The following is a 113052-nucleotide window of genomic DNA, read 5'->3' on the forward strand; positions in this document are numbered from 1 at the left end:
TCGCCCGCCAGGTGCTCGGCGAGAACTGGATGGCCGACTACGTCGCACACGCGAACAATGGCGGGATCGAGCGCGTGCTGGTCTAATGCGGGCATGACGACCGCCCGACCGGGCCGGAAATGAGCGGGCGCCGGCGCAGCCATGCCGGCGCCGGTCCACATGGGAGCGACGATGGAATGCGTGTTTTGCCGTGAAGACGGCGGCGAGGTGCTCTGGCAGGACGAGGCGCTGCGCGTCGTGCTCGCGACGGGTGAGCACGACTACCCGGGTTTCTGCCGGGTGATCTGGGGCGCGCACGTGGCCGAGTTCTCCGATCTCGGCGAGCCCGAGCGGGCACACCTGATGCGCGTGGTCTACGCGGTCGAGCGGGCCGTGCGCCGCGTGATGCAGCCGAACAAGGTGAATCTCGCGAGCCTCGGCAACATGGTGCCGCACGTGCACTGGCACGTGATTCCGCGCTTTTCCAACGATGCCCATTTCCCGCAGCCCGTGTGGGCGCCGCGCCAGCGCAGCGTGTCCGAGGCGCTGCTGCGCTCGCGCGCGGCGCAGGCCTCGCTGCTGCACAATGCGGTGCGCGAGGAAATTCAACGCATGACCGATTCGAGGCAGCCATGAGCGGTTTGACTTCCACGACGCCCATTCCGTCCGGCGTCGTCGTGCACGCGGTATCGCGCGTGCTCGAATTGCAGTACCCGAACGGCGAGAGTTACCGGATTCCGTTCGAGCTGATGCGCGTCTATTCGCCGTCGGCCGAGGTGCGCGGCCACGGGCCCGGCCAGGAGACGCTGCAGACCGGCAAGCGCGAGGTAACGATCACCGCGCTCGAGGGCGTGGGCAACTACGCGCTGCAGCCGACGTTCTCCGACGGCCATTCGACCGGCATCTACTCGTGGGACCTGCTGTACGAACTGGCGACGCGGCAGGACGCGCTGTGGCGCGACTATTTCGACAAACTGAAGGCGGCGGGCGTCGAGCGCGACGCGCCGATGCAGGCGGCCGGCGCGCCGCACGGCCACTGCCACTGAAATCGACGGCGCCCGCTCGGCGCCGTCTTGGCATTTACTGAGGATCAACGCGATGAGCAAAACCCACTTCGGCTTCGAAAGCGTCGAGGAAAACGAAAAAGCGAAGAAAGTGGCGGGCGTGTTTCATTCGGTCGCGAGCAACTACGATCTGATGAACGACCTGATGTCGGCGGGCATGCACCGCGCGTGGAAGGCGTTCACGATCGCGCAGGCGAACGTGCGCCCCGGCTTCAAGGTGCTCGACATCGCGGCCGGCACCGGCGACCTGACCAAGTCGTTCGCGAAGGCGGCCGGGCCGACGGGCGAGGTCTGGCATACCGACATCAACGAATCGATGCTGCGGGTGGGCCGCGACCGGCTGCTCGACAAGGGTATCGTGACGCCGTCGCTGCTGTGCGACGCCGAGAAAATTCCCTTTCCGGACAACTACTTCGACGTGGTCACCGTCGCGTTCGGGCTGCGCAACATGACGCACAAGGATGCCGCGCTGGCCGAGATGCGCCGCGTGACGAAGCCCGGCGGCCGCGTGATGGTGCTGGAATTCTCGAAAGTCTGGGATCCGCTGAAAAAAGCGTACGATCTGTATTCTTTCAAAGTATTACCGTGGCTTGGCGACAAGTTCGCGAAAGATGCTGAAAGTTATCGGTATCTTGCCGAATCTATCCGGATGCACCCCGATCAGGACACGCTGAAGACGATGATGGAACAAGCGGGCCTCGACGCCGTCAAATATTACAATTTGTCAGGTGGCGTGGTAGCTTTACACCTCGGAACCAAGTACTAAGGGGTTCTTTCCATACATTTGCCTTACATCTGGAGAAGCTGATGTCCGAATCGCGTTCGTTGTTCAACCGTAGCAAACCGTCGAAGCCGTGGGCTCGACGGGTCGGCACGCTGCTGATGGTCGGCCTGCTCACGGCCGGCACGTTCGCATCGCTCGACGCCGAAGCCCGGCGCATGGGCGGCGGGCGCAGCATCGGCCGCCAGAATTCCACCGTCACGCAGCGCCAGGCCACGCCGCCCGCGCAACAGCCGATGCAGCAGGCCGCGCCGTCGCAGGCGCAGCGCGCGAACCCGGCTGCGCCCGCGCCGGCCGCGCAGCCCAACCGCTCGCGCTGGCTCGGGCCGATCGCCGGTCTCGCGGCCGGCCTCGGCATCGCGGCGCTGCTGTCGCACTTCGGCCTCGGCGGCGCATTCGCGAGCATGATGGCGAACGTCATCGTGATCGCGTTGCTCGCGATGGTCGGCATCTGGCTGATCCGCAAGTTCATGAACCGCCGTCGCCCGCAGGAGCCGGCGTATTCGGTCGGCGGTGCCGCGTCGTCGTCCGGCGGCTACTCGCAAAGCCCGTCGTTCCAGCAGGGCAACACCGGCAGCAACTACGCAGGTAGCGGCAGCAGCTACGCGAACGAAGCGCAGGGCGTGTTCGGCGGCGGTGCGGCCGCCGCAGGCGCGGCCGCGGCGGCAGCGGCACCGCTGCAGGTGCCGGCCGGCTTCGACACCGAAGCGTTCCTGCGCAGCGCGAAAGTCTATTTCGTGCGCCTGCAGGCGGCATGGGACCAGGGCAACCTGGCCGACATCCGCGAGTTCACGACGCCCGAAATGTTCGCCGAGATCAAGATCGACCTCGATTCGCGCGGCAACGACGCGAACCAGACCGATGTCGTGCAGCTCGACGCGGAATTGGTCGCGATCGAGGATCGCGGCATCGAGCAGTCGGCGAGCGTGCGCTTCCACGGCCTGATCCGCGAATCGGCGAATACGTCGGCCGCGCCGTTCGACGAGGTGTGGAACCTGTCGAAGTCGGGCGGTCAGGGCTGGCTGCTCGCGGGTATCCAGCAGATCAACACGCACTGAGCGTGGCCGGCGGCCCGCGCCGCCGGTACCCGGGCGACGGCCGCCGCACTGCGACCGCTTGCCGCCCGGGTGTACGGTCAGGCACGGTCCGCCGCCGATCCGACGTTACAATAGAAACCCGCGTGGGCGCCCGGCCTGCGCGGGTTTTTTCTTTCCCAGCCCGATGACCTTTGCCGCCAAGCCTTTTGCTGCTGCCGTCAATCACCTGCTCGCGCGCGAATCATGGGCGCGCGATCGCCTGATTCCCTATGCGGGCAAGACTGCCCGGATCGACGTGTCTCCCGTCACGCTCACGCTGCTGGTGCAGCCCGACGGCTATCTGTCGGCCGTCGACGCGCACGATGCGCAACGGGTCGACGTGTCGATCGCGCTTGCCGGCGACACGGTCGCCGCGTTCCTGCAGGGCGGCCAGGCGGCCGTGATGAAGCACGTGAAGATCGAAGGCGACGCGGAATTCGCGACGCAGATCGCGAAGCTGGCCGAGCACCTGCGCTGGGAACCGGAAGAAGATCTCGCGAAGCTGGTCGGCGACGCGGCGGCGCACCGGATCGCGACGGTCGTGCGCGACGCCGGCGCGCGCGCGCGCCGCACCGGCCGCAACGTGCTCGATTCCGTCGCCGAATACTGGCTCGACGAGAACCCGCAAGTCGTCCGGCGCGCGTCGCTCGGCGGCTTCGACGCCGAACTGGCGCGCGCGCGCGATGCGCTCGCGCGGGTCGAAAAGCGGGTCGAGCGACTCGAACAAAAAATCGGCGCGCGCACGGGTTCCGGCCCGCGCGGCGCGCACTGAGGGCCGCAGGGCATGCGCATTTTCCGTTTCATCAAGATCGTCTACACCGTCATCCGCTTTGGTCTCGACGAAGTGATGCTGTCCCGGATCGACGACCGGCGCGTGAAGCTGCTGTTGCGGATCACGACGATCGGCCGCCGCTACTCCGATCCGCCCGCCGTGCGGTTGCGCCACGCGCTCGAAAGCCTCGGCCCGATCTTCGTGAAGTTCGGCCAGGTGCTGTCCACGCGCCGCGACCTGCTGTCGGTCGATTTCGCGAACGAGCTCGCGAAGCTGCAGGACCAGGTGCCGCCGTTCGATTCGGCGGTCGCGATCGCGATCATCGAGAAGTCGCTCGGTGCGCCGGTCGACGAGCTGTTCGACGAATTCGAGCGCGAGCCGATCGCGAGCGCATCGATCGCGCAGGTGCATTTCGCGAAGCTGAAGCAGGGCGCGCATGCGGGCAAGGCCGTCGCCGTCAAGGTGCTGCGCCCGAACATGTTGCCGGTGATCGATTCCGACCTCGCGCTGATGCGCGACATCGCGACGTGGACCGAGCGCATGTGGGCCGACGGCCGGCGCCTGAAGCCGCGCGAGGTCGTCGCCGAATTCGACAAATACCTGCACGACGAGCTCGACCTGATGCGCGAGGCCGCCAACGGCAGCCAGCTGCGCCGCAACTTCGCGGGCCTCGACCTGCTGCTCGTGCCCGAGATGTTCTGGGATTTCTCGACGTCGCAGGTGCTCGTGATGGAGCGCATGACGGGCGTGCCGATCAGCCAGGTCGAGACGCTGCGCTCGGCCGGCGTCGACATCAAGAAGCTCGCGCGCGAAGGCGTCGAGATCTTCTTCACGCAGGTGTTCCGCGACGGCTTTTTCCACGCGGACATGCACCCCGGCAACATCCAGGTGAGCCTCGATCCGAATACGTTCGGCCGCTATATCGCGCTCGATTTCGGGATCGTCGGCGCGCTGTCCGATTTCGACAAGAATTACCTCGCGCAGAACTTCCTCGCGTTCTTCAAGCGCGACTACCATCGCGTCGCGACGCTCCACCTCGAATCGGGGTGGGTGCCGCCCGAGACGCGCGTCGAGGAGCTCGAAAGCGCGATCCGCGCGGTGTGCGAGCCGTATTTCGACCGCGCGCTGAAGGACATCTCGCTCGGTCAGGTGCTGATGCGGCTGTTCTCGACGTCGCGCCGCTTCAACGTCGAGATCCAACCGCAGCTCGTCCTGCTGCAGAAGACGATGCTGAACGTCGAAGGGCTCGGCCGCTCGCTCGACCCCGAGCTCGACCTGTGGAAGACCGCGAAGCCGTATCTCGAGCGCTGGATGACCGAGCAGATCGGCCTGCGCGGCTGGTACGAGCGGTTCAAGGTCGAGGCGCCGCAGTGGAGCAAGACGCTGCCGCAACTGCCGCGCCTGATCCACCATGCGATGGCCGCCCGCCACGACGCGCCGCGCGCCGCGAGCGAGGAGTTGATGCGTCAGATTCTCGTCGAGCAGAAGCGGACGAACCGGCTGCTGCAGGCGTTGCTGGTCTTCGGCCTGGCCGTCGGCGTCGGCGCGCTCGTCGCGCGCGTGCTGCTCGCGCTCGCGTACGGCGCTTGATCGAAAGGAGCACGGCGATGTCCGATCCGAAGCAACCGGCCGCACCGTCGGCCGCCGATTTCGCGACGCGCGACCCGGGCAGCGCGTCGTTCTGGGACGAGCGCTTCGAACGCGGCGTGACGCCGTGGGAGTTCGGCGGCGTGCCGGACGGGTTTCGCGTGTTCGCGCATCGGCTCGAGCCGTGCGCGGTGCTGATTCCCGGCTGCGGCAGCGCGCAGGAGGCCGGATGGCTCGCGCAGGCCGGCTGGCCGGTGCGTGCGATCGATTTCGCCGCGCAGGCGGTCGCTGCTGCGAAGGCGCAGCTCGGCGCGCATGCGGGCGTCGTCGAGCAGGCCGATTTCTTTCAGTACCGTCCGCCGTTCGACGTGCAGTGGGTGTACGAGCGGGCGTTCCTGTGCGCATTGCCGCCGAGCCAGCGCGCCGGCTATGCGGCGCGGATGGCCGAGCTGCTGCCCGCGGACGGATTGCTGGCCGGCTATTTCTTCCTGGTGGCGAAACCGAAGGGGCCGCCGTTCGGGATCGAGCGGGCGGAACTCGACGCGTTGCTCGCGCCGCACTTCGAGCTGGTCGAGGATTTGCCGGTGACCGATTCGCTGGCCGTGTTCGACGGGCACGAGCGCTGGCTCACGTGGCGTCGCCGCTGATGCACGGGCGCCGCGACCATTGCCGGAGCGCGCCGGGGTTTCGGCTATAATTCAAGGTTTTGCAAGCCGTTTCCAGTTTCTGCGGGAAAAATATCATGCCGATCTACGCCTATCGATGCGAAGCGTGCGGTTTCGCGAAGGACGTGCTCCAGAAGATGAGCGACGCGCCGCTGTCGCAATGCCCTGAATGCGGGAAGGATGCTTTTCGCAAACAGGTGACCGCCGCCGGTTTCCAGCTGAAGGGCTCGGGGTGGTATGTCACCGATTTCCGCGGCGGTTCGGGCGGCGCCAGCGCACCGGCGACGGCGTCGGGCGACGCGGCGCCGGCAGCGCCCGCGGCGCAAGCCGCACCCGCCGCGGCCGCGCCGGCCGCGGCGAGCGGTTCGGGCAGCACGACGACGAGCGCCGCGCCGGCTCCGGCCGTGACGCCCGCCGCCGGCAGTTGACCGTCGCGGCCCGGCCGGGCCGCGACCAACCCGCGCTTCCGGCGCGGTTCATTGACGGCAGATGATGAAAAAGACGACCCTGAAAACGGTGTTCCTGACCGGCCTGCTGGTTCTCGTCCCGCTCGCGATCACGCTGTGGGTGCTCGGCCTCATCATCGGCACGATGGACCAGACGCTGCTCCTGCTGCCCGAATCGTGGCAGCCCGAGCGGATGCTCGGCTTCCATCTGCCGGGAATCGGCGCGGTGCTGACGCTCGCGTTCATCTTCGTGGTCGGGCTGGCCACGCAGAACTTCATCGGCCAGAAGCTCGTCACGTGGTGGAACGCGGTCGTGCGTCACATCCCGGTCGTCGGGCCGATCTACACGAGCGTCAAGCAGGTATCGGACACGCTGCTGTCGAGCAGCGGCAATGCGTTCCGCAAGGCGCTGCTGATCGAATACCCGCGTCGCGGCTCGTATACGATCGCGTTTCTGACCGGCACGCCCGGCGGCGACGTGGTCAACCATCTGACGGAAGAGTACGTGAGCGTGTACGTGCCCACGACGCCGAACCCGACGTCGGGCTTCTTCCTGATGCTGCCGAAGAGCGAAGTCATCGAACTCGACATGTCGGTCGATGCCGCGCTCAAGTACATCGTCTCGATGGGCGTCGTGGCGCCTTCGGCGCCGGTTCCGGCGCCCGCCCGCCGTCCCGTCGAGCCGCCGCTGTAAGTAAAGAATCATCGCCCGGGCCGCGCGTTGCGGCGCCCGTTGATCAAACCGAACGAAAGCAAACATCATGTCGATGCGTACTGAATACTGCGGTCTCGTGACCGAACACCTGCTGGGCCAAACCGTGTCGCTGTGCGGCTGGGTGCAGCGCCGCCGCGATCACGGCGGTGTGATCTTCATCGACCTGCGCGATCGTGAAGGCCTCGTGCAGGTGGTGTGCGATCCGGATCGCGCCGAGATGTTCGCGACCGCCGAAGGCGTGCGCAACGAGTTCTGCGTGCAGATCAAGGGTCTCGTGCGCAATCGTCCGGAGGGCACGGTCAACGCCGGCCTGAAGAGCGGGAAGATCGAAGTGCTGTGCCACGAACTGAACGTGCTGAACGCGTCGGTCACGCCGCCGTTCCAGCTCGACGACGACAACCTGTCGGAAACGACGCGTCTCACCCATCGCGTGCTCGACCTGCGCCGCCCGCAGATGCAGCACAACCTGCGCCTGCGCTACCGCGTCGCGATCGAGGCGCGCAAGTACCTCGACGAGCAGGGCTTCATCGACATCGAAACGCCGATGCTGACGAAGAGCACGCCGGAAGGCGCGCGCGACTATCTCGTGCCGTCGCGCGTGAACGCGGGCCAGTTCTTCGCGCTGCCGCAGTCGCCGCAGCTGTTCAAGCAGTTGCTGATGGTCGCGAACTTCGACCGTTACTACCAGATCACCAAGTGCTTCCGCGACGAGGACCTCCGCGCCGACCGTCAGCCGGAATTCACGCAGATCGACTGCGAGACGTCGTTCCTCGGCGAGCAGGAAATCCGCGATCTGTTCGAAGACATGATCCGTCACATCTTCAAGACGACGATCGACGTCGAGCTCGACGCGAAATTCCCGGTGATGCCGTACTCGGAAGCGATGGCGCGTTTCGGTTCGGACAAGCCGGACCTGCGCGTGCAGCTCGAATTCACCGAGCTGACCGACGCGATGAAGGACGTCGACTTCAAGGTGTTCAGCACGCCGGCCAATGCGAAGGACGGCCGGGTCGCGGCGCTGCGCGTGCCGAAGGGCGGCGAGCTGTCGCGCGGCGACATCGACGGCTACACGGAATTCGTGCGCATCTACGGCGCGAAGGGCCTCGCATGGATCAAGGTCAACGAGAAGGCGAAGGGCCGCGACGGCCTGCAGAGCCCGATCGTCAAGAACCTGCACGACGCGTCGATCGCGGCGATCCTCGAGCGCACCGGCGCCGAAGACGGCGACATCATCTTCTTCGCGGCCGACCGCGCGAAGGTCGTCAACGACAGCCTCGGCGCACTGCGCCTGAAGATCGGCCATTCGGAATTCGGCAAGGCGAACGGTCTCGTCCAGGCCGGCTGGAAGCCGCTGTGGGTCGTGGACTTCCCGATGTTCGAGTACGACGACGAAGATGCGCGCTACGTCGCCGCGCACCATCCGTTCACGAGCCCGAAGGACGAGCACCTCGAGTACCTCGAGACCGATCCGGGCCGCTGCCTCGCGAAGGCGTACGACATGGTGCTGAACGGTTGGGAAATCGGCGGCGGCTCGGTGCGTATCCATCGCGAGGAAGTGCAGAGCAAGGTGTTCCGCGCGCTGAAGATCGGCGCCGAGGAAGCGCAGGCGAAGTTCGGCTTCCTGCTGGACGCGCTGCAGTACGGCGCGCCGCCGCACGGCGGTATCGCATTCGGTCTCGACCGCATCGTCACGATGATGGCCGGCGCCGATTCGATCCGCGACGTGATCGCATTCCCGAAGACGCAGCGTGCGCAGGATCTGCTCACGCAGGCGCCGAGCCCGGTCGACGAGCGTCAACTGCGCGAACTGCACATCCGTCTGCGTCAGCCGGAGCAGCCGAAGGCGTAACGCGCTCCTCGCAGGTCGTGTGTGCGGTGACGCCCACACGACACCCATGAAAAAGGCGCAGCGATGCGCCTTTTTCATTTTTTGCGGTACAGTCGCAGCACTTGCCGCACGTTCGGAGCACGGGCCCATGCACGGCCCCGTGCCGCATGAAACAAAGATGACGAAGCCGCCGAAAATCCCCGAATCCGTTCTCGTCGTGATCTACACGCCCGACCTCGATGTGCTCGTGATCAAGCGTGCCGACCAGCCCGATTTCTGGCAATCGGTCACCGGCTCGAAGGACGCGCTCGACGAGCCGCTCGCGCTCACCGCCGCGCGCGAAGTGGCGGAGGAGACCGGCATCGCGATCGGCACGCCGGACGTGCCGGCCACCGCGCTCGTCGACTGGCATCACCGGATCGAATACACGATCTATCCGCAATACCTGCACCGCTATGCGCCGGGCGTCACGCGCAACGTCGAGCACTGGTTCGGCCTGTGCGTGCCGCATCGCGTCGACGTGACGCTGTCGCCGCGCGAGCATGTCGATCATGCGTGGCTGCCGTTCCGCGAAGCGGCCGCGCGTTGCTTCTCGCCGTCGAACGCCGAAGCGATCCTGCAATTGCCCGCGCGCGTGGCGCTCGCGCGCGCGCCGCACGGCTCGTCCGCATGAATGCGGAGACCCGCAAGCGCTTCGCGCAATTGCGGCAGATGTTTCTGCAGGAGCGCGGCTCCGCGTCGCGGCTCGCGTTTACGGCCGGCAATACGGTGCGGCTGTGCGAAACCGGCGGCGCATTCTTCCGGGCGCTCATCGAACGGATCGACGCCGCCCGCGAGCAGGTGATGCTCGAAACCTACATCTTCTGCGACGACGAGGCCGGTCGCCCGGTGTCGGACGCGCTGATTCGCGCGGCGCAGCGCGGCGTGCGCGTGCGCGTGATCACCGACGGCATCGGCACCGCGCGCCTGCCGCTGTTCGACACGTGGGCCGAGTCCGGCGTCGAGCACTGCATCTACAACCGCTACCTGTTCGGCCGCTTCGGCTTCTCGCGCACGCACCGCAAGCTCGCGGTGATCGATCATGCGGTCGCGTTCTGCGGCGGCATCAACATCGTCGACGACTACACGCAGGGCAGCGCGACGCTGCCGTTCCCGCGCTGGGATTTCGCGGTCGAGATGGCCGGGCCCGCGGTGTCCGACGTGCGCGCCGCATTCGAGCTGCAGTGGCACCGGATCCAGTTCGGCCACAAGCCGTATGCGCAGTACGCGGCCGGGCTGCACGGCGGCGAAGCGTTCCCGGACATGTTCCGGCGCTGGATGCGCAGCCACCGGTGGATCAAGGCCGGCGCGCTGCGGGTCGTGACCGAGCCGAGCGTCGCGTTCGTCGCGCGCGACAACGTCGTGAATCGCCGCGCGATCGAGAAGGCCTATCTCGCGGCGATCGGCCAGGCCCGCCAGCGGATCCTGCTCGCGAATCCGTATTTCATGCCGGGCCGCAAGCTGCGCCGCGCGCTGACGGGCGCGGCGCGACGCGGCGTCGACGTGCAGGTGCTGATCGGCCGCAAGGAGTTCGCGGCGCTCGATACGGCCGTGCCGTTCCTCTATCACACGCTGCTGCGCGCGGGCGTGCGCGTCGCCGAATACGACAAGACGATCCTGCACGGCAAGGTCGCGGTGATCGACGACAACTGGGCGACGGTCGGCTCGTCGAATCTGGACGCGCTGAGCCTGATGCTGAACAATGAAGCGAACGTCGTGCTGGTGCGCTACGATGCAGTCACGAACCAGTTGCGCGACGCGATCGCCGCTGCGTTCGCCGAAGGCCGCGAGATCGACGCCGCGCGCTACGCCGCGCGCCCGCGCGTCGAGCGGCTGCTGAACTGGCTCGCGTACACCGCGTATCGTGTCGTGATGAAGGCGCTGACGGTCGGCGGTTACGACTGACGCAGACTAAGCATTCGCTTCAAAAATCCGTCCGCACGTTCGTGCGGAAAAGCCGCTCCGGTCCCGCCGGAATCGCGCAAAATAGCGGCTCGGTTAGACACCGGTTTCTAATAATTTCCTTGTTTCGCGAGCGGCCGCACTCAATAATAGTACGGCCGTTCGATTTTATTCGAACCCCCGAACGGTTACAGAAAAAGCTATGCGAAAAGGCGAACAGACGCGTGCCGCGATACTCGAAGCTGCTTTGGATCTCGCCAGCCGTGACGGGCTGGAGGGGCTGACGATCGGCCTGCTGGCCGAGCGCATGCAGATGAGCAAGAGCGGCGTGTTCGCGCACTTCGGTTCGCGCGAAGACCTGCAGGTCGAGGTCGTCCGCGAGTATCACCATCGTTTCGAGAACGAGGTGTTCTTTCCGAGTCTGCGCGAGTCGCGCGGTCTGCCGCGTCTTCGGGCGATGCTGGCGCGCTGGATCGAGAAGCGCATCCAGGAGGTGACGACCGGGTGCATCTACATCAGCGGCGCAGTGGAGTACGACGACCGGCCGGACAGCCCCGTGCGCGAGCAGTTGATCGCGAGCGTGACCGCCTGGCGTGCCGCGTTGCTGCGCGCCATTTCGCAGGCGATGGAAGAAGGGCATCTGCGCACGGACACGGATCCGGAACTGATGCTCTTCGAGTTGTACAGCTTCACGCTCGGCCTGCATCACGACGCACGCTTCCTGCATTCGCCGGACGCGGTGCGCCTCACGTGGGCCGCGCTGGAAAAGACGATCGTTTCGTATCAGAGCGAGAGCCGTTAGCGGCGCGTGATCCGCCCGCCAGGAGCTCGAGCCGTTTTGCCCACCTTTGGAGAGAGTCATGGGACAGTACGCCGCGCCGCTGCGCGACATGCAATTCGTGTTGCACGAGCTTCTGAACGTCGAAGCCGAAGTCAAGCAAATGCCCAGGCATGCGGACCTCGACGCCGACACGATCAACCAGGTCCTCGAGGAAGCGGGCAAGTTCTGCTCCGAGGTGCTGTTCCCGCTGAACCAGGTCGGCGACCGCGAAGGCTGCACGTATGAAGGCGACGGCGTCGTGAAGACCCCGACCGGCTTCAAGGAAGCGTATCGGCAGTACGTCGAGGCCGGCTGGCCGGCGCTCGGCTGCGATCCGGACTACGGCGGCCAGGGCCTGCCCGCGTTCGTGAACAACGCGCTCTACGAAATGCTGAACTCGGCGAACCAGGCATGGACGATGTATCCGGGCCTGTCGCACGGCGCGTACGAATGCCTGCACGCGCACGGCGCGCCGGAACTCCAGCAGCAATACCTGCCGAAGCTCGTGTCGGGCGAATGGACGGGCACGATGTGCCTGACCGAGCCGCACTGCGGCACCGACCTCGGCATCCTGCGCACCAAGGCCGAACCGAACGGCGACGGCTCGTACTCGATCAGCGGCACGAAGATCTTCATCTCGAGCGGCGAGCACGACATGTCGAAGAACATCGTCCACCTTGTGCTCGCGCGCCTGCCGGACGCGCCGCAGGGTACGAAGGGGATCTCGCTGTTCATCGTGCCGAAGTTCATTCCGGACGCTTCGGGCGAACCGGGCGAACGCAACGGCATCAAGTGCGGCTCGATCGAGCACAAGATGGGCATCCACGGCAACTCGACGTGCGTGATGAACCTCGACGGCGCGAAGGGCTGGATGGTCGGCGAGCCGAACAAGGGCTTGAACGCGATGTTCGTGATGATGAATGCCGCGCGCCTCGGCGTCGGCATGCAGGGCCTCGGCCTCACGGAAGTCGCGTACCAGAACTCGCTGGCGTATGCGAAGGAACGCCTGCAGATGCGCTCGCTGACGGGCCCGAAGGCGCCGGACAAACCGGCCGACCCGATCATCGTGCATCCGGACGTGCGCCGCATGCTGCTCACGCAGAAGGCCTACGCGGAAGGCGCGCGCGCGTTCACGTACTGGTCCGCGCTGCAGATCGACAAGGAGCTGTCGCACGCCGACGAAGCCGTGCGCAAGGAAGCGGCCGACCTCGTCGCGCTGCTCACGCCGATCATCAAGGCGTTCCTGACCGACAACGCGTTCGAGTCGACCAACCACGCGATGCAGATCTACGGCGGCCACGGCTTCATCTCCGAGTGGGGCATGGAGCAGTACGTGCGCGACGCGCGGATCAACATGATCTACGAAGGCACGAACTCGATCCAGTCGCTCGACCTGCTGGGCCGCAAGGTGCTCGGCGACATGGGCGCGAAGCTGAAGAAGTTCGGCAAGCTCGTGACGGAATTCGCGGAAGCCGAAGGCGTGAAGCCGGAGATGGCCGAGTTCATCAACCCGCTCGCCGACATCGGCGACAAGGTGCAGAAGCTGACGATGGAAATCGGCATGAAGGCGATGCAGAACCCCGACGAAGTCGGTGCTGCGGCCGTGCCGTACCTGCGTACCGTCGGCCACCTGGTGTTCTCGTACTTCTGGGCACGCATGGCGCGCATCGCGCTCGACAACGAAGCATCCGGCGATCCCTTCTACAAGTCGAAGCTCGCGACGGCCCGCTTCTACTTCGCGCGCCTGCTGCCCGAGACGGCCGCGACGATCCGCGCCGCGCGCGCGGGTTCGAAGACGCTGATGGAAGTCGACGAATCGCTGTTCTGATGCAAGTTCGGGCGGTGCGCGCCGCGCGCCGCCCGAACGCAACGGTTCCTGGTACTCACTTCGCCGTGCAGCTCTCACATTCCGCGCTGCACGACACTATCCGGAGACATCCCGTGAGCAATTTCCTGATTCGCAAGGTCGCCGTGCTGGGCGCCGGCGTGATGGGCGCGCAGATCGCCGCGCACCTCGTCAACGCGCGCGTGCCGGTGCTGCTGTTCGACCTGCCGGCCAAGGAAGGCCCGAAAAACGCGATCGCGCTGAAGGCGATCGAGAACCTGAAGAAGCTGTCGCCCGCGCCGTTCGGCGTGAAGGACGATGCGAAGTACCTCGAAGCGGCCAACTACGAAGACGACATCGCGAAGCTCGCCGAATGCGACGTCGTGATCGAGGCGATCGCCGAGCGGATGGACTGGAAGCACGACCTGTACAAGAAGGTCGCGCCGCACATCGCGCCTAACGCGATCTTCGCGACCAACACGTCGGGCCTGTCGATCACGAAGTTGTCCGAAGGTTTCTCGGACGAGCTGAAGTCGCGCTTCTGCGGCGTGCACTTCTTCAATCCGCCGCGCTACATGCACCTCGTCGAGCTGATCCCGACCGCGCACACGCGTCCGGAGATCCTCGACCAGCTCGAAACCTTCCTGACGAGCGTCGTCGGCAAGGGCGTCGTGCGCGCGAAGGACACGCCGAACTTCATCGCGAACCGCGTCGGCATCTTCTCGATCCTCGCGGTGATCACCGAAGCCGCGAAATTCGGCCTGCGCTTCGACGAAGTCGACGATCTGACGGGCAGCCGCCTCGGCCGCGCGAAGTCGGCGACGTTCCGCACCGCGGACGTGGTCGGCCTCGACACGATGGCGCACGTGATCAAGACGATGCAGGACAACCTCGCCGACGATCCGTTCTTCCCGGTCTACCAGACGCCCGCCGTGCTCGCCGAGCTGGTGAAGCAGGGCGCGCTCGGCCAGAAGACGGGCGGCGGCTTCTACAAGAAGGAAGGCAAGGCGATCAAGGTGCTCGACGCGAAGACGGGCACCTACGTCGATTCGGGCGCGAAGGCGGACGAAACGGTCGGCCGCATCCTGAAGCGTCCGCCGGCGGAGCGCCTGAAGCTGCTGCGCGAGACGAATCATCCGCATGCGCAATTCCTGTGGTCGATCTTCCGCGACGTGTTCCACTACATCGGCGTGCATCTCGAGTCGATCGCCGACAACGCGCGCGACGTCGACCTCGCGATCCGCTGGGGCTTCGGCTGGAACGAAGGCCCGTTCGAAGGCTGGCAGGCCGCCGGCTGGAAGCAGGTCGCCGAATGGGTGCAGGAAGACATCGCGGCCGGCAAGGCGCTCGCGAACGTGCCGCTGCCGTCGTGGGTGCTCGAAGGCCCGGTCGCCGAGAAGGGCGGCGTGCACACGGCCGAAGGCTCGTGGGCGCCGGCGTCGAAGCGCTTCGTGCCGCGTTCGGACCTCGCGGTCTACGACAAGCAGGTGTTCCGTGCGCCGCTGCTCGGCGAAGCCGGCCCGTCAGCGGGAGCCGACCCGAAGACGTACGGCAAGACGCTGTTCGAAACCGACGCGGTGCGCGCGTGGGTCGACGACCGTGCGGGCGAAGACGACGTCGTGATCGTGTCGTTCAAGTCGAAGATGAACACGATCGGACCGAGCGTGATCGACGGCCTCGTGCAGGCGATCGAACTCGCGGAGAAGGACTACAAGGGCGTGGTGATCTGGCAGCCGACGTCGCTGAAGCTCGGCACGCCGGGCGGCCCGTTCTCGGCCGGCGCGAACCTCGAGGAGGCGATGCCTGCGTTCATGATGGGCGGCGCGAAGGGCATCGAGCCGTTCGTGAAGAAGTTCCAGGAAGGCATGCTGCGCGTGAAGTACGCGAACGTGCCGGTGGTGGCGGCCGTATCGGGCATCGCGCTCGGCGGCGGGTGCGAGCTGATGCTGCACAGCGCGAAGCGCGTCGTGCACGTCGAGAGCTACATCGGTCTCGTCGAAGTGGGCGTCGGCCTCGTGCCGGCGGGCGGCGGCCTGAAGGAAGCGGCGCTGCGCGCGGCGGAAGCGGCGACGGCCGCGAATGCGACCACCGACATCCTGAAGTTCGTCACGAAGTCGTTCGAGAACGCGGCGATGGCGAAGGTGTCGTCGTCCGCGCACGACGCACGTGCGATGGGCTACGTGAAGCCGTCCGACACGATCGTTTTCAACGTGTTCGAACTGCTCGACACCGCGAAGAAGGAAGCCCGTGCGCTGGCCGACACCGGCTACCGCGCGCCGCTGCGCGCGAAGGACGTGCCGGTCGCGGGCCGCTCGGCGATCGCGACGATCAAGGCGCAGCTCGTCAACATGCGCGACGGCCGCTTCATCAGCGACCACGACTTCCTGATCGCGAGCCGCATCGCCGAAGCCGTGTGCGGCGGCGACGTCGAAGCCGGCAGCCTCGTCGACGAAGAGTGGCTGCTCGCGCTCGAGCGCCGCGCGTTCGTCGAGCTGCTCGGCACGCAGAAGACGCAGGAACGGATCATGGGCATGTTGCAGACCGGCAAGCCGGTGCGTAACTGAGCGAGCGGACAGAGCGGACAAGGAGTCTGAAATGAGCAAACAATTGCAAGACGCATACATCGTCGCCGCCAGCCGCACGCCGATCGGCAAGGCCCCGCGCGGTGTCTTCAAGAACACGCGGCCGGATGAGCTGCTGGTCCACGCGATCAAGTCGGCGGTCGCGCAGGTGCCCGGTCTCGACACGAAGGTGATCGAGGACGCGATCATCGGCTGCGCGATTCCCGAAGCCGAGCAGGGCCTGAACGTCGCGCGCATGGGCGCGCTGCTCGCCGGCCTGCCGCAGACGGTCGGCGGCGTGACGGTCAACCGCTTCTGCGCGTCGGGCATCACCGCGCTCGCGATGGCGGCCGACCGCATCCGCGTCGGCGAATCGGACGCGATCTTCGCGGGCGGCTGCGAATCGATGAGCATGGTGCCGATGATGGGCAACAAGCCGTCGATGTCGCCGCACATCTTCGATCGTAGCGAAGACTTCGGCATCGCATACGGGATGGGCCTGACGGCCGAGCGCGTGGCGGAACAGTGGAAGGTGAGCCGCGAGGACCAGGACGCGTTCTCGGTCGAGTCGCACCGCAAGGCGCTCGCCGCGCAGCAGGCCGGCGAGTTCGGCGACGAGATCGCCGCGTACACGATCACCGAGCGCTTCCCGAATCTCGCGACCGGCGAAGTCGACGTGAAGACGCGCGAGATCAAGCTCGACGAAGGCCCGCGCGCGGATACGTCGCTCGAAGGCCTCGCGAAGCTGCGCACGGTGTTCGCGAACAAGGGCTCGGTCACGGCCGGCAACAGCTCGCAGACGTCGGACGGCGCGGGTGCGCTGCTCGTCGTGTCGGAGAAGGTGCTCAAGGAATTCAACCTGACGCCGCTCGCGCGCTTCGTGAGCTTCGCGGTGCGCGGCGTGCCGCCGGAAATCATGGGCATCGGCCCGAAGGAAGCGATTCCGGCCGCGCTGAAGGCCGCCGGCCTGAAGCAGGACGATCTCGACTGGATCGAGCTGAACGAGGCGTTCGCCGCGCAGTCGCTGGCGGTGATCCGCGATCTCGGCCTCGATCCGTCGAAGGTCAACCCGGTCGGCGGCGCGATCGCGCTGGGCCACCCGCTCGGCGCGACCGGCGCGATCCGCGCGGCGACCGTCGTGCACGGCCTGCGCCGCCGCAACCTGAAATACGGGATGGTCACGATGTGCGTCGGCACCGGCATGGGCGCGGCGGGCATCATCGAACGCCTGTAAGCGGGACGCGACGAAAAACGACGACGGTGCGCGGGCCACGAGCTCGCGCACCGTTTTTCATTCCGGTAGAGGACAGTTCAAGGAGACGGTTGTGGCGGACATTCAAGTGGAACGCGCCGACGGCGTGATGACGATCACGATCGCGCGCCCGGCGAAGAAGAATGCGCTGACGGCGGCGATGTACCAGACGATGGCCGATGCGCTCGCCGACGCGCAGGAAGACAAGGCGGTCCGCGCGATCCTGCTGCGCGGCAGCGACGGCAATTTCAGCTCGGGGAACGATCTCGAGGATTTCATGAAGTCGCCGCCGAAGGACGACACCGCATCGGTCTTCCAGTTTCTGGCGCGGATCAGCGGCGCGAGCAAGCCGATCGTGGCGGCCGTGCCGGGCATCGCGGTCGGGGTCGGCGTGACGATGCTGCTGCACTGCGATCTGGTCTACGCGGCCGACACCGCAACGTTCTCGCTGCCGTTCGTGCAGCTCGGGCTGTGCCCGGAAGCGGCGTCGAGCGCGTTGCTGCCGCGCCTGGCCGGCCATCAGGTCGCCGCCGAGAAGCTGTTGCTCGGCGAGGCGTTCGACGCGCTGGAAGCGCACCGGATCGGCATCGTCAATCGCGTGCTGCCGGCGGCCGAACTCGACGCATTCGCGGCGAAGCAGGCGGCGAAGCTGGCGGCGTTGCCGGCGGCTTCGCTGCGTGTGACGAAGGCGCTGTTGAAGGAGACGGGCGGCGTGGCGACGCCCGCGCGGATGGCCGAGGAAGCGCGCCACTTCGCCGAGATGCTGCGCGCGCCGGAGGCACGCGAGGCGATGACGGCGTTCTTCGAGAAGCGCAAGCCGGATTTCCGTCAGTTCGACTGAACGGAGCAGGCCGCGCGGCGGTGCATCGCCGTTGCGCGGCCGCGACCGCGATCAGGCCGTGCCGTAGTCGACGTAACCCGTTTCGCGGCAGAAGCTGACGAGCCGCAAGCCGGCCGCCTTCGCGATCTCGATCGCGAGCGACGACGGCGCGGAGATGGTCGCGACCAGCGGGATGCCGACCCGCGCGGCCTTGCGTACGAGCTCGTAGCTCGCGCGGCTCGACAGGAACACGAAGCCGTCGGTGGGATCGGCGCGCGACAGCACGAGCGAGCCGATCAGCTTGTCGAGCGCATTGTGGCGGCCGACGTCCTCGAATGCCATCCGGATCGCGCCTGTTGCGTCGCACCATGCGGCCGCATGCAGGCCGCCGGTCAGTTTCGTGAGCGCTTGGTGTGCCGGCAGCGCATGCGCTGCACGCGCCAGCGCGTCGGGCGCGAGGCGCGCGAGAAAGCCGGTATCGGGCACGCGTTCGGGCGCAAGGTCGAGCAGGTCGATGCTTTCGATTCCGCAGACGCCGCAGCCGGTGCGCCCCGCGAGCGCGCGGCGCCGGTCCTTCAGCGCGGCGAACGCCTGCTGGACGACTTCCAGGTGGACTTCCGCATGCGGCAGCGGCGCGTCGGCGTGCAGGATCACCTCGATGTCCTTGATGTCGCTGCCGCGCGCGACGATCCCTTCCGAGATCGCGAAGCCGACCGCGAACGCTTCGAGATCGCACGGCGTACACATCATCACCGCGTGCGAGATGCCGTTGAAGACGAGGGCGACCGGCCATTCCTGGCCGACGAAGTCGTGCGCGGCCTCGACCGCGCCGCCGCGCGTGCGGCTCACGGGCAGCTCGATCGCGCCGCGCGGTTCGTCGCGAAGTTCGTCGCGCGGTGTGTCTGATTGGGTCGGATTCACGAGCACTCCCGTTGATTCGAAGCACGGCCGGCGACGATCGTGCCGCCGCCCGCGCGCAGAGGTTCTAAAATACCCCAGGCAAGCCGGCCGCGCCGGCATCCGCCACGTCAGGTAACGACCATGGGACTCAGCGACGCTCCGTTGCTCTTCAACTTCGAACACGATTCGTCGGAAAACTTCACGTACATCCCGATGATCGTGCGTTTCAATCTCGACCGCTTCGGGCTGCGGATTTCGCTCGAACAGTGGCAGCTGCTGCCGCTCGAGGACCGCAAGCTGCTCGCGCGCTTTCCGGCCGACGACGACACCGCGATCGAGCCCAACTTCGATCACGCGCTGTTCGAAATGCTGCGCACGCACGCCGATCTGGAGCCGTCATGGTTCCAGCCGGACGAGCAGCCGGCTTGGCGCGCCGTCGACACGGTGCCGGAGTCGCTCGTGCAGCAAAGCGCGCTGGCCGGGCTGCCGGCGCCCGCGCTCGCGCAGTGGCAGCGGCTCGCGCCGTTCCAGCGCTACGTGCTCGTCAAGCTGTCGCGCAAGCCGACGCTGAATCACGATTTCCTGCCCGCGATGCGGGAGTTCGGGCTGACGGCCGCGCACTGACGGCCGCCTGCCGCGCTGCGGCGCGGCGCCTGCCCGTCAGAGCGGCGGCAGTTGCCGCGGCTTGCGGTCGGGGCCGGTCGCGACGTACGTGAGCGTCGCTTCGGTGACCTTCACGATTTCGCCCATCAGGCGCATGCGCTGCGCATACACCTCGACGTCGACCGTGATCGACGTGTTGCCGGTGCGCGTGATGGTCGCGTAGAAGCTCAGCAGATCGCCGACGAACACCGGCTGCTTGAACACGAACGAGTTGACCGCGACCGTCGCGACGCGGCCGTTCGCGCGCTGGCTCGCGGGGATCGAACCGGCGATGTCGACCTGCGACATGATCCAGCCGCCGAACACGTCGCCGTGAACGTTCGCGTCGTGCGGTTGCGGGACGACGCGCAGCGCGGGCTGCTTCTGCGGGAGTTCGAGGGTCGAATCGGTCATGGCGGGGCTTTCATCCTGTAATAAATGGGCCGCCGCGCGCAGCGTGGCCGGCGAGGGCGCCGGCAGCGGCGCGAAGCGGCTTCTGCGACAATACAACGTTCGCAAATTGTACGAGAAAGCGCGCGAGCCGGCCGCCGATACGCGCGTCCCGTACCGCCGCACAACCCTTCCCCCATGCGCCGATTTCCCGCTTCCGGCGAGCCCGCGCCGGCTTCGACCGGGCCTCGCAACGACTGGCAGACCATCCGGTCGCTGCTGCCGTACCTGACCACCTACAAATGGCGCGTCGCGCTCGCACTCGGCTGCCTGATCGGTGCGAAGGTCGCGAACCTCGGCGTGCCGGTCGTGATGAAACGCATCGTCGATCATCTGTCCGCCGTGCAGCAGCTCACCGCGCTCGGCCGCGCCGAGCAGTCGGCCGGGATCGTGCTCGCGGGCGGCGTCGGGCTGCTGGTGGTCGCGTATGCGCTCGTGCGGCTGTCGACGTCGCTCTTTACCGAGCTGCGCGAAATCCTGTTCTCGAAAGTCACCGAGAGCGCGGTGCGCCAGCTCGCGCTGCAGGTGTTCCGGCATCTGCACGGGCTGTCGCTGCGGTTTCACCTCGAGCGCCAGACGGGCGGCATGTCGCGCGACATCGAGCGCGGCACGCGCGGCATCCAGCAACTGATTTCGTATTCGCTGTACAGCATCCTGCCGACGCTCGTCGAGGTCGGGCTCGTGCTCGGCTTCTTCGTGGTCAAGTACGAGGCCTACTACGCGTACGTGACGTTCGCGGCGCTCGTCACGTACATCGTGTTCACCGTGAAGGTCACCAACTGGCGCACGCATTTCCGCCGCACGATGAACGAACTCGATTCGCGCGCGAACTCGCGGGCGATCGACTCGCTGATCAACTACGAGACGGTGAAGTACTTCGGCAACGAGGAGTGGGAGGCGCAACGCTACGACGAGAACCTGAAGCGCTACCGGAAGGCCGCGATCCGTTCGCAGAACTCACTGTCGGTGCTGAACTTCGGCCAGCAGGCGATCATCGGCACGGGGCTCGTGTTCATCCTGTGGCGCGCAACCCAGGGCGTGCTCGCGGGCAAGCTGACGCTCGGCGATCTCGTGCTGATCAACACGTTCATGCTGCAGCTGTACATTCCGCTGAACTTCCTCGGCGTCGTCTATCGCGAGCTGAAGCAGAGCCTGACCGACATGGACCGGATGTTCGGGCTGCTGTCGGCGCCGAAGGAAGTGGCCGACCGGCCCGATGCGCCGCCGCTCGCAGTGGCCGGCGCGCAGGTGCGCTTCGAGCACGTGAACTTCGCGTACGAGCCGTCGCGGCAGATCCTGCACGACGTGACGTTTACGATCGAGGCCGGCACGACGACCGCGGTGGTCGGCCACAGCGGTTCGGGGAAGTCGACGTTGTCGCGGCTGCTGTTCCGCTTCTACGATCTCGACCGGCAGGCGGGCGGCGCGATCCGGATCGACGGCCAGGACATCCGCGACGTCACGCAGGAATCGCTGCGCGCATCGATCGGGATCGTGCCGCAGGACACCGTGCTGTTCAACGACTCGATCTACTACAACATCGCGTACGGCCGGCCGACGGCGACGCGCGACGAAGTGGTCGCGGCCGCGCGCGCCGCGCACATCCACGATTTCATCGAGGGGTTGCCGAAGGGCTATGACACGCCGGTCGGCGAGCGCGGGCTGAAGCTGTCGGGCGGCGAAAAGCAGCGCGTCGCGATCGCGCGTACGCTGCTGAAGGATCCGCCGGTGCTGCTGTTCGACGAAGCGACGTCGGCGCTCGATTCGCGCTCGGAACGCGCGATCCAGCACGAACTCGACCAGATCGCGCGGCATCGCACGACGCTCGTGATCGCGCACCGGCTGTCGACGGTCGTGCACGCGCAGCAGATTCTCGTGATGGACCACGGGCGGATCGTCGAGCGCGGCACGCACGACGAACTCGTGCGCGCCGACGGGCTGTATGCGCAGATGTGGGCGTTGCAGCAGCAACGCGCGGCGGCAGGCGGGGAAGAGGCCGAGGCCGCGTGAGCACGGGTGTCGCACGACGCGGCGTGCGGCGGGAGCCGGGCTGTGTGCCGGCTGTCGGGCAGCGTGGGGTTGTCACCACCGGGTGAGCCGGCGGGGCGTTCCCGACATTCGATCCCGGACCGGTTCGCGGTCGGTCGACCGGGCGCGGCATCGGCCCGTCACCCCATTGACCCGTCACCCCGTCGGCGGCTGGGCGTTCCCGACATTCGATCCCTGACCAGTTCGCGGCCGCTCGACCGGGCGCCACATCGGCCCGTCACCTCATCGGCCGCCGCGCCGGCGAGCCGGTAGCCGGCCGCGAAACGATCAACCGGCGGCGGTGCGCAGCCGTGCGTCGAGTTCGCCGAGCTGCGCGGGCGTGCCGACGTTCTCCCAGATCCCTTCGTACAGCTCGCCGCTCGCGCGGCCGGCTTCGATCGCCGCGCGATAGTACGGCGTCAGCGCGCGCCGCGTGCCGGGCGCGAGGTCGCGGAACATCCGCGTGTCGTACAGGCCGATGTTGCCGAACGTGAAGCGTGCGGCGCCGTCGAGCGCGAGACGGCCGTCGTCGCCGAGCGCGAAGTCGCCGGCCGGATGGAACGGCGGGTTCGGCACCATCACGAGGTGCATCGCCGGCGTGTCGAGCGCGGCCATCCGGGCGGCGCGCGGCGCGAGCGTCCGGTAGTCGAACGCGCAGTAAACGTCGCCGCTGACGGCCGCGAACACGGCCGGCTGCCCGTCGCGCTCGAGCAGCGGCAGCGCCTGCGCGATGCCGCCGGCGGTTTCCAGCGCGTCGCCCTCGGCCGAATACGCGAGCCGCACGCCCCAGCGCGAACCGTCGCCGAGCGCGGCCTCGATCTGCTCGCCGAGCCACGCGTGGTTGATCACGATCGTCTCGATGCCCGCACGCGCAAGCGCCTCGATCTGCCAGACGATCAGCGGCTTGCCGCCGGCTTCGAGCAGCGGCTTCGGGCAGGTGTCGGTCAGCGGGCGCATCCGCTCGCCGCGTCCGGCGGCGAAGATCATCGCCGTGGTCAGGGTAGGGCTCATGTTCGACGAGGAGTGAGGACGGTCAGAACGTATAGCCGACGTCGGCCGGCGCGTTGCCCTCGAGCTCGTCGAGCAGCTTCGCGAACGGCACGAGTGGGCGGTAGCGCAGCGCGACCTTGCGCGCATACGCGAGAAAGCGCGGCAGGTCGTCCAGATAGTGCGGCTTGCCGTCGCGGTAGTTGATGCGCGCGAACAGGCCGAGGATCTTGATATGGCGCTGCAGCCCCATCCATTCGAGCTGGCGGTAGAACTCGCCGAAGTCGGGATCGACCGGCAGGCCGGCCTTTTTCGCCTTTTCCCAGTAGTACGCGAAGCAGTCGAGCTCGAACTCTTCGTCCCAGCTGATGAACGCGTCGCGCAGCAGCGACACGACGTCGTACGTCAGCGGCCCGTACACGGCGTCCTGGAAGTCGAGCACGCCCGGGTTCGGCTCGCACACCATCAGGTTGCGCGGCATGAAGTCGCGCAGCATGAAGCCTTGCGGCTGCGCATGCGCGCTCGCGACCAGCAGCGCGAACGTGCGGTCGAGCGTGCCGCGCATCGCGTCGGTGACGGGCTTGCCGAGGTGGCGGCCGACGAACCATTCGGGCAGCAGCTCCATTTCGCGGCGCAGGAACGCTTCGTCGAACGGCGGCAGCACGTCCGGCTTCGACGTGAGCTGGAAGCGGATCAGCGCATCGAGCGCGGCGCGCATCAGCGTTCGCGCGGCGGCCGGATCGGCCGGATCGAGCACCGAGATGTACGACGTGCGGCCGAGGTCGGTCACGAGCATGAAGCCCGCGTCGAAATCGTGGGCCAGCACGTCCGGCACGTGGTCGCCGGCCGCGGCGAGCAACTGCGCGACCTGGACGAACTCGCGGCACTTCTCGGGCGGCGGCGCATCGACCGCGATCAGCGTGCCGCCCGCGCTGGCGGCCGATGCGACGCGGAAATAGCGGCGGAAACTGGCGTCCGACGACGCGGGCGCGAGGGTCGACAGATCGAGCGCGTAGCGCTCGGCGAGCGGGCGCAGCCACGCGGTGAGCGCTTCGAGGCGGGCGTCGGGCTGGGATGCGGCGGATGGGGGCGTCATGAAACTCGGCGGAGGGGGGAACGTCTTGCCATATAATACCCCACGACTTTTTTGACGCGCCCCGCGTCAGCTTCCGCCGTGCAGGCTCGCCGCCTGTCGCGCCGCCCGTGCGATCGCTTCCCCGGTTTGCGAAGAGCCGCAGTCGCGGCTCGACGGCGCGGCCCGCCGCGCGACGGTGCCGCGCAGGCGCGGTTGACAAGGGGCGATTCGCCAAACGATAGATGCCGCCCAAACCGCTATTCCCGAATGTTTTCCCCGGTGACGGGGCGCCGCGCAAACGGCGGCTCGCGCTCGCGCTCCTGGCCGTGCCCGGCCTCGTGCCGGCCGTGTCGTACGCGCAGCTGACGGGTGCGGCTGCGCAGCCGCAGCCGCTCGACTCGCCGTGGGATCTGCGTCTCGCGCCCCAGCTCGAGGATCATCCGCTGAAGGACGGCGCGAAGCCGGCCGCTTTCGTGATCGCCGACCACACGAGCGGCACCGCCGAGCAGGACCTCGCCGCGAAGGGTTCGGCCGAGCTGCGGCGCGGCGACGCCGTCGTGAAGGCCGACGCGATCCACTACGATCAGGATACCGACATGGCCGATGCGTACGGCCAGGTCAAGGTGATCAACGGCGGTACGTCGTTCGCGGGCCCCGAGGCGCACCTGAAGATCGAGGCGAACCAGGGCTTCATGACCGCGCCGAAGTATCACTTCAACGTGACGGGCGGGTCGGGCAGCGCGGAGCGCGTCGACATGGTCGACAACGAGCGCTCGGTGTTCGTCAACGGCACGTATACGGCGTGCCAGTGCTCGACGAACCCCGCGTGGTACATCAAGGGCAGCCGCTTCGATTTCGACACGGGCGCCGACGAGGGCACCGCGCGCAACGGCGTGCTGTTCTTCCAGGGCGTGCCGATCTTCGCGAGCCCGTGGATGACGTTCCCGCTGTCGGGCGAGCGGCGCAGCGGCCTGCTGCCGCCGACGTTCTCGATGAACTCGAGCAACGGCTTCGAGCTGACGCTGCCGTACTATTTCAACATCGCGCCGAACCGCGATCTCACGCTCACGCCGCGCATCATCTCGCGGCGCGGCGTGATGACCGAAGCGACGTTCCGCTACCTGTCGCCGTCGTATTCGGGCACGTTTACGGCCAATTACCTGCCGGATGACCGGCTCGCGCACCGCAACCGCTACGCGATCTACTGGCAGCACCAGCAGAACTTCGGCGGCGGTTTCGGCGGTTACGTCTACTTCAACAAGGTCTCGGACAACACGTATCCCGAAGACCTCGGGTCGTCGAACCAGTTCATCAACGGCACGCAGACGCTGTACCAGCAGGAAGCCGGCCTCACGTACAACAACGGCCCATGGTCGGTGCTCGCGCGCTACCAGCACTGGCAGACGCTGCCGCCGTCGATCGCGCCGTACAGCCGCGAGCCGCAGTTGAACGTGAAGTACACGAAGTACAACGTCGGCGGCTTCGACTTCGGCGCGGAAGCCGACTATTCGCGGTTCCGCATCACGACCGCCGATGCGACCCAGGGCGACCGGATCGTCTTCAACCCGTACATCGCGTACGGCGTGTACGGCCCCGGCTACTTCGTCGTGCCGAAGGTCCAGTATCACTTCGCGTCGTACGACCTGAACTACCTGTCGTCGACCACGCCGAACAACCCGAAGCGCTTCACCGAGTCGATCCCGACGGTGAGCTTCGATTCGGGCCTGATCTTCGATCGTTCGGTGCGCCTGTTCGGCCAGGACTTCATCCAGACCCTCGAGCCGCGCCTGTACTACGTGTACACGCCGTATCGCGATCAGTCGAACGCGCCGCTGTTCGACACCGCGGAATCGGACTTCGGCCTCGCGGAGATCTACCAGCCGAACACGTTCGTCGGCAACGACCGGATCGCCGATGCGAACCGGATCACCGCCGGCCTCACGTCGCGCTTCATCGATCCGCGCACCGGCGACGAGCGCGCGCGCTTCGTGATCGCGCAGCAGTACTACTTCGCCGATCAGCGCGTCACGCTGAACCCCGGGCAGAGCGCCGTGCTGGCGCGCCACTCGGACCTGATCGTCGGCGCCGCGCTGAAGCTCGGCTCGGGCTTCATGTCGGAAACGGCGTTCCAGTACAACCAGAACAACAACCAGCTCGTGAAGTCGAGCGTCGGTTTCGGCTACAGCCCGGGCGAGCGCCGCGTGATCAACGTCGGCTACCGCTATACGCGCGCGAACACCACGCTCGACAACCAGCCGATCAACCAGTTCCTGGTGTCCGCGCAATGGCCGCTCACGCGCCGCCTGTATGCGATCGGCCGTTTCAACTACGACCTCGCCGGAGATCGCGTGGTCGACGGTCTGGTCGGCTTACAATACGACGCGGATTGCTGGGCGCTCGGGGTCGGGGTGCAGCGGGCCGCGAACGGCATCAATTCGTCGGGACAGCAGAACTCGTCGACGCGATTCATGATGCAGCTGACGCTCAAGGGCTTGTCGACCATCGACAACGGCCTCGTGTCCGCATTCCGCGCCGGGGTGCCGGGCTATACGCCGTTGCCGCCGCCGCCGCCGCCGATGTCCCGCTTCAGCAACTACGAGTAACGCCGGCATGTCTGCACCGGTCAGCACGATTTCAATGGAGTTTCAGTGGCAATGAAGAAAACCCTTCGCTTCGCGGCAGTCGTGTCCAGCCTCGCCGCGTCCGCCGCGCTGCTCGCCGCCGCGCCGGTCGCGGCGCAGGCACTCGGTTCGCAAGGTGCGCAGCTCGCCGACGAAGTCGTCGCGGTCGTCAACAACGACGTGATCACGGGCCGCGAACTCGACCAGCGCGTGGGCCTGATCGCTCGCCGGCTGCAGCAGCAGAACGCGCCGGTGCCGCCGGCCGACCAGTTGCGCGCGCAAGTGCTGAACCAGATGGTGCTCGAACGTATCCAGGTGCAGAAGGCCAAGGACGACGGGATCCGCATCGACGACGCGACCGTGCAGGCCACGCTGCAGCGGCTCGCGCAGGCGAACGGGATGACGCTCGACCAGTACCGCGCGCGTCTCGAGGCGCAGGGCGTGCCCTGGAGCATCTTCACGAACGACGCACGCACCGAACTGATGCTGTCGAAGCTGCGCGAGCGCGAGGTCGACGGCAAGATCACGGTGTCGGACGCCGAAGTCGCGAACTACATCGCGAGCCAGCGCGGGCCGAACGCGTCGCAGCAGCAGGACCTGCGCTTCCAGCACATCTTCATCAAGGCGCCCACCAACGCGCCGCAGGCCGACATCGAAGCCGCGCAGAAGAAGGCCGAGGCGCTGCTGCAGCAGGCGAAGTCGGGCGCCGATTTCGAGCGGCTCGCGAAGAACAACTCCGAAGCGAACGACGCGAAGAAGGGCGGCGATCTCGGCTTCAAGGCGCCGAGCGCGCTGCCGGCCGACGTCGTCGACGCCGCGTCGAAGCTGCGCCCGGGCCAGGTCAACCCGACGCTGATCCGCGTGCCGGACGGCTTCGAGATCGTGCGCCTGGTCGATCGCCGCCAGAGCCAGGGCGCGAGCGCCGCCGCGCCGAAGATCGTGCAGACGCACGTGCGCCACATCCTGCTGCGTGTCGGCGAAGGCAAGTCGGAAGGCCAGGCGCGTCAGCAACTGATCGACATCCGCAACCAGGTCGAGGCCGGCGGCGATTTCGCGAAGTTCGCGCGCACCTACTCGCAGGACGGTTCCGCATCGCAGGGCGGCGACCTCGGCTGGATCAGCCCGGGCGAGACCGTGCCGGAATTCGAGCGCGCGATGAACAACCTGCAGGACGGCCAGATCAGCCAGCCGATTCGTACCGAGTACGGCTACCACCTGATCCAGGTGCTGAACCGCCGCGAGGCGGAAGGGTCGGTGCAGCAGCAGATGGACATCGCGCGTCAGGCGATCGGCCAGCGCAAGGCGGAACAGGCATATGCCGACTGGCTGCGCGAGCTGCGCGATTCGTCGTACGTGCAGTACAAGATCGGCGGCGTCGGCCCGGCGAACTGAGCGAGCATCGGATGACCACGCCCGCGCTGCAGATCGCGATCACGACCGGCGAACCCGCGGGGGTCGGCCCGGAACTGACCGTGCAGGCGCTGCGTGACGCCGCGCAGCGCTGGCCCGACGCGCATTTCACCGTGCTCGGCGATGCAGCGCTGCTCGACGCGCGGGCGGCGGCGGTCGGCGCCGACCCGGCCGCGTGGGCCGGCGGCACGCAGGTGTCGGTCGCGCATCATGCGCTGGCGGTGCCGGCGCAGGCGGGCAAGCTGGACGCGGCGAACGGCCGTTACGTGCTCGGGCTGCTCGATGCGGCGATCGACGGCGCGCTGGCGGGCCGGTACGACGCGATCGTCACCGCGCCGCTGCAGAAGAGCACGATCAATGACGCGGGCGTGCCGTTCACCGGCCATACCGAATACCTGGCCGAACGCACGCATACGCCGCGCGTCGTGATGATGCTGGCGGGCACCGGCGACCGGCCGTTGCGCGTCGCGCTCGCGACCACGCACCTGCCGCTGAAGGACGTATCGGCCGCGCTGACGATCGACGGGCTCGTCGAGACGCTCGCGATCGTCGATCGCGACCTGCGGCGCGACTTCGGTCTCGCCGCGCCGCGCATCCTCGTGACGGGCCTGAACCCGCATGCGGGCGAGAACGGTTATCTCGGCCGCGAGGAGATCGACGTGATCTCGCCGGCGCTGGCCCGCGCGAACGCGCAACGCATCGACGCGCGCGGCCCGTATCCGGCCGACACGCTGTTCCAGCCGCGCCATCTGGCCGATGCCGACTGCGTGCTCGCGATGTTCCATGATCAGGGCCTGCCCGTGCTGAAGTACGCGACGTTCGGCGAGGGCATCAACGTGACGCTCGGGCTGCCGATCATCCGCACGTCGGTCGATCACGGCACCGCGCTCGATCTGGCCGGCACGGGCCGCGCGGATCCGGGCAGCATGATCGCCGCGCTCGATACGGCCGTCACGATGGCGCGCCATCGTCGCGCAGCCTGACGCTGCGACTTACCCCATTCGTCGTATTTTTCGTTTTACTCAGTCGATGTCGAACAGCAGACAGCACCAAGGCCATTTCGCGCGCAAGCGCTTCGGGCAGAACTTCCTCGTCGATCACGGCGTGATCGACTCGATCGTCGCGACGATCGGCCCCGCGCGCGGCCAGCGGATGGTCGAGATCGGCCCCGGGCTCGGCGCGCTGACCGAGCCGCTGATCGAGCGCCTCGCGACGCCCGAGTCGCCGCTGCACGCGGTGGAGCTCGATCGCGACCTGATCGGGCGCCTGCAGCAACGCTTCGGCGCGCTGCTGGAGCTGCACGCGGGCGACGCGCTCGCGTTCGACTTCCGTTCGCTCGCGGCGCCCGGCGACAAGCCGTCGCTGCGGATCGTCGGCAACCTGCCGTACAACATTTCCAGCCCGCTGCTGTTTCACCTGATGACGTTCGCCGATGCGGTCATCGACCAGCATTTCATGCTGCAGAACGAAGTCGTCGAGCGGATGGTCGCGGAGCCGGGCACGAAGGCGTTCTCGCGGCTGTCGGTGATGCTGCAGTACCGCTACGTGATGGAAAAGATGCTCGACGTGCCGCCGGAATCGTTCCAGCCGCCGCCGAAGGTCGATTCGGCGATCGTCCGGATGATCCCGTACGAGCCGCACGAACTGCCGGACGTCGATCCGGTGCTGCTCGGCGAAATCGTCACGGCCGCGTTCTCGCAGCGCCGCAAGATGCTGCGCAATACGCTCGGCGATTATCGCGAGACGATCGATTTCGATGCGCTCGGCTTCGATCTCGCGCGCCGTGCGGAGGACGTGAGCGTGGCCGAATACGTCGGCGTCGCGCAGGCGCTCGCGGCGCGGCGCCAGGCCGGATGACGCGCGTGGCGCAAGCCCGTCGGCCGTATCGAAGAGGCTGCCCGACCGGCAGCTTTTTTATTGCCCGCGCGTCTTGCGCCGGTCGTCACGACCGCCGGCGCGGCGGTGCGTTGACGAGCGCGATGCCGGTCAGCACGAGCGCGGCCGCGGACAGGAAGCGCCAGCCGACCGTTTCGCCGAGCAGCAGCACGCCGAACGCGACGCCGAACAGCGGCGACAGGAACGTGAAGACGGACAGCCGGGACGCGCTGTAGCGCGTCAGCAGCCAGAACCACGACAGGTAGCTGACGAACGCGACGATCACCGACTGGTACGCGAGGCTCGCGATCGCGAGCGGCGTGACCTGCGCGAACGACATCTGCCCGAGCAGCGCGGCGAGCGCGACCAGGACGACCGCCGATACCGCGAGCTGGTAGAACAGCGTTTTGCTTGCGCTCGCCCGCGCGAGCGTCGTCGAACGCACGACGACCGTCGTCGCGGCCCACATCGCGCCGCCGAGGATCCCGAGCGCGTCGCCGGCGAGCCCGGCCAGCACGGACGCGCCGGGCGCGCGCGGCTTCAGGAAGCCGTCGGCGAACGCGAGCGCGATGCCGGCGAATGCGAGGCCGACGCCGGCCCATTGCGTGCGCTGCAGCCGCTCGCCCGGGGCGAACAGGTGCAGGCCGAGCGCGGTGAAGCACGGCGCCGTGTACAGGAAGATCGCCATGTGCGACGCGCTCGTCAGCGTCAACCCGAAGAACACGCAAACGAATTCGCCGGCGAACAGCGCGCCGGCCGCGAGCCCCGCGCCGAACGTGCCGTCCGCCCGAAACAGCGGTGTGCCGCGCGTGCGCGCCCAGCCCCATAGCAGCAGCGCGGCGATCACCGAGCGCAGCCCGGCCTGGAACATCGGCGCGATCGCGGCGTTCGTGCTCTTGATCGCGACTTGCTGGAAACCCCAGATCGCGCACAGCAGCAGCATCAGGCCGACGGCGCGCGTATCGAGTGCGCGGCGCACGGGGGCGGCGGCGAGCGCGGTCATCGGCGCACCTCGCGGAGGCGGTACGGTAGCGGCGCGCTCGGGTGGGCGGCGCGCCCGGCGCGCTCGAATCGGCGGTTTCGCACGGCAGTGGGGCGTACGGAAGAGTAGGTGGTCGCGGTCGGGGCAGGATGCATGCCCGATTTTGGTGCGAAGTGGAAGGATGTTACCCGATCGGCGCGGTGGCCGGCGAGCCGGATCGTACCGTTTTTCGCCGCGGCGCTCGTGCTCGCGAGCGGGCAACCGATGCACCGCGTCGGCCGCGCCCCGGCCAGGTGCATCGGGCCAGGCGCTCGCGGCTAGGTGTCCCCGACCGGACGCCTCCGGCTAGGCGCCCCCGACTAGGCGTCCCCGGCGAAATTCACCCGACTCCGGTAGAATTTCCGGCTCTGGAAAGTCCCCACAGGAGTACAACACATGCGTTTGCTGCATACGATGCTGCGAGTCGGCGATCTCGACCGCTCGATCAAGTTCTACACCGAATTGCTCGGCATGAAGCTGCTGCGTCGCGAGGATTATCCGGAAGGCAAGTTCACGCTCGCGTTCGTCGGCTACGAAGACGAGAGCACGGGCACCGTGATCGAGCTGACCCACAACTGGGAGACGCCGTCCTACGATCTCGGCAACGGCTTCGGCCATCTGGCGGTGGCGGTCGACGATGCGTACGCGGCCTGCGAGAAGATCAAGGCGCAAGGCGGCAAGGTCACGCGCGAGGCGGGCCCGATGAAGCACGGCACGACCGTGATCGCGTTCGTCGAGGATCCGGACGGCTACAAGATCGAGTTCATCCAGAAGAAGTAAGCGCGCGATGAGCGGCGCTGCGGCATGCGATGCCTGCCGCAGCAGCGAAACAGGGCGGCGCGGGGCAACCCGCACCGCCCTGTTTCGTTGGCGGCGAAGCCGTGCGCGTCAAAGCGACGGCAGCAGTTCGGGCGGGTGATGCTTGAGCGTGTGCCGGGCTTCGCGGAACTCGGGGAAGATCGATTCGACGGTCTGCCAGAAGGCCGGGCTGTGGTTCATCTCGCGCAGGTGCGACAGCTCGTGCGCGACGACGTAGTCGATGATCGACATCGGAAAATGGATCAGCCGCCAGTTCAGGCGGATCTTGCCGTCGCTCGAGCAACTGCCCCAACGCGTCGCGGCCGACGACAGCGCGTACATCGAATACGTGACGCCGAGCCTTTCCGCGTAGACCGCGAGGCGCTCGCCGAAGATGCGTTTCGCTTCGCCTTGCAGCCAGCCCTGCACGCGATCCTTGATCTGCTGCATGTCGGCCTGCACGGGCAGCGGCAGCGACAGCCGCAGCGCATCGGCATCGAAGCCGACGGCGCCCGCGCCGAGCGCGATCGTCACCGTCTTGCCGAGATACGGCAGTTGCGCGCCGTCGCGCCAGTCGATCTGCGGCAGCGCGCGCTGCTCGGTGCGTGTCTTCCACTCCGCGAGCTTCGCGAAGATCCAGCGTTGTTTCTCGGCGATCGCCGCTTCGATGTCGGCGAGCGTGACCCAGCGCGGCGCGGTGATCGACAGCCCGCTACCGTCGATCGTGAAGCCGATCGTGCGGCGCGCCGAGCGCTTCAGCCGGTATTCGAGCACGCGACTGTCGAGCGCGAACGTGCGCACGCGTGAGCGATCGCGCACCGGGCCCGGATCGAGCGGCGCGGCGGGCGCGGCCTCGGGCGGCGCCGACGGGGTCGCGGCCGGCCCGTCGAAGAGCGGCAGATCCATCTGGCGATGATCGAGGGCCACGACGGCAGGCCGTGGCCGCGGACGCTGTTTCATCAGTTCGCTTCTTTTTGTCGTACGCAACGGCTGCAATCCGGGGCTTCAGGCGCGCGCGGCATCGCGGGTGCCGGCGTTGCCCGCCGGACGATACGCATCGGGATCGATGCGGCGCATTTCCGCTTCGATCCATGCTTCGACCTGCGAGTTCAATGCATCGGGCGTCTTGCCTTCTACCGGAATCGGCTTGCCGATCGACACGGTGACGACGCCCGGGAATTTCGTAAACGAATTGCGCGGCCACACATGACCTGCATTGTGCGCGATCGGCACGACCGGCGTGCCGGTTTCGATCGCGAAACGCGCGCCGCCCGTCTTGTACTTGCCTTGCTTGCCGACCGGTGTGCGCGTGCCTTCGGGGAACATGATCATCCATGCGCCTTCCGACAGGCGCTTCTTGCCCTGGCGGATCACCGACGCGAACGCGTTCTTGCCTTCCTTGCGGTTGATGTTGACCATGTGCAGCAGCCCGAGCGCCCAGCCGAAGAACGGCACGTACAGCAGCTCGCGCTTGAACACGTAGCAGAGCGGCTTGGGCATCAGCGCCGGAAACGCGAGCGTCTCCCACGCGGACTGGTGCTTCGACAGCAGCACGGCCGGGCCGTCGGGCAGGTTCTCCATCCCTTCGATCCGGTAGCGGATGCCGTTCAGCCAGCGCACGACCCACAGCGTCGACTTGCACCAGCCGGCCGCCATCCAGTAGCGCGCGTCGGGGCGCATGAACGGAAACGCGATGAAGCACGCGGTGGCGTACGGCACCGTGTACAGGATGAAGTAGATCAGCAGCAGCAGGGAGCGGACGAAGCGCATCGGCGTGAGTCTGGCGTTGGGGAGGATGCGCGCGGCAGCCGCATCACTCGTGTTCGTGTGAAAGAAAATCGAGCGCGAAGGCGCGCAGGTCGTCGTGGACTTTCGTGCCGTCCGGCAGATTGCCGGCGGCGAGCGTCTTCTTGCCCTTGCCGGTCAGCACGAGGTGCGGCTGGAAGCCGACCGCGACGCCGGCCTGCAGGTCGCGCAGCGAATCGCCGACGACCGGCGTGTTGGCGGGATCGATCTCGAAGCGCTCGGCGATCATCTGCATCATGCCGGGTTTCGGCTTGCGGCAGTCGCAGCGATCCTCGGCCGTGTGCGGGCAGAAGAACACCGCGTCGATGCGCGCGCCGACCGCGGCCGCCGCGCGATGCATTTTCAGGTGCATCTCGTTGAGCGCGGCCATGTCGAACAGCCCTCGACCGATGCCGGACTGGTTGGTCGCGACGACCACGCGGTAGCCCGCGTGGTTGAGCCGCGCAATCGCCTCGAAGCTGCCGGGCAGCGCGATCCATTCGTCGGGCGTCTTGATGAACGCGTCCGAATCGACGTTGATCACGCCGTCCCGGTCGAGGACGACGAGCTTTCGGTTGGGGCTGATCGGCATCGTGCGGCCCTTATGCGGCGAGCTTCGAGATGTCGGCGACGCAGTTCATCTGCTGGTGCAGCGCGGACAGCAGCGCGAGACGGTTCGCGCGCAGTGCCGGATCTTCCGCGTTGACCATCACGTCGTTGAAGAACGTGTCGACCGGCGCGCGCAGCGCGGCGAGCGCCGACAGCGCGCCCGTGTACGCGCGCGCCTCGAGCTGCGACTGCACGCGCGGCGTGACGGCCGCGAGCTGTTCGTGCAGCGCCTTCTCGGCGGCCTCGACGAGCAGCGTCGACTGCACCGCGCCGTTCGCGACGCCTTCCGACTTCTTCAGGATGTTCGAGATCCGCTTGTTCGCGGCCGCGAGCGCTTCGGCTTCCGCGAGGCGCGTGAATTCGCGCACCGCGTCGAGGCGCGCGACGAGATCGTCGATGCGCGTCGGGTTCAGGCTCAGCACCGCGTCGATTTCGCCGGCCGAATAGCCGCGCTCGCGCAGCAGGCCGCGCAGGCGATCCATGAAGAACGCGAAGATCGCGTCGGTCGATTCGGCGACGCCCGGCACGTCGTTAAAGCGTGCATGGGCCGTGCGCAGCAGCGCCACGAGATCGAGCGGCAGCTGCTTTTCGAGCAGCAGGCGCAGCACGCCGAGCGCGTGGCGGCGCAGCGCGAACGGATCCTTCTCGCCGGTCGGCGCGAGGCCGATGCCCCAGATGCCGACGATCGTCTCGAGCTTGTCGGCGAGCGCGACGGCGGTCGACACGGGCGTGGTCGGCAGCGCATCGCCGGAGAAGCGCGGCTGGTAGTGCTCGGCGCAGGCGAGCGCGACGTCGTCGGCTTCGCCGTCGTGGCGCGCGTAGTACGTGCCCATCGTGCCCTGCAGTTCGGGGAACTCGCCGACCATGTCGGTCAGCAGGTCGGCCTTCGCGAGACGGGCGGCGCGCTTCGCGTGCGCGGTGTCGGCGCCGATCGCCGGGGCGATCTCGCCGGCCAGCGCCTCGAGGCGCTCGACGCGTGCGAGCGCCGAACCGAGCTTGTTGTGATAGACGACGTTCGCGAGCTGCGGCACGCGCTCGGCGAGCGGCTTCTTCTTGTCCTGCTCGAAGAAGAATTTCGCGTCGGCGAGGCGCGGGCGCACGACGCGCTCGTTGCCTTCGATGATCTCGCCCGGCGTCTTCGTCTCGATGTTCGACACGATCAGGAAGCGCGAGCGCAGCTTGCCGCTAACGTCGGTCAGCGCGAAATACTTCTGGTTCGTCTGCATCGTGAGGATCAGGCATTCCTGCGGCACCTGCAGGAATTCGTCCTCGAAACGGCACGGGTAGACCACCGGCCATTCGACCAGCGACGTCACTTCGTCGAGCAGCGATTCGGGCATCACGACCGTGTCGCCGTTCGCGTGTTCGTTCAGCTGCGTGCGGATCGTTTCGCGGCGATCGGCGAAATGCGCGATCACGCGGCCCTTGTCGCGCAGCGTGTCGGCGTACGCGCGCGCATGCTGGATCGCGACGAGACCGTCGGACAGGAAGCGGTGGCCGAGCGTGGTGTCGCCGGCGTCGACGCCGAACGCGGTGACGGGCACGACGCGGTCGTCGTGCAGCACCGTCAGGCGATGCACCGGGCGCACGAACTTCACGTCCGAGCCGTCCGGGCGCTGGTACGTCATGAATTTCGGGATCGGCAGCTTCGCGAGCGCTTCGTCGAGCGCGGCCTGCAGGCCGTCGGCGAGCGTGACGCCGGCCGCCGAATAGTTGATGAAGAACGCTTCGGCCTTGCCGTCCTGCGCGCGCTCGAGATCGGCGATCGACAGGTTCGGGTGGCCGAGCGCCGCGAGCTTCTTCGCGAGCGGGGCCGTCGGCTTGCCTTCGGCGTCGAGCGCGACCGACACGGGCAGGACCTTTTCGCGGACCTGCCGGTCGGGCGCGACGGCGCGCACGTTCTGCACGACGACCGCGAGGCGGCGCGGCGTGGCGTAGCGTTCGAACACGAGTTCGCCTTCGACGAGGTCGCGCGCCGCGAGGCGTTGCGCGAGACCTTCGGCGAATGCGTCGCCGAGGCGCGCGAGGGCCTTCGGCGGCAGCTCTTCGGTCAGCAGTTCGACGAGCAGGGGGGCGGGATGATTATGCGTCATGGTTGGAATGAATCTCGTCTCGTCAGTCCTGATCGATCTTGCGTTCGACCTTGAGCGGCGGCGCCCATGCCGGCTGCGCGGCGTCCTGGGCATCGGTGGTGAGGCCCGGCACGCCCGGCGGGTTGCCGAGCATCGGGAAGCCGAGCTTCTCGCGCGAGTCGTAGTAAGCCTGCGCGACGAGACGCGACAGCGCGCGGATGCGGCCGATGTACGCCGCCCGCTCGGTGACCGAGATCGCGCCGCGCGCGTCGAGCAGGTTGAACGTGTGGCCGGCCTTCAGCACGAGCTCGTACGCGGGCAGCGCGAGCTGCGCGTCGATCATCTTCTTCGCTTCGGCTTCGTAGCTGTTGAAGAACGTGAACAGCAGGTCGACGTTCGCGTGCTCGAAGTTGTAGGTCGACTGCTCGACCTCGTTCTGGTGGTACACGTCGCCGTACGACAGGCGGCGCAGCTCGGGGCCGTTCGGGCCTTGCTCCTCCCACTCGGTCCACACGAGGTCGTACACGTTCTCGACCTTCTGCAGGTACATCGCGAGGCGCTCGAGGCCGTACGTGATCTCGCCCAGCACCGGCTTGCATTCGAGGCCGCCGACTTCCTGGAAATACGTGAACTGCGTGACTTCCATCCCGTTCAGCCACACTTCCCAGCCGAGCCCCCACGCGCCGAGCGTCGGGTTCTCCCAGTCGTCCTCGACGAAGCGCACGTCGTTCTGCTTCAGGTCGAAGCCGAGCGCTTCGAGCGAGCCGAGGTACAGGTCGAGGATGTTTTCGGGCGCCGGCTTGAGCACGACCTGGTACTGGTAGTAGTGCTGCAGGCGGTTCGGGTTTTCGCCGTAGCGGCCGTCCTTCGGGCGGCGCGACGGCTGCACGTACGCGGCGCGCCACGGCTCGGGGCCGACCGCGCGCAGGAACGTGTGGACGTGCGACGTGCCCGCGCCGACTTCCATGTCGATGGGCTGGAGCAGGGCGCAACCCTGCTTGTCCCAGTAGGACTGCAGCGTCAGGATGATTTGCTGAAACGTAAGCATGAAGAGCCTTCGTGGCGCTGGCGCTCCGTTGCGGACGGCGCTCCGGGCGGGCCCGGAGGGTCGGCTCGCGCGGCGGCGCGGCTTGTTAGTGTGCTGAAACGCGTAATTTTACCGGATCGGCGACCGGATGCGGCCGGAAGGCGGATGCGGGCACTGTCGGGCCGTTTCCGGCGGCCTGCGCGTCCACGGCCCGCATGCGCCGCGCGGCCGCGTGCGGACCTTTGCGACGGGCGTGCCGCCGCGCGTCGCGCGGGGGGTAAGATGCGCGTATTGCGGCGCGCGCCATGCGTGCCGCGTCACCGCTTGCCGACGCTCACTGCATGGACGAACCGACCGACATCCTGATTCCGCTGCTTCCGCCGTTCCTCGCGCTGCTCGAGCGCGCCGCCGACGCGCAGGCGCGCGGCGAGCGCCCCGCGCACGATCTGTGGCTCGCCGCCGCCGCCCATCTGCACGCGGTCGATGCGGCGGCGATCGCGCAGCTCACGGCCGCGCTCGCCGCGCGGCAGCGCATGGACGATGCGGTTGCGCTTGCCGAATGCGCGGCGCGTGCGCAGCCGGGCGCGCACGCGTACTTCAACCACGGCTACGCGCTGCAGATGGCCGGCCGTCACGCGGACGCCGTCGCGCCGTACCGCGCGGCGCTCGCGCTCGATGCCGGCCTGCCGTCGCTGCGGAACAACCTCGCGATCGCGCTGCGGCTGTCGGGCGGCGACCGCGCGGACGAGATCGCGCTGCTCGACGCGGCCGTGAAGCACGATCCGCACGACGTGCAGGCGTGGACCAATCTCGTCGTCGCGCGGATCGCGACGCACGATCTGGACGGTGCGCTCGCGTGCGCCGCGCGGCTCGCCGAGCTCGCGCCCGACAACGCGCTCGCGATGAACAACGTCGCGATGGCGATGAAGGAGGCGCAGCGCTGGGACGATGCCGAGCGCCATGCGGCGCGGGCGTGCGAGCTGGCGCCCGACGATGCGTCGTTCCGCTTCAACCTCGCGATCATCCAGCTGGTGCGCGGCAACCACGCGGACGGCTGGCGCGGCCACGAGGCGCGCTGGGACGGCGCGGGCGAGTTGCGCGGCCGCCGGCCGGCGTTGCCGGGCCCGCGCTGGCAGGGCGAGCCGCTCGCCGGCAAGACGCTGCTGGTGTGGGGCGAGCAGGGGCTCGGCGACGTGCTGCAGTTCTGCCGCTTCGTCGCGCCGCTCGCCGAACGCGTGCATCGCGAGGGCGGTCGGCTCGCGTGGAATACGTTCCCGGCGCTCGGCACGCTGATGCAGCGCAGCCTCGGCGCGCACGCGGACACGTTCAGCGCGGGCGGCGGCGTCGACGCGCTGCCGGCATTCGATTACGAAGTGCCGCTGATCGGCCTGCCGCTGATGCTCGGCATGGAGGCAGCGACGCTCGCCGCTTCGGTGCCGTACCTGCGGGCCGAGCCGCACGCATGCGACGCATGGCGTGCGCGGCTCGCGGGCGACGGCCGGCCGAAGGTCGGGCTCGTGTGGACGGGCAGCGCGGGCCATCAGCGCAATCCGTTCCGGCGCGTCGGGCTCGAGCGCTATGCCGACGCGTTTCGCGATATCGACGGCGTCGCGTTCTATTCGCTGCAGCCGGGCGCGGACGCGGATGTCGCCGCCGCGCGCGCGACGGGTTTCGCGATCGAAGACTACACGGCAGAACTGAAGAGCTTCGACGATACGGCGGCGTTCATCGGCGCGCTGGATCTCGTGATCACCGTGTGCACGTCGGTCGCGCACCTGGCCGGCGCGCTCGGCGCGCGTACCTGGGTGCTGCTCGACGTGAATCCGCACTGGCCTTGGCTGCTCGATCGCCGGGACAGCCCGTGGTATCCGACCGCGACGTTGTACCGGCAGCCGACGTTCGGCGCGTGGGCGCCGGTGATGGAAGAAGTGAGCCGCGACCTGCGGCGCGTCGCTGCGCAATGGGAACCATCGGATCGATCGGACCAATCGGACCAGTCGGCCCGGCGGGCCTGACCCGCCGGCCCGTTCGCGGTCACGGGCCGCCGCGCTCGACGGCGGCCCGTTGCGTCATCGCGCTTCGTCGTCGCCGTGGCGTCGGCCGTTGCGCCGGCGCAGCCCCGGCCCGAACGTGAAGCCGAACGCGAGCAGCACGAACGACACCGCGAGCACGATGTTGTTGCCGCTCGTCACGTACGGCGTGAAGCCGCTCGTGCCTTCGATCCGCACGTCGAGCGAGCCGATCGTGAACGGCTTCAACTGACCGAGCACGCGGCCGTGCGCGTCGATCGCGGCCGTCATCCCCGTATTGGTCGAGCGCAGCATCGGCCGGCCCGTTTCGAGCGAGCGCATCCGCGCGATCTGCAGATGCTGGTCGAGCGCGATCGTGTCGCCGAACCACGCGAGATTCGTCACGTTGACGAGCACGCCGGGCGGCTGCGGATTGTCGCGGATCGTCGCGGCGATTTCCTCGCCGAACAAATCCTCGTAGCAGATGTCGGCCATCACCGGCTGGTTGTGCACGAGAAACGGCTTCTGCACGGGTGCGCCGCGCGCGAAGTCGCCGAGCGGCATCTTCATCAGGTTGACGAACCACCGGAAGCCCCACGGAATGAATTCGCCGAAGGGCACGAGGTGATGCTTGTCGTAGTGATAGATGTCGCGCGAGTTCGGCGTCACGCCGTACAGGCTGTTCGTGTAATCGACGTAGCGGCCATCCTCGGTCACCGATGCGCCGACCGCGCCGAACAGCACGGCCGAACCGGTCGTGTCGCTGAACTTGCGGATCGCGACGGCGAACGGTTCGGGCAGTTCCTGGATCATCACCGCGATCGCGGTCTCGGGCGTGACGATCAGGTCGGCCGGCTTCTCGACGATCATCTGCTGGTACATCTTGATCGCCGCGTCGATGCCTTCCTGCTCGAACTTGATGTCCTGCTTCACGTTGCCTTGCAGCAGCCGCACGGTGAGCGGCGCGTTCGCGGGTACGGTCCACGTGACCTGCGACAGCGCGAGGCCGGCCGCGACGAGCGCGACGGCGATGCCGGCCGGCGCGGCGATGCGCACGCGCGCGTTGCCGTTCGATGCGCCGTCGCCGCCGACGCGCAGCGGCGACGGGCGCGCGGCGGCGAGCGCCTGCACGACCAGTGCGGCGAACAGCGCGAGCACCCACGCGATCCCGTACACGCCGACCACCGGCGCAAAGCCCGCGAACGGGCCGTCGACCTGCGGGTAGCCGCTGCCGAGCCACGGAAAGCCGGTGAACACGGTGCCGCGCAGCCATTCGCCGAGCGCCCACGCGCTCGCGAACGCGAATGCGCCGTGCCAGGTCGGCGAAAACGGCCGCGGGTCGGGCTCGCGGCGCTGCCACGCATGGCCCGCGCAGAACGACCACAGCCCGGCCGAGAACGCCGGGTACAGCGACAGGTACAGCGAGAACAGCACGAGTGCGCCGCCCGCGAGCGGCGCGGCCATCTCGCCGTACACGTGCATGCTGATGTAGAGCCACCAGACGCCGCTGATGAAGTTGCCGAAGCCGAACGCGCCGCCGGTGAGCGCGGCGCCGCGCCAGCTCGACGTGCGCGTCAGTTGCGCGAAAAACCAGACGAATACGACGAGCTGCAGCCAGCCGCCGTGCGGCGTGGGTGCAAAGCTGAGCGTATTGGCCGCACCGGCGAGCAGCGCGGCCGGATAGTGCCAGCGCGGCAGCGCGCGGCCGGGCGCCGGCGCGAGAAGGCCGCCAGCCGGGCGGGACGGGATCGGATCGTCCATGTGAAGCGGAAGAGGGCGAGCGGTTGAAGGAAGCGCGGCTGGCGCGGGGCGGTCAGTCTTCGTGCGAGGTTTCGGCGCGACGGCTGGCGAGCGGGTTGCGGCGCACCAGCAGCACATGAACCTGGCGCGCATCGCCGCGCTGGATTTCGAACACGAGGTTGCCGAGCTGCAGCTTCTCGCCGCGGTGCGGCACGCGTCCGAAATGATGGGTGATCAGCCCGCCGATCGTGTCGACTTCGTCGTCGGAGAAATCGGTGCCGAACACCTCGTTGAACTGCTCGATCTCGGTGAGCGCGCGCACGCGGTAGCGGCCGTCCGGCCCCGAGATGATGTTGCCGGCTTCCTCGTCGAAGTCGTACTCGTCCTCGATGTCGCCGACGATCTGTTCGAGCACGTCCTCGATCGTGATCAGGCCCGCGACGCCGCCGTATTCGTCGACGACGATCGCCAGGTGATTGCGGTTCACGCGGAAGTCGTGCAGCAGCACGTTCAGGCGCTTCGATTCCGGAATGAACACGGCCGGGCGCAGCATCCCGCGCACGTCGAACTCTTCCTCGGCGTAGAAGCGCAGCAGATCCTTCGCGAGCAGCACGCCGATCACGTTGTCGCGGTTCTCCTCGTACACGGGATAGCGCGAGTGCGCCTTTTCGAGGACGAACGGGATGAAATCCTCGGGCTTGTCGGCGATGTTGATCGCGTCCATTTGCGCGCGCGGCACCATGATGTCGCGCGCGCACAGATCGGATACCTGGAACACGCCTTCGATCATCGACAGCGAATCGGCGTCGATCAGGTTGCGTTCGTGGGCGTCCTGGAGGATTTCCAGCAACTCGCCGCGGGATTCGGGCTCGGGCGAGATGAAGTCGGTCAGGCGCTCGAGCAGCGAGCGCTTTTCTTGCGGTTTGTCGGTTGGCTTACGACTGGGATACGAATCGTTCATGGTGGTGCGCCCGGGTCATGCCGGGGCGCGCGGTCACGGAGTAGGCAAGGATACACCAAGGGCACGACGCGGCCGTGTCACCCGGCCGCACGGCCAGGACGGGCGGCTCGCGCTGCCCCGCTCGCGGACGGTCGCGCCGGCCGCGCCGGGCGCGCCGGGCGCGGCGGCGTCCTCGGGCTCATCCTATCGCAGAAAGAGCCGGCGGGGCGCGGCGGCCAAAAAACGGCGGCGGGAAGGGCGACGCGGCCCGACGCGGGAAACGGCCGTGACGGCGGCATTCCGCCGCAGACGGGCGCCGCCGGCGCGCGGTTCAGAACCGCATGCCGGCCGAGCAGCCGCCGGCGGCCGCGCCGTTGGTCGCGGCGCCGCCGCAACCGAGTATTCCGCAGCCGGACAGCGCGACGCTCGCGGCGACGAGCAGCGCGGCGATCCTGCAACGTGACCGGCGTGACGGTTTCATCGGCAGTGTCCTCGTGCGAAAGCGTGGGCGGCGCGGTGTCGCATGCACGCGGCAGCCCGGATGTCGGGTCGAATCATCGGCATCGCGCCAGCAACCCTTCCAGCGCGCGGTCGGGGATGCCGCTCGCGCGCAGCGCGTCGACCGTGCGGCTCACGTAGTCGAGCGTCGTGCCGTAGCGGCCGGCCGCGCAGCCGAACACTTCCTTCACGACGGAGTCGGTCAGCTTGCCCGTATAGGTCGGTGCGTCGCGGCGCATCACGAACGCGAGCGCGGTCACGCGTTCGCCGGTCTCGAGCGAGCACGGCAGCCACGCGGGCCGGTACGAGCCCATCGGCATCTCGCGCTTCCACAATGTCTCGAGGTGCGGCTGCGCGGTCGGCCCAGAGAGCCGGAATGCGATGCCCGCGCACGAGCCGCCCCGATCGAGCGCGAGCACGAGGCCCGGCCGTTCGGGGGTGCCGCGGTTCACGCGCGACCACAGGTAGAGTCCGCGGTGATAGCCGTGCACCTTGCCGCGCACGGCGGCGACGGTCGGCAGCCCGGGGTTCCAGATCAGCGAGCCATAGCCGAACAGCCAGAGATCCTGCCGGCCGTCCCAGTCGCGCATCGTATGCGCGAGCGACGCCGCGAGCTCGTCTTCCGTCAGCAGACGGCCTTCGCCGATCGACGGCGGGTAGGCGGGCGGCAGCATCGCGGCGTGACGCATCGGGCGGACGGCTTACTGGTACGGGTTCGGGAAACCCAGTTTCGCGAGGATGTCGACTTCGAGCGCTTCCATTTCGGCCGCGTCCTCGTCGCTCGTCTCGTGATCGTAGCCCTGCGCGTGCAGCGCGCCGTGCACCAGCAGGTGCGCGTAATGGGCCATGAGCGGCTTGCCCTGGTCGTGCGCTTCCTTCTCGACCACCGGGCAGCACAGCACGAGATCGCCGATCACGGTGCCGTCGGGCGCCGGGTCGTACGCGAAGGTCAGCACGTTGGTCGGGTAGTCCTTGTGGCGGTAGCCGGCGTTCAGCGTACGGCCTTCGTTTTCGCCGACGAAGCGCACGGTGAACTGCGCGCTCGCGAACAGCGCCGGCTCGATCCATTCGGCGATCAGCTTGCGCTTGGGCAGCGTCTTGCGCAGCTCGCTCGTGATCTCGTCGCCGTACTGCACGGACAGGTCGAATTCCAGCGCGCGCGGCTCGTCTTCGGGGTCGTCCTCGCGCGGAGCGAATTCGGCGCCGACGTGCAGCGTCACGCTGTCGTAGTGCTCGGGCTGCAGCGCGAGCTTCGCGCGCATCGCCGGATCGTTGTGCTGCGCGACGATCGCGACCGCCGCGTCGCCGGAGCTGCCCGACAGGTCGAACATCAGACTGCGGCCGTCCGGGAAGTCGATCCGCAGCCCTTGTGCATTGACGGTCCGGGCCTTGCCCTTCGCGTCGAACAGCGAAAGGCGGGGGGAGTCGGACGCGGCGGACGAGGCGCGGCCGGATTTGCGGGAACGAGAGGATTTCATGACGCGTGCGGCGATTGGGACGCGTTGAGGATACACCAAACGGCCGATCGCGCCCGAATTCGCCCGGGCGAAAAAAAGCCCGGCGCGCCGTGTGGCGGGCCGGGCCGGCAGGCCGGGGCAGCGCGCCGCCGCTCAGCCGTCCTGGTGCTGCGCGTGGAATTCGTCGTACGCCTCGACGATGCGCGCGACGAGCGGATGGCGCACCACGTCCGCGCTCGTGAAGCGCGTGAGCGCGATGCCGCGCACGCCGCCGAGCACCTGCTGCGCCTCGACGAGGCCGCTCTTGTGGCCGCGCGGCAGGTCGACCTGGCTCGTGTCGCCGGTCACGACCGCCTTCGAGCCGAAGCCGATCCGCGTGAGGAACATCTTCATCTGCTCGGGCGTCGTGTTCTGCGCCTCGTCGAGGATGATGAACGCGTGGTTCAGCGTGCGGCCGCGCATGTACGCGAGCGGTGCGATCTCGATCATCTGGCGCTCGAACATCTTGGCCGTCTTGTCGAAGCCGAGCAGGTCGTACAGCGCGTCGTACAGCGGCCGCAGGTACGGGTCGACCTTCTGCGCGAGATCGCCCGGCAGGAAGCCGAGCCGCTCGCCGGCCTCGACGGCCGGGCGCGTCAGCACGATCCGCTTGACCTGGTCGCGCTCGAGCGCGTCGACCGCGCACGCGACCGCGAGATAGGTCTTGCCGGTGCCGGCCGGCCCGATGCCGAACGTCACGTCGTGCGACAGGATCTGCTTCAGGTATTCGCGCTGGGCGGGCGTGCGGCCGCGCAGGTCGGCGCGCCGCGTGTAGAGCTTCGGCGCCGGTTCTTCGTCCGGCTCGTCCGCGTCGATCTGCACGACGGGTTCGTCGAACGGATGGTCGGGGTCGCCGCGAAAGCGCACGTCGAGCGGTTCCTGGCGGCCGTTGCCGGCCGTGTGGCGCACTTCGACCAGCGCGAGCTGGATGTCGTCGACCGACAGCGGATCGCGCGCGCGGTTGTAGAAGTTTTCGAGCGCGGCGAGCGCGAGCTTGGCGCCGCGCCCGCGGATCGTGATCCGGTGGCCGCGCCGCGCGAGCGTGACGTCGAGCGCCTGTTCGATCTGCCGCAGGTTTTCGTCGAGCGGGCCGCAGAGGTTGGCGAGGCGCGCGTTGTCGTCGCGCGGGGCGGTGAATTCCAGTGCTTGGACGGTCTTCAAAGTAGCGTCGGGCTCCTGTCGGGCGTCGGTCGGTCAGTGGGTGGCCGCGCTCGCGTCGTCGCTGACGAGCACGAGCTCGCCGCGCAGCGAGTGCGGGTACGCATGGTTGATCTTCACGTCGATCATCTGACCGATCAGGCGCGGGTGCGACGCGAGCGGCGCCGGGAAATTCACGACCCGGTTGTTCTCGGTGCGGCCCGCGAGTTCGTTCGGGTCCTTGCGCGACGGGCCCTCGACGAGGATCCGCTCGACCTTCCCGACCATCGACCGGCTGATGCGCGCGACGTTCTCCTCGATCGTCGCCTGCAGATGTTGCAGGCGTTTGAGCTTCACCTCGCGCGGCGTGTCGTCGGCGAGGTTCGCGGCCGGCGTGCCCGGGCGCGGGCTGTAGATGAACGAGAAGCTGGTGTCGTAGCTCATCTCGTGCACGAGCGCCATCATCTTGTCGAAATCTTCCTCGGTCTCGCCGGGGAAGCCGACGATCATGTCGGTCGACAGCGACAGATCGGGGCGGATCGCGCGCAGCTTGCGGATCACCGACTTGTATTCGAGCACCGTGTAGCCACGCTTCATCGCCATCAGGATGCGGTCGGAGCCGTGCTGGACCGGCAGGTGCAGGTGGCTCACGAGCTTCGGCACCTTCGCGTAGGTGTCGATCAGGCGCTGCGTGAATTCCTTCGGGTGCGACGTCGTGTAGCGGATCCGCTCGATGCCGGGGATGTCGGCGACGTATTCGATCAGCGTCGCGAAATCGGCGATGTCCGACGAGCCGGCCGTCAGCGCGCCACCGAATTTTCCACGATAAGCGTTCACGTTCTGGCCGAGCAGCGTGACTTCGCGCACGCCCTGGTCGGCGAGGCCGGCGATTTCGGTCAGCACGTCGTCGAGCGGGCGCGACACTTCGTCGCCGCGCGTGTACGGCACCACGCAGTAGCTGCAGTACTTCGAGCAGCCTTCCATGATCGACACGAACGCGCTCGGCCCCTCGACGCGCGCGGGCGGCAGGTGGTCGAACTTCTCGATTTCGGGGAACGTGATGTCGACCTGCGCGCGGCCGCTCGCGCGGCGCGCGTCGATCATCTGCGGCAGGCGGTGCAGGGTTTGCGGGCCGAACACGAGGTCGACGTACGGCGCGCGCGACACGATCGACGCGCCTTCCTGGCTCGCGACGCAGCCGCCGACGCCGATCAGCAGGCCCGGCTTCGCTTCCTTCAGCTCGCGCACGCGGCCGAGATCGGAGAACACCTTCTCCTGCGCCTTCTCGCGCACCGAGCACGTGTTGAACAGGATGATGTCCGCGTCTTCCGGCGTGTCGGTCTTTTCGAGGCCTTCGGCCGCGTTGAGCACGTCCACCATCTTGTCCGAGTCGTACTCGTTCATCTGGCAGCCGAAGGTCTTTACGTAAACTTTCTTGGTCATGGGGATTCGCCGTTCGCAGTGGTTGACCTGGGGGCGTCGTCAAGAGTGGGTCGGGACGGCCGTGCGCGGCGCGCGAACCGCGCGCTGCGAGCAGGAAAGGCCGTCGGGAAAGCCTTCCATTATAGCTTTTCACGCCGCGACGGACGGCCGCCCGGTTGCGGGCGCGCGACGCCGGCTCGGGGGTTCCGACCCCTACATGGCGGCGGGACGGCCGTCAGCGGCACGCGTTCAGCAAGTCGTCGAGCGCCGCTTCCTCGCGCGCGAAGCGTTCGGCGAGAAAATCGAGCAGCACGCGCACGCGCGGCGCCATGTAGCGCTTGCTGTGATAGATCGCGTGCAGCGGCGCATCCTGGTGCCGCCAGTCGGGCAGCAGCACGCGCAGCCGGCCCGCGCGGACGTCGTCGGCGATGTCCCACAGCGACTTCAGCGCAATGCCGTGGCCGCGCAGCGTCCATTCGCGCGTGAGGCCGCCGTCGTTGGTCTCGAACGCGGTCGACACCGGCACCGTGTGGATCTGCACTTCGTCGCCGCGCGTGAAGTGCCAGGTGTTCATCGGGCCGGACGCGATCGTGATCACGTTGCACGGAAAGCGGGCCAGATCGTGCGGATCGGCCGGCACGCCATGACGCTCGACGAACGACGGCGCCGCGCACAGCACGCGCCGGTTGGTCGCGAGCCGGCGGGCGATCAGCGCGCCGTCGGGCGGGGCGGCGAAGCGGATCGCGAGGTCGATCTCGTCCTGCCACAGGTTCGACGACGAATCGGACGCCGTCAGCGAGAACGTGACGCCCGGATGCAGCGTCGTGAATTCGTGAAGCCAGTCGAGCAGCTGGTGGCGGCCGAAATCGGACGTCGACGACAGCCGCACCTTGCCGCTCACGACGTTGCGGCCTTCCTGCAGCATCGCGTCCGCGTCGTCGAGCGCCTGCAGCGCCTGGCGGCAGCAGTTCAGGTACAGCTTGCCTTCGTCGGTGAGCCGCAATTGCCGCGTCGAGCGTTCGAACAGCCGCGTCGCGATCTTCGCCTCCAGCTTCGCGAGCCGCGCGCTCGCGGCGGCCGGCGTGAGGTTCAGCTTGCGCCCGGCGGCGGACAGGCTGCCCAGTTCCGCCGCCTCGACGAACAGCCGGATGTCGCCCAGTCGGTCCATGCGATTTTCCAGAGATATTTGAAAATGGTTCAAATGCCACGCCAATTATCAAATATAGGCGTCTTCGGGACAATGCGCGCACATCCCGCTTTCTTGTGCGGTGCGGCACCGAACCGGCGCCGCGGCCGCCGCCTTCCGGAGAACGTCATGCCCCTTCCGTTACTGGCGCTCGCGATCAGCGCCTTCGCCATCGGCACCACCGAATTCATCATCATGGGCCTCCTGCCCGACGTCGCGCACGACCTGGCCGTGTCGCTGCCGTCGGCCGGCCTGCTCGTCACCGGCTACGCGCTCGGCGTCGCGGTCGGCGCGCCGCTGCTCGCGGTGCTGACGAGCCGCATGCCGCGCAAGGCCGCGCTGCAGGTGCTGATGGCGATCTTCATCGTCGGCAACGTGCTGTGCGCGACCGCGTCCGGCTACGCGATGCTGATGGTCGCGCGCGTCGTCACGTCGTTCGCGCACGGCTCGTTCTTCGGCATCGGCGCGGTGGTCGCCGCGTCGCTCGTGCCGGCCGACAAGCGCGCGAGCGCGATCGCGCTGATGTTCACCGGGCTCACGCTGTCGAACGTGCTCGGCGTGCCGTTCGGCACGTTCGTCGGCCAGTTGCTCGGCTGGCGCGCGTCGTTCTGGATCGTCGCCGCGCTCGGCGTGCTCGCGCTCGGCGGCGTGGCCGCGCTGGTGCCGAACCGCCACGACGGCGGGCCGGTCGGCCTCGGCCACGAAGTGCGCGTGCTGAAGGAGCCGCAGGTATGGCTCGCGCTGCTGATGACCGTGCTCGGCTTCGGCGGCGTGTTCGTCGTGTTCACCTACATCGCGCCGATTCTCGAGACCGTGTCGGGCTATTCGCCGCGCGCGGTCGCGCTGATCCTCGTGCTGTTCGGCGCGGGGCTGACGATCGGCAATACGATCGGCGGCAAGCTCGCCGACCGCGCGCTGATGCCGTCGCTGATCGCGATCCTCGTCGCGCTGATGGCCGTGATGGCCGCGTTCGCGAAGACGAGCCACCTGCCGGTCGCGGCCGCCGTCACCGTATTCGTCTGGGGGATCGCCGCGTTCGCGACGGTGCCGCCGCTGCAGGCGCGCGTGGTCGAGAAGGCCGCGAGCGCGCCGCATCTCGCGTCGACGCTGAACATCGGCGCGTTCAACGTCGGCAATGCGGGCGGTGCATGGCTCGGCGGCCTCGCGCTGGAACACGGCTTCGCGCTCGATGCGCTGCCGTGGGTCGCGGTCGCGGTGACGTTCGCGGCGCTCGTCGTCACGTGGCTCGCGATGCGGCTCGATGCGCGCGGCCCGGCGCGCGGCGCGGCGCAGGCGGCGCAGTGAGCGGCGCCGCGGCGCCTTGCGCGGCGACGCCATGGCGGCAGGAAAAGGTTCGCGAGAAACGCATTCCTCCGCGATGCTGATAACGGTGTGAAGATAACTTCGTTTGCCCGTGCAAGGGCGGGTGATAGCGTCTCGATACGCGCCACGACCGGCGCAACCCGATTCCGGCTTACCCCCTATGCAGGGCCGCGCGGCGGCCCGGAGGCCATGCTATGTCTTCATCCCTGGCGCTCGTGCGCGACGTGTCTTCCTTCGAGTCCGGCAATGCCGCCGACCTGCGCGCGTCCGCGTCGCTCGACGCGCTCGAGCAGGTCGTCGGCGTGAACCTGGCGCGCTTGCGCGCCGAGCGGCAACTGTCGCTCGATGCGCTCGCGCGGCTGTCCGGCGTGTCGCGCGCGATGCTCGCGCAGATCGAATCGGCGCGCAGCGTGCCGTCGATCAAGGTGCTCTGCAAGATCGCGGCGGCGCTGAAGGTGTCGGTCGCCGCGTTCCTGCGGCGCCATGCGGTGAACGGTTTCGAGCATCTGGCGGCCGAGCGCGCGTCGCGCGTGGTCAGCTCGAACGGCCGCTTCTCGGCACGTGCGCTGTACCCGGAAGGCGAGCCGGCCGCGGCCGAATTCCACGAGCTGCGGATCGCGCCGCTGCATACGGAGCCCGGCACGCGCCGCGCACCCGGCACGACGGTCAACCTCGTCGTCAGCGAAGGCACGCTCGAGGTCAGCGTGCACGACCGCCGCCAGTTGCTCGCGACCGGCGATGCGATCGTGTTCGATGCCGACCAGCCGTACAGCCTGCGCAACCCGGGCGACAGCGAAGCGCGTGCGTTCCGCGTGACGGTGAGCCCCGAGGTGCCGCCGCGCTGGCTCGTGCCGGACGCGGCGCACGCCGCCGCCAACTGATCGCGTGCCGCGCGGCGCGACTGCGTTTCCCGGCCGTCGCGGCGTCGCTTCGCCGGCCGTCGCGGCGTCGCGGGTCGGTCCGCCGGCCGTTCGGACGAGGCCGTTAGACGGAGTCGTCAGTAAGGTTTTACCGGTCGTTCGCTGCGCGTCGCGCGCGGCTGTTGTATGCTTGGCCCGCCGATGACGGGGCGTTCCCGTCCGGCAATCAGTGCGTCTTCAGGGCGGGGTGAAATTCCCCACCGGCGGTAGGCCGGCGTAAGCCGGCGAGCCCGCGAGCGCCCGCGCATCCGCGCGGGGTCAGCAGATCTGGTCGAATGCCAGAGCCGACGGTCACAGTCCGGATGAGAGAAGATGTGCAGATAGTCATGTCCGTCAGGGCCGCTTCGCGCTGCATGCGAAGCGGGTTGTCGTTCTGTCTGTTTGCAATGCCCTGAAACGTTTTTCGCCCAAATCGTATTTGCGAGGAGCGTTTCACATGTCCTTGATGTCCGTTTCGTCGGCGCCTGCCGACGCCTTTGCCGATCTCCCGTTGCTGGATTCCGAACCGGTGCCGCCGCGCATCGCCGCTGCGCTCGACGCGATGCGCGCCGGCCGCGCGGTCGTGCTGCAGGACGACCACGACCGCGAGAACGAAGCCGACCTGATCGTCGCCGCCGAGCGCATCACGCCCGAGACGATGGCGCTGCTGATTCGCGAGTGCAGCGGCATCGTGTGCCTGTGCCTGACCGACGACACGGTGCGCGCGCTCGAGCTGCCGCCGATGGTGCAGACCAACGAAAGCCGCAACGGCACCGCGTTCACCGTGTCGATCGAGGCGCGCGAAGGCGTGCATACCGGCGTGTCGGCGGCCGATCGCGTGACGACGATCCGCGCGGCGATCGCCGACGATGCGAAGCCGTACGACATCGTGCGCCCCGGCCACGTGTTTCCGTTGCGTGCGCAACCGGGCGGCGTGCTGGCGCGCCGCGGTCACACCGAAGGCACGGTCGACCTGTCGATTCTCGCGGGACTGAAACCGGCCGGCGTGCTGTGCGAGCTGATGAATCCGGACGGCACGATGACGCGCGGCGACGACGTCGAGCGCTTCGCGCAACGGCACGGGCTGCCGATGCTGACGATCGCGGAACTCGTCGAGTTCCGCGAGGCGCTGGCGGCGGCGCGCGAACGCTGCTGCGAGCCGGCGTGACGACGCCGCACCGCGCACGCGACCCTGCGGAAATGGACGTTCTCCGATGTCCGGCATGAGGGCGACCTCCTAGACTACCGGACTCCGAAGCATGCCGGCCGTCGATTGTCCGGCCTGCTTCGGGCCTGGATCCGCCCGGCGCCCTATCCGGGCGGGGCGGTCAGTCAATCAACGGAGGAAATACCAGATGCGTGAAATCAATGCGGCCGAATGCGGTCACGTGAGCGGCGGTTTCGATTGGTCGAACGGGAAGCCGATGCCGATGCCGAGCCTGCCCGCTTGCAAGCCCGGCACGCTCCTGAACCTGCTTGCCAACTGGCTGGGGGGCTGGCGCGAGAATGCCCGTCCGACGCCGATGCCGTTCGTGACCGAATGGGACGGGGTGCCGGAGCACTGGCTGCGTCCGTTCGGCCAATAACCATCGGCACAGCACGCGGAATGCGCTGCCGCGTTCCGCCCATCGCCTTTACATTACGGCGCGGTCGCCATTCCCGCGGCTGCGCCGCCCGTCACCACGGCACGTCGCCGAATTCGCCGCGCATGCCGGCTTCGACGAGCGCCGGCAGTTCGTCCATCCTGCGCATGATCCGCGTGATGCCCATCGCGCGCAGCGCGTCCGCGTAGTTGTCGGGGATGTGGCTCGCGCCGACGAACGCGATCGTCTTCATCCCGGCCGCCCGCGCGGCATTCAACCCCGAAATGCTGTCCTCGACGACGATGCAGCGTGCCGGCTCGACGCCGAGCGTGTGCGCCGCATGCAGGTAGACGTCGGGGTAGGGCTTCGGCCGCGCGACCTGTTCGGAGCTGAACACGCGCTCGCCGAAGATCTCGGTGAGCGATGCGCGCTTCAGCGAGCTGCGCACGCGCACGAGCCGGCTGTTCGACACGACGGCGGCCGGCAGCGCGACCTTCAGCAGCGCGTCGCGCACGCCGCTGATCGGCGCGAGCGATTGCGCGAGCGCGACTTCGATGTTGTGCTCGATGGTCTCGATGAAGTTGGCGGGCATCTCGATCCCGAAGCGGGATTCGATGCCGGCGAGGAAGCGCGACGTCTGCTGGCCGAATGCCGACTTCGCGGCGGCTTCGAAATCGAGGTTCGGGAACGTGGCGGATAGCGTGTCGAGCAGCACGCGGTCGGCGATGACTTCGCTGTCGACGAGCACGCCGTCGCAGTCGCAGATGAGGTGATCGAGCATGGTGATGAAAACGCGGGAGATCGGCGACGCCGATCGATTCGCCATCATACGTGCTTTCGCGCGCAGGCCGCGCGACGTAGCGGCAAATTTGCCCGATGCGGCCGTGCCGGTGCGGCACGCCGTGCCGGTCGCGCCGCCGATCGCGTGGCGGCGGTCCGCTTGCCCGGATCGCCGCCGTCGTGTGCCGCGTCACAGCTCGATCGCGTGCCCCGTTTTCCACGACGTCGTCGCGGCTTCGGCCAGTTCGAGCGCGGCGAGCCCGTCGTCGATCGTCGTCCGGACCGGCGTGCCGTCGCGCAGCGCGTCGACGAAATGCGCGATCTCGGCCGCGTATGCGTGCCGGTAGCGTTCGAGGAAGAACGGCTCCGGCACGTCCGTCGCGATGCCGCCCGCGAGCCATGCGCTGACCTCGGTCGGCCGCACGTTGCCGGCCTGCAGCATCCCGTGGCTGCCGAGCAGCTCGAAGCGCTGGTCGTAGCCGTAGGCCGCGCGCCGCGACGTGTTGATCTGGCACAGCAAGCCGCGCCGCGTGCGGATCGTCACGGCGGTCGAATCGATGTCGCCGGCGTCGCGCACGGCCGGATCGGTCAGGCAACTGCCCGTCGCGTGCAGCATCTGCGCTTCGTCGCCGAGGATCCAGCGGAACACGTCGAAGTCGTGGATCAGCATGTCCTTGAAAATGCCGCCCGAGCTGCGGATGTAGTCGGCCGGCGGCGCACCCGGATCGCGGCTCGTGACGACCAGCATTTCCGGCGCGCCGATTTCGCCGCGGTCGACGCGCGCCTTCAGCGCCGCGAAGGTCGGGTCGAAGCGGCGCTGGAAGCCGATCATGCAGGTCACGCCGGTGCGCCGCACGACGTCCGCGCACGCACGCGCGCGTTCGACGGCGAGGTCGACCGGCTTCTCGCAGAACACCGCCTTGCCCGCGTTCGCGGCCGCGACGATCAGGTCCGCGTGCGTGTCGGTGCTCGACGCGATCACGACGGCCCGCACCGACGCATCGCCGAGCGCGCGCTCGATGTCGGCGGCTCGAGCGCCATGCGCGCGGGCGAGGGCTTCCGCCGACGGCGCGTGCCGGTCGATCACGTACTTCAGTGTCGCGCCCGGATGGCGCGCGAGGTTCGCCGCGTGGATCTTGCCGATTCTGCCCGCGCCGAACAAAGCGAATTCGATCATTTCGTGCTCCTTGGGATGATGCTTTTTTTCACGATACGCGCCGGCGTGGGCCGCGCACCGTCACGACCGTCCGCTCAGCGATCCGCCAGCGCGTCGCGCACATAGTCGATGCTCGCCCGCAGCCGGTCCTCGATGTCGCCGGCTTCGGCGATCTCGTTCGCGAACGGCTCGAACGACAACGCGCCGCGGTAGCCGCGCGCGAGCAGCGCGCGCAGTTGCCGGATGTTGCCGAGCCGGTCGGCCCCGCCGACCAGCACACGGTGGCCGTCGCGCATGCGGTCGACCGGCAGGTCGGTTTCCTCGACGCCCGAGATGTGCACGAGGCCCGTCAGGTTCGGGAAGAAAATGTCTTCGCCGGCGAGGTGATGATGGAACGTGTCGTGCACGAGCCGGAACACCGATTCGCCCGCCGCCGCGTAGATGCCCTTCACCGCGTCCGACTTGCGGCGCAGCGCGCACTCCTCGAAACCCAGCGGCTCGATGAAGCCGAGCAGGCCGCGGGCGTCCAGGATCGGCTTCAACGCCTGCAGCGCCGTCACGAGATCCGCATGACGCGCGTCCGCGCCGCGCGTGTCGCCGCGGCTGTTGGTCGGGCATAGCACCAGCGCACGCGCGCCGCATTGCGCGGCGTAGTCGGCCAGCGCGGTCGCCTCGTGAGCGCGCTCGGCGTTCCATTGCTCGAAGCGCTGCAGCGCGTTGATCGTCAGGATCGTCACGCCGCCGGCTTCGGCCGTTGCGCGTACGGCGGCCGCCGGCGTGCCGTCGGCGAGCTCGACGCCATCGAGATCGTTGCGGATCTCGATCGCGTCGACGCCGAGGCGGCGGCACAGCGCGACGTAGCGGTCGAGCGGCAAGCGCGGCGCGCTCATCCGGTTCAGCGAGAAGTGGAGGGCTTGCGTCATCGTTCTGTCCTTGGGGCTCGAGTGGGGCAGGGTCCGGATCGGGTGCCGGCGTGCGCGGCAAGCGCTTGCCAGGCGTCGCGCAGCCATTGCGCGCACGCGACGTTGTTGTCGAAGATCGAATAGCGGGCGCCGCCGCCGTAGTCGGGAAACGGAATGAACTCGCAACTGATCTGTTCGAGTCGTGCCGGCTGGGCGCCAGCGGGAGCCTGCGCTTGCGCTTGCAGCAACTGATGCAGCGCGGTCTTCCACGGATCGAGCGCCTCTGCACGCCATTCGCCGTGATAGGCGCCCGGCGCGGGTGCGACGAACGGATACTGGATGCCGCGGCCGGGCCTGCCGTCCGCGCGGCGCATCCAGCGGTTGTCGGGGTTGTTCGGCGTCACGCTGCGCGCATGCGCATGCCGGACCCAGCCGCGCGCGATCCAGTCGGCGTAGATCGCGGCGGGCGATGCCGGGTCGAGCATCGCGCGGCCGCCGTCGGCCGATTCGCGCAGGCCCGCCGCGTCGAGTTCGGCGCGATTGCCGATCTTGAACAGCAGGTGCGAATGATCGAGCGTGATCCGGAACGGTGCGCCGGCTTGCTCGACGTGCCGTGCGACGCGCGCCACGCGCGCGAAATGCTCGCTCCACATGTCGACGTGCACTTCGAGGCTCGGCAGGCAGCCGACCGGCTCGCCCCATGCGTAGGCGCGCAGGTAGAAATCGGCGACTTCGCGATCCGACAGAGGATGGCCGTCCGCGTGGTGCGCGAACAACTGGCAGTTGAGCACCGTGCTGCCGAAGCGGGCGCCTGCCGCGACGATCTCGGCGACATGCGCTTCGTCGCGGCCCGCGCGCCAGATGCCGCCGATCACGCGAATCGGCAGCGCGTGGCGGTCGACCAGCGCGAAATACGGCGACAGGTCCTCGCCGCGCACCGGGTTCTTTTCGACGTAATCGAACACGCCGGCGGCGGCGACCATCCGGAAGCGCTCGGCGGGCGTGGGCGGCGGCAGCCCGTCGTGCTCGAGCACGCCGTCGAGGTTCACGCCGATGAGGATCGGTTCAGCCATCGTCTCCTGTCCGTCGTCGTCTGTTGATGGCTGATCACTGTACGGATGCGCGGCGCGAGCCGCATGACAAACGTTGACGAAATATCGCCAATGCGGCGATCGATTTTTTCGTCGAGCATGCGGCACGCCGTGCGGCGCGATTCACGCGTGCAGGTACGCGCTCGTTCTCACGTTCGCCGGACAGAACACGCGGAATTCGACCGGGTCGTCCGGTGGCGGCTGTTCGACGATGCCGCACGCATGCAGCACGTGCTGCAGCGCGGAAAGCGCCTGTCCGTCGGGATCCTGATCGATCGCGAGATCCATCGCGCCGGCTTCGATGAACGTGCGGTGCAGGTCGATCATCTCGTGGCCGATCCACACGACGCGCCCGATCGCACCGGCCTTGCGCAGCGCCGCTTCGATCCCGGCCGACCCGGCGCCGCTGTTGTAGATCGCGACCACGTCGTCGTGCGCCTGCAGCGCCTTCGACACCGCGCGGTAGCAACGGTCGTCCTGATCGAGCGTCTCGACCGGCGCGTCGTCGCAGCGCACGGCGGCGAACGCGTCGGCGAGCTGGTCGCGGCAGCCGGCCATCCGGTCGGCGTGCGCGCGGTAGCCCATCCGGCCGCCGAGCAGCAGCACGCGGCCGGGGCGCGCCGCGAGTCGGCCGATGTAGTAGCCGGCCGTGCGTCCGGCGCGATAGTTGTCGATGCCGGCAAAGTGCGCGCGGTCGATGCCGCCGATGTCGGTGACCATCGTGACGACGGTCTCGCCGCGCGCGATCGCGCCGGCGAGCGCGTCGCGCATGCGGGCCGTGTCGTGTGCGGTGACGATCAGCGCCGCGCGCCGGTACGCGGGCCGTTCGATCAGCGCGGCGGCGCGCTCGTCGTCGGCGGCGGGCAGGATCGTCCGGTGCACGACCACGCGCCGGTCGAGCATCTGCAGCGAGCGCTGCAGCGCCTGCTGCAATCGTCGGAAGAACGGCGCGTCGGTATCCGGCAGCAGCACGTCGACGTGGATCAGCCCGTGCCGCGTGTCGGGCAGTTGCCGCGGCACGCCGAGCTGCCGAGCGGCCGCCACCACGCGTTCGCGCGCCTGCGCGGAGACGCTGCCGCGTTCGTTCAGCACGCGGTCGACGGTCGTCGTGCTGACGCCGGCGAGCGCCGCGATCTCGTCGAAGCGCGCGGTGCGCTTGCGCCAGCGCGGCCCGGATTCACCTGCCATGGTCGTCTCCATCGTGGGGGGCGCCATCGATCGCGTGGCGTTGTCGGGAACGCTAAAGCGATGGCGAAATTTCGTCAACGTTTCGATTGAGGCGGGGCGGCCGCTCGCCTAATTTCGGTCTTGTTGCGAAGCGCTTGCCGCGCACGAGAACCCGAGGAGACAGAAGTGGCCCATACCGACGACCCGGCACGCGCGAGCACGGCAGCGCGCCGTCAGGAATACAGAATGATCGGCGGCGCCGGCGAGCGCGCGCACGCGGCCGGGCTCGTGAACGCCGCGTGGTACCGCTGCGCGGTGCCGCGGCCGTTGATGAAGCAGCTGATGCAGCGCGGCGATGCGCGTGCGATTCGCGACACGCTGATCTGGTACGCGGCGATCGCGATCAGCGGCGCGCTCGCGTGGCTGGCGTGGCGTGCGCATTCGGCGTGGGCGATCCCGGCGTTCTTCGTGTACGGCACGCTTTACTGCAGCCCCGCCGATTCGCGCTGGCACGAATGCGGGCACGGCACCGCGTTCCGCACGCGCTGGATGAACGACGCGTTGTATCAGGTCGCGTCGTTCCAGGTGTTCCGCCGCGCGACCGCATGGCGCTGGAGTCATGCGCGCCATCACACCGATACGCTGGTCGTCGGGCGCGATCCGGAAATCGCCGCGCCGAAGCCGACCGACTGGCTCGCGCTCGCGCTGAACGTCGTCGCGCTGAAGCACGTGGCCGGCGAGCTGCGCAAGATGATCGCGGTGTCGGTCACCGGCCGGCTCGACGACGAGGAGCGCACCTACGTGCCCGAATCGGAATGGCCGAAGGTCGTGCGCGAGTCACGCATTCATCTCGCGATCTACGTGCTCGTGACGGGCGCCGCGCTGTACTGGCGCACGATCCTGCCGCTGCTCTACATCGGGCTGCCGAGCCTCTACGGCGCATGGCTGTATCTGTATTTCGGCCTCACGCAGCACGCGGGCATGCCGGAGAACGTGCTCGATCACCGGCGCAACTGCCGGACCGTGATGATGAATCCGGTGTTCCGCTTCCTGTACTGGAACATGAACTATCACGTCGAGCACCACATGTTCCCGATGGTGCCGTTCCATGCGCTGCCGAAGCTGCACGAAGCCGTGAAGGCCGACATGCCGCCGCCGTACCGCAGCACGCTGGCCGCGTATGCGGAGATCGTGCCGGCGCTGGTCCGGCAGACGCGCGACCCGTCCGACTACGTCGTGCGGCCGGTGCCCGGTGCCGCGCGCGCCTAGCAGTGATCGACTATCCCGACGAAGGAGACACACCATGACGCAATGGATCGACACCGGCGCGTTCGACGGCATCGACGACGAAGACGTCGCGCGCTTCGATCATGCCGGCCGCACGTACGCGATCTACCGGATCGACGGCGAGGTTTATGCGAGCGACGGCCTGTGCACGCACGAGCACGTGCATCTCGCGGACGGGCTCGTGATCGATCACGTGATCGAATGCCCGAAGCACAACGGCCGCTTCGACGTGCGCGACGGCCGGCCGCTGTCGGCGCCCGCGTGCGAGAAGCTGCGCACCTACCGCGCGAAGATCGAAGACGGCCGCATCCTGATCGAGGTATGACGCGATGACGGGCGACCGGGTGATGGCGATCGTCGGCGCGGGCCATGCGGGCGGCCGCGCGGCGCAGGTGCTGCGCGCGTCCGGCTGGCGCGGGCGCATCGTGCTGATCGGCGCGGAGCCGCATTTGCCGTACGAGCGGCCGCCGTTGTCGAAGGGCGTGTTGACCGGCGAGCGCAGCGCGGTGCAATGTCGGTTGCGCGATGCCGACGCATGGGCGGCCGATCGTATCGAGCGGATCGTCGCGACCGTCGAGCGCATCGATCCGCGCGCACGCGAAGTGCGCTTGTCGGGCGGGCACGTGTTCGGCTACGACGCGCTGCTGCTCGCCACGGGCGGCCGCGCGCGCCGTCTAGGCGTGCCGGGCGCGGCGCTCGACGGCGTAGTCGCGTTGCGCACGCTCGACGATGCGGCCGCGCTCGGCGCGCGGCTCGTGCCCGACGCGCGGATCGTGCTGATCGGCGGCGGCTTCATCGGTCTCGAAGTCGCGGCGTCGGCGCGGCAGCGCGGCTGCCGCGTGACCGTGCTCGATGCGGCGCCGCGGCTGCTCGGCCGCGCGGTGCCCGAGCCGATCGCGGCACGCGTGCATGCGTTGCATGTGCAGCGGGGCGTCGCGATCGGCCTGAACCGCCGGCCCGTCGCGATCGCACGCAGGCCGGACGGCGCACTGGCCGTCGTGCTCGACGACGGCGATACGCTGATCGCCGATACCGTGGTCGCCGGCATCGGGATCGAACCCGCGGACGAGCTGGCGCGTGCGGCGGGCCTCGCCGTCGATCGCGGGATCGTCGTGAATGCGCGGCTCGAGACGTCGGCGCCCGGCATCTATGCGGCCGGCGATGTCGCGGTGTTCCCGAGCGGGTCGTCCGGGCGGCTCGTGCGTCAGGAAACCTGGCACGGCGCCGAAACGCAGGCACGCGTCGCCGCACTCAACATGCTGGGTGCCGACGAACCGTATCGCGACACGCCGTGGTTCTGGTCCGATCAATACGACGCGCAGCTGCAGGTGGCCGGCGAACCGGCACTCGGCGAGCGCACGGTCGCGCGCATGCTCGGCGAGGACGTCGAGATTCATTTCCACTTCGACGCGAGCGAGCGGCTCGTCGCGGCGAGCGGCTTCGGCCGTGCAGCGGGATTCGCGAAGGAAATGCGCGTCGCGCGCATGCTGGTCGAGCGCGGGATCGACGTGACGCCGGACGCGGTCGCGGATGCGGCGGTGAAGCTGAAGTCGCTGGTATCGGCCGCGAGCGATCGGCGGTGACGCGCTGCGGTGCCGGCCCGAGCGCGGCCTCAGGCGGGTCGACAGCGACGAAGACGGCGACGAAGACGAAGACAGCGACGAAGACAGCGACGAAGACAGCGACGAAGACAGCGACGGCCGACGACAGGCATCCGACGACGACCGACGAGCGGCGACAGCCGACGACGACGTGAGAATGAAGCGGGGGAAGGAGCGGAGAGCGCGGCAGCGCGCGGCAACCGCTGCCGCGCGCCAGCTCGGGCGAAACCGCGATCAGATCGTCGCGTGCAGGTGCAGATACAGGCCGGCTGCCGCGGCGCCGCCGAGCAGCGGGCCGACGACCGGCACCCACGCATAGCGCCAGTCGCTGTCGCGCTTGCCGGGGATCGGCAGCAGCGCATGCATGATGCGCGGCGACAGGTCGCGCGCGGGGCTCATCGCATAGCCGGTCGGGCCGCCGAGCGAGATGCCGATGCCGAGCACCAGCAGGCCGACGGGCAGCGCGTCGAGTGCGCCGAGGCCGACCTGCGGCGACGCGAGGTACAGCACGCCGAGGATCAGCACGAACGTGCAGATCGCTTCGGTCAGCACGTTGTGCGTGACGCTGCGGATCGCCGGCGCCGTGCAGAACACCGCGAGCTTCAGGTCCGCATCCGCTTCCTTCGCGAAGTGCTGGCGATACGCGAGCCACACGAGCAACGCGCCTGCCATCCCGCCGAGCATCTGCGCGAGCACGTAGCCGCCGACTTTCGACCACGCGAACTTGCCCGCGAGCGCGAGGCTGATCGTGACGATCGGGTTCAGGTGCGCGCCGCTGAACGACGCGGTCACGTAGACGGCGACGAATACCGCCATCGCCCAGCCCATCACGATCACGATCAGGTCCGCGCCTTTGCCCTTGGTCTTCGCAAGCAGCACGTTCGCGACCGCGCCGTTGCCGAGCAGCACGAGGATCGCCGTGCCGATGAATTCCGCAATATAAGGTGACATGTTGTCTCTCGTAGAGTGCGGCGGACTCGCGCGCTGCGCGGTCCGCCGGTGTTGTTGTATTTCGTTCGACGGTGTTGCGGTTACTGCGTGTCGTCGGCCCATGCCTTCGCGGCGCGCACCGCACGCTGCCAGCCGGCCATGCGCTGCTCGACCTGCTCCTTCGGCATCGACGGCGCGAAGCGGCGATCGAGCTGCCACTGGTCGCGCACTTCGTCGAGGTTCTTCCAGTAGCCGATTGCGAGGCCCGCGAGGTAGGCCGCGCCGAGCGCGGTCGTCTCGGTGATCTGCGGACGCACCGCGTCGACGCCGAGCAGGTCGGCCTGGAACTGCATCAGCAGGTCGTTCGCGCTCGCGCCGCCGTCGACGCGCAGCTCGCCGATGCTGATGCCCGAGTCGGCTTCCATCGCGGCCAGCACGTCGAGCGACTGGTACGCGATTGCATCGAGCGCCGCGCGGGCGAGATGCGCGGCGCTCGTGCCGCGCGTGACGCCGAACACCGAGCCGCGCGCCCGTGCGTTCCAGTGCGGCGCGCCGAGGCCGGCGAACGCGGGCACGAGGTAGACGCCGTCGGTATGCGGCACGCTGGCTGCGAGCGCCTCGATTTCCGCGGCCGTCTTGATGAGGCCCACGCCGTCGCGCAGCCACTGCACGACCGCGCCCGCGATGAAGATGCTGCCTTCGAGCGCGTACTGCACGTCGTCGCCGATCTGCCACGCGATCGTCGTGACGAGGTTGTTCTTCGACTCGATCGGCTTGTCGCCGGTGTTCATCATCAGGAAGCAGCCGGTGCCGTAGGTGTTCTTCACCATGCCCGAGGTCGTGCACATCTGGCCGAACAGCGCGGCGTGCTGGTCGCCGGCGATCCCGGCGAGCGGGATCTTCGACGCGAACACGGTGGTCTTCGTGTGGCCGTAGATCTCCGACGACGCCTTCACTTCCGGCAGCATGCTGCGCGGGATGTCGAGCAACTCGAGCAGCTCGCCGTCCCACTCGCGCGTATGGATGTTGAACAGCATCGTGCGCGACGCGTTGGTCACGTCGGTCACGTGCAGCTCGTGCTTCGTGAAGTTCCACACGAGCCAGCTGTCGACGGTGCCGAACGCGAGCTTGCCCTGGCGCGCCTTGTCGCGCGCGCCCGGCACGTTGTCGAGAATCCAGCGGATCTTCGTCGCGGAGAAGTACGCGTCGATCGGCAGGCCGGTCTTCGCGCGCACCTTCGCTTCGAGGCCCTGCTGCTTCAGCGAATCGCAGAAGTCGGCCGTGCGGCGATCCTGCCAGACGATCGCGTTGTAGACGGGCTGGCCCGTCTCGCGATCCCAGACGATCGTCGTTTCGCGCTGGTTCGTGATGCCGATCGCGGCGATCGACGTGCCGTTCAGGCCCGTGCGCGTGACGGCTTCCGCGGCGACGCCGGCTTGCGTCGACCAGATTTCCTGCGGGTCGTGCTCGACCCAGCCGGGTTGCGGGTAGATCTGTTCGAATTCCTTCTGGGCGATCGATACGATATTGCCCTGGCGATCGAACAGCATCGCGCGGGAACTCGTGGTGCCCTGGTCAAGCGCGAGGATGTACTGGTCCTGCATGTCTCTCATCTCCATCCGTGGATTGGCTTAGTTGTGATGCGCGCCGCATGTGGGCGGCGCGTCGGTGAGTCAACGTCGGTCAGGCAACTGCAACAGCATTCGAATCAGGCGTGCGGCGCATGCGCGGCGGCGAACCATGCGTCGACCGCGGCGGTCACCGCATCGAGCGTGCCGGGCGCGACGTGCAGCCCGAGCTTCGAGCGTCGCCACAGCACGTCCTGCGCGCAGGTCGCCCATTCGGCGTCGCGCAGGTAGCGCAGTTCCGCGTCGTGGATGCCCGGCGCGATTTCGGCGCCCAGATCGGCCAGCGACTTCGCGCCGTCGATCACGCGCTCCGCGCGGGTGCCGTACGCACGCGCATAGCGGCGCGCGAGTGCGGCGGGTAGCCACGGATGGCGTTTCGCGAACGCGCCGGCGAACTCGTCGAACTTCGCGTTCGCGATGTCGCCGCCGGGCAGCGCGACGCCGGCAGTCCAGGTCTTCGCGTCGCGGCCGAGCGCGCGGCACAGCATGTCGCCGGCTTCTTCCGCGAGCTTGCGGAACGTCGTGATCTTGCCGCCGAACACCGACAGCAGCGGGGCGCCCGCGCCGTCGTCGAGCTCGAGGCGATAGTCGCGCGTGACGGCCGATGCGTTCGCCGCGTTCTCGTCTTCCAGCAGCGGGCGCACGCCCGAATAGGTCCAGTGCACGTCGGCCGGCGAGATCTTGCGCTTGAAGTAGCGGTTGATCGAATCGCACAGGTACTGCGTTTCGTCGCGATCGATCGCGACCTTCGCGGGATCGTTCGTGTATTCGACGTCGGTCGTGCCGATCAGCGTGAAATCGTGCTCGTACGGAATCGCGAAGATGATCCGCTTGTCCGGGTTCTGGAAGATGTACGCGTGGTCGTGATCGAACAGGCGGCGCGTGATGATGTGGCTGCCCTTCACGAGCCGCACGCTGTGATGCGCGCCGCGGCCGAGCGCGCCGTGCAGCACTTCGCCGACCCACGGGCCGGCCGCGTTCGCGATCGCGCGGGCATGCACGACGCGGATCGAACCGTCGGCCTGCTGCAGCCGCGCTTCCCATGCGTCGCCGCGACGCTCGGCGGAAACGAGCTTCGTGCGCGTCAGGATCTCGGCGCCGCGCTCCTTCGCGTCCATCGCGTTCAGCACGACGAGGCGGGCGTCGTCGACCCAGCCGTCGGAATACACGAAGCCGCGCTTGATCGAGTCGATCAGCGGCGCGCCGGCCGCATGGCGGCGCATGTCGATGCCGCGCGAGCCGGGCAGCAGTTCGCGCTTCGCGAGGTGATCGTAGAGGAACAGGCCGATGCGGATCAGCCAGGCCGGGCGCAGGTTCGGCATGTGCGGCATCACGAAGCGCAGCGGCCACATGATGTGCGGCGCCGCGCGCAGCAGCGTTTCGCGTTCCTGCAGCGCCTTGCGCACCAGCCCGAACTCGTTGTACTCGAGGTAACGCAGGCCGCCGTGAATCAGCTTCGTGCTGGACGACGACGTGTGCGACGCGAGGTCGTCCTGCTCGCAGAGCATGACCGACAGGCCGCGGCCGGCCGCATCGCGCGCGATCCCCGCGCCGTTGATGCCGCCGCCGACGACGAGCAGATCGTAGCGATTCGGTTGGGTCACCTGCTGTCCTTATCGTCTGTTGAAATGGGGCGAACATGAAATGTTCGAATTCGAAATTTAACGAACGAAATCGAAAAAGTAAAGTTCGAAAAAGCGGGGCCAGTAGCGCGTCCGCCGATCCCGGACGATACTGGCGGAATCGACCGTTTCGCGAGGTGAATCATGCGTATTGGGATGTGGGCCGGCGTGGGCGCCGTCCTTCTGGCGGGGTGCAGCGCGGGGATGCCGCCGCTCGCCGGCAACTGGCGGGCGCCGTCGTTCGTCGACCTGCAGACGTCGTGCGGCGGCGCGGCGCGCGACTGGGGCGCGGACGCGCAGCCGGTCTACTCGGCGCTGTACGACGCGTACGTCGCGAAACGGTATCGCGGGCTGACCGAGGCGAACTATTGTGCGTTCGTAAACGAACTTTCGACCCACTATGTGGCGCCCGACGCGGCGGCGCGCGCCGGCTGGATCGCCTATTTCAACGGGGCGCGCGCGCAGGCCATCAGCTGGCGGGCGGCGGTCGATCCGACGCTGCGCGGCGGCTGATGCCGGCGGTGGCGAACGGCGGGCAGGCGGGAGGCCGGAACGAACGCGCGGCCGGAGTCCGGCCGCGCGTTCGGGTCAAAGCGGCGGGGCTTACGAATAGCGGTACTTGATGGATCGCAGCGCGGCGTCGCCGGTCTCGGTCACGCAGTATTTGCGTCCCGAGCCGAGGCCTTCCAGGCGGACGAGCTGTTGTTCGAGCAGGATGTCCAGTTCATCCCGATCCATGTCGCGCTGATCAGGCGCGTCCTTCACAAGCAAGAGGGTGGCGAATTCATGCGGACTCAGCATCGTTCTCTCCATGGCAATCGGACTGCCCGCGCGGCCGGCGCACACGCCGCCGCGCGATACCCCGCGAGGGTATGGCTTGGGGGGAAAAGCTGCATTCGCCGGCCTGCGATTCGCACCGCCCTGGCACAGGCGGATCGGCGAACGGGCCGGGGAACTGGAGTCTAGTCGAGTGCGCAGGCAACGACAAATCGTGCCCCGTTAATTTTCCGTTTGACAGAAGGGCCCGCCGCGAGCGGTCCGCGCGCGGCGTCAACTTCTTGATTTCACTTGAAGTTTCAGGTGCGCTGCAGCATCGCGAGCGTCATTCCGCGACGTACACCTGGGTGCCGGCGGCGGCCACCGTGTCGGCCATGTCGGGCGGCAGCGGCTTGTCGGTGAAAAGCGCGTGCACCTGGCTCAGATGGCCCTGGCGCACCAGCGCCGGGCGGCCGACCTTCGAATGGTCGGTCACGAGGTAGACCGTGCGCGCATGCTGCATGATCGCCTCGGCGACGCGCACCTCGCGCGTGTCGAAATCGCGCAGCGTGCCGTCGGCCTCGATCGCCGACGTGCCGATGATCGCGTAGTCGACCTTGAACTGGCGGATGAAGTCGATCGCGAGCTCGCCGACGATGCCCTTGTCCCACGGCCGCACGATGCCGCCCGTGATCAGCACCTCGCAGTCGGGGTAGCCGCTCATCATCGACGCGACGTTCAGGTTGTTCGTGATCACGTGCAGCCCGTGATGGCGGTTCAGCGCGCGCGCGACTTCCTCGGTCGTCGTGCCGAGGTTGATGAACAGCGACGCCTGGTCGGGGATGTGCGACGCCGCGAGCGCCGCGATGCGCCGCTTCTCGTCGTGGAACATCCGCTGGCGCGCCGTATACGACACGTTCTCCGAGCTGGTCGGCAGGCTCGCGCCGCCGTGGTAGCGGCGCAGCAGGTTCAGGTCGGCGAGCCAGTTCACGTCGCGGCGGATCGTCTGCGGCGTCACCGCGAAATGCGCGGCGAGATCGTCGACGGTCACGAAGCCGTCGCGCTGCACCCATTCGAGCAATTCCTGCTGGCGCGCGTTGAGGGTGAGGCGGGGATCTCGGGTCATGGCTCGATGGTCGGGTCGTGAGACGGAGCGGGTATTGTAAGGGCGGCAACGGCGTTCGGCCGGCCAGCCGGCCGTCGGCGCACGTGATTCATGCAGAAATTGCATGGATTCATGTCACAAATGAATTTGTACGATTGCGCTGATCGCGCTGCAATGGCGGATTGCCCGCTCGCGCGGGCGCGTTCATTCGGCTTTCGACGAGGTGGTATCGATGACTGATTTCAACTGGCACAACCCGTATCCGTCGACCCGCATTCCGGTGTTCGCGCGCAACGTCGTGTCGACGTCGCACCCGCTTGCCGCGCAGGCCGGGCTGCGGATGCTGTGGAAGGGCGGCAACGCGGTGGACGCGGCGCTGGCCGCGGCCGCCGCGATCACGGTCGTCGAGCCCGTGTCGTGCGGGCTCGGCGGCGACGCATTCGCACTCGTGTGGGACGGCGAGCGGCTGTCCGGGCTGAATGCGTCGGGCGTCGCGCCGGCCGCGTGGAACGTCGACTACTTCCGCAAGCGCCACGGCGCCAACGCGCACGGCATCGCGAACCAGCCGACGCGCGGCTGGGACACCGTCACCGTGCCGGGCGTGATCGCGGGCTGGGAAGCGCTGCACGCGAAGTTCGGTTCGCTGCCGTTCGCGGACCTGCTCGAGCCGGCGATCGAGATCGCGGAGCGCGGCTATTCGGTGTCGCCGATCGTCGCGCACAAGTGGGCGGCGGCCGTTCCCGAACTGCAGGGCCTGCCCGGCTTCGCGGACACCTTCATGCCGCGCGGCCGCGCGCCGCTCGTCGGCGAACGCATGTGCCTGCCCGGGCATGCGCAGACGCTGCGCACGCTCGCGAAGGACGGCGCCCGTGCGTTCTACGAAGGCGCGCTCGGCGAGCGTATCGCCGCGTTCGCGCGCGAAGGCGGCGGGGCGCTGACCGAAGCCGACTTGCGTGCGTACCGGCCGGAATGGGTCGAGCCGATCGGCAAGCGCTTCGGCCGCCACACGATTCACGAGATCCCGCCGAACGGGCAGGGCATCGCCGCGCTGATCGCGCTCGGCATCGCCGAGCATGCGGGCGCGACCGAATGGCCGGTCGACTCGGTCGATTCGCAGCATCTGCAGATCGAGGCGATGAAGCTCGCGTTCGCGGACGTCTATCGCTACGTCGCCGATCCGCGCGCGATGGACGTCACGCCCGAACAGATGCTCGACGACGCCTATCTCGCGGAACGTGCGAAGCTGATCGATCCTGCACGCGCGACGCACTTCGCCGCCGGCCGTCCGCATTCGGGCGGCACGATCTACCTGTCGGCGGCCGACGAACGCGGCATGATGGTGAGCTTCATCCAGTCGAACTACATGGGCTTCGGTTCGGGGCTCGTCGTGCCCGGCACGGGCATTGCGCTGCAGAACCGCGGGCACGGCTTCTCGATGGACCCGGCTTCGCCGAACGTCGTCGCGGGCGGCAAGCGGCCGTTCCACACGATCATCCCGGCGTTCGTCACCGAGGAAGCCAACGGCCGCACCGAGGCCGTGATGAGCTTCGGCGTGATGGGCGGCGACATGCAGCCGCAGGGCCACCTGCAGACCGTCGTGCGGATGCTCGGCTATGGCCAGCAGCCGCAGGCCGCATGTTGCGCGCCGCGCTGGAAGGTCAACCGCGACTTCACGCTCGACGTCGAGGCGACGATGAACCGCGCGACGGTCGACGCGCTGGCTGCCCGCGGCCACACGATCAAGTCGATCGACGATCCTTACATGGATTTCGGTTCGGGGCAGTTCGTCTGGCGCCTCGATCCCGACGATCCGGAGCGCGGCTACGTGGCCGCGAGCGACAGCCGGCGCGATGGGCTCGCGGCCGGTTTCTGACGGATCGCTTCCAGCGTTACCGGCAATTTCCATGCATCGCGGGCGGCCCGACGGCCGCCCGTTTCGTTTGGCGCGACGGATACCGTCGCACGCGCGCAAGCGGTTCGAAGGCCTCGTCTAACGAACGGCAACGGACGCCGTGGAACTGCGCCTGTCGGGTATGGTCAGTGCTTTGGAGCACGAACGTCAAAGTCCGGCTAAGATGCCAGGATGGTTCGGCCGGACCGACTCACTATAAACGCATGTAAAACGCCGCCTGCGGATCGGCTGGCGCCTGTGCCCCGGGCATGGGCCGGCCTCCGCGCGACGACTGGGAGCGCACCACCATGGACACCAAAACGACGCATGTGATGCCGTGGCGTATCGAGGACATCGACCTGAACCGGATCGATCGTCAGCGTGCCGCCGCGAACGAGGATCTGTTGTTGCTGCTGTGCGCATCGTCGTTCATCGAAAGCGGCTCGGATCTCTATACGAGCAATCTGAGCGAATTCTTCAATGACGATCCGGAAGTCTCCGCATGGCTCAACAATGCATGGGAGCACGAAGAATTGCAGCACGGCCGCGCGCTGAAAGCGTACATCGCGCACGTGTGGCCCGAGTTCGACTGGGATACCGCCTTCGCGAATTTCTTTGCCGAGTATTCGAAGACCTGCTCGGTCGAGGCGTTCGAAAAAACCCGCGCACTCGAAATGGTCGCACGCTGCGTCGTCGAGACGGGCACGGCGACGCTCTATCGCGCGATCAACGAATGCTCGGACGAGCCGGTGCTGAAGGAAATCACCGACAACATCCGCACGGACGAAGTGCGCCACTACAAGCACTTCTTCAAATTCTTCAAGAAGTACAACCAGGTCGAAGGCAACGGCCGGCTCGCGGTGCTCGGGGCCCTCGCGCGCCGCGTGATGGAAATCAAGAACGAGGATTCCGAGATCGCGCTGCGCCACGTCTTCGCGATCCGCTATCCGGACCGCGTCGGCGACAGCCAATACAACCGCGAGCGCGCCGCGCGCATCAGCAGGCTCGTGCGGCGCAACCTGTCGGCCGACATGTGCGTGAAGATGCTGCTCAAGCCACTCGATCTGCCCGCGAAGATCCAGCCGGGCGTCCACTATCCGCTCACGAAGATCACGCGGCACGTTTTCCTGCGCTGATCGCCGCGGCGCGGCCCGTCGCGCGCAGGCTGGCGCATCCTCATCCGACCCGCACCGGGGCCACGCCATCATGACCGATACCCATCGCCACGCGCTCGAACAATGGACGTTCGACGCGTGGCCGTCCGCCGTCGTGTCGTTGTTCGACGGCACCGCACTCGAACGTCATGCCGATATCGCCGCGTCGCTGATCGTCGCGACCGACGACGGCCAGTTGCGCACGACGCTGCTCGGCGTCGGCGAGATCTATGCACGCGATGCGCGCACGCTGCTGATCGCGCTCTGGCCGCAGTCGCGAGCGGCGCGCGCGATCGCGCAACGGCGCACGGCCGCGTTGACGCTCGTCGCGGACGGTGCGTTCTTTCAGGCGCAACTGCAGATGGCGCCGCTCGACGGAGACTTCGGCGGACTGGCCGGATTCGCTGCGACGATCGCGCACGGCGATGCGCAGCGGGTCGGCTATGCGCGTCTCGCGACGGGTGTCACGTTCACGCTGGAAGGGGAGCGCGTCGCGGTGCTCGCACGCTGGCAGCGCCAGATCGAGCACCTGCGGCGCGCGGCCGCGCGGCTTCAGTGACCGCGCTGGCCGCTGCGCGACGAACGGTTGCGGTTCGCGTGCGCGGCGTTGCCGCTCGCCGGCCGGGCGCCGTTGCCGCCGGCCGCCGGACGTCCGCCGCCGTTACCACCGGCACCGCCTTGCGTGCGCGGCTTCGCGGCCTTCTGCGGTGCCGCCTTCGGTTGCGCGTTGCCGTCGCGTTTCGCGGCGGGCTGGCCTGAGCCGCCGCCACGCGGCGGGCGATTGCCGCCACCGCCGCGCGGTTGCTGTTGCCCGCGGCGCTGCTGGATCGGCTCCGGCTTCGCGTTCGGATCGGGTTCGAAGCCCGCGATCACTTCCTGCGGGATCTCGCGCTTGATCAGCCGCTCGATGTCGCGCAGCAGCAGCTTCTCGTCGACGCACACGAGCGACACGGCTTCGCCGGTCGCGCCCGCGCGGCCCGTGCGGCCGATCCGGTGCACGTAATCCTCGGGCACGTTCGGCAGGTCGAAGTTGACGACGTGCGGCAACTGGTCGATGTCGATCCCGCGCGCGGCGATATCGGTCGCGACGAGCACCTGCAGCGTGCTGTTCTTGAACTCGGCCAGCGCGCGCGTCCGGGCCGACTGGCTCTTGTTGCCGTGGATCGCCATCGCGCTGATGCCGTCCTTCGTCAGTTGCTCCGCCAGCCGGTTCGCACCGTGCTTGGTGCGCGTGAACACGAGCACCTGGAACCAGTTGTGTTCGCGGATCAGGTGCGTGAGCAGCTCGCGCTTGCGGTCGCGGTCGACCGGGTGAATCTTCTGCGCGACGCTCTCGGCGGTCGTGTTGCGGCGGGCGACCTCGATCAGCGCGGGCGAGTCGAGCAGGCTGTCGGCAAGCGCCTTGATCTCGTCGGAGAAGGTGGCCGAGAACAGCAGGTTCTGGCGCTGTGGCGGCAGCTTCGCGAGCACGCGCTTGATGTCGTGGATGAAGCCCATGTCGAGCATCCGGTCGGCTTCGTCGAGCACGAGGATGTCGAGATCCGACAGGTCGATGGTCTTCTGCTGCATGTGGTCGAGCAGGCGCCCCGGCGTCGCGACGACGATGTCGACACCGCGCTTGAGCGCATCGATCTGCGGATTGATGCTGACGCCGCCGAACATCACGGTCGAGCGCAGCTTCAGGTACTTGCTGTACGCGCGCACGCTTTCCTCGACCTGGGCGGCGAGTTCGCGCGTCGGCGTGAGGATCAGTGCGCGCACCGCGCGCTTCGCGCCGCGGTGCTCGGCATAGAACGTGTGCAGGCGTTGCAGGATCGGCAGCGTGAAGCCGGCGGTCTTGCCGGTGCCGGTCTGTGCGCCGGCGAGCAGGTCGCCGCCGCCGAGGACGGCCGGGATCGCCTGCTGCTGGATCGGGGTCGGCGACGTGTAGCCGAGCTCGTTGACCGCCTTGACCAGCGGTTCGGCCAAGCCGAGAGATTCGAAAGACATAGATACCACTCTTGAGTTTTATGATCGGCGATGCGTCGCGCGGCCCGCGCGGCAAACCTGCATCGCAAAACAGCCAAAAAGCAAAAGGGCGCGGCCGCGGTTTCCCGCAGCCGCGCCCCGTGTGTGTGAGCCGCTTCTTAGTCGAGCGGCGCGGAACGCAGATCGCTCACCTGTTGCGGCGAGATCGGCGTACCGTTGTTACCCCAAGACATCCGGATATACGTGACGACCGCCGCGACTTCCTGGTTCGACAGCGACTGTGCGAACGGCGGCATCCCATACGGACGCGGATTCTTGAACGTGCTCGGCGGGTAGCCGCCATTCAGCACCATGCGGATCGGGTTGACGGCCGATTCCATCATGATCGAGTGGTTGCCCGCGAGCGGCGGATAAGCCGGCGGCTTGCCGGCGCCGTTTTCGGCGTGGCAGGTCGCGCAGTTGTCCGCGTAGATCTTCTTGCCCTGGTCGAACAGCGCGTTGCCGAACTGCTTCGACGGCTCGTACTGCATGTTCTTCGGCGCTTCGGCCTTCTGCGGGATCGACTTCAGGTACGTCGACATCGCGCGCGTATCTTCGTCGGTCATGTACTGCAGGCTGTTGTGGACCACGTCCGCCATCGGGCCGAACACCGCGCCCTTCTGCGACACGCCGGCTTGCAGCAGGTCGGACAGCTCCTGCACGTGCCAGTCGCCGAGGCCGAGTTCCTTGTCGTTCGTCAGCGACGGCGCATACCAGTTCTGCAGCGGGATCAGGCCGCCGGCGAATGCCGACGAGTTCACCGGGCCGCCCATCATGTTGATCGACGTGTGGCACATCGAGCAGTGGCCGAGGCCTTCGACGAGATACGCGCCGCGATTCCATTCGACCGACTTCGTCGGATCCGGCTTGTACTCGCCTTCCTTGAAGAACAGCGTGCGCCAGCCGATCAGCAGGTTGCGGTTGTTGAACGGGAACTTCAGTTCGTGCGGACGGCTCGGCACCGACACCGGCGCCACCGAGCGCAGGTACGCGTAGATCGCGTCCGAATCGGCGCGCGTGACCTTCGTGTAGCTCGCGAACGGGAAGCCCGGATAGAGCAGGCTGCCGTCCTTCGAACGGCCGGTGTGCATCGCGCGGTAGAAGTCGTCCGACGTCCACTTGCCGATGCCGTCCTTGTCGTCCGGCGTGATGTTCGGCGTGTACATCGTGCCGAACGGCGTCGCCATCGGCAGGCCGCCCGCGAACGGCTTGCCGCCGCGCACGGTGTGGCACGCGATACAGTCGCCGACGCGCGCGAGGTATTCGCCCTTCTTGATCAGCGCGGCCTGGTCGGCCGGCGTGGCCGCGACGGCGGCGGCGCCGTGCAGCGTGTCGTTGCCCGGCCACAGAACCGGCACGAGGGCGGCGGCCGCGATGATCGCGACGGCCGAGAGTGCAAACAGGGACTTGCGTTTCATTGTGTCTGTCTCCCTTGCCTTATTGCGGTTCGCTGCCGCAGGCGAGCGGAGTCTTCATCGAACGCGCCGGAGCCGGCACGGGGTTGGCGGGCGCCGGTTGCGCGGCGAGCCATGCGGTCACGGCCGTCACGTCTTCGTCGGAAAGCTTCGCGGCGATGTCGTGCATGCAATCGGGCGCCTTCGCGTGGCGGTTGCCCGAGCGCCATGCGCCGAGCTGCGCGCTCAGGTAATCCGCGTGCAGGCCGACGAGGCCCGGGATCGCCGGCTGCATGCCGGTCAGCCCTGCGCCGTGGCAGGCCACGCAGGCCGGCAGCTTGCGGGACGGGTCGCCCTGCGTGACGAGCTGCTTGCCGCGCGCGAGCGTCGCGGCCGGCAGCGTCGGCTTCGCCGGCGTCGGGTACGGCGGACGCTCGGCCGAGAAGTGCTCGGCGATTTCGCGCAGGTAGTCGTCGTTCAGGTACGTCAGCAGGTAATTCATCGGCGGGTACTTGCGCCGGCCGTCACGGAAGTTGACGAGCTGGTTGTACAGGTACTCGGCCGGCTTGCCGGCAAGCCGCGGGAAATAGTCGTTGTCCGTGCCCTGGCCGTGAACGCCGTGGCATGCGGTACAGCCGCGCACGCGCTCGGCCATGGTATCGGGTGCCTTGAGCGGCGCCTGCTGGGCGTGCGCTTGCTCCGTGGGCTTGGTCTGCGCTTGGGCAGCGCTCGTAAGGCCCGCGCCGCCGATCATCAGAACGGCGAGCAGCGGACGGAAGAGGCGTCTTGAAGACACACGAGACTCCATGATTATTCGTCGGGGACCTTGTCCGGGCTACGATCGGCTCGGCGCATGGACGGCAGGACAGCCGGGCTGCTGCGACGCGGCATTCTATCATCGATGGGTAATGACGGCTATTTGACGAAAGGACATCGGTTCCTGTCTGTTTGCGACTTGCGACAATTTGACGCGCATTGCGCCGCGCGCGAGTGAACCGGCGTGCGCTTTCACCCTCGAAGACCGTACACTCGCGGGTCGCGCGGCGCCGCCTCCGCCGCAGGTCCAGTCATTACTCCCGTTTCCGGATTCATCGATGACGTTTCTTACCGTGCCGTTGCCTGCCTCACGCCGTCCGTCCCGTTGCCGCCGCACTGCCGGCCTGCCGCTTGCGGGAGGGCATGCGCGATGAAGTTCGACAGCTTGTGGATCGGTCAGGTCGCGCTCGCGGCGCTGATGGACGCGGCGTTCGCGATGGCGGTCGGCTCGGCGCTGCTCAAGGCGTGGCTCGGCAAGGACGGCGCGCGGCCGGTCGTCGCGCCGTCGCACCCCGCATGGCTGCGTGCGCAACATTCGCTGGTCGCGGCGGCGCTGGCGCTGGTGCTCGCCGATCTCGGCTGGCTCGTCTACGAGGCCGCGGCGATGAGCGGCGCGGGGCTCGGCGGCGCGTTCGCCGCGATACCCGTCATGCTGATGCAGACGCATACGGGCTTCGCGTGGAGCGTCGCGTTCGCCGGCGCGGTGGTGCTCGCGATCGTCGCGCTCGCGAAGCCGGACGGACCGCTCGCGCATGCGGTGCTGTGGCTCGCGGTGATCGTGGTCGCGGCCGGCAAGGCGTCGCTCGGCCATGCGGCCGATAGCGGCGTGCTGTCCGCGGCGGTCGGCGTGCAGACGCTGCACCTGCTGGCCACCGCCGTATGGGGCGGCCTCGTGCTCGCGGGCGGGCTCGCGGTGCTGCCGGCGCTGGGATCGTCGGTCGCGCGCGGCGCGCTGATCCGCATCGGCCAGCAGCTGTCGCGTACGTCGATCGTCGCGGTCGTCTTCGTGCTCGGCACCGGCGTGCTCAACGCGATCCGCGGGCTCGGCGGCTCGCTCGCGCCGCTCGACGGCAGTACGTGGGGGCGCGTGTTGCTGCTGAAGCTGCTGCTCGTCGCGCTCGCGCTCGTGCTCGGCGGGCTCAACCGCTTCTCGGCGCTGCCGCGCCTGCGCCGCACCGCGTCGACCGAGGACGCGCACACGTTCCGCAACATCCTGCATCTCGAAGGGATGACGATGATCGGCGTATTCGTCGCGGCGGCCGTGCTGTCGTTCAGCGTGCCGGGGTTCGCGGCGCTCGGCTGACGGCAGCTTCTACGCGGCGCAATGCAAGAGCGCGATGCAGGGACGCGAAGGGCGTGCACCATGCATGGCATGCTCGCCGCGCATGTAAAAGCGGCCGCCTGTCAGTTCATCGGGCGGCCGTACTCAAGTCGATGCGTACCGCGCCGGCCGCAGCCGCGCGCGATCCGCATTGCACTCACCACTCGGCGACGCTGCCGTCCGCGTGGCGCCACACCGGGTTGCGCCAGCGATGGCCCGTCTTCGCCATCTCGCGCACCTTTTCCTCGTTCACGTCGATGCCGAGCCCCGGGCCTTGCGGGATCGCGACGAAGCCGTCTTCGTAGCGGAACACTTCGGGGTTGCGCAGGTAGTCCAGCAGGTCGTTGCCCTGGTTGTAGTGGATCCCGAGGCTCTGCTCCTGGATGAACGCGTTGTAGCTGACCGCGTCGAGCTGCAGGCACGCGGCGAGCGCGATGGGCCCGAGCGGGCAGTGCAGCGCGAGCGCGACGTCGTAGCTTTCCGCGAGCGTCGCGATCTTGCGGCATTCGGTGATGCCGCCCGCGTGCGATGCGTCCGGCTGGATGATGTCGACGTAGCCGCCCGCGAGGATGTGCTTGAAGTCCCAGCGCGAGTACAGCCGTTCGCCGAGCGCGATCGGCGTGTTGGTCTGGTTGACGATGTCGCGCAGCGCCTCGGCGTTCTCCGACAGCACCGGCTCCTCGATGAACATCAGCTTGTACGGGTCGAGTTCCTTCGCGAGCACCTTCGCCATCGGCTTGTGCACGCGGCCGTGGAAGTCGACGCCGATTCCCACGTGCGGACCGACCGCGTCGCGCACCGCCGCGACGTTCGCGATCACCTGCTCGACCTTGTCGTAGGTGTCGACGATCTGCAGCTCTTCGGAGCCGTTCATCTTCACGGCCTTGAAGCCGCGCTCGACGACCGCGCGCGCATTGTTCGCGACGTCGCTCGGCCGGTCGCCGCCGATCCACGAATACACCTTGATGCGGTCGCGCACCTGGCCGCCCAGCAGCGCGTGCACCGGCACGCCGTGATGCTTGCCCTTGATGTCCCACAGCGCCTGGTCGACGCCGGCGATCGCGCTCATCATGATCGGGCCGCCGCGGTAGAAGCCCGCGCGGTACATCACCTGCCAGTGATCCTCGATCAGGAGCGGGTCGCGGCCGACGAGGTAGTCGGCCAGTTCGTGCACGGCGGCCTCGACCGTGTGCGCGCGACCTTCGACGACCGGCTCGCCCCAGCCGATGATGCCCTCGTCGGTTTCGATCTTGAGGAACAGCCAGCGGGGCGGGACGACGAAAGTTTCGAGGCGGGTGATTTTCATGACGCGGGTCTCCATGATTGACCGGTGCGGCCGTGCGAACGCGGCGCGCGATCCGTGCTTTCGCGGTTATCCTAGCGTAGTCGAATAAAAAATAGTATTAATAGCATTAATGTGCAGATAGTGGGCACCCCGCCCGACGGAGAACGATCATTCAACGCGACCTGCATGGACAGACGGCCTTCCGGCTCGCGACCGCGATCCTGCGCGGCGACTATCCGCCCGAATCGCTGCTGCCGAGGGAACCCGACCTGATGGAGATGTACGGCGTGAGCCGCACGGTGATGCGCGAGGCGTTGCGCACGCTGACGTCGAAGGGGTTGGTCGAATCGCGGCCGAAAGTCGGCACGCGCGTGCGGCCGCGCCGTGCGTGGAACCTGCTCGATGCCGATCTGCTCGACTGGTATGCGCGCGTCGCGCCGCCGCTCGCGTTCGCGCTGAAGCTGCAGGAGATGCGCGAGATGATCGAGCCGTACGCGGCCGCGCTGGCCGCGCGCACGCATACGCCCGACGCGTTCGACGCGATCGAGGGCGCGGCGCGCGCGATGGCCGCCGCGCGCAACGTCGACGAATGGGTACGCGCCGACCTGCGCTTTCACCTGAGCGTGCTGGAGGCCGGCGGCAACGAACTGCTGGTGCCGCTCGGTGCGCTGATCGATCGCACGCTCGAGGCGCAACTGCAACTGAACGCGCGTCGGGCGGACGTGTACAACGCGTCGCTTGCCGAGCATACGGCCGTCAGCGACGCGATCCGCGTGCGCGACGAGGACGGCGCGCGCCGCGCGATGGCGACGCTGCTCGCGGTGACGCGCGCGCGCATCGAAGCGTCGTGACGGGAGCGGGGCGGCCGGTGCCGCGCGTCAGGCGTTCGCGCAGCCGCCCGGCTTGTGGATGCGTTGCGTCGACGCCGGGTACTTCGCGAGCAGGCTCGCCGGTCGCCGCGGGCGCGCGACCAGGTCGCCGCCGCAGTTCGGGCAGCGGCCCTTCAGCACGTCGTCCGCGCAGGTCGCGCAAAACGTGCACTCGAATGTACAGATGCGCGCTTCCGCCGAATCGGGCGGCAAGTCCTTGTCGCAGCATTCGCAGCCGGGGCGCAGTTCGAGCATGACGGTCTCCTGGGTCGGTGAGGGATGGGCGCCGCCCGGACATTGCGTGCGGCGCATGCGAGCGCTACTGTACGCGTTTGGATCGGCCCGGCCAACGGCGTCCCGCCCGGGCGCCGGCGACGCGCACGGGCCGCACCGGGAGACGACCATGCTTTATCGCGGAAGCTGTCACTGCGGCGACGTGACGTTCGACGCGCAAGGCGACCTGCAGGGCGTGATGGCGTGCAACTGCTCGATCTGCCAGCGCAAGGGTGCGCTGATGTGGTTCGTGCCGCGCGACCGCATGAAGCTGCTGACGCCCGACGAGAATCTGGCGACCTACATGTTCAACCAGCACGTGATCCGGCATCGCTTCTGCAAGCGCTGCGGGATTCATGCGTTCGGCGAAGGCGTCCACCCGGACGGCACCGCGATGGCCGCGATCAACGTGCGCTGCCTCGAGGGCGTCGACCTCGACGCGCTGCCCGTCACGCACTACGACGGCCGCTCGCGCTGAGCGGCGCGCCGGCGCGGGCGCGGGCGCTGATGCGCCGCCATCGGATCAGGACGGTTGCACGGCGGCCGCGTTCGGCGCGGGTGTTTCCGCCTGTGGTGCGGGCCCGGCGGTGCGCGTGCCGGCGTCGGCCGGGCGTTCGATCAGCGGCGCGAGCGCGGGCGCCATCGACTTCAGCAACTGCACGGCCATCGCGCTCGTGAAATCGTAGCGCGCCGCATACGGCTCGTGTGCGGTCGCCGTCAGCACGCCGAAGAACCGGTCGCCGATCGCGAACACGAAGGTGCCGCTGCGGTTGACCTTGCGCGACTCGATCAGCCGCGCGCCGCGCGCATAGACGTTGAAGCGCTGGTCGCCCGTCCCCGTCTTGCCGTACACGTCGAGCGTCTTGCCGTCCGGCAGCGTGAGCCCGCCCGCGAGGCGGCGCGCGGTGCCGTGGAGCACGACGTCGCGCAGCAGCGTGTGCGCGACGTTGACGATCTCCGGCGCCAGCATCGGCTGCGGCTGCGCGGCCGCGCGGACGAAGCGGGTTTCGTACGGCGTGCCTTTCGCGAAATCGAGCCGCGTGATCGTCTCGGTCGGCGCCTTCCGGCCGCCGTTCGCGATCAGGCCGATCAATTTCGCGAGCGCGTCGGGCTGGTCGCCCGATGCGCCGATCGCGGCCGCATAGGACGGCGTCACTTCCGCGAACGGGTAGCCGAGCGCGCGCCACGACTTCGTGATTTCCGCATACGCGCGCAGCTCGACCATGCGGCGGATACGCCGGTCCTGCGTCGCGTGGTAGCGGGTCTTGTACAGCCACGAATACGTGTAGAAACGCGCATCGCGGCTGTCGCGCTGAACGTCGGCGAGCGCTGCGCCCGGGTGCGCGCGCAGGTAGTTGAGCGTCCACAGCGCGAGCGGATGGACGCTCGCGATATAGCCGCGGTCGTTGAGGTTGAAGCGGTCGATCGCGTACTTCGCATAGAGCGCCGCGAGATCGTCGTCGGACAGCGTCGCGGCCGGCGTCCCTTTCAGTTGCGCGCGCATCTGCGCATCGAACCACGCGAGCGATTCGTTCGGCGCGACGCTGCGCAGCACCGTCGCGATCTTCGGCGGCGACTTGCGTACGTCGCGCAGCATCAGCGCGAGCGCGTCGTCGGGCGCCTTGCCCGCATAGCGCGTGTAGTAGCGCTTCACGTACACCTGGCTTTCGCCGTCGACGAATTGCTGCAGGTAATGCTGGCGCTGCGCGGGATCGCCGAGCCACGACGACGACGGGCCGGCCGCCTGCAGCGTCTCGTAGTGGACGATGTCGCGCATCAGCCGCACGAACACGAGGTTCACCGAGTGCTCGAACGCCGCGTGCAGCGTCATGATGCGGCCGTTGTCCGACTTCTCGAAGTTGGAGAACACCTGCGCGCCGCCGCCCGTGTAGAACACGTCCGGGCTCGCCGAATACTTGCGTTCGACGGCCGCATCGAGCATCGCCTGCAGCGAGCGGTCGCGCGTATGCGACAGGTAGTCGAGCGCCCAGCGCGACAGCCCGTCGATCGGATCGGGCTTCACGCGCGCCAGCTCCGCGTTCGACAGGTTCGCATAGCGCGCATGCAGGTCGGCCACGATCTGCAGGTACGTGATCAGCGTGCGCAGCTTCGCGGTCGAGCCGAGGTTGATGCGGCCGCCGCGATTCACGTCGAACGGCTGGTTCACGCTGTCGGTCTGCACGCGCAGCAGGTTCGCGCCGTTGCGGTGTTCGTACAGCGTGAAGCTGTACGTGAGATGCGACGGGTCGTCCTTCGGCGCGAGCATCTCGAAACCGTACAGGCCGGCGGCCTGCGCGCCTTCGCGCGTCGACGCCTGCGCGAGCCGCTGGGCGACCGCCTGCTGCACGCCGTTGTCGAGGGTGCTGGTGGCTTGCAGGTCGAGCTGGTCGAGCTGGTACAGGTCGCCGATGCCGAGCGCCGACAGCAGCGACGCGCGCGCGGACGTCACAGCCTTGCGCGACACGAACGACTGCACGCGCGCGGCCGCCGGCGGCGCGCTGCGTTCGATCTGCGCGGCGAGCGCGGCGTCGCGCAGCGCGGGCGAGATCACGCCGCCGTTCGACAGCAGCCGCAGGTAGCTGTCGGTCAGCTTCTGCAGCGCCGGATAGCCGCGGTTGAGGAAGTACGACGGCGCGCGCTGCGCGATCAGCAGCGACAACACCTCGCGGAACGTCTTGCCCTGCTGGTCGACGTTGTCGCCGGTCGTCGGCGCTGACAGCACGCGGTTCACGTCGTTGAAGTCGCGCCCGTACCACGCGGCCAGACCGTCGCCGATGCCGGTGATTTCGCCCACGTGCGGCCGCGCGGCGAGCGGCACCGAGTTCAGGTAGCGCACGACGATCGTGCGGCGCGCGAGCATCGTCTGCGGGCCGTTCAGGTAGGCGCGTACCGACGCGGAGGCGATCTGCCGCAGCTTCTCGGGCGGCGTCGCGGTGCGGCCCTCGGGCGAATGGCGGAACTTCTCGATCTGCGTCGCGAGCGTGCTGCCGCCCGGGCGCGCCTGGTGACGGTTGACGACGTGCAGCGCCTGGTCGGCGAGCGCGCGGCCGAAGCGCCCCCAGTCGATCGCCGGGTTGCGGTTCGGTTCGTTCGCATCGAGCAGGTAGCGATCCTCGATGAACAGCAGCGAATCGACGATCACGCGCGGCACCGTGTCGAAGTCGGCATAGACGCGCTGCGGAAACACGGTCGCGAACAGCGGCGAGCCGGTCGAATCGAACAGCATCAAGCCCGTCTGGTCTTTCTCTTCGTAAGGGAGAAACAGCCCGCGCTGGCCGAGCGACAACATCCGCTGCGAATCGCGCGCCTGTTCGCTGACGACGAAGCCGCGAGCGAGCAGCCGCTGCTGGAACGCGGGAATCATCGCGTAGCCGAAGCGCCGGTCGTACGGGCCGTCGGCGGGGAAGCGGATGTGATCGCTCGGCCCCGCTTCGACCGTGTAGCCGACGTCGCGGGCGAGCTCGGACAGGTAGTGCGCCTGCAGCCGGGACGTTTCGATCTCGGTCTGCACGAGCCGCGCGACGATCGCCACCGCGATCAGCAATGCGGCGAGCAAAGACCACTTGACCCATGTCCAGACCGATGCCGGACCGGTCACGCGCGGCAGGATGCGATTCAGCGGCCGATTCATGGCGGCGTCTCCCTGAGGGCGCGGTTATCCGGCCGCACCCCATTAAGGATTAGTGTAGTCCTCCGCGGCGGGCTGCCAAGGGCGTCGACTACCGAGATGCGCCGGCGCAACAGGCGTGCCCATCCCGGCCGAGCGACGGGCCTGTGGCCGTCGAGTGCCTGCCGGCGGGCCGTCCCGGCGGTGCGAGGGGCGGGCGGGCGACGGCGAGTCGGCGTGAAAAATGGTGCGCGATTTCGTCGTTCATTCAACTGACGAAATGGTCGATCAGGTGATCGACGAAAAGCCGGGCCTTGCGCGGAAAGTGCCGGCGGCTCGGGTACGCGACGTTCATCTCGAGGGACTCGAGCCGATAGCCGGGCAGCAGCGCGAGCAGCCGGCCGTCGTCGCGGCATCGATGCGCGCGCGCCTGCCGTCAGACGCTGCCTTCGGTCTCGATCACGAGGATGCGTGCGACGCCGAGCGGATGCGCGACGTGCTCGGTGCCGACCGTCGCGTGGAAGAGGTCGCCCGTTTCGAGCACCGTCGCGTGCTCGACGCCTGCGTCGCGATAGCGCATCTCGACGCGGCCATCGAGCACCGCGAACACCTCCTCGCCGTCGTTCACATGCCAGCGATAGGGCTGGTCGGTCCAGTGCAGCCGCACCGTGATGCCGTTCAGATTCGCGATATCGAGCGCGCCCCACGCGCGGTCCGCCGTGAATGCGGTGCTCCGGATGATGTTCATCGATGTGTTCTCCGGCACGCGTGTGCGCCGTTTTTCCGTGATTTTTCCGCCATCCGCATTCAGCGCGACGTGGCGCGCAGCGCCTGCTCGACGATCTGCTTGCGCTTCGCGAAGCCGGCCGCCGAACGCTCGGTGACGCGCGCCACGACCGCGGCCGGCGCGGTGTCGGGCGAGCCGGCGTCGAACGGCGGCGCGGGCGCGTATTCGAGCTGCAGCTGGATCGCCTGCGCTTCTTCATCGCCGACCAGCTCGGCGGCGATCGTCAGCGCGAAATCGATGCCGGCCGTCACGCCGCCGCCCGTGACCAGGTTGCCGTCGCGCACGACGCGCTCGCGCACGGGGATCGCACCCAGCGGTTCGAGCAGCGAGTGGAACCGCCAGTGCGTCGTCGCGCGCCGCCCGCGCAGCAGGCCGGCCACGCCGAGCAGCAGCGAGCCCGTGCAGACCGACGTCACGTAGCGCGCGGTGGCCGCGCGCCGTTGCACGAACGCGATCGTTTCGGCATCGAGCAGCAGTTCGTTGATGCCGATCCCGCCGGGGATGCAGATCACGTCGAGCGGCGGGCAGTCGTCGAACGTACAGGTCGGCGCGAGCGCGAGGCCGCTGCTCGACGCGACCGCGTCGCGCGACTTCCACACCAGATGGACGGCCGCGTCGGGCAGCGACGCGAGCACGTCGTGCGGGCCGGTGAGGTCGAGTTGCTGGACGCCGGGAAAGACGAGAAGGCCGATATGCAGGGTCATGCGAAGGCTCCGTGAGGGGAAGGGAACGTGCGCCGTTCGGCACGGGATGGACAGATCGATTCTAGGCGCGTAGTGTTTGGCGAAATTGCCATATCACCCACGTTTTCAGCCAATCGCCATGCCTGCCGCCGCCCCGCGTTCGATCCTGATCCTCGCGTTTGCCCGTGCGCAACTGCTCGACGTGACGGGGCCGCTGCAGGTGTTCGCGTCGGTCAACGAGCTCGCGCTGGAGCGCGGGCAGCCGGCGCCGTATGCGCCGCGCGTCGTGGCCGTCGAAGCGGGGCCCGTCGAGACCTCGTCGGGCCTCGTCGTGATGGCCGAGTCGCTGCGCGCGGCCGCGCGCCATCCGGATACGCTGATCGTCGCCGGCGGCAAGGGCGTGCATGCGGCGTCGAAGGATGCGCAGGTGGTGCGGTGGGTGCGGCAGCAGGCCGGACGCGCACGGCGCGTGGCGTCGGTCTGCACCGGCGCGTTCCTGCTCGCCGAGGCCGGCTTGCTCGACGGGCGGCGCGCGGTCACGCATTGGGCGCGCTGCGACGAATTCGCAGCGCGCTACCCGAACGTGCGCGTCGAGCCGGACCCGATCTTCATCCGCGAAGGCGCGCTGTGGACGTCGGCCGGCGTGACGGCCGGCATCGATCTCGCGCTCGCGCTGGTCGAGGAGGATCTCGGGCGGGCGACCGCGCTCGACGTCGCGCGCGAACTCGTCGTGTTCCTGAAGCGCCCGGGCGGGCAGGCGCAGTTCAGCACGATGCTGTCGATGCAGCGCACCGCCGACCGGTTCGGCGAACTGCACGCATGGATGGCCGAGCACCTGACGGCCGACCTGTCGGTGCCCGCGCTCGCCGAACGCGTGAGCATGAGCGAGCGCAGCTTCGTGCGCCACTATCGCGCGGAGACCGGCCGCACGCCCGCGCGCGCGGTCGAGCAGATCCGCGTCGAGGCCGCGCAACGCCTGCTCGGCGAAACGGCGTGGCCCGTCAAGCGGATTGCCGGGCGTTGCGGCTTCGGTTCCGAAGAGACGCTGCGGCGCAGTTTCGTGCGCGTGCTCGGCGTGTCGCCGCAGGCGTATCGCGAGCGGTTCGTGCGGTAACGTACGGCGGCTGAGCGGGGCCGGCGCGGCGGCGCCCGGAACTGAACGGAAACCGGTCGGTTTCCAGTCCGAAGCGTCGAAACTATTCAGGATCGGAGAACAATGGGCGGGGGCTTGTGCCGCGCCCGCCGCGCGCTCTATTCTGTTCCGTTGGCGATTCGAAGGGGGAAGCAGCATGGACCGCATCCAGGCAATGGAAGTTTTTACCCGCGTGGTCGACGCGAACAGCTTCACGCGGGCGGCCGACACGCTTGCGATGCCGCGTGCGTCGGTGACGACCATCATCCAGAATCTCGAGGCGCTGCTCGGCGTGCGCCTGATGCACCGGACGACGCGCCGGCTGTCGTTGACGCCGGAGGGCGCCGCGTACTACGAGCATTGCATGAAGATCATCGCGGAGATCGCCGAGGCCGACGCGAGCTTCCAGGCCGGCAACCGCAAGCCGAGCGGCGTGCTGCGCGTCCACATGCCCAGTTCGCTCGGGCGCCGCATCGTGCTGCCGTCGCTGTCGATCTTCCGGCAGCGCTATCCGGACATCACGCTCGAACTGGGGCTGTCCGACCGCTACGTCGATCCGGTCGAGGAAGGCATCGACTGCATGATCCGGGTCGGGCCGCTCGAGGATTCGTCGATGGTCGCGCGGCGCATCGGGATGCTGAAGCGCGTGACGTGCGCGTCGCCCGATTACCTCGCCCGTCACGGCGAGCCGAACGAGATTGCCGATCTCGTCGATCATCATGCGGTGAATTTCCGTTCGAGCCACGGTGCGCGGGCGATTCCGTGGGTGTTCATGATCGACGGCAAGCCGTTCGAGGTGCGGATGAACGGCAGCGTCACGGTCAACGATTCGGATGCCTACGTGACGTGCGGGCTCGAAGGCTTCGGGATGATCCAGCCGACGCTGTTCATGGTGCTGCCGAACCTGCTCGACGGCTCGCTGGTCGAGGTGCTGCCGGACTGCAATCCGAAGCCGAAGCCGATCTCGATCGTGTATCCGCACAACCGGCATCTGTCGCAGAAGGTGCGCGTGTTCGCCGACTGGATCGCGGAGGTGTTCGAGTCGACGCCGGCGCTGGAGGGTGGGGAGAATTGGCGGGGGAAGGTGGGGGTGCAAGCGAAGCCGCAGAAAAAGGTGGTGGCGGCGTAAGGTGGCGACCGGGTATGGACGAAAGCGATGAGGCATGCCGTGAATTGCCTCATCCCGTCGATCGTCGGGCGCCAAGCCGCCACGTCTTATGCCGCGCCTACCAGCGGATCGTGTATGGATTGTCGCCGAGCGCCCAATGTCCGTTGTCGTCCCGTTCGAGCAGAATTCCCCGGTTCGCCCAGCCGTCCTGCTCGGGATAGAACGACAGGGCGTCCAGGAGATCCGGATCGGTTAGCCACGGTGTCGCTTGCCGATCCGGTTTCCATCGGAAATTGACCCACGAGACCAGGTGCGGATTGTCGTCGAACGGGTTCTTGGAAGGCTCCATGAATTTCGCGACGCCACCGTAGGTCACGTGTGCACAGAACAAGTTCACCATGTGTAGCGCCCGCCCACCGGGAACCGATCCGTCGGTCGTTTCGAATTCCCGATACCGGTAGAACGTCTTTCCGAACGGGGTTAGAGCGATATGGCTCAACGGGACATGGGTGTCGCGCGACTCGTAGTCCGGGTTCCTCACGGTCGGCCGCCCTTTGCCTGCATTGAATTTCACGGTAATCAGGCCGCGGTCGATCAATGCCTGCACGTCTTTTCTCACCACGCCATCGACTCTCAGCAAATCCTTCGCGTTGACGTCAGCGGGAAGTTCGGCGCCGGCCAGGCTGACGCAGGCGTCGGTCGGAACGGTGTTCTTGTCGGCGAGCGCGACCTTCAGGATCGCGTCGATCTTGCTTTTGTCCAGGTCGTCTCGCGCAGGAATGACGCGCATGCCAATCAGCACGGCCGCCGCGCCTGCGACACCGGCTATCAGCCAGCGTCGTCTCGCGCGTCCACGGCGCTTGTCGCTTGTCGATTCGTTACGGTCCTTCATCTAGCCCTCGGTTATTGTCATTGTCGATTCGGCAACGGCGGATTTCGGCCATGGGAGCCAACGGCGGCCCGGGCGGTCGAACGCGATGCCGATTTTCGCAGATGGCGGAAGCCGGCGCCGCTCGCCGGGTGAGATCATCGCCTCAATTGCGGGATTGATCCGGCACAGCGCGTCGCGTCGCGTGATCGCGCAGCGCAGCGGGCAATTGCCACAGCAGCAGTTCGTGCGTGCCCAGCGCCCACAGTGCCGAACCGTCCCACGAAAAGGCCAGCGCGCGGATCTCGTTGTCCGTCGGTAACGACGACGCGTCGAGCTGCACGGGCGTCCGGCCCTGTGCGACCTCCCAGAGCGCGACACGGTGCGTCCTGCTGCCCGCGGTCGAGGTCGTGCCCATTGCAAGGAAGCGCCCGTTCGCCGAACGCGCGGCGGCCTTGAAGTCGTCGGCAGGGCCAAGCAGCGCCGACAGCACGTGGCCGCTCTTGAGATCCACGACGTGCATGCCGACGAAGCGGGCGCGTTTCGGGCCGGGATACTTGACCGGCGGCGGCATGCTGCCGTCGTCGTCGAGCAGCAGCACGAAGCCGGTCGCAATCCATTGACCCTGCGGCGAGCCGAGCGGCTCGGGTACCCATTGTGCGATGCCGGTGGCGTTGTCGGGATTCGGCGAGCCGAAGCGCTGGGGCAGCGCGATCGCGCGCAGCGTGCGGCCGGTACGGGCATCCAGTTCGGCGAGCCCCTGCGGGTCCTCCGTCCAGTAGCTCCCGGAAGGTCGCCAGCGTACCGGCCAGATCAGTGGATTGCCGCCGCCGTTGATGTCGTCCATCAGCGACTGGCGTACTGCCGACAGCGTGGTGACGAATGGCCATGGATCGTCGGTACCCGATGGCGCCGACGCCGGCCGCTGCACGGTCAGGTACTCGGAGCCGAGCGGGTTGGACGCCTGCTCGCCATGCCGGATGTCGTGCCGGAAATTGGCCGGCAGATCGTCTGCGAGGATCCAGTGCAGATCGCTCATCTGATAGTCACGCCAGCTGGTTTCGTTCGGCCAGACGATTTCATGACGATCGACCTTGCGGCTCGTGACGTCATAGCGGTACAGGCATGGCTTGCCGTCGGTGTCCGGCTGGCCGTCGAACCAGACGGCGTTGCCGTCGCCGTTGATCATCATGCGTCGCGGGCCGGATTTGCCTCGCCAGACCTCGTCCGCACGCAACGCACCATCGACTTCGTGCAGCCGCCACACGTACTCGTTCCAGCCGCGGCTGTCGCTCACCTGGGCGCTGAACAGCATGCTGCCGTCCGGCAGGCCGAGGATGTCATGCGGATACAGCAGCGTGCGTTGAGACGGATCGGTCACCAATGTGTCCCAGCGGATGAGCCGGGGCTTCAGCACCGGGGCACTTGGGTCCGGTACCGCCAGGTTGATCGCAGGGGCCGGTATCGACGGTGTCGAGGGCAACTGCCATGCGGCCGGCGACGCGGCGATTTCCAGCTTGCCCGGCATCGCGGACAGCGCATCGGTCAATGCCGTGAACACGTCGGCCGGGACGACCGATATGCCTGTCCTGCTGGACTGGGTCCGGTTGCCGCTGAACACGTCCAGGTCCTGCAGCGTCAGTGCCTTCCACAGGCTGTAGTCGGGATTGGGCCGGGTATCGCTGCGACCGAACTGAACGATCGTCGCTGGATGCCCGAAGATGGCGCTTGCATCCTGCACCCTGACGAACAGCGTGCTCCGGTACTGACCGGTGATGCCGTCGCTGTGATCCTGGCGAGCATCCCAGTACGTATAGGTGGCCTGAAGCGCAGGCACGCGGGAGCCCTGGGACAGCCGGTCGACGCGCGCACGAGCATGATCCATGCGCCAGTCCAGTTCAGGACGGGTGATGGCACCTTGTTGCAGCGCCTGCTGCAGCTTCGGCATGACCGCCTGTTCGGCGATGGCCGTACGGAGGTCCGGCCGGCGCGACAACAGCACCTTGTCCCACGGGGGCGGCAAGTTCTGCAACTGCCAGTTGTCGACACGGCCCGTCACGGGGCTCGTCCGTTGCAGCACGCCCTGCACCCGCGGCTGCACCTGATCGAACGGGGCGGATACCAGCAGGTACACGGTTCCCGCATACGCTTGCCGGTTCTTGCCGTTGTCCCAGACCAGAACCTGTTCATCGCGACGGGCGGCGACCTCGTAGTCATCGTCGTGCCCGGTGTTATGCAACTGCACGAATCGCCACTGCATGCCGTCGACGGTGGTGGCCGGCATAGGGGCGGCTGAGCAGGCGAGCGGAATCGTTGCGCCGATCAGGCCCAGTAGGAAGCATGCGAGGCGGTTTTTCACAGTTTTTGCCCGGATGCGGCGGATATTGGGAGGTTCCGATTCTAAGCGCGGCTTCGTGCTCGTGGCGTGGCATGCGGCCGCCATTACGCGCGCTATTAAAATAGCGGCCGCTTGGTATCGCCGTATGCCGGCATCGACGATCTGGATTGCCCGTATCGGCGAGTACGAGTCGCACATCGGTCTCGAACGAATTTCATGGTGTCCGGTTCACGGGCTGTGCGGTTCGCGATCTCGCTCGTCGCCTGCAGACGCCGGTGGAGGGCCGCCTGGTCGACGATCGCGCCGCGGGAGCGACAAACTTGGGGAAGGAAACGGGTCGTGGATGGAGGTCACGGCACGCCAGAACGGTTCATGCCGGTCGATGCAGATATGCGCATCGCGATTCCGGAACCCGCTAGACCGGACGCGCGCGATCGTGCCTTTGGGCGTTCATCGACAGATGAGGGCGGCGTTGAAGCATGCAGCAATGAAAAAAGCCGCCGTTCCTTTCGAAACAGCGGCTTTTCGCATTTGGTGGCGAATCAGGGATTCGAACCCCGGACCTGCGGATTATGATTCCACCCCAAAATAGAATTAAAACATGGGGTTGTCTCGGTTTCAGCTCCGCAATTATCGGAAATTGGCGAGTCGCTAAGCCATGTCAATTCGTGGGCCGAGTATCGTTTGCGGTGCAGCTGGTCTCTCGCTTGCGTCGGCACCGGGTAGGGTGGTTGTGGCGTATTTCTCCGTTGGTTTTTGTTGATCATCGAGAGAAATTAAAATCGATAGACAAATATATTTCTAGATTGGATTACGTCTGTCGATAAATTTTAGCGATGGACGAAGTTGCATGAAATCAGTGGGTTAAGTTTTGCGATGGACATTTGATAGACCGATCATTGAGAAATTTGTCTATCACAATTGTCTCTCGAATTGTCTATCGATTGCCTTTCGTCTATTGATTTAGTCCGTTGTGTTTGAGTATCGTTCGATCACGCATCGCACGATGCGCTTTCGATAGATATCTAAACGTGAGAGAGAAAATGTCCAGCAAGCAAAAAGTCACGATTCTTGCAATCAATGTTCGTAGTGGCGTGAGTGCGAAAACCGGGCGGCCTTATACGATTCGTGAAGCGCAGTGCATTTTGGAGCAGGAGATCGAGGGGCAGCGGAGCGTGGTCGTCGGGGTGATCAATCTGCCCGATGCGCTGGCGGACCGTGACGCGGGGGAGTATCTGGCTGATTTCGCGCTGGCTCAGGGGAGTGGGCCGGACTCGGGGAAGTTGGTGCCTCGTATCGTATCGCTGGTGCCGTTCGGGATGCCGAAGGCGAAGCCGGCTGCGGGGGCGGCGACCGTCTGACGGAGGCATGCATATCGTTTGAAAGTGCCATATCTCGTCACATCAGGACTGCTTATTTAATTGGATAGATGAAGGTGATCGGATATGGATCGTCTGTCGGCTTTCGCGGTGGATCCGGTGTCGACGCAACTGATGGTGCTGAATCTATTGTTGTTCGTGTATCTGGTTTGTAAAGGGGTGGATTACGCGACGCGAGTTTTCATGCGTCGAGATCCGCCGAAGAAGTCGATCCGTTCGAAGTTGGCCCGGTCGGACGAATCCTAATTTGTGGGCCGTTGCTTGGGAGTTGGAGGATGAAAAACGTGAGCAAGAAAATCGTTGTCGCCGGTGCCGGCGTTGTTGCGGCTGTCGCTTCGTCGGCCTCGTTCGCGCAAGCGTCGGGGGTCGACGTGACGTCGATCGTCAGCTCGATCAACGGCACGATTCCGTCCGTGGTGGCTGTCGGTAGCGCGATCCTGGGGGTCGTGGTAGCGGCGTGGGCGATCAAAACGGTGCGGGGCATGGTCAACCGCTGATCGTTACTCGCTGTTGGTGACGAAAGGCGTTCGGGTGACCCGAGCGCCTTTTTTCTAACGGGGGCAGTGATGGCGGTCTCGGGTGTGGTGTGCGGCGCGGGTGGTGTGTCTGGCGTGACGTATGCGCTAGTCGGCGGTCAGCAGGTTGGGTGCGGGACGGATTCGAGCGGTAACGCGCTGTATTTGCAGGTTTCGACGCTGAGTGACGATCAACCGGTCAGTGGTGGCGAGGTTGTTGGGTTTGAGATCGGCGGTGCGGTGCTTTGTGTGCTCGCGGTTGCGTGGTGCTTGCGGGTGTTACGGGACTACTTCAATTCGAGTGGGGAGGCGTGATGACGTGGTTTTACGAATGTGTCGGAATCGTGGTCGCGACGTGCCTGTTGGTCGGTTACATCATCTTCGGTTGATGCCATGTTGAGACGAGTTCTGGTGATGTTCGCGTTGGTGGCGATGCTGTTCGAGCAAAACATCGCGTATGCGCAGGCTACTGCCGCGTTGCAGCCGGTCTATAACGGGGTGATGAATCGGTCGATCGCACAGGTCATCATTGCGAATCTCGAACGGCGCGGCTTGTTAACTGCTGCAGGCGTGGCGAGTGATGCGATGTTAGCGACCACGTTGAGCTTTGTGGGCGGGGCGTCAAACGTCGCTGCATATGGAAGTGCAGCAGCGGCTGGTGCCGCAGCGGTTTTGGGCTCTCCGGTATGGGCTACGGCCGCGGTTGCAGCGGGTGTTTTGACGGCCGTTGGGTCGGTGGCGTGGGGCGTCTATCAGCTTTCGCAGTCGGGCACTAGTTCAGCTCCGACGTTGACGCTTACGCCTGCACCGCCGGATGTTGTATCGCCTCCGACTGGCGCATCGTCTCCGGGCGGAGCGTCTTCGCCTGGCGGTGCTTCGTCGCCGTCCGGTACTGGATCCTCGCAAGAGGTGCCGTCGGGTGGTGGCATTTATTCCGGGCCTAATAAAGTTACCCCTGGGTATAGCGCGTTACCGTCGAGCTATCAGTTTTACGTGGCTACTGTTGTCGGCGGTACTGCGGTCGTTGGTGCGTGTACGTCGCAGCGGGATTGTGTTGTGCAGGCCGCTGCGTTCGACGCTTTGCAATGTAAGTCTCCGTTGACGTTTACCAGTGTTGGGAGTGGTTGTTCGATCGTTGTGGATCCTTCTCCTGCGTCGGGGTTTACTGGTTCGGACGGCGTTACGCTCTATACGTATAACGTGCATTTGAGCTACACGGATTCGAATGGGACTGTCCGCAGCATGGATGGTCAGTATTGGGTAAATGAAAATCCGGGTTATGTTGCTGTCGCTCAGCCTCAGGCGGTGACGGGTCCATTGAGTAGCTTGCCGATTACGCCGCCGATGCTTGCTGCGCCGCTGCCGGCTGCGTTGACAGGGCAGCTCGCGGACCGCTTGTGGCAACAGGCTACTGCGATGCCGGGTTACACGGGCTATCCGTATTCAGCTGTTGCTCCTATATCGGCTGCTGACGTATCGACGGCCGGTGTGTCGCCGACGTGGGCCGACCTTGTCGAGGGAACGCCGAAGGCTTCGCCGGCCGATTCGGCGGTGACGATTGCCCCTGATTTTTATCCGGCAACGGGGTCCGGATCTGGTACTGCACCGTCGAATAGTACGGGGTGCATTTCTGGCTCGCAGCTTGCCGGATGTGTGCCCTTGGGGGACGTTCCTGCATCGGCTCCGATACCGGCAAGCGAAACGTCAATTCCCTTTACACCGTGGTCAATTGGTTCGGTTGACGGCACATGTCCGGCACCTCAGATTGTGCGCGTTTTTGATACTGAGTATTCCTTTTCTTACGATCCGCTATGCACGTTCGTGCAAAAGCTTCGGCCGCTCGTGCTGGCGTTGTGTGCGTTGGCTGCTGCGGTCATTGTTGCTACGGGGGTGGCGTTATGAAGATGTTGTTCGTGTTCGCGATTGTTGTGAGCTTGTGGACTGGTTGGATGGCTGGGTCGGTAAGTCACTCGTCCGAAGATGCGGTTGACATGGTTCAGGGCGTGACGGGGTACGAGAGATGACGTGGGTAACGTTCCTGTTGGGGTTGGTGCAGCCGATTATTGTTCAAGCTCTTATTGCTCTTGGTGTCGGGGTGGTGACAGTTACCGGTATCGACATTGCGCTTAATCAGGCGATGCAGTGGACTACGACAGCGGTCGGTGGGCTTGGGTCGGATATTGCAAACTTGCTCGCCATGTTCGGGGTTTTTCAGGGCATTGGGTATATCGGTGGGGCGTTGAGTGCTCGTGTTGCCATGGCTGGGGTGTCTAGTTTTAAGAAATTTTTTATTAAGTAAGGCGCGCTATGGCTATCACGCTGGTTACGGGGGTGCCTGGAAGTGGCAAGACGTTGTGGGCTGTCCAGTCGCTGCTCAAGGAAATCAAAGCGGGTCGTCGTATTGTCGCGAACGGTATCAAGGGGCTAGCGATCGATCACGAGCTGTGGGACGACGACATGGTGCGAGAGTGGTACAAGCACTGTCAGCCGAATGATGTGATAGTGATCGATGAAGTGCAGCGTATCTGGCCTCCGGTGTCGGCGTCGGTGAAAGCGACGGAGGACATTGAGAAGTTGCACGTGCATCGGCATTTCGGCGTTGACATTGTGGTCATTACGCAGCATCCGAACCGGATGAATAAAACTATTCGGGATCTGGTTGGGCATCATGTGCATGTGCGTCGCTTATTCGGCGGCCGTCGCGCAATGCTGTATGAGTGGGATAGTGCTCACAACCCGAATAGTGGATTTCGCGATGCCGTGAAGCACGTGTGGTCGTATCCAAAGAAGGTGTTTGAGCTGTATACCAGCGCTGAACTGCATACGAAGTCCAAAGTTGTTATTCCACGGGCGTTGTTTATTTTGCCGATTGCGTTGATATGCGCTGTGGGGTTGGCCTACGTCGGTTTTAAGGGTGTTACCGGAGGTTTTGGCGGTGCGAAGAAGGCGGTAAGTCAGTCCTCTGGCTCGGTATCGTCTGTCGCTAGTGGTGTTGCCGTGACGGGGGCTACTGATGAGCGCTCGGGATCGTTGATGTGGCGGGTCGCCGGTCAATATTCGATCGACGGTCGAGGCTATGTTCTGCTGGCAGATAACGCAGGACGGTTTCGTCGCGAGTCGTCGGACGATTTTCGCGGTGAGAAGCTGGGTGTTACTGGCGTGGTTGACGGTGAGCGCGTTGCCGTTTGGACGGGCGGTTTCGGCGGTAGTCGGGACGGTACGGTCGGGGGTCGGAAATGATGCGAATTGCCGGTCTTGCATGCGGTTTGGTTGTGTCGGGTGTGGTGTTCGCGTCCGGTGTGCCGCCGATTCCGACATTGCCGCCATTGCCGCTGGCGGGCTTTGCTTCCGCACCGGTGGCGCCGGCGGTTGTTGAATCGGGTCCGACTGTTCCGCTCAAACCGCTGCCGCGTATGAAAGGTGGGGCGTTTGACTTGCGCTATGTGAGCGTAGGTCAGCTCGTGGATCTGCTGTATGGCGACGCGATGCACCTGCCGCACGTGATCGACTCAGACGTATTGCAGGACGCGCGGCTTGTGTCGTTTCAGTACGACAGCAAGGCCGGTGATCTACGGTCGTTCGTAAAGGTGTTTCTCGATTCGCAGGGCTTCAAGGTTGAGACACGAGACGGTGTGGATTTCGTATCGAGGAAGGCTGCATCGGTGGTCAAAGCGCCGGATCGAGAGACGTTCGTATATCGCCCGCGCTATCGGACGGCGGACTATCTGGCGAAGGCGTTACAGCCACTGTTTTCGGGGCGTATGACGGCAGCTGCGGATGGTGCTTCGGCGTTGTCCGTGGGAGACGTTGCGCAAGTGCCGGTGGCTGCGTCTGGCGTTACTGCGGCTCCGCCGCGTACGGTTGCGTTGCCGTCGGCGCGTCCGTCGATCTCGGCGGGTGACGAGCTGGTATTCAGCGGAGAGGCGTCGGAGATTCGGGATCTGAAAAAGGTGATTGCCGAGTTGGATCGTGAGGCCGGCGAGGTTGTTGTGCGCGGGTGGGTGTATGAGGTTTCTGACATCAATTCACGTAATTCGGCGTTCAGCATCGCGGCGAACGTGTTGGGCGGCAAGCTCGGTTTTTCGAACGGATCAACCGATGCTGATCCTACGGCGTTGCGGTTCTCGAGCACGGTGCTTGATGTGGCGATTTCGGCGCTCGATGCAGACAGTCGGTTCAAACAGGTGAGCGATCCGCATGTGCGGGTGGTGTCCGGCGAGCGGGTGAGGCTCAACGTTGGCGCACAGGTGCCGACGCTGGGGAGCATCAGCTATCAAGGGCAAAGCGGGACGCCGGTGCAGTCGGTCGAGTATCAGGACGCCGGTTTGATATTCGATGTTCAGCCGGTAGTGCTCGGTGATGCGATACAGGTCCGCTTATCTGAGCAGCTATCGAGTTTCGTTGCGACGACAACCGGCGTGAATAACTCGCCGACGAAAAACACGCGGGAAATGTCGACGGTTGTGAATATGAAGGATGGTGAGGTCATCGTGCTCGGTGGGCTTGTGCAGGATCAGGACACGTCGTCGCGCAATTCGATTGGTTGGTTGCCGAGCTTTCTCGATGGAAGGTCGGGTTCGAAAGGGCGTACAGAAGTGCTGTTGGTGTTGCAGGTGAGCAAGGTGTCGGACCTGTAACGAAGCGGTAGCGGTCGCGCTGCGGTCAAGGCTCGCGTAGCGACCCGGAGGGCTTGGCCTTGACGGCAGCTATACCGCTGCACGCTCTGGCGATGGGTTGTGTCGGCCATAGGACGGCACAACCCATGCCGAACAGCGCGCCGGTTGGTTGCGAGCGATTGGAGTGGGGAGTTTGGGGGTAATCGCTGCGCGCGGCTCGCCAGGCGCAGCGGGAGCGCGCAAGGCGGGCCGCGCGCAGCGCGGCCCCTAAACTTGTATCAGGGACACTTAACGTATGAGGACGGCAATGGTGCGCGATATCGCTACGGATATGGGTAGAAAGATGAGGAAAACGATATGCCGGTGAATGAGTCCCGGCCCTTTGGCGCGATCCGTTTCGATCGCGGGGTGGAGTTGGTTGCAGTTTTTGCGGAGCTGCTTGTAGAGGCGCCGCAAGGGCGCGCCCCAGTGATGGTGGTGAAGCGAAAACGTGATTTTTATGTGGTTGCAGGTGCGTTGATTTTGGTGACTCTCGATGGTGGCATCCGCCGTACGCCGTGTTGGTGTCAGTTTGAGCGAATCGGTTTCGATGGCGAAGGGGTTCGGCGGTTTGGTTCGCTGGATCAAGTGCAGGCGTGGATCGCTCGTACGTTGGTCGGACGCGCTGAGCGGGAGCTGTTTGAGTCGGTTTTTATGTAGTCAGTAAAAGAAAAAGCCCTGACCGCGGCAACGGTGCAGGGCTCGTACAACAGCATTACAAGGACTAGTTGCAATGCACGACGAGAGTATAGGCGATTTCTCGGCCTTTCGCCGGGAGTGGGTGGTTCGTGGCCGAAACTTCGGCGATGGCCAGGTCGAAGTGACGGCGACTCGATTCGATCGGTACATGGGCGCGTTGTCGCTAAACGCGAGACCGAAAGCGAGGCGCGGCGAGTCGGATAACAGCGAGGCGAACCTTATGGATGCGGCGAAGCGCGCCAAACAGCAGGTGCGGCTTCGTTGTAAGGCGATTGCTGCTGACCGAATGATCACGCTGACGTATCGCGAAAACATGCAAGACAAGTCGCGGTTGAAGCGGGATTTCGATGCGCTGCGTCGCCGATTGTCGAAGCTGTCGAGCTTTCAGTATGTTGCGGTGGCCGAGCGTCAGAAACGCGGTGCGTGGCATCTGCATGTTGCGGTTCGAGGGCGTCAAAACTATCGCGTACTTCGTTCGATGTGGCAAAGCATCGTCGGAGTTGGGAACGGCAATATCAATGTACGCAATCCGTTTCGAGAGAAGGGGTTGCGGCACAAGCTGGCGTCGTATCTCGCGAAGTACATCACGAAGGATTTTGCGGAACACGAGCTTAACGAGAAGCGGTATTGGACAAGTCGCGGTGTGGCGGTGCCCGAAGTCATGCCGATCGATCACGTTTTGTCGGATAGCCCTGCCGATGCGTTACGAATTGCGTTCGAGTCTGCGGTGCGTGTAGGGGCGACGCTCGATCGGTGCCAGACGTATTGGAACCAAGAGCTAGGGTGTTTTTGGCTTTCGACTCGGGAGGCGTGATGGGTGTAGAGACGTTTCTTTCGGTCGAGGAGGTGGAGGTTTTGACGGGGCGTAAGTTGAAGTCGAAGCAAGTCGATGCGCTTCGTCGCATGGGGATAGCGTTCTATGTGAACGCTGCTGGTCGGCCGATTGTGGCTCGGTCGACGATCGAGGGTAGGCGCGAGAGTGCTCCTCGTGCCGTGCGACGTGGTTGGGAGCCGCGAGTGATTGTTGGGTGAAATGGGTCGACGTAGAACGAAGAATCTCAATCTCCCGCCTCGTATGCGGGCTCGTGCGCAGAGGAGCGGTGTCGTTTATTACTATTACGACACAGGCGGTGTCCCGCGCAAAGAGATCCCGCTTGGTTCGGATTTTGTCGAGGCCGTGCGGAAGTGGTCGGAGTTGGAGCTGGATAACCGATCGCGTCATACCGAGCTGGTGACGTTTCGGTATGCGGCCGAGCGGTACATGAGGGACGTGTTGCCGCTGAAGTCCCGGCGGACGCAGCGCGACAATCTGGTCGAGTTAGAAAATCTGTTCAAGTTCTTCGATGATCCTCCGGCGTTGTTGAGCGATGTTCGGCCGGTGCATGTTCGTCAGTACTTGTCCTGGCGGATGGAACAGGCGAAGGCATGGTACGTCGAGCGAAAGAAGCCGGTGCCTGAGAAGGCCGGGCATGTTCGCGCGAATCGCGAGGTTGCACTGTTTTCCCACATCTTTAACTTCGCACGCGAGCACGGCCTAACCGATGCGACGAATCCTAGTACCGGAGTTCGCCGAAACAAGGAGACCGGACGCAATGTGTACGTCGAGGATGATGTGTTTCAGAAAGTTTGGGAGGCTGCTGATCAGCCGTTGCGCGATGCGATGGATCTTGCGTATCTGACGGGGCAGCGGCCGGCCGATACGCTCAAGTTTGACGAGCGCGACATAAAGGACGGCGAGCTGTGGGTTGAGCAGGGCAAGCGCGGTAAACGTCTCCGGATTTCGGTTACGGGGCGGTTGGTGGATGTGTTGGAGCGAATCCGCGGCCGGAAGAAGGGGTACAAGGTCGTTAGCACTGCGCTGGTGGTGAATGAGGCGGGCGAGCGGCTGATGGCCGACGCGCTTCGGTTTCGGTTTGATCGTGCGCGCGAGCTGGCGGGTGTGCCAAAGGGCGCGTTCCAGTTCCGGGATCTTCGCGCGAAAGCGGGGACAGATAAAACCGAGTTGGCCGGCGATATTCGAGCGGCGCAGCGTCAGTTGGGGCACAAGTCGCTTGCGATGACCGAGCATTACGTGCGCGAGCGCAAGGGTGATAAGGTCGATCCGACGAAGTGAGGGTGATATGGCGGGAAAGCTGAATTCGATCGAGCGCCAGCGTGAGCTGCGGGAGCGGTTTCGTCAGGCGGACGCAATTTCGAGGTTGGAGGGGTATGAGCCGAGCCATTTCGAGGAGACTCAGAAAGAGCGGTTGATCGCTGGGGAGATCACCACTGAGGAGTTCGTCACTGTTATGGCTGCCCACGTTCGTGGCGATGTGACAGATCGGTGAGTCGTGTAATCAGTGTGCGAACATGTTTCGCTGACAGCGAAATATTTCTTGAAATGGCGAACTCGATTGGCTATATTGGTCGTGAGGCTAACAGAGACAACTGTCGTGTCTGTGGGGTGTGTAAGCGCCCTGTGGGGCCGAAAGGTCCTGTCTTTCGCTAGGCCGTGCGCCGTGGAGCCGAGTATCTGGACGGACCATGACGATGCTGCCGATGCGAGCATGCCCGGGACGACACCGGGCATGCATTGGGAATAGAGGGGAAAACCTGCCGTTTGCTCTGCTTGGTTACGGACGACAGCCACGGTCTGCGCATTTCGCTCAGACCGGTGGTGTAGCCAAGGAGAACAACCATGCATCATGTTCGAAAGCCTCCCAAACGGCGGGGGCCGAGGAGCCGGGTCAAGTCGTGGTTGACGCGTCCGGAGACGATCAAGGTGGCTGTCGCCATCCTGCAATTGATCGATCTGGTCGTGAAGATTTTCGACAAGTCCTGAGGCGATTCGGCACCCCTTTATTTCAAACCGGGAATGAACCATGTTGTACCGAGCGTTGAAACTACTGAGGACGTACCATCAGCTCACGCAGGTCGAGCTGGCGAAGCGTCTTGGCATTTCGAACTCGTACCTAAGTGAGATCGAGAAGGGTGATAAAGCACCTGGCTTGGACTTGCTTGGCAAGTATTCGGAAGTGTTCAAGATGCCGACGTCGTCCATTTTGCTCTTCTCCGAAACCATGGAAGGAGAACGGACGCGTGGCAGTAAGCTGCGTATTGCCGCTGCGGACAAGATTCTGCGTCTCCTTGAATGGTTAGAAGAGCGCGATGAAATCGAAAAACACGCCTGAGCGATATCCGCTCCATCAGTCCCCGCTCTATCGCTTGAGGGGGAAAGGGCAGTTCGAGAAGGTATTGGGTGTTGAGTGGGGCGCAGTCAACAAGCTGCTCGCCACCGATAACTACCGAGTCTGGGAGAACGACAAGGGACGGGAGATCCAGCAGCCGCTGGGGTGGCTGGCTCATGTTCATGGTCGCATTGGTAAGCTGCTTTCTCGGATCGAACTGCCCGACTATCTGTATTCGCAGAAAGGGCGCTCCTACGCTGATAACGCTCGGGAGCATGTCGGGTCGACGCCTCTCGTCAAGACTGATATCCATAAGTTCTACCCGAGCACGACGCGGCAGATGGTCTACCGGATGTTCGTCGTAGACTTTCTATGCGCAGAGGACATTGCTCATTGTCTAGCTGATATTTGTTGCTATCGTCAGAAGCATCTTCCGACCGGAAGTGCGTTGAGTGGCCGGGTCGCTTTCTTTGCGGCAAGGCATATGTTTGACGATATCGCTGAGCTGGCAAAGAGTGAGCAATGCCGGATGACGGCTTATGTGGACGATGTGACCATTTCGGGGGCGGCCGCCACGAAGAGGTTGTTGGGCGAGGTTCGGAAGCTGGTTAGCAGGCACGGCTATAAGACCAAGCAGAAGAAATCGAAGACTTATGCCGCGACGTCCGTCAAGGTCGTCACGGGCGCCGTTGTAGTTGGTCCAGAGCTGCGACTTCCTAACGAACGGCACCGCAAGATATGGCAAGCGAAGCAGGATCTGTTGCGTTGTGGGCGTGAGCAAAAGGCACCGCTGTTGCGGGCTTTGAGGGGCCGGCTACAGGAGGCAAGTCAGATTTTGGATAACCCGTGCGCGGAGCCGCGTGGTTAGGATTGGCGTTGCCGCAGCATGCTGTTTGCGGAGCGGGGGTAGGTTTGCGGAGCAAAGAAAAAGGGCCCAGCTTGCGCTGAGCCCTTTCTGCATTTGGTGGCGAATCAGGGATTCGAACCCCGGACCTGCGGATTATGATTCCGTCGCTCTAACCGACTGAGCTAATTCGCCGAAGACTTGAATTATGTCGATCGGCCGGCCGGCTGTCAATACCTTTTTTCCGTCTTTCCCGAAAAAAGTTGCCGGCCACCCGTGCCGGCCTTCATCGCGGGCGGGAGGCGGCCACCGGAAGGAGCCCCTCCGCCGGCCGTCTCCCGCTGCGCGCCCGACATCAATCCTGCGCGTAGATGTCCGAGTCCTTCGTCTCCTTGACGAACAGCAGGCCGATCACGAAGGTCGCCAGCGCGATCACGATCGGATACCAGAGTCCCGAATAGATGTTGCCCTTCGCCGCGACGATCGCGAACGCGGTCGCGGGCAGGAAGCCGCCGAACCAGCCGTTGCCGATGTGATAGGGCAGCGACATCGACGTGTAGCGGATCCGCGTCGGGAACATCTCGACCAGCATCGCGGCGATCGGGCCGTAGACCATCGTCACGTAGATCACGAGGATCGTCAGGATCACGATCGTCATCGGCCAGTTCAGTTGCGCCGGGTCGGCCTTCGCCGGGTAGCCGGCCCCCTTCAGCGTCGCCGCGAGCGTCTTGTCGAACGCCGCGCCCTGCGCCTTCGCGTCGGCCGCCTTGCCGTCGTAGGTCTGGATCACCGTGTCGCCGACCTTGATTTCGGCCGGCGTTCCGGCCGGCGCCGCGACGTTCTCGTAGTTCAGGCCGGCCTTCGCGAGCGCGCTCTTCGCGATGTCGCACGAGCTGGTGAACTTCGACGTGCCGACCGGGTTGAACTGGAACGAGCAGGTGGCCGGATCGGCGACGACCGTGATCGGCGCCTTCTGCGTCGCGAGTTCGAGCTGCGGATTCGCGTAGTGCGTGAGCGCCTTGAACAGCGGGAAGTAGGTCAGCGCCGCGATCAGGCAGCCCGCGAGGATGATCGGCTTGCGGCCGATCTTGTCCGACAGCGAACCGAAGAACAGGAAGAACGGCGTGCCGATCAGGAGCGCGATCGCGATCAGGATGTTCGCGCTGGCGCCGTCGACCTTCAGCGTCTGCGTGAGGAAGAACAGCGCGTAGAACTGACCCGTGTACCACACGACGGCCTGACCGGCCGTCAGGCCGACGAGCGCGAGGATCACGATCTTCAGGTTCTTCCACTGGCCGAACGCTTCGGTCAGCGGCGCCTTCGACGTCTTGCCTTCCGCCTTGATGCGCAGGAATACCGGCGATTCGTTCAGTTGCAGCCGAATCCACACCGACACCGCGAGCAGCAGGATCGACGCGACGAACGGCACGCGCCAGCCCCAGTTGCCGAACGCCTCCTCGCCGACGAACGTGCGCACGCCGAGGATCACGAGCAGCGACAGGAACAGGCCGAGCGTGGCCGTCGTCTGGATCCACGCCGTGTAGAAGCCGCGCCGGTTGGCCGGCGCGTGCTCGGCGACGTAGGTTGCCGCGCCGCCGTACTCGCCGCCGAGCGCGAGGCCCTGCAGCAACCGCATCGCGATGAAGATCACGGGGGCGGCGATGCCGATCGACGCGTAGCCGGGCAGGAAGCCGACCACGAACGTCGACACGCCCATGATCACGATCGTCACGAGGAACGTGTGCTTGCGGCCGACGAGGTCGCCGAGCCGGCCGAACACGATCGCGCCGAACGGCCGCACCGCGAAGCCGGCGGCGAAGCCGAGCAGCGTGAAGATGAATGCGGCGGTCGGATTGACGCCGGAGAAGAAGCTCTTGCTGATGTAGGCCGCGAGCGAGCCGGCCAGGTAAAAGTCGTACCACTCGAACACGGTGCCGAGCGACGACGCGAAGATCACCTTCTTCTCTTCGCCCGTCATCGGCGAGTGCGAAATTTGCCCGCCTAACGTTGCCATGAATCGTCTCCAAGTCCCTTGATATAGATGTGCGGCCGCCTTGGGAGGGGCGGGCCTGTCGACGATTATTGGCACGGAAACTTACGGCGCACTGACTCGCGCGTACAAACCGACTGCGCGTTAACCCGTGTCGAATCGGCCATTTCGCGGCCCGATCATGGTGCGAACGTCCGGTAAATCGCCGGTTTCGACGGGTTTGCGCCGAGCCGCGGCGGTGCACATCAGGGTTAATCCGGGGCAGGGGCGGCGAGCGGCAGGCTGATGCGCACGAGCGTGCCGGCGAGGCGCGGCGCGTGCTGGTAGACGTGATCGTCGAGCGTCAGCGTGCCGCCGTGCTGCGTGGCGATCTCGCGCACGATCGCGAGCCCGAGGCCGCTGCCGTCGCCTTCGCGGCCGAGGATCCGGTAGAAGCGCTCGACGACGCGCTCGCGCTCGCCGGCCGGGATGCCGGGGCCGGTATCCTCGACTTCGAGATGCACGCGCCGCGCCGCGGGCTCGGCGCGCACGCGTACGGTGATGCGGCCGCCTTCCGGCGTATAGCGGATCGCGTTGTCGACCAGGTTGCCGAGCATCTCGCGCAGCATCACCGGGTTGCCGTCGACATCGAGCGGCGCGTCGTCGTCCGGGCCTTCGTACCCGAGGTCCATGCGTTTCGCGAGCGCGGCCTGTACCCAGTCGCGCACCGTGCGCCGCGCGAGCGCGGCGATCTCGACCGGCTCGAACGTGAGCCCGCTCGCCCGGTTCTCGGCGCGCGCGAGCGCCAGCAGTTGCGTGACGAGCCGCGCGGCCTGCTCGGAGCTCGTCGCGATCTGCTCGAGCGAGCGCTGCACGTCGGGCGGCACCGGGTGGCGCAGCGCGAACTCGGCCTGCGTGCGCAGGCCCGCGAGCGGCGTCTTCATCTGGTGCGCGGCGTCGGCGATGAAGCGTTTTTGCAGCGCCATGTTCTGTTCGAGGCGCGCGAGCAGGTCGTTGAACGACGTGACGAGCGGTTCGATCTCGGGCGGCGCGCGCTGCGCCTCGACGGGCGACAGGTCGTCCGGCCGCCGCGCGCGAATGTGCGCCTGCAGCGCGTTGAGCGGGGCGAGCCCGCGCGACAGCCCGAACCAGACGAGCAGGATCGCGAGCGGCAGGATCACGAATTGCGGCAGGATCACGCCCTTGATGATGTCGTTCGCGAGCGCGTTGCGCTTGTCGAGCGTCTCGCCGACCTGTACGAGCACGGGCTGCGCGCCGCTCGCCTGCGGCAGCGCGACGGTCGTATACGCGACACGCACGTCGTTGCCGCGCAGCAGGTCGTCGCGGAACACGACGACGCCCGGCGGCGGGCGGTCCTCGTCGCGCGGCAGCGGCATGTCGGCCTCGCCCGCGACCAGCTCGCCGCGCGTGCCGAGCACCTGGAAATAGACGCTGTCGATGTTGTCCGCGCGCAGGAAGTCGCGCGTTTGCTCCGGCAGCGTCAGCTCGGCGACGCCGTTGACCGGATGGATCTGCCGCGCAAGCACGTACGCGTTGGTCTCGAGCGCGCGGTCGAACGGGCCGTTCGCGATCGTCTTCGCGACGAGATAGGTGACGGCGATGCTCATCGGCCACAGCAGCAGCAGCGGCGCGAGCATCCAGTCGAGGATTTCGCCGAACAGCGAGCGCGGGCGCGGCGTTTCGGGCGATTCGGTTTCGTCGGGCGGCGCGAACGGGTTCTCGTAGCGCGCGTCGCGCGCCTCGTCGGCAGCCGACGACGGCGCGCCGGTCGGGTGGCGGGAATGGGCCGGCGTGGCCATCGCGGCGCCGCCCGGCGTCAGCGCAGCGGCGTGCCGGCCGCCGCGGGCTGGGGCGCCGCCGTGTCGGCCGGCGTCGCGGGCGCGACCTTCTCGAGGCAATAGCCGAGGCCGCGCACGGTCGAGATCCGCACGCCGCTCGGTTCGATCTTCTTGCGCAGCCGGTGCACGTAGACTTCGATCGCGTTGTTGCTGACTTCCTCGCCCCATTCGCACAGGTGATCGACGAGCTGTTCCTTCGACACGAGGCGGCCGATCCGCTGCAGCAGCACCTCGAGCAGGCCGAGTTCGCGCGCGGAGAGATCGAGCACGTGATCGTTCGCGTACGCGATGCGCCCGACCTGGTCGAACGCGAGCGAGCCATGGCGCACGACGGTCGGGCCGCCGCCGGCGCCGCGCCGGGTCAGCGCGCGCACGCGCGCCTCGAGCTCGTTGAGCGCGAACGGCTTGGCCATGTAGTCGTCGGCGCCGAGATCGAGCCCCTTCACGCGTTCGTCGACGCTGTCGGCGGCGGTCAGGATCAGCACGGGCAGATTGGAATTGCGCGCGCGCAGGCGCTTGAGCACGTCGAGACCGGACATTTTCGGCAGCCCGAGATCGAGGATCAGCAGGTCGAAAGTCTGCATCGACAGCGCGGTGTCGGCGTCGACGCCGCTCTTCACGTGATCGACGGCATAGCCCGATTGGCGGAGTGACCGGGTGAGGCCGTCCGCGAGTATGCTGTCGTCTTCGGCGATGAGGATTCGCATGTTGCTGACCGATGGCCGGCGGGCGTGCATGCCGGCGCGGCTGTCTCCGAAATTATCCGTGTACGACGCAGCCTGCATTGCGGGCTTGCATAAAACACTGTTTTTTTATACAGTGTCTGCATTCGTGGGCAGCGCTTGAAGCGGGCGCGCCTCTGACAGACGCTGCTCATCATAGCAAAGGACGATTCATGGAAGATAGCAAGAAGGGCTCCGGGATGACCGCCGAGAAGAGCAAGGCGCTGGCGGCCGCACTCGCACAGATCGAGAAGCAGTTCGGCAAAGGGTCGATCATGCGGATGGGCGACGGCGAAGCGAAGGAAGACATCCAGGTCGTCTCCACGGGCTCGCTGGGTCTCGATATCGCGCTCGGCGTCGGCGGCCTGCCGCGCGGCCGGGTGGTCGAGATTTACGGTCCGGAATCGTCCGGTAAAACCACGCTCACGCTGCAGGTCATCGCCGAACTGCAGAAGCTGGGCGGCACGGCTGCCTTCATCGACGCCGAGCACGCGCTCGACGTCCAGTACGCGTCCAAGCTCGGCGTCAATGTGCCGGAACTGCTGATCTCGCAGCCGGATACCGGCGAGCAGGCGCTGGAAATTACCGACGCGCTGGTGCGCTCGGGTTCGATCGACATGATCGTCATCGACTCGGTCGCGGCGCTCGTGCCGAAGGCCGAAATCGAAGGCGAAATGGGCGATTCGCTGCCGGGTCTGCAGGCGCGCCTGATGTCGCAGGCGCTGCGCAAGCTCACCGGCACGATCAAGCGCACGAACTGCCTCGTGATCTTCATCAACCAGATCCGGATGAAGATCGGCGTGATGTTCGGCAACCCCGAAACCACGACGGGCGGCAACGCGCTCAAGTTTTATGCGTCGGTGCGCCTCGACATCCGCCGGATCGGCTCGATCAAGAAGAACGACGAGGTGATCGGCAACGAAACCCGCGTGAAGGTCGTCAAGAACAAGGTGTCGCCGCCGTTCCGCGAGGCGATCTTCGACATCCTGTATGGTGAGGGCATTTCGCGTCAGGGCGAGATCATCGATCTCGGCGTGCAGGCGAAGATCGTCGACAAGGCCGGCGCCTGGTACAGCTACAACGGTGAGAAGATCGGCCAGGGCAAGGACAACGCGCGTGAATTCCTGCGCGAAAATCCGGAAATCGCGCGCGAGATCGAGAACCGCATCCGCGAATCGCTCGGTGTCGTCAGCATGCCCGATGGCGTAGGCAACGAAGCCGAGGCGTTGGACGAAGAAGAGTAATGGTTGTGCGCCGAGGTCAGACTGGCGAGCCGGCGGAGCGCGACATGCCCGAAAGGGCGGGGCGCACCGGCCGGCGAGCCGGGTCCTCGGGCGCCGACCGGCGTGACGCAGGCGGCAACGCCGCGAACCGCACCGCGACGAGGGCATCCGACGATGCCCTCGTTTCGTTTGAGATTGCCGCACCGGACGATCCGTTCGACGACGACGAGTCGTTCGACGCACACGATCGCTCGCGCCGTCGCGTGTCCGGTGTCCGCTTCCCGGGCGATCGCCCAGCCGATTCGCCCGCGGCAGAAGATGTCTATACGCGCAGCAGCCAGCATCCGCGCCGTACACGCCGTGCAGCCGGTGTGTCGTCGGGCGCTGCTTCGAGCGACGCGCCGGGCGCCGGCGAGCGCAAGTCGTCGAAGCCGCCGCGCTCATTGAAGGGGCGCGCGCTCGGCTATCTGTCGAGGCGCGAATACAGCCGCGCGGAGCTCGCGCGCAAGCTCGCACCCTACGTCGGCGAGGACGAATCCGTCGAGCCGGTGCTCGATGCGCTGGAAAAGGAAGGCTGGCTGTCCGACGCGCGCTTCGCCGAGAGCCTCGTGCATCGTCGCGCGTCGCGCGTCGGCGTCGCGCGCATCGTCAGCGAATTGAAGCGCCATGCGGTCGGCGACGGCCTCGTCGAAGAGGTGCATGCCCAATTGCGCGAGACCGAATTGACGCGCGCGCAGGCCGTCTGGCGCAAGAAATTCGGTGCACTGCCGCAAACGCCCGCCGAGCGCGCGAAGCAGGCGCGTTTCCTTGCCGCGCGCGGCTTCTCGAGTGCGACCATCGTGAAGTTGCTGAAAATCGGCGACGATTTCCCGATCGACGACTGACGCGCCCGGTCGCGCGCGTGGCGCGCGATTTTGCTGCATTGCAACCGCTTCCGGCAGGCGGGAATACCCGCCGTCGCGGCAAACTGTCTCAAATACCCAATATGCTAAAATCCACGGGTTTTCCTCTTCGGCCTCAACCTCCAGCATGCCGCTATCCGAGCCCGTGCCCCGTCAGTTGCGACATCGACGCGCAATCCGAGCGGAAGCCTACGAGCGCGGCGACGGCTTGTGGGACATCGAAGCCTGCCTGACCGACCACAAGCCGCGCGATGTCGCGCTTGCGTCGGGCATCCGGCCCCAGGGCCTGCCGATCCACGAACTCTGGCTGCGCGTGACCATCGATCGTGACCTCAATGTCGTCGACGCCGAAGCGTCTTCGGAATGGGTGCCCTATCCCGGTCACTGTCAATCCGCCACTCCCGCCTATCGGGCCCTCGTCGGGCTCAATCTCTTCCGCAATTTCCGCCGCAACGCGAACCGGCTGCTCGCCGGCGTCGCAGGCTGTTCCCATCTCACCGAACTGTGCGCCGTGCTGCCGACGGCCGCGATCCAGGCGTTCGCCGGTGACGTGTGGAACGTGCGCGAGGAGGGCGGCGAAGGGCCGGCCCATGACGGCGTGCACGCCGAACCGCCGTTCCAGCTCGGCCGCTGCCGCGCGCTGCGATTCGACGGCGAGGTCGTGCGGCAGTACTACCCGCGCTGGTATGGCCCGATTCGGCCGGATCTGCCCGGTGAAGGCAGCACGAAGGAATGAACGGAAATCATTCGAAGAAGCGTCTCAAGCGACATTTCATCCAACTCTCAGACTGAAGGGAATCACGCATGAAGATTCACGAGTACCAGGGTAAGGAAATCCTGCGGAAATTCGGCGTCGCGGTACCGCGCGGCAAGCCGGCGTTCTCGGTGGACGAGGCCGTCAAGGTGGCGGAAGAGCTCGGCGGCCCGGTTTGGGTCGTGAAGGCTCAGATTCACGCGGGTGGCCGTGGCAAGGGCGGCGGCGTGAAGGTGGCGAAGTCGATCGAGCAGGTGCGCGAATACGCGAGCCAGATCCTCGGCATGCAGCTCGTCACGCACCAGACGGGCCCGGAAGGCCAGAAGGTCAACCGCCTGATGATCGAGGAAGGCGCCGACATCAAGCAGGAACTGTATGTCAGCCTCGTCGTCGACCGCATCTCGCAGAAGATCGTGCTGATGGGTTCGAGCGAAGGCGGCATGGACATCGAAGAAGTCGCCGAAAAGCACCCGGAACTGATCCACAAGGTCATCGTCGAGCCGTCGACGGGCCTGCTGGACGCCCAGGCCGACGACCTCGCCGCGAAGATCGGCGTGCCGGCCGCTTCGATTCCGCAAGCACGCGCGATCCTGCAAGGTCTGTACAAGGCATTCTGGGAAACCGACGCATCGCTGGCTGAAATCAACCCGCTGAACGTCTCCGGCGACGGCAAGGTCACCGCACTCGACGCGAAGTTCAACTTCGACTCGAACGCGCTGTTCCGCCACCCGGAAATCGTCGCGTACCGCGATCTGGACGAAGAAGATCCGGCTGAAATCGAAGCGTCGAAGTTCGACCTCGCGTACATCTCGCTCGACGGCAACATCGGCTGCCTCGTGAACGGCGCAGGCCTCGCGATGGCGACGATGGACACCATCAAGCTGTTCGGCGGCGAGCCGGCGAACTTCCTGGACGTCGGCGGTGGCGCGACGACCGAGAAGGTCACCGAAGCGTTCAAGCTGATGCTGAAGAACCCGGACCTGAAGGCGATCCTCGTGAACATCTTCGGCGGCATCATGCGCTGCGACGTGATCGCGGAAGGCGTGATCGCCGGTTCGAAGGCCGTGAACCTGAACGTGCCGCTCGTCGTGCGCATGAAGGGCACGAACGAAGACCTCGGCAAGAAGATGCTGGCCGATTCGGGCCTGCCGATCATCTCGGCCGACAGCATGGAAGAGGCTGCGCAGAAGGTCGTCGCGGCTGCCGCAGGCAAGTAAGCGCGCTCAATGAACACGCATGGCGGCGCGGTTAGCTCGCGACGCCAATCGAACAGAGGTCAAAATACATGTCGATTCTGATCAACAAGGACACGAAGGTCATCACGCAGGGCATTACCGGCAAAACCGGTCAGTTCCATACGCGCGCCTGCCGTGAATACGCAAACGGCCGCGAAGCATTCGTCGCGGGCGTGAACCCGAAGAAGGCCGGCGAAGATTTCGAAGGCATTCCGATCTACGCGAGCGTCAAGGAAGCGAAGGCGGAAACCGGCGCGACCGTGTCGGTCATCTACGTTCCGCCGGCAGGCGCAGCGGCTGCGATCTGGGAAGCGGTCGAAGCCGACCTCGATCTCGCGATCTGCATCACGGAAGGCATCCCCGTCCGTGACATGATCGAAGTGAAGGACCGCATGCGTCGCGAAGGCCGCAAGACGCTGCTGCTCGGGCCGAACTGCCCGGGCACGATCACGCCGGACGAACTGAAGATCGGCATCATGCCGGGCCACATCCACCGCAAGGGCCGCATCGGCGTCGTGTCGCGTTCGGGCACGCTGACGTATGAAGCCGTTGCGCAACTGACGGCACTGGGCCTCGGCCAATCGTCGGCAGTCGGTATCGGCGGCGACCCGATCAACGGTCTGAAGCACATCGACGTGATGAAGATGTTCAACGACGATCCGGATACGGATGCGGTCGTGATGATCGGCGAAATCGGCGGTCCGGACGAAGCCAATGCCGCCGAGTGGATCAAGGACAACATGAAGAAGCCGGTCGTCGGCTTCATCGCCGGCGTCACGGCGCCTCCGGGCAAGCGCATGGGCCACGCCGGCGCGCTGATCTCGGGCGGTGCGGATACGGCCGAAGCGAAGCTGGAAATCATGGAAGCGTGCGGCATCACCGTCACGCGCAACCCGTCGGAAATGGGCCGTCTGCTGAAGAAGGCGCTGTAATAATTCCCGTCGGGCTCGTCCTGCAGAAAACGCCGGCTTTGCCGGCGTTTTTTGTTATGCTCGCGCAATGAATTCGTAAGCACCGGGCATGCGTCCTGCATGTGCCGGCGATGAACCGGGTCGCCCGCGAGGCGGCCGCCGTCCTGTCCTCACCGCCATGCTCGAATTCCTGACCTCGCTGCACTGGGGCGCCATTCTCCAGATCGTCATCATCGATATCCTGCTCGGCGGCGACAACGCGGTCGTGATCGCGCTTGCGTGCCGCAACCTGCCGGCGAACCAGCGGCTGCGCGGGGTCGTCTGGGGCACCGCGGGGGCGATCCTGCTGCGTGTCGCGCTGATCACGTTCGCGGTCGCGCTGCTCGACGTGCCGTTCCTGAAGCTCGGCGGCGGGCTGCTGCTGCTGTGGATCGGCATCAAGCTGATGGCGCCGGCCGCCGACGCGCACGACGACATCAAGCCGGCCGACCGGCTGTGGGACGCCGTCAAGACGATCGTGATCGCCGATGCGGTCATGAGCCTCGACAACGTGATCGCGATCGCCGGCGCCGCCGAGCAGGCCGATCCGTCGCACCGGATCGCGCTCGTGATCTTCGGGCTCGTCGTCAGCGTGCCGATCATCGTATGGGGCAGCACGCTGGTGCTGAAGCTGCTCGATCGTTTCCCGGTCGTCGTGGCGTTCGGCGCCGGGCTGCTCGGCTGGATCGCGGGCGGGCTGATCGTGAACGACCCGGTCGGCGATCGCTGGCCGGTGCTCGATACGCCGTCGGTGGTATACGGCGCGAGCATCGCCGGCGCGCTGTTCGTCGTCGCGATCGGTTACGCGCTCAGGAAACGCCGCAGCGTGCCCCACGCGCACTGACGGCTGACTGGCCATCCGGCCGACTGTCGGCCTCGCGGCCTGCTGGCTACGATCGAGACGCCTGCCTGTATCGGCAGGCGTTTTTCGTTTCCGGAGCCTGTCATGTTCGAAGCCTTTTCCGTTTCCCTGTTCCGTCGCGTTGCCGCCGATCTCCGGCGCGCGAGTCGGCCGTCGCCGCGCTGGCGGCCGGCCGGCTTCACGCTGATCGAACTGATGATCGTGCTCGCGATCGTCGGCGTCGTCGCGGCCTATGCGATTCCCGCGTACCAGGATTACCTCGCGCGGTCGCGCGTCGGCGAGGGGCTTGCGCTCGCGTCGTCCGCGCGGCTCGCGGTCGCCGACAATGCCGCGAGCGGTGCGAGCCTCGACGGCGGCTATAGCCCGCCTGCCGCGACCCGCAACGTCGAATCCGTCGCGATCGACGGCGCGACCGGCCAGATCACGGTCGCGTTCACCACCCGCGTCGCCGCGGCCGGCGCAAATACGCTGGTGCTCGTGCCGTCTGCGCCGGACAAGGCCGATGCGCCCACCGCGCGCGTGCCGCTCAAAAAGGGGACGATACAGGCGGGCGCGATTGCATGGGAATGCTTCGCCGCCGGCAAGGACGCGTCGTCGCTGCCGGCGCCGGGCGCGGGGCCGTTGCCGGCCGCCGCCGCGACGCTGCCCGCGAAATATGCACCGGCGGAGTGCCGCGCATAAGGCTGGGCAGAGGGAGGGCGGCCGCGCATGCGGCCTGCCGCCCGCCGATTCGGCCGGCGGGGGCTGCGGCCCCGCGCCGGCTCGCGGAGCGACAGCCCCGCACAGAGCAGGGAAAGTTTTGTATAGTGCGCCGGTTGCTGACATCCGGTTCGCTCATGCCTTCTACTTTTTCCCGTTCGTTGTCGCTCGTTGCGCTGGCTGTCGCCCTGATCGTGCCGTACGCGATCACGAATCACACGTATCCGATCCCGACCTTCTATTCCGAGTTTTCCGCACTGGTGCTGTATCTGCTGGTGGGCGTATCCGTCGTGCTGCTTGCGCGCACCGGCCGCCCGACCCAGCCGTTTGCCGCGCCGGCTGCGTTCGTCGCGCCGCTCGGCTTCGCGGCGGTGTTGATCGCGCAGGTCGCGCTGATCCCGCTCAAGGTGCCGTCGATGAACTGGCTGGCGGTCGGTTATCTCGCGGCCGCGCTGGTTGCCATGCAGGCCGGCTACGCGCTGGTGCGCGACGGCATGGCGGAAACCGTGTCGCGGATGATGGCCGGTGCGCTGCTCGTCGGCGGCGTGTTCGCCGTCGGTACCCAGATCGTGCAGTTGTTCCACCTCGAGTCGGCCGTGTCGCCGTTCGTCGTGGTGTACAACATCGCGGTCGACCGCCGTCCATACGGCAACATGGCGCAGGCGAATCACCTGGCCAGCTACATCGCCTTTGCGCTCGCGGGCGCGCTGTATCTGGTGCAGACTCGCCGGCTCGCGGTGTGGGCGTGGCTCGCGCTGTCGCTCGTGCTGTCGGTCGGTCTCGCGCTGACGGTGTCGCGCGGGCCGTGGCTGCAGGTCGCGGTGATGGTCGTCGCGGGCTTCTGGATGGCGTGGGTCGAATCGCGCCGCACGCCGGGCAATGCGCGTGCGTGGCTGATACCTGTCGTGCTCGCCGTCGCGTTCGTCGCGGTGAACGTCGCGGTGCGCTGGGCCAACGTGCACTACCACCTGAATCTCGCGGAGTCGGCCGCCGACCGGATGCGCGATGCCGGGCAGATCGCGCCGCGCCTCGCGTTGTGGAAGTACGGGCTCGCGATGTTCCGCGAGCATCCGCTGCTCGGGGTCGGTTGGGGCGAATTCCCGTCGCATCAGTTTGCGCTCGTGCGCACGCTCGGCGGCGTCGAGATCGCGAACAATTCGCACGACATCTTCATCGACCTGCTCGCGAAGTCCGGTCTCGTCGGGCTCGGCGTGCTCGCCGTCGCGCTCGTCACGTGGTTCGTGCGCGCGGTGCGGGGGCCGCAGTCGAGCATGCGCGTGTTCGGCTTCGCGCTGATCGGCATCCTGCTGATGCATGCGCTCGTCGAATATCCGCAGCAATACATGTTCTTCCTGCTGCCGGCGATGTTCGTGATCGGGCTGCTCGAGGTGAAGCCGCTGCGCATCCTGCCGGGGCGTGCGGCATTCGGGCTGTTCGCGGTGCTGTCGTTCGGCGGCGTGCTGGCGGCGGTGCCGGTGCTGCGCGACTACCAGCGCGCGGAAGTGCTCTATTACGGCAGCAGCCCGGCCGCGCAGTACCGCGATGCACCGTCGCTGCTGTTCGGCGCGTGGGGCGATTACGGTGCGGCGACGCTGCTCCCGATTTCGCCGGACGATTTGCCGGCCAAGCTCGCCGCGCACGAGCGCGCGATCGCGCTGCTGCCGGGCGAGACGGTGCTGCGCCGCTACGCGGTACTGCAGGCGCTGGCCGGCCGCGAAGCCGACGCCCTCGATACCGTCGCGCGCCTGCACGTGTTTGCGAAGGAATTGAAGGACTGGCCGACGCAGCTCGCGGCGTTGTACAAGCTGTGCGACCAGCAACCGGGGCTGAAGTCGTTCAAGGCGGCGGTGGTCGCGAAGTACGGCGAGGCGCCGGCCGATGCGGACGACGAATCGGACGACGACGAGTAAGGTCGCGGCGTCCGGCGTGTCCGGTCTGCGTACACATTCCGATTGCGCCGTTCGGTGCGTGGCCGCCGGTTTACATTGCGGGTCGATCGCGTCGTTATGGACGGTTAACGATATCGCCATCGTTCACAGAACCTTATCGTTTTGCGATCGAGCAAATGGCGGACATCGTCGCCGACCGGCATGGAGCGAACTGGCGAAGCCGTGTGCAGCGGGTGGGCTCGATCGATTGCCCCGGCAACATGCCCGTGCGGGAGATGCGACGAGCGTCCGCGACCTACGAAAATGGAGAATGAACATGCGTGAACTGACTTCGGTGGAAGTGCTGAACGTGTCGGGGGCTTGGGCGAAGAGCCTGGAAGACGCGGCGCGTGGCGCCGCGCTCGGCGCTGTCGCGGGCGGAGCGATTGGCATGACGCTCGGCGGCAAGTGGGGCGGCGCGGGAGGCTGGGGCTTCGGTGCGTTGGCTCAACTTGTGGGTTATGCGGTGACCCCGTTGGTCGCTACCGTGTGGGGCGCGATCGGCGGTGCGATCGTCGGCGGCGATGAAGCGCTGCCGATCATCAAGGACATCCTGCACACTTCGCTGCCGAGCGTCGCGGGCGGCTCGCCGAACCACGGCACGCTCGCCTGATCCATCTAGCGAGTGATGTGGTCCGGGGCACCGATTGGCGCTCCGGTGTCGTGCCGACGTTCTGCTTCCCGGTTTTCGCTCGCGTTCCTCTCGCGCTTGTTTCCGCAACGCATTCCCGTCGCACGCATCTGCTGCGCAATGGCCGTGCGTCAAGTATTGTCAAATGAATGCCGTTATCAGGATAAGCGCATGCACAATACGCGCAGCGTTCGCATTCGACGATGCGGGCGGGCTTCGTACATCCGAACCTGCGACGGACCGCGACGGCGCGGGCGAGGTCTGCATGACCGGAATGAGCGCGTCAATCGGCTGGGCGTATCGTGTTGCGCAGCGCGCATGCGCGATCCCGTGTCCGCAGCCGGTGCGATTGCGTCCCGAGCAACGCTGAATAACGACATTCGACCATGCTGATACGCACGAGTTACCTGTACCCGGCCGTTTCTGCCGTGCTGCTGTCCGGCTGCGCGATGCTGTCTTCGTCGCAGGAAAGCAAGCTGACGTGCCACATTCCGCGCGCCGTCTATCCCGATAGCGCGAAGCCGCTCACGCGTCCGATCACCGTGCTCGTGCGCGCGTTGATGACGACCTCGGGCGAAGCGCAGAACGTCACCGTGACGACGAGCAGTCGCAATGCCGCGGCAGACCGCGCGGCCGTCGACGCGATGACACACGCGACGTGCGCGCAGACCGGCGCTACCGCGAATCCATTCTTGCTGACGCAACCATTCGTGTTCGAGCCGCGTCGCGGCGAGTAATCGATCCACGGTGCGGCGTGCCCGCCGCGTTTCCCGCTTGGGATGTCGGGCACGAGTTTTCGTATGCCGGTCGTCGGATTTCCGGTGATTTCGTCAGAT

Annotated in this window: 106 protein-coding genes, 1 tRNA gene, 1 pseudogene and 1 riboswitch; of the genes and pseudogenes, 65 read left to right on the forward strand and 43 right to left on the reverse strand. The window is 66.8% G+C overall.

Annotated elements, in window-relative coordinates; genetic code table 11:
- The 18 genes from WT53_RS34455 to WT53_RS26010 all read left to right on the forward strand — a co-directional run.
- Positions 1-86: DUF3400 domain-containing protein (locus tag WT53_RS34455; protein ID WP_156447906.1), on the forward strand; the 86-nt coding region annotated here is incomplete at its 5' end.
- 85 nt (positions 87-171) lie between these two features.
- Entirely contained in the window at positions 172-615 is a 444-nt protein-coding gene (locus WT53_RS25930; protein WP_034208761.1) for an HIT family protein, read from the forward strand.
- Positions 612-1025 (forward strand): gamma-butyrobetaine hydroxylase-like domain-containing protein, encoded by a 414-nt coding sequence (locus tag WT53_RS25935; RefSeq protein ID WP_034208367.1) that lies wholly within the window; start codon positions 612-614, stop codon positions 1023-1025. Before WT53_RS25930 ends, WT53_RS25935 begins: the two co-directional genes overlap by 4 nt.
- A gap of 52 nt (positions 1026-1077) precedes the next feature.
- On the forward strand, positions 1078-1809 hold the full coding sequence (gene ubiE / locus WT53_RS25940) for a bifunctional demethylmenaquinone methyltransferase/2-methoxy-6-polyprenyl-1,4-benzoquinol methylase UbiE (protein ID WP_011546189.1): 732 nt from the start codon (positions 1078-1080) through the stop codon (positions 1807-1809).
- Between the two features lie 41 nt (positions 1810-1850).
- Positions 1851-2882 (forward strand): Tim44 domain-containing protein, encoded by a 1032-nt coding sequence (locus WT53_RS25945; protein ID WP_034208366.1) that lies wholly within the window; start codon positions 1851-1853, stop codon positions 2880-2882.
- A 163-nt stretch (positions 2883-3045) separates the two neighbouring features.
- Positions 3046-3672 carry an SCP2 domain-containing protein gene (locus tag WT53_RS25950; RefSeq protein ID WP_034208365.1) on the forward strand — a complete coding sequence of 209 codons (627 nt, stop codon included), beginning with the start codon at positions 3046-3048 and terminating at the stop codon, positions 3670-3672.
- Between the two features lie 12 nt (positions 3673-3684).
- Positions 3685-5262 carry a ubiquinone biosynthesis regulatory protein kinase UbiB gene (gene ubiB, locus WT53_RS25955; RefSeq protein WP_034208364.1) on the forward strand — a complete coding sequence of 526 codons (1578 nt, stop codon included), beginning with the start codon at positions 3685-3687 and terminating at the stop codon, positions 5260-5262.
- Between the two features lie 17 nt (positions 5263-5279).
- Positions 5280-5906 carry an SAM-dependent methyltransferase gene (locus tag WT53_RS25960; RefSeq protein ID WP_034208363.1) on the forward strand — a complete coding sequence of 209 codons (627 nt, stop codon included), beginning with the start codon at positions 5280-5282 and terminating at the stop codon, positions 5904-5906.
- A 95-nt stretch (positions 5907-6001) separates the two neighbouring features.
- Positions 6002-6352 (forward strand): FmdB family zinc ribbon protein, encoded by a 351-nt coding sequence (locus tag WT53_RS25965; protein WP_060262257.1) that lies wholly within the window; start codon positions 6002-6004, stop codon positions 6350-6352.
- 61 nt (positions 6353-6413) lie between these two features.
- Positions 6414-7064, forward strand: coding sequence for a DUF502 domain-containing protein (locus tag WT53_RS25970; protein WP_012329208.1), 651 nt, complete (start codon positions 6414-6416; stop codon positions 7062-7064).
- Positions 7065-7131: 67 nt separating this feature from the next.
- Positions 7132-8934: an aspartate--tRNA ligase gene (gene aspS, locus WT53_RS25975; protein WP_006485737.1), complete on the forward strand. Its 1803-nt coding sequence runs from the start codon at positions 7132-7134 to the stop codon at positions 8932-8934.
- 157 nt (positions 8935-9091) lie between these two features.
- A complete protein-coding gene (nudB, locus tag WT53_RS25980; protein WP_034208361.1) occupies positions 9092-9586 on the forward strand; it encodes a dihydroneopterin triphosphate diphosphatase in 495 nt (164 codons plus the stop codon).
- The gene (gene clsB / locus WT53_RS25985) at positions 9583-10857 is read left to right on the forward strand and encodes a cardiolipin synthase ClsB (RefSeq protein WP_034208360.1); all 1275 of its coding nucleotides are present in this window, start codon (positions 9583-9585) and stop codon (positions 10855-10857) included. Before nudB ends, clsB begins: the two co-directional genes overlap by 4 nt.
- Before the next feature lie 199 nt (positions 10858-11056).
- The gene (locus tag WT53_RS25990; RefSeq protein WP_006485742.1) at positions 11057-11656 is read left to right on the forward strand and encodes a TetR/AcrR family transcriptional regulator; all 600 of its coding nucleotides are present in this window, start codon (positions 11057-11059) and stop codon (positions 11654-11656) included.
- Positions 11657-11714: 58 nt separating this feature from the next.
- Positions 11715-13502, forward strand: a complete 1788-nt coding sequence (locus tag WT53_RS25995; protein WP_034208359.1) for an acyl-CoA dehydrogenase C-terminal domain-containing protein — start codon at positions 11715-11717, stop codon at positions 13500-13502.
- 113 nt (positions 13503-13615) lie between these two features.
- Positions 13616-16063 (forward strand): 3-hydroxyacyl-CoA dehydrogenase/enoyl-CoA hydratase family protein, encoded by a 2448-nt coding sequence (locus tag WT53_RS26000; RefSeq protein WP_034208358.1) that lies wholly within the window; start codon positions 13616-13618, stop codon positions 16061-16063.
- 31 nt (positions 16064-16094) lie between these two features.
- Positions 16095-17294, forward strand: coding sequence for an acetyl-CoA C-acyltransferase (locus tag WT53_RS26005; RefSeq protein WP_034208357.1), 1200 nt, complete (start codon positions 16095-16097; stop codon positions 17292-17294).
- 91 nt (positions 17295-17385) lie between these two features.
- The gene (locus WT53_RS26010; protein WP_034208356.1) at positions 17386-18153 is read left to right on the forward strand and encodes an enoyl-CoA hydratase; all 768 of its coding nucleotides are present in this window, start codon (positions 17386-17388) and stop codon (positions 18151-18153) included.
- Between the two features lie 51 nt (positions 18154-18204).
- Here the strand turns inward: WT53_RS26010 and fdhD are convergent, their stop codons facing one another.
- Positions 18205-19059, reverse strand: a complete 855-nt coding sequence (fdhD, locus tag WT53_RS26015; RefSeq protein ID WP_155294480.1) for a formate dehydrogenase accessory sulfurtransferase FdhD — start codon at positions 19057-19059, stop codon at positions 18205-18207.
- Positions 19060-19173: 114 nt separating this feature from the next.
- Between fdhD and WT53_RS26020 the strand changes: the two genes are divergently transcribed.
- Positions 19174-19656 carry a nitrate reductase associated protein gene (locus WT53_RS26020; protein ID WP_034208355.1) on the forward strand — a complete coding sequence of 161 codons (483 nt, stop codon included), beginning with the start codon at positions 19174-19176 and terminating at the stop codon, positions 19654-19656.
- Between the two features lie 36 nt (positions 19657-19692).
- Here WT53_RS26020 and WT53_RS26025 read toward each other — a convergent pair whose 3' ends face one another.
- Positions 19693-20088, reverse strand: a complete 396-nt coding sequence (locus tag WT53_RS26025) for an acyl-CoA thioesterase (RefSeq protein ID WP_034208354.1) — start codon at positions 20086-20088, stop codon at positions 19693-19695.
- A 174-nt stretch (positions 20089-20262) separates the two neighbouring features.
- On the opposite strand from WT53_RS26025, the gene WT53_RS26030 reads away from it, so the two are divergent.
- A complete protein-coding gene (locus tag WT53_RS26030; protein WP_034208353.1) occupies positions 20263-22134 on the forward strand; it encodes an ABC transporter ATP-binding protein/permease in 1872 nt (623 codons plus the stop codon).
- A 306-nt stretch (positions 22135-22440) separates the two neighbouring features.
- Here the strand turns inward: WT53_RS26030 and murU are convergent, their stop codons facing one another.
- Positions 22441-23163, reverse strand: coding sequence for an N-acetylmuramate alpha-1-phosphate uridylyltransferase MurU (murU, locus tag WT53_RS26035; protein ID WP_034208352.1), 723 nt, complete (start codon positions 23161-23163; stop codon positions 22441-22443).
- A gap of 22 nt (positions 23164-23185) precedes the next feature.
- Positions 23186-24235 (reverse strand): aminoglycoside phosphotransferase family protein, encoded by a 1050-nt coding sequence (locus WT53_RS26040; protein WP_034208351.1) that lies wholly within the window; start codon positions 24233-24235, stop codon positions 23186-23188.
- Between the two features lie 221 nt (positions 24236-24456).
- Between WT53_RS26040 and WT53_RS26045 the strand changes: the two genes are divergently transcribed.
- Genes WT53_RS26045 through rsmA form a run of 4 tightly spaced genes read left to right on the forward strand, consistent with a single transcriptional unit; the run spans position 24457 to position 30102 of the window.
- Positions 24457-26817, forward strand: coding sequence for an LPS-assembly protein LptD (locus WT53_RS26045; RefSeq protein ID WP_034208350.1), 2361 nt, complete (start codon positions 24457-24459; stop codon positions 26815-26817).
- A gap of 51 nt (positions 26818-26868) precedes the next feature.
- Entirely contained in the window at positions 26869-28227 is a 1359-nt protein-coding gene (locus WT53_RS26050; RefSeq protein ID WP_034208349.1) for a peptidylprolyl isomerase, read from the forward strand.
- Positions 28228-28238: 11 nt separating this feature from the next.
- Entirely contained in the window at positions 28239-29228 is a 990-nt protein-coding gene (gene pdxA, locus WT53_RS26055; protein WP_034208348.1) for a 4-hydroxythreonine-4-phosphate dehydrogenase PdxA, read from the forward strand.
- A gap of 46 nt (positions 29229-29274) precedes the next feature.
- Positions 29275-30102, forward strand: coding sequence for a 16S rRNA (adenine(1518)-N(6)/adenine(1519)-N(6))-dimethyltransferase RsmA (rsmA, locus tag WT53_RS26060; protein WP_034208347.1), 828 nt, complete (start codon positions 29275-29277; stop codon positions 30100-30102).
- Between the two features lie 85 nt (positions 30103-30187).
- Here the strand turns inward: rsmA and WT53_RS26065 are convergent, their stop codons facing one another.
- Positions 30188-31123 (reverse strand): DMT family transporter, encoded by a 936-nt coding sequence (locus tag WT53_RS26065; protein WP_034208346.1) that lies wholly within the window; start codon positions 31121-31123, stop codon positions 30188-30190.
- Positions 31124-31537: 414 nt separating this feature from the next.
- Here WT53_RS26065 and gloA point away from each other — a divergent pair, with 414 nt between their 5' ends.
- Positions 31538-31921, forward strand: coding sequence for a lactoylglutathione lyase (gloA, locus tag WT53_RS26070; RefSeq protein ID WP_006477863.1), 384 nt, complete (start codon positions 31538-31540; stop codon positions 31919-31921).
- 108 nt (positions 31922-32029) lie between these two features.
- Here gloA and WT53_RS26075 read toward each other — a convergent pair whose 3' ends face one another.
- From WT53_RS26075 to glyQ, 5 genes are read right to left on the reverse strand one after another with little or no spacing between them, the layout of a single operon-like run.
- Positions 32030-32899: a M48 family metallopeptidase gene (locus tag WT53_RS26075; RefSeq protein ID WP_034208345.1), complete on the reverse strand. Its 870-nt coding sequence runs from the start codon at positions 32897-32899 to the stop codon at positions 32030-32032.
- 45 nt (positions 32900-32944) lie between these two features.
- Positions 32945-33709, reverse strand: a complete 765-nt coding sequence (locus tag WT53_RS26080; protein ID WP_034208344.1) for a 1-acyl-sn-glycerol-3-phosphate acyltransferase — start codon at positions 33707-33709, stop codon at positions 32945-32947.
- 43 nt (positions 33710-33752) lie between these two features.
- Entirely contained in the window at positions 33753-34316 is a 564-nt protein-coding gene (gene gmhB, locus WT53_RS26085; protein WP_034208343.1) for a D-glycero-beta-D-manno-heptose 1,7-bisphosphate 7-phosphatase, read from the reverse strand.
- A gap of 10 nt (positions 34317-34326) precedes the next feature.
- A complete protein-coding gene (gene glyS, locus WT53_RS26090; RefSeq protein ID WP_034208342.1) occupies positions 34327-36426 on the reverse strand; it encodes a glycine--tRNA ligase subunit beta in 2100 nt (699 codons plus the stop codon).
- A 22-nt stretch (positions 36427-36448) separates the two neighbouring features.
- Positions 36449-37453: a glycine--tRNA ligase subunit alpha gene (gene glyQ / locus WT53_RS26095; protein WP_006477868.1), complete on the reverse strand. Its 1005-nt coding sequence runs from the start codon at positions 37451-37453 to the stop codon at positions 36449-36451.
- 320 nt (positions 37454-37773) lie between these two features.
- On the opposite strand from glyQ, the gene WT53_RS26100 reads away from it, so the two are divergent.
- Positions 37774-39447, forward strand: coding sequence for a hypothetical protein (locus WT53_RS26100; protein WP_034208341.1), 1674 nt, complete (start codon positions 37774-37776; stop codon positions 39445-39447).
- Positions 39448-39501: 54 nt separating this feature from the next.
- Here the strand turns inward: WT53_RS26100 and lnt are convergent, their stop codons facing one another.
- The 8 genes from lnt to WT53_RS26135 all read right to left on the reverse strand — a co-directional run bounded on the left by lnt (position 39502) and on the right by WT53_RS26135 (position 47842).
- Positions 39502-41202, reverse strand: a complete 1701-nt coding sequence (gene lnt / locus WT53_RS26105) for an apolipoprotein N-acyltransferase (RefSeq protein ID WP_034208340.1) — start codon at positions 41200-41202, stop codon at positions 39502-39504.
- Positions 41203-41254: 52 nt separating this feature from the next.
- Positions 41255-42142 (reverse strand): HlyC/CorC family transporter, encoded by an 888-nt coding sequence (locus WT53_RS26110; protein ID WP_034208339.1) that lies wholly within the window; start codon positions 42140-42142, stop codon positions 41255-41257.
- A 310-nt stretch (positions 42143-42452) separates the two neighbouring features.
- Positions 42453-42602: a hypothetical protein gene (locus WT53_RS33930; protein ID WP_164728356.1), complete on the reverse strand. Its 150-nt coding sequence runs from the start codon at positions 42600-42602 to the stop codon at positions 42453-42455.
- 73 nt (positions 42603-42675) lie between these two features.
- Entirely contained in the window at positions 42676-43308 is a 633-nt protein-coding gene (locus WT53_RS26115) for a gamma-glutamylcyclotransferase (RefSeq protein ID WP_059780529.1), read from the reverse strand.
- A gap of 12 nt (positions 43309-43320) precedes the next feature.
- Positions 43321-44097, reverse strand: a complete 777-nt coding sequence (ybeY, locus tag WT53_RS26120) for an rRNA maturation RNase YbeY (protein ID WP_034208337.1) — start codon at positions 44095-44097, stop codon at positions 43321-43323.
- Between the two features lie 132 nt (positions 44098-44229).
- Positions 44230-45276: a PhoH family protein gene (locus WT53_RS26125; RefSeq protein WP_034208336.1), complete on the reverse strand. Its 1047-nt coding sequence runs from the start codon at positions 45274-45276 to the stop codon at positions 44230-44232.
- Positions 45277-45309: 33 nt separating this feature from the next.
- The gene (miaB, locus tag WT53_RS26130; protein ID WP_034208335.1) at positions 45310-46695 is read right to left on the reverse strand and encodes a tRNA (N6-isopentenyl adenosine(37)-C2)-methylthiotransferase MiaB; all 1386 of its coding nucleotides are present in this window, start codon (positions 46693-46695) and stop codon (positions 45310-45312) included.
- Between the two features lie 214 nt (positions 46696-46909).
- A complete protein-coding gene (locus tag WT53_RS26135) occupies positions 46910-47842 on the reverse strand; it encodes a LysR family transcriptional regulator (RefSeq protein WP_059504496.1) in 933 nt (310 codons plus the stop codon).
- A 147-nt stretch (positions 47843-47989) separates the two neighbouring features.
- Between WT53_RS26135 and WT53_RS26140 the strand changes: the two genes are divergently transcribed.
- From WT53_RS26140 to WT53_RS26155, 4 genes are all read left to right on the forward strand, one after another.
- Entirely contained in the window at positions 47990-49165 is a 1176-nt protein-coding gene (locus tag WT53_RS26140) for an MFS transporter (protein ID WP_034208333.1), read from the forward strand.
- A 212-nt stretch (positions 49166-49377) separates the two neighbouring features.
- A complete protein-coding gene (locus WT53_RS26145) occupies positions 49378-50064 on the forward strand; it encodes a helix-turn-helix domain-containing protein (protein ID WP_034208332.1) in 687 nt (228 codons plus the stop codon).
- 208 nt (positions 50065-50272) lie between these two features.
- Positions 50273-50421: riboswitch (FMN riboswitch) on the forward strand.
- 118 nt (positions 50422-50539) lie between these two features.
- Positions 50540-51250, forward strand: coding sequence for a 3,4-dihydroxy-2-butanone-4-phosphate synthase (ribB, locus tag WT53_RS26150; protein ID WP_034208331.1), 711 nt, complete (start codon positions 50540-50542; stop codon positions 51248-51250).
- A gap of 187 nt (positions 51251-51437) precedes the next feature.
- Positions 51438-51668: a hypothetical protein gene (locus WT53_RS26155; RefSeq protein ID WP_034208330.1), complete on the forward strand. Its 231-nt coding sequence runs from the start codon at positions 51438-51440 to the stop codon at positions 51666-51668.
- A gap of 91 nt (positions 51669-51759) precedes the next feature.
- On the opposite strand, the gene WT53_RS26160 is transcribed toward WT53_RS26155, so the two are convergent.
- The 5 genes from WT53_RS26160 to WT53_RS26180 all read right to left on the reverse strand — a co-directional run bounded on the left by WT53_RS26160 (position 51760) and on the right by WT53_RS26180 (position 56782).
- The gene (locus tag WT53_RS26160; protein WP_034208759.1) at positions 51760-52446 is read right to left on the reverse strand and encodes an HAD family phosphatase; all 687 of its coding nucleotides are present in this window, start codon (positions 52444-52446) and stop codon (positions 51760-51762) included.
- A gap of 189 nt (positions 52447-52635) precedes the next feature.
- Positions 52636-53622: an inositol 2-dehydrogenase gene (gene iolG, locus WT53_RS26165; RefSeq protein ID WP_034208329.1), complete on the reverse strand. Its 987-nt coding sequence runs from the start codon at positions 53620-53622 to the stop codon at positions 52636-52638.
- Between the two features lie 74 nt (positions 53623-53696).
- Positions 53697-54524 carry a TIM barrel protein gene (locus tag WT53_RS26170; protein WP_034208328.1) on the reverse strand — a complete coding sequence of 276 codons (828 nt, stop codon included), beginning with the start codon at positions 54522-54524 and terminating at the stop codon, positions 53697-53699.
- Complete coding sequence (locus tag WT53_RS26175) at positions 54521-55576, reverse strand: hypothetical protein (protein ID WP_034208327.1); 1056 nt, start codon at positions 55574-55576, stop codon at positions 54521-54523. Before WT53_RS26175 ends, WT53_RS26170 begins: the two co-directional genes overlap by 4 nt.
- A 141-nt stretch (positions 55577-55717) precedes the next feature.
- Positions 55718-56782, reverse strand: coding sequence for a LacI family DNA-binding transcriptional regulator (locus WT53_RS26180; protein WP_034208326.1), 1065 nt, complete (start codon positions 56780-56782; stop codon positions 55718-55720).
- 165 nt (positions 56783-56947) lie between these two features.
- Between WT53_RS26180 and WT53_RS26185 the strand changes: the two genes are divergently transcribed.
- The 3 genes from WT53_RS26185 to WT53_RS26195 are packed head-to-tail and all read left to right on the forward strand — an operon-like array spanning position 56948 to position 59631.
- Positions 56948-58030, forward strand: coding sequence for a fatty acid desaturase family protein (locus tag WT53_RS26185; protein ID WP_034208325.1), 1083 nt, complete (start codon positions 56948-56950; stop codon positions 58028-58030).
- A 34-nt stretch (positions 58031-58064) separates the two neighbouring features.
- The gene (locus WT53_RS26190) at positions 58065-58373 is read left to right on the forward strand and encodes a non-heme iron oxygenase ferredoxin subunit (protein WP_034208324.1); all 309 of its coding nucleotides are present in this window, start codon (positions 58065-58067) and stop codon (positions 58371-58373) included.
- A gap of 4 nt (positions 58374-58377) precedes the next feature.
- Entirely contained in the window at positions 58378-59631 is a 1254-nt protein-coding gene (locus WT53_RS26195) for an NAD(P)/FAD-dependent oxidoreductase (protein ID WP_060262259.1), read from the forward strand.
- A gap of 252 nt (positions 59632-59883) precedes the next feature.
- Here WT53_RS26195 and WT53_RS26200 read toward each other — a convergent pair whose 3' ends face one another.
- From WT53_RS26200 to glpD, 3 genes are all read right to left on the reverse strand, one after another.
- Positions 59884-60600 (reverse strand): MIP/aquaporin family protein, encoded by a 717-nt coding sequence (locus WT53_RS26200; RefSeq protein ID WP_027785355.1) that lies wholly within the window; start codon positions 60598-60600, stop codon positions 59884-59886.
- An 80-nt stretch (positions 60601-60680) separates the two neighbouring features.
- Entirely contained in the window at positions 60681-62183 is a 1503-nt protein-coding gene (gene glpK, locus WT53_RS26205; protein WP_059780539.1) for a glycerol kinase GlpK, read from the reverse strand.
- A 104-nt stretch (positions 62184-62287) separates the two neighbouring features.
- Positions 62288-63811 carry a glycerol-3-phosphate dehydrogenase gene (glpD, locus tag WT53_RS26210; RefSeq protein WP_059822899.1) on the reverse strand — a complete coding sequence of 508 codons (1524 nt, stop codon included), beginning with the start codon at positions 63809-63811 and terminating at the stop codon, positions 62288-62290.
- Between the two features lie 162 nt (positions 63812-63973).
- Between glpD and WT53_RS26215 the strand changes: the two genes are divergently transcribed.
- A complete protein-coding gene (locus tag WT53_RS26215) occupies positions 63974-64342 on the forward strand; it encodes a hypothetical protein (RefSeq protein ID WP_034208320.1) in 369 nt (122 codons plus the stop codon).
- Positions 64343-64432: 90 nt separating this feature from the next.
- Here the strand turns inward: WT53_RS26215 and WT53_RS26220 are convergent, their stop codons facing one another.
- Together WT53_RS26220 and WT53_RS26225 are read right to left on the reverse strand one after the other, a co-directional pair.
- Positions 64433-64630 (reverse strand): hypothetical protein, encoded by a 198-nt coding sequence (locus tag WT53_RS26220; protein ID WP_006477892.1) that lies wholly within the window; start codon positions 64628-64630, stop codon positions 64433-64435.
- Positions 64631-64931: 301 nt separating this feature from the next.
- Positions 64932-65711 (reverse strand): DeoR/GlpR family DNA-binding transcription regulator, encoded by a 780-nt coding sequence (locus WT53_RS26225; protein WP_034208319.1) that lies wholly within the window; start codon positions 65709-65711, stop codon positions 64932-64934.
- A gap of 211 nt (positions 65712-65922) precedes the next feature.
- Here WT53_RS26225 and WT53_RS26230 point away from each other — a divergent pair, with 211 nt between their 5' ends.
- The 3 genes from WT53_RS26230 (at position 65923) to WT53_RS26240 (ending at position 69294) form a co-directional block, all read left to right on the forward strand.
- Positions 65923-67563: a gamma-glutamyltransferase family protein gene (locus WT53_RS26230; protein ID WP_060262261.1), complete on the forward strand. Its 1641-nt coding sequence runs from the start codon at positions 65923-65925 to the stop codon at positions 67561-67563.
- A 326-nt stretch (positions 67564-67889) separates the two neighbouring features.
- Complete coding sequence (locus tag WT53_RS26235) at positions 67890-68717, forward strand: ferritin-like domain-containing protein (RefSeq protein WP_034208317.1); 828 nt, start codon at positions 67890-67892, stop codon at positions 68715-68717.
- A gap of 70 nt (positions 68718-68787) precedes the next feature.
- Positions 68788-69294 carry a hypothetical protein gene (locus tag WT53_RS26240; protein WP_034208316.1) on the forward strand — a complete coding sequence of 169 codons (507 nt, stop codon included), beginning with the start codon at positions 68788-68790 and terminating at the stop codon, positions 69292-69294.
- Here WT53_RS26240 and WT53_RS26245 read toward each other — a convergent pair.
- The 3 genes from WT53_RS26245 to WT53_RS26255 form a co-directional block, all read right to left on the reverse strand.
- Complete coding sequence (locus WT53_RS26245; protein ID WP_034208315.1) at positions 69288-70724, reverse strand: DEAD/DEAH box helicase; 1437 nt, start codon at positions 70722-70724, stop codon at positions 69288-69290. The genes WT53_RS26240 and WT53_RS26245 overlap by 7 nt on opposite strands.
- 137 nt (positions 70725-70861) lie before the next feature.
- On the reverse strand, positions 70862-72160 hold the full coding sequence (locus WT53_RS26250) for a cytochrome c (protein WP_034208314.1): 1299 nt from the start codon (positions 72158-72160) through the stop codon (positions 70862-70864).
- Between the two features lie 19 nt (positions 72161-72179).
- On the reverse strand, positions 72180-72944 hold the full coding sequence (locus tag WT53_RS26255) for a c-type cytochrome (protein ID WP_034208313.1): 765 nt from the start codon (positions 72942-72944) through the stop codon (positions 72180-72182).
- 378 nt (positions 72945-73322) lie between these two features.
- On the opposite strand from WT53_RS26255, the gene WT53_RS26260 reads away from it, so the two are divergent.
- Positions 73323-74255 (forward strand): CopD family protein, encoded by a 933-nt coding sequence (locus tag WT53_RS26260; protein WP_034208312.1) that lies wholly within the window; start codon positions 73323-73325, stop codon positions 74253-74255.
- A gap of 175 nt (positions 74256-74430) precedes the next feature.
- On the opposite strand, the gene dgoD is transcribed toward WT53_RS26260, so the two are convergent.
- Positions 74431-75579 (reverse strand): galactonate dehydratase, encoded by a 1149-nt coding sequence (gene dgoD / locus WT53_RS26265; RefSeq protein WP_034208311.1) that lies wholly within the window; start codon positions 75577-75579, stop codon positions 74431-74433.
- A gap of 146 nt (positions 75580-75725) precedes the next feature.
- On the opposite strand from dgoD, the gene WT53_RS26270 reads away from it, so the two are divergent.
- Complete coding sequence (locus tag WT53_RS26270; protein WP_034208310.1) at positions 75726-76409, forward strand: FadR/GntR family transcriptional regulator; 684 nt, start codon at positions 75726-75728, stop codon at positions 76407-76409.
- A 27-nt stretch (positions 76410-76436) separates the two neighbouring features.
- Here WT53_RS26270 and WT53_RS26275 read toward each other — a convergent pair whose 3' ends face one another.
- Entirely contained in the window at positions 76437-76682 is a 246-nt protein-coding gene (locus tag WT53_RS26275; RefSeq protein WP_034208309.1) for a DUF1272 domain-containing protein, read from the reverse strand.
- 148 nt (positions 76683-76830) lie between these two features.
- Between WT53_RS26275 and WT53_RS26280 the strand changes: the two genes are divergently transcribed.
- On the forward strand, positions 76831-77178 hold the full coding sequence (locus WT53_RS26280; RefSeq protein WP_034208308.1) for a GFA family protein: 348 nt from the start codon (positions 76831-76833) through the stop codon (positions 77176-77178).
- Positions 77179-77223: 45 nt separating this feature from the next.
- Here the strand turns inward: WT53_RS26280 and WT53_RS26285 are convergent, their stop codons facing one another.
- The 4 genes and pseudogenes from WT53_RS26285 to WT53_RS26295 form a co-directional block, all read right to left on the reverse strand.
- Positions 77224-80331, reverse strand: coding sequence for a transglycosylase domain-containing protein (locus WT53_RS26285; RefSeq protein ID WP_034208307.1), 3108 nt, complete (start codon positions 80329-80331; stop codon positions 77224-77226).
- Positions 80332-80575: 244 nt separating this feature from the next.
- A pseudogene (locus tag WT53_RS34250) lies at positions 80576-80713 on the reverse strand (LysR family transcriptional regulator); the annotation flags it as partial.
- Between the two features lie 30 nt (positions 80714-80743).
- The gene (locus tag WT53_RS26290; RefSeq protein WP_034208306.1) at positions 80744-81055 is read right to left on the reverse strand and encodes a cupin; all 312 of its coding nucleotides are present in this window, start codon (positions 81053-81055) and stop codon (positions 80744-80746) included.
- 59 nt (positions 81056-81114) lie between these two features.
- Positions 81115-81798 carry a DJ-1/PfpI family protein gene (locus WT53_RS26295; RefSeq protein WP_034208305.1) on the reverse strand — a complete coding sequence of 228 codons (684 nt, stop codon included), beginning with the start codon at positions 81796-81798 and terminating at the stop codon, positions 81115-81117.
- A 118-nt stretch (positions 81799-81916) separates the two neighbouring features.
- Between WT53_RS26295 and WT53_RS26300 the strand changes: the two genes are divergently transcribed.
- Together WT53_RS26300 and WT53_RS26305 are read left to right on the forward strand one after the other, a co-directional pair.
- A complete protein-coding gene (locus tag WT53_RS26300) occupies positions 81917-82891 on the forward strand; it encodes a GlxA family transcriptional regulator (RefSeq protein ID WP_034208304.1) in 975 nt (324 codons plus the stop codon).
- A gap of 175 nt (positions 82892-83066) precedes the next feature.
- Positions 83067-84038: a LysR family transcriptional regulator gene (locus WT53_RS26305; RefSeq protein ID WP_034208303.1), complete on the forward strand. Its 972-nt coding sequence runs from the start codon at positions 83067-83069 to the stop codon at positions 84036-84038.
- A gap of 97 nt (positions 84039-84135) precedes the next feature.
- Here WT53_RS26305 and WT53_RS26310 read toward each other — a convergent pair whose 3' ends face one another.
- Positions 84136-84909: a hypothetical protein gene (locus WT53_RS26310; protein WP_052100355.1), complete on the reverse strand. Its 774-nt coding sequence runs from the start codon at positions 84907-84909 to the stop codon at positions 84136-84138.
- Positions 84910-85051: 142 nt separating this feature from the next.
- Entirely contained in the window at positions 85052-87421 is a 2370-nt protein-coding gene (locus WT53_RS26315; RefSeq protein ID WP_155294479.1) for a hypothetical protein, read from the reverse strand.
- Between the two features lie 845 nt (positions 87422-88266).
- Between WT53_RS26315 and WT53_RS26320 the strand changes: the two genes are divergently transcribed.
- From WT53_RS26320 to WT53_RS26385, 13 genes are all read left to right on the forward strand, one after another.
- Positions 88267-88584, forward strand: coding sequence for a hypothetical protein (locus WT53_RS26320; protein ID WP_060262263.1), 318 nt, complete (start codon positions 88267-88269; stop codon positions 88582-88584).
- 293 nt (positions 88585-88877) lie between these two features.
- Entirely contained in the window at positions 88878-89099 is a 222-nt protein-coding gene (locus WT53_RS26330; RefSeq protein WP_060262267.1) for a major capsid protein, read from the forward strand.
- A gap of 432 nt (positions 89100-89531) precedes the next feature.
- Positions 89532-91019: a virulence factor TspB C-terminal domain-related protein gene (locus tag WT53_RS33990; protein WP_257127877.1), complete on the forward strand. Its 1488-nt coding sequence runs from the start codon at positions 89532-89534 to the stop codon at positions 91017-91019.
- Positions 91020-91137: 118 nt separating this feature from the next.
- Positions 91138-91416 carry a DUF2523 domain-containing protein gene (locus WT53_RS26340; protein ID WP_060262272.1) on the forward strand — a complete coding sequence of 93 codons (279 nt, stop codon included), beginning with the start codon at positions 91138-91140 and terminating at the stop codon, positions 91414-91416.
- Between the two features lie 8 nt (positions 91417-91424).
- Complete coding sequence (locus tag WT53_RS26345) at positions 91425-92357, forward strand: zonular occludens toxin domain-containing protein (protein ID WP_060262274.1); 933 nt, start codon at positions 91425-91427, stop codon at positions 92355-92357.
- The gene (locus WT53_RS26350) at positions 92354-93754 is read left to right on the forward strand and encodes a type II secretion system protein GspD (protein WP_179949051.1); all 1401 of its coding nucleotides are present in this window, start codon (positions 92354-92356) and stop codon (positions 93752-93754) included. Before WT53_RS26345 ends, WT53_RS26350 begins: the two co-directional genes overlap by 4 nt.
- 336 nt (positions 93755-94090) lie before the next feature.
- Positions 94091-94432 carry a hypothetical protein gene (locus tag WT53_RS26355; protein ID WP_060262276.1) on the forward strand — a complete coding sequence of 114 codons (342 nt, stop codon included), beginning with the start codon at positions 94091-94093 and terminating at the stop codon, positions 94430-94432.
- Positions 94433-94505: 73 nt separating this feature from the next.
- On the forward strand, positions 94506-95285 hold the full coding sequence (locus WT53_RS26360; RefSeq protein ID WP_043036632.1) for a hypothetical protein: 780 nt from the start codon (positions 94506-94508) through the stop codon (positions 95283-95285).
- Positions 95285-95503 carry a DUF4224 domain-containing protein gene (locus WT53_RS26365; RefSeq protein WP_060262278.1) on the forward strand — a complete coding sequence of 73 codons (219 nt, stop codon included), beginning with the start codon at positions 95285-95287 and terminating at the stop codon, positions 95501-95503. The genes WT53_RS26360 and WT53_RS26365 overlap by 1 nt, the downstream gene beginning before the upstream one ends.
- Positions 95504-95666: 163 nt before the next feature.
- A complete protein-coding gene (locus WT53_RS26370) occupies positions 95667-96584 on the forward strand; it encodes a tyrosine-type recombinase/integrase (RefSeq protein WP_373558458.1) in 918 nt (305 codons plus the stop codon).
- A 7-nt stretch (positions 96585-96591) separates the two neighbouring features.
- Entirely contained in the window at positions 96592-96798 is a 207-nt protein-coding gene (locus WT53_RS26375; RefSeq protein ID WP_059470885.1) for an antitoxin VbhA family protein, read from the forward strand.
- 534 nt (positions 96799-97332) lie between these two features.
- Entirely contained in the window at positions 97333-97641 is a 309-nt protein-coding gene (locus WT53_RS26380) for a helix-turn-helix transcriptional regulator (RefSeq protein WP_059470886.1), read from the forward strand.
- A complete protein-coding gene (locus WT53_RS26385) occupies positions 97619-98506 on the forward strand; it encodes a reverse transcriptase family protein (protein ID WP_257127878.1) in 888 nt (295 codons plus the stop codon). The genes WT53_RS26380 and WT53_RS26385 overlap by 23 nt, the downstream gene beginning before the upstream one ends.
- A gap of 94 nt (positions 98507-98600) precedes the next feature.
- Here the strand turns inward: WT53_RS26385 and WT53_RS26390 are convergent.
- The 4 genes from WT53_RS26390 to WT53_RS26405 all read right to left on the reverse strand — a co-directional run bounded on the left by WT53_RS26390 (position 98601) and on the right by WT53_RS26405 (position 103017).
- A tRNA-Met gene (locus tag WT53_RS26390) sits at positions 98601-98677 on the reverse strand.
- Positions 98678-98837: 160 nt separating this feature from the next.
- Entirely contained in the window at positions 98838-100496 is a 1659-nt protein-coding gene (locus tag WT53_RS26395) for an MFS transporter (RefSeq protein WP_034208301.1), read from the reverse strand.
- 227 nt (positions 100497-100723) lie between these two features.
- Positions 100724-102271 (reverse strand): sensor histidine kinase, encoded by a 1548-nt coding sequence (locus WT53_RS26400; protein ID WP_034208300.1) that lies wholly within the window; start codon positions 102269-102271, stop codon positions 100724-100726.
- A gap of 17 nt (positions 102272-102288) precedes the next feature.
- Positions 102289-103017, reverse strand: a complete 729-nt coding sequence (locus WT53_RS26405; RefSeq protein WP_006497347.1) for a response regulator transcription factor — start codon at positions 103015-103017, stop codon at positions 102289-102291.
- 188 nt (positions 103018-103205) lie between these two features.
- Between WT53_RS26405 and recA the strand changes: the two genes are divergently transcribed.
- The 10 genes from recA (at position 103206) to WT53_RS26455 (ending at position 112953) form a co-directional block, all read left to right on the forward strand.
- Positions 103206-104276 carry a recombinase RecA gene (recA, locus tag WT53_RS26410; protein WP_034208299.1) on the forward strand — a complete coding sequence of 357 codons (1071 nt, stop codon included), beginning with the start codon at positions 103206-103208 and terminating at the stop codon, positions 104274-104276.
- Positions 104276-105139 (forward strand): recombination regulator RecX, encoded by an 864-nt coding sequence (gene recX, locus WT53_RS26415; RefSeq protein ID WP_034208298.1) that lies wholly within the window; start codon positions 104276-104278, stop codon positions 105137-105139. The genes recA and recX overlap by 1 nt, the downstream gene beginning before the upstream one ends.
- 145 nt (positions 105140-105284) lie before the next feature.
- On the forward strand, positions 105285-105893 hold the full coding sequence (locus WT53_RS26420; protein ID WP_034208297.1) for a DUF2889 domain-containing protein: 609 nt from the start codon (positions 105285-105287) through the stop codon (positions 105891-105893).
- A 68-nt stretch (positions 105894-105961) separates the two neighbouring features.
- Complete coding sequence (sucC, locus tag WT53_RS26425; protein ID WP_034208296.1) at positions 105962-107128, forward strand: ADP-forming succinate--CoA ligase subunit beta; 1167 nt, start codon at positions 105962-105964, stop codon at positions 107126-107128.
- Between the two features lie 68 nt (positions 107129-107196).
- Positions 107197-108078: a succinate--CoA ligase subunit alpha gene (sucD, locus tag WT53_RS26430; RefSeq protein WP_006477916.1), complete on the forward strand. Its 882-nt coding sequence runs from the start codon at positions 107197-107199 to the stop codon at positions 108076-108078.
- Between the two features lie 157 nt (positions 108079-108235).
- Positions 108236-108940: a TerC family protein gene (locus tag WT53_RS26435; RefSeq protein WP_034208295.1), complete on the forward strand. Its 705-nt coding sequence runs from the start codon at positions 108236-108238 to the stop codon at positions 108938-108940.
- 102 nt (positions 108941-109042) lie between these two features.
- Entirely contained in the window at positions 109043-109639 is a 597-nt protein-coding gene (locus WT53_RS26440) for a pilin (RefSeq protein WP_034208294.1), read from the forward strand.
- 155 nt (positions 109640-109794) lie between these two features.
- Positions 109795-111567, forward strand: coding sequence for a Wzy polymerase domain-containing protein (locus WT53_RS26445; RefSeq protein ID WP_034208757.1), 1773 nt, complete (start codon positions 109795-109797; stop codon positions 111565-111567).
- A 295-nt stretch (positions 111568-111862) separates the two neighbouring features.
- Positions 111863-112198 carry a hypothetical protein gene (locus WT53_RS26450; RefSeq protein ID WP_155294478.1) on the forward strand — a complete coding sequence of 112 codons (336 nt, stop codon included), beginning with the start codon at positions 111863-111865 and terminating at the stop codon, positions 112196-112198.
- Positions 112199-112602: 404 nt separating this feature from the next.
- Complete coding sequence (locus WT53_RS26455) at positions 112603-112953, forward strand: TonB family protein (protein WP_034208293.1); 351 nt, start codon at positions 112603-112605, stop codon at positions 112951-112953.
- Positions 112954-113052: the final 99 nt, after the last annotated feature.

It is taken from the genome of Burkholderia sp. MSMB2157WGS, assembly GCF_001532755.1.
GTDB lineage: Bacteria > Pseudomonadota > Gammaproteobacteria > Burkholderiales > Burkholderiaceae > Burkholderia.

Coding starts and splice junctions, on each gene's coding strand:
- WT53_RS25930 (WP_034208761.1), top strand. CDS start 172: ATGGAATGCGTGTTTTGCCGTGAAGACGGCGGCGAGGTGCTCTGGCAG.
- WT53_RS25935 (WP_034208367.1), top strand. CDS start 612: ATGAGCGGTTTGACTTCCACGACGCCCATTCCGTCCGGCGTCGTCGTG.
- ubiE (WP_011546189.1), top strand. CDS start 1,078: ATGAGCAAAACCCACTTCGGCTTCGAAAGCGTCGAGGAAAACGAAAAA.
- WT53_RS25945 (WP_034208366.1), top strand. CDS start 1,851: ATGTCCGAATCGCGTTCGTTGTTCAACCGTAGCAAACCGTCGAAGCCG.
- WT53_RS25950 (WP_034208365.1), top strand. CDS start 3,046: ATGACCTTTGCCGCCAAGCCTTTTGCTGCTGCCGTCAATCACCTGCTC.
- ubiB (WP_034208364.1), top strand. CDS start 3,685: ATGCGCATTTTCCGTTTCATCAAGATCGTCTACACCGTCATCCGCTTT.
- WT53_RS25960 (WP_034208363.1), top strand. CDS start 5,280: ATGTCCGATCCGAAGCAACCGGCCGCACCGTCGGCCGCCGATTTCGCG.
- WT53_RS25965 (WP_060262257.1), top strand. CDS start 6,002: ATGCCGATCTACGCCTATCGATGCGAAGCGTGCGGTTTCGCGAAGGAC.
- WT53_RS25970 (WP_012329208.1), top strand. CDS start 6,414: ATGATGAAAAAGACGACCCTGAAAACGGTGTTCCTGACCGGCCTGCTG.
- aspS (WP_006485737.1), top strand. CDS start 7,132: ATGTCGATGCGTACTGAATACTGCGGTCTCGTGACCGAACACCTGCTG.
- nudB (WP_034208361.1), top strand. CDS start 9,092: ATGACGAAGCCGCCGAAAATCCCCGAATCCGTTCTCGTCGTGATCTAC.
- clsB (WP_034208360.1), top strand. CDS start 9,583: ATGAATGCGGAGACCCGCAAGCGCTTCGCGCAATTGCGGCAGATGTTT.
- WT53_RS25990 (WP_006485742.1), top strand. CDS start 11,057: ATGCGAAAAGGCGAACAGACGCGTGCCGCGATACTCGAAGCTGCTTTG.
- WT53_RS25995 (WP_034208359.1), top strand. CDS start 11,715: ATGGGACAGTACGCCGCGCCGCTGCGCGACATGCAATTCGTGTTGCAC.
- WT53_RS26005 (WP_034208357.1), top strand. CDS start 16,095: ATGAGCAAACAATTGCAAGACGCATACATCGTCGCCGCCAGCCGCACG.
- WT53_RS26020 (WP_034208355.1), top strand. CDS start 19,174: ATGGGACTCAGCGACGCTCCGTTGCTCTTCAACTTCGAACACGATTCG.
- WT53_RS26025 (WP_034208354.1), bottom strand. CDS start 20,088: ATGACCGATTCGACCCTCGAACTCCCGCAGAAGCAGCCCGCGCTGCGC.
- WT53_RS26030 (WP_034208353.1), top strand. CDS start 20,263: ATGCGCCGATTTCCCGCTTCCGGCGAGCCCGCGCCGGCTTCGACCGGG.
- murU (WP_034208352.1), bottom strand. CDS start 23,163: ATGAGCCCTACCCTGACCACGGCGATGATCTTCGCCGCCGGACGCGGC.
- WT53_RS26040 (WP_034208351.1), bottom strand. CDS start 24,235: ATGACGCCCCCATCCGCCGCATCCCAGCCCGACGCCCGCCTCGAAGCG.
- WT53_RS26045 (WP_034208350.1), top strand. CDS start 24,457: ATGCCGCCCAAACCGCTATTCCCGAATGTTTTCCCCGGTGACGGGGCG.
- WT53_RS26050 (WP_034208349.1), top strand. CDS start 26,869: ATGAAGAAAACCCTTCGCTTCGCGGCAGTCGTGTCCAGCCTCGCCGCG.
- pdxA (WP_034208348.1), top strand. CDS start 28,239: ATGACCACGCCCGCGCTGCAGATCGCGATCACGACCGGCGAACCCGCG.
- rsmA (WP_034208347.1), top strand. CDS start 29,275: ATGTCGAACAGCAGACAGCACCAAGGCCATTTCGCGCGCAAGCGCTTC.
- WT53_RS26065 (WP_034208346.1), bottom strand. CDS start 31,123: ATGACCGCGCTCGCCGCCGCCCCCGTGCGCCGCGCACTCGATACGCGC.
- gloA (WP_006477863.1), top strand. CDS start 31,538: ATGCGTTTGCTGCATACGATGCTGCGAGTCGGCGATCTCGACCGCTCG.
- WT53_RS26075 (WP_034208345.1), bottom strand. CDS start 32,899: ATGAAACAGCGTCCGCGGCCACGGCCTGCCGTCGTGGCCCTCGATCAT.
- WT53_RS26080 (WP_034208344.1), bottom strand. CDS start 33,709: ATGCGCTTCGTCCGCTCCCTGCTGCTGCTGATCTACTTCATCCTGTAC.
- gmhB (WP_034208343.1), bottom strand. CDS start 34,316: ATGCCGATCAGCCCCAACCGAAAGCTCGTCGTCCTCGACCGGGACGGC.
- glyS (WP_034208342.1), bottom strand. CDS start 36,426: ATGACGCATAATCATCCCGCCCCCCTGCTCGTCGAACTGCTGACCGAA.
- glyQ (WP_006477868.1), bottom strand. CDS start 37,453: ATGCTTACGTTTCAGCAAATCATCCTGACGCTGCAGTCCTACTGGGAC.
- WT53_RS26100 (WP_034208341.1), top strand. CDS start 37,774: ATGGACGAACCGACCGACATCCTGATTCCGCTGCTTCCGCCGTTCCTC.
- lnt (WP_034208340.1), bottom strand. CDS start 41,202: ATGGACGATCCGATCCCGTCCCGCCCGGCTGGCGGCCTTCTCGCGCCG.
- WT53_RS26110 (WP_034208339.1), bottom strand. CDS start 42,142: ATGAACGATTCGTATCCCAGTCGTAAGCCAACCGACAAACCGCAAGAA.
- WT53_RS33930 (WP_164728356.1), bottom strand. CDS start 42,602: ATGAAACCGTCACGCCGGTCACGTTGCAGGATCGCCGCGCTGCTCGTC.
- WT53_RS26115 (WP_059780529.1), bottom strand. CDS start 43,308: ATGCGTCACGCCGCGATGCTGCCGCCCGCCTACCCGCCGTCGATCGGC.
- ybeY (WP_034208337.1), bottom strand. CDS start 44,097: ATGAAATCCTCTCGTTCCCGCAAATCCGGCCGCGCCTCGTCCGCCGCG.
- miaB (WP_034208335.1), bottom strand. CDS start 46,695: ATGACCAAGAAAGTTTACGTAAAGACCTTCGGCTGCCAGATGAACGAG.
- WT53_RS26135 (WP_059504496.1), bottom strand. CDS start 47,842: ATGGACCGACTGGGCGACATCCGGCTGTTCGTCGAGGCGGCGGAACTG.
- WT53_RS26140 (WP_034208333.1), top strand. CDS start 47,990: ATGCCCCTTCCGTTACTGGCGCTCGCGATCAGCGCCTTCGCCATCGGC.
- WT53_RS26145 (WP_034208332.1), top strand. CDS start 49,378: ATGTCTTCATCCCTGGCGCTCGTGCGCGACGTGTCTTCCTTCGAGTCC.
- ribB (WP_034208331.1), top strand. CDS start 50,540: ATGTCCTTGATGTCCGTTTCGTCGGCGCCTGCCGACGCCTTTGCCGAT.
- WT53_RS26155 (WP_034208330.1), top strand. CDS start 51,438: ATGCGTGAAATCAATGCGGCCGAATGCGGTCACGTGAGCGGCGGTTTC.
- WT53_RS26160 (WP_034208759.1), bottom strand. CDS start 52,446: ATGCTCGATCACCTCATCTGCGACTGCGACGGCGTGCTCGTCGACAGC.
- iolG (WP_034208329.1), bottom strand. CDS start 53,622: ATGATCGAATTCGCTTTGTTCGGCGCGGGCAGAATCGGCAAGATCCAC.
- WT53_RS26170 (WP_034208328.1), bottom strand. CDS start 54,524: ATGACGCAAGCCCTCCACTTCTCGCTGAACCGGATGAGCGCGCCGCGC.
- WT53_RS26175 (WP_034208327.1), bottom strand. CDS start 55,576: ATGGCTGAACCGATCCTCATCGGCGTGAACCTCGACGGCGTGCTCGAG.
- WT53_RS26180 (WP_034208326.1), bottom strand. CDS start 56,782: ATGGCAGGTGAATCCGGGCCGCGCTGGCGCAAGCGCACCGCGCGCTTC.
- WT53_RS26190 (WP_034208324.1), top strand. CDS start 58,065: ATGACGCAATGGATCGACACCGGCGCGTTCGACGGCATCGACGACGAA.
- WT53_RS26195 (WP_060262259.1), top strand. CDS start 58,378: ATGACGGGCGACCGGGTGATGGCGATCGTCGGCGCGGGCCATGCGGGC.
- WT53_RS26200 (WP_027785355.1), bottom strand. CDS start 60,600: ATGTCACCTTATATTGCGGAATTCATCGGCACGGCGATCCTCGTGCTG.
- glpK (WP_059780539.1), bottom strand. CDS start 62,183: ATGCAGGACCAGTACATCCTCGCGCTTGACCAGGGCACCACGAGTTCC.
- WT53_RS26215 (WP_034208320.1), top strand. CDS start 63,974: ATGCGTATTGGGATGTGGGCCGGCGTGGGCGCCGTCCTTCTGGCGGGG.
- WT53_RS26220 (WP_006477892.1), bottom strand. CDS start 64,630: ATGCTGAGTCCGCATGAATTCGCCACCCTCTTGCTTGTGAAGGACGCG.
- WT53_RS26225 (WP_034208319.1), bottom strand. CDS start 65,711: ATGACCCGAGATCCCCGCCTCACCCTCAACGCGCGCCAGCAGGAATTG.
- WT53_RS26230 (WP_060262261.1), top strand. CDS start 65,923: ATGACTGATTTCAACTGGCACAACCCGTATCCGTCGACCCGCATTCCG.
- WT53_RS26235 (WP_034208317.1), top strand. CDS start 67,890: ATGGACACCAAAACGACGCATGTGATGCCGTGGCGTATCGAGGACATC.
- WT53_RS26240 (WP_034208316.1), top strand. CDS start 68,788: ATGACCGATACCCATCGCCACGCGCTCGAACAATGGACGTTCGACGCG.
- WT53_RS26245 (WP_034208315.1), bottom strand. CDS start 70,724: ATGTCTTTCGAATCTCTCGGCTTGGCCGAACCGCTGGTCAAGGCGGTC.
- WT53_RS26250 (WP_034208314.1), bottom strand. CDS start 72,160: ATGAAACGCAAGTCCCTGTTTGCACTCTCGGCCGTCGCGATCATCGCG.
- WT53_RS26255 (WP_034208313.1), bottom strand. CDS start 72,944: ATGGAGTCTCGTGTGTCTTCAAGACGCCTCTTCCGTCCGCTGCTCGCC.
- WT53_RS26260 (WP_034208312.1), top strand. CDS start 73,323: ATGAAGTTCGACAGCTTGTGGATCGGTCAGGTCGCGCTCGCGGCGCTG.
- dgoD (WP_034208311.1), bottom strand. CDS start 75,579: ATGAAAATCACCCGCCTCGAAACTTTCGTCGTCCCGCCCCGCTGGCTG.
- WT53_RS26275 (WP_034208309.1), bottom strand. CDS start 76,682: ATGCTCGAACTGCGCCCCGGCTGCGAATGCTGCGACAAGGACTTGCCG.
- WT53_RS26280 (WP_034208308.1), top strand. CDS start 76,831: ATGCTTTATCGCGGAAGCTGTCACTGCGGCGACGTGACGTTCGACGCG.
- WT53_RS26285 (WP_034208307.1), bottom strand. CDS start 80,331: ATGAATCGGCCGCTGAATCGCATCCTGCCGCGCGTGACCGGTCCGGCA.
- WT53_RS26290 (WP_034208306.1), bottom strand. CDS start 81,055: ATGAACATCATCCGGAGCACCGCATTCACGGCGGACCGCGCGTGGGGC.
- WT53_RS26295 (WP_034208305.1), bottom strand. CDS start 81,798: ATGACCCTGCATATCGGCCTTCTCGTCTTTCCCGGCGTCCAGCAACTC.
- WT53_RS26300 (WP_034208304.1), top strand. CDS start 81,917: ATGCCTGCCGCCGCCCCGCGTTCGATCCTGATCCTCGCGTTTGCCCGT.
- WT53_RS26305 (WP_034208303.1), top strand. CDS start 83,067: ATGGACCGCATCCAGGCAATGGAAGTTTTTACCCGCGTGGTCGACGCG.
- WT53_RS26310 (WP_052100355.1), bottom strand. CDS start 84,909: ATGAAGGACCGTAACGAATCGACAAGCGACAAGCGCCGTGGACGCGCG.
- WT53_RS26315 (WP_155294479.1), bottom strand. CDS start 87,421: ATGTGCGACTCGTACTCGCCGATACGGGCAATCCAGATCGTCGATGCC.
- WT53_RS26320 (WP_060262263.1), top strand. CDS start 88,267: ATGTCCAGCAAGCAAAAAGTCACGATTCTTGCAATCAATGTTCGTAGT.
- WT53_RS26330 (WP_060262267.1), top strand. CDS start 88,878: ATGAAAAACGTGAGCAAGAAAATCGTTGTCGCCGGTGCCGGCGTTGTT.
- WT53_RS33990 (WP_257127877.1), top strand. CDS start 89,532: ATGTTCGCGTTGGTGGCGATGCTGTTCGAGCAAAACATCGCGTATGCG.
- WT53_RS26340 (WP_060262272.1), top strand. CDS start 91,138: ATGACGTGGGTAACGTTCCTGTTGGGGTTGGTGCAGCCGATTATTGTT.
- WT53_RS26345 (WP_060262274.1), top strand. CDS start 91,425: ATGGCTATCACGCTGGTTACGGGGGTGCCTGGAAGTGGCAAGACGTTG.
- WT53_RS26350 (WP_179949051.1), top strand. CDS start 92,354: ATGATGCGAATTGCCGGTCTTGCATGCGGTTTGGTTGTGTCGGGTGTG.
- WT53_RS26355 (WP_060262276.1), top strand. CDS start 94,091: ATGCCGGTGAATGAGTCCCGGCCCTTTGGCGCGATCCGTTTCGATCGC.
- WT53_RS26360 (WP_043036632.1), top strand. CDS start 94,506: ATGCACGACGAGAGTATAGGCGATTTCTCGGCCTTTCGCCGGGAGTGG.
- WT53_RS26365 (WP_060262278.1), top strand. CDS start 95,285: ATGGGTGTAGAGACGTTTCTTTCGGTCGAGGAGGTGGAGGTTTTGACG.
- WT53_RS26375 (WP_059470885.1), top strand. CDS start 96,592: ATGGCGGGAAAGCTGAATTCGATCGAGCGCCAGCGTGAGCTGCGGGAG.
- WT53_RS26380 (WP_059470886.1), top strand. CDS start 97,333: ATGTTGTACCGAGCGTTGAAACTACTGAGGACGTACCATCAGCTCACG.
- WT53_RS26385 (WP_257127878.1), top strand. CDS start 97,619: ATGAAATCGAAAAACACGCCTGAGCGATATCCGCTCCATCAGTCCCCG.
- WT53_RS26395 (WP_034208301.1), bottom strand. CDS start 100,496: ATGGCAACGTTAGGCGGGCAAATTTCGCACTCGCCGATGACGGGCGAA.
- WT53_RS26400 (WP_034208300.1), bottom strand. CDS start 102,271: ATGGCCACGCCGGCCCATTCCCGCCACCCGACCGGCGCGCCGTCGTCG.
- WT53_RS26405 (WP_006497347.1), bottom strand. CDS start 103,017: ATGCGAATCCTCATCGCCGAAGACGACAGCATACTCGCGGACGGCCTC.
- recA (WP_034208299.1), top strand. CDS start 103,206: ATGGAAGATAGCAAGAAGGGCTCCGGGATGACCGCCGAGAAGAGCAAG.
- recX (WP_034208298.1), top strand. CDS start 104,276: ATGGTTGTGCGCCGAGGTCAGACTGGCGAGCCGGCGGAGCGCGACATG.
- WT53_RS26420 (WP_034208297.1), top strand. CDS start 105,285: ATGCCGCTATCCGAGCCCGTGCCCCGTCAGTTGCGACATCGACGCGCA.
- sucC (WP_034208296.1), top strand. CDS start 105,962: ATGAAGATTCACGAGTACCAGGGTAAGGAAATCCTGCGGAAATTCGGC.
- sucD (WP_006477916.1), top strand. CDS start 107,197: ATGTCGATTCTGATCAACAAGGACACGAAGGTCATCACGCAGGGCATT.
- WT53_RS26435 (WP_034208295.1), top strand. CDS start 108,236: ATGCTCGAATTCCTGACCTCGCTGCACTGGGGCGCCATTCTCCAGATC.
- WT53_RS26440 (WP_034208294.1), top strand. CDS start 109,043: ATGTTCGAAGCCTTTTCCGTTTCCCTGTTCCGTCGCGTTGCCGCCGAT.
- WT53_RS26445 (WP_034208757.1), top strand. CDS start 109,795: ATGCCTTCTACTTTTTCCCGTTCGTTGTCGCTCGTTGCGCTGGCTGTC.
- WT53_RS26450 (WP_155294478.1), top strand. CDS start 111,863: ATGCGTGAACTGACTTCGGTGGAAGTGCTGAACGTGTCGGGGGCTTGG.
- WT53_RS26455 (WP_034208293.1), top strand. CDS start 112,603: ATGCTGATACGCACGAGTTACCTGTACCCGGCCGTTTCTGCCGTGCTG.